Here is a 114,445-nt window from a genome sequence, read left to right as displayed (position 1 = left end):
CGTAGATGCCGCTGGCCGACGCGGAGACGAGCACGCGCGGCGGGGAGGGCAGGGCGGCGAGGGCGCGAGAGAGCAACTGCGTCCCCTTCGTCCGGCTCTCCCAGATGCGCCGCCGCGCCTCCGCGCTGCCGTCGAGCGAGGTCACCGGCTCGCCGGCGAGGTGGACGACCGCGTCCGGTGCCAGCCGCGCGAGCGCGTCGGCGTCGATCTCACCCGCCTCGACGTCCCAGTAGACCGCCTCGTCCTGGGGCCCTCGCGACGCTGCATCTTCCCGGCGGCGCACGAGGCGGACGACCGTGTGGCCGCCGCCCTGGAGGAACGCCGTCAGCGCGCGGCCGATCAGTCCAGAGGAGCCCGTTATGGCGACTGTCATCGGCTCCGCGCCGGCCTCGGCGTGGCGGCGGAGGTCCTCGTGTGTGATCCGGTGGCGGTAGGCGAACATCCGCTCGATCTGTGCCTCCCCGACCCCGGCCACGACGCCTGAGAGGGGCGCGAGGGGCAGTTCGTACGTGATGTCGTCCTCCAGAATGGAGCCCTCCGCGGTCGGCCGCATCGAGTGGCGGTGGTGCCACGCGCCGAACGGGCCGCTGAGCTGGGTGTCCTCGAACTGGCACGCGCCGTCGCCGCGGAGGCAGGCATCGTCGTACCCGCCGTGCTCGGCCACCCAGTCGAGGCCGACGAGCCGCGTGCCGAGGCGGATCACCGCGCGGTCGCCGTCACGGATGCCCTCGTGGCTCGTCAGCGAGACCGGCTGCCAGGGCGGGGTGAGTCGCTGGAAGGCGCCCGGCCGCTCGTGCCAGCGGAAGAGGTCGGCGGCGGGCACCGGGACGGCGAGGCGGGACGTGTAACGCATGCTCCGCCAACCCGGGCCGTCGGCGGAGGGTCCCCGGCGGCGCGCGGAAGAGGCCTGGGGCGCTCAGATGGCGGAAAAACCCTACGTCCGCGGGGCGAGGTACCGCTCGTGCAGAATCTGGACATGGTGCCGCTCGTGCCCGGCGACGATCCAGCCCGCCGCACGCGCCGAGAGTGGGCTGCCACTGGCCGTCCCCACGCGCCGCGCGTCCGCCTCGGAGAACGCCTCGAAGAGGTCGAGCGTGGCCGCGCGGAGCCGGTCGAGGGTGTCCGCGAGAGTGGAGAGGGGACAGACCGGCGCGAGCGGCACGTAGGCGTCCTGGTCGAAGCCGGGGAGCGGGGTCGCGTCGCCGCGGGCGATGCGGAGCGCGCGGGTGGCGAAGATCCGCTCCGTGTCGATCACGTGCTGGACCGACTGCGCCAGCGTCCACTTTCCGGGGGCGTAGGCGTGCGCCCCGAGCGCAGGGTCGAGGTCCTGGAGCGCGTTCGCGAGGACCGGCATGCGGAGGGCGGCGAGCAGGTCGTCGCCCTCCACGAGGTCGATGTAGCGGCGGTAGAAGTCGCCGAACTCGTCGGGCGCCGGGCGGCCGATCATCCGGCGAGGCGAACGCGGGAGAGCCAGTCGGGCGCCACGGTGTCCTCCACGACGGCCGTCAGGCCGCCCGAGCGGTAGGTCTCCAGCAGCGAGCGCACCTCGGCGCGCGTCTCGGCGAGCATGTTCTGGACCAACTCGGCCGAGTACCCACGCTCGCCCAGCTCGATGGTCATCTCCATGGTCACGATCCGGCTGATGGCCTTGCCGAGGTCGACCAGCTTGCGCTGCGGCATCGACCAGTCGATGTCGAAGGCGAGCGACTCGCCGAACGTGCTCGCGGCGCGGGCCGTCAGCGGCTCGGCGCGGAGGTAGGCGCCGAGGTCGACCTGCTTGAGGCGCCGCATGGCCTTCACCACCGACTCGGTGACCTGCTGGTAGAGGATGTCGTTGGAGCCCTCGAAGATCTGGTACGGGCGGCTGTCGACGAGCGCGCGGCCGGCGCGGTGGTCCTCCCGGTATCCCTGCGCGCCGGAGAGCTGGAGGAACGACTGTGCCGCCTCCTGCATCCAATCCGTCACGACCGTCTTGAACGCATTCGCCTTGAGGCCGTCGCCGAACAGGTCGCGGTCGATGCCCGCGGTGCCGGCCGTCTCCATGCACATGGCCGCGGTGCCGGTCACGAACGACTGGAGCCGCGCGAGCCGCGCCTTGACCTGGTCGTAGTCCAAGAGCGCCTTCCCGCCGACGAACCGCTCGCGAGCGTGCACGAGGGCGTCGTCGAGAATGCGCCGGAGGTACCCCATCCCCATGCCGGGGATCTGGAGACGGCTCCGGTGGAGCGTGTCGAGCATCATCTTGACGCCCGTGGAGGTCGGCTCCAGGCGCGACGAGGTGGGCACCTCCACGTCGACGCGGTTGAGGCCGTAGGGCAGCATCTTGAGCCCCAGGTTCGGGTAGAGCTCCTCCACGTCGACGTGCTCTCCGGGCTGGTTCTGGTCGGCGATGAAGAAGTCCACGTCGCGGCGCAGGCCGCCGTCCTTGGTCCGCGGGCGAGCGGTCAGGAGCCAGTAGTCGGCCCAGCCGGTGAGGCCGGCCCAGTGCTTCGTGCCCTCGATCTTGACCGTGTCGTGGTCGGTCGCACGCCAGCCGGTCTCCATCGAGAGGGCCTCCGAGCCGTAGTCCGGCTCGGTGATCATGAGCCCCGCCAGCTTGCGGTCGCGGACGTACGACGGCAGCACGCGCTGCTTGGCCTCCTCGGTGCCGTACTTCACGACCGGCTGCAGGAACAGGCCGCCGTTGATGCCCACGATCAGGCTCAGCGGCAGCGAGTGGTAGCTCGTCTCTTCGAGCATCGTCAGCCCGTGGCCGATCGGCCCGCCTCGGCCGCCGTACTCCTGGGGCACGAACACCGACAGGGGGTCCACGTCGCGGAAGCGCTGGATCACGAACGGGGGCACTCCGCGCTCGGTCCCGGTGGCGTCCACGTCATGGCGCGTGCCGAAGAGGTGCGTCAGCCGGTCACGGTAGGCGGAGACGAAGTCTGAGAACGACTCGCGAGCGCGCTGGACGACGGGAGGCGCAGACGGCATAGGGAGGGAAGACATCGGGAGGGCACACATAAGGCCGGAGTCTGGGTGGGCATAACTTACGACGCGCCCCGTGGGGTCCCCTCGGGGAGATCCTGCGTGTCACAGGCACTTCTTCGCACCGCCAGGACGCGACTATGACGGCTCTCGATCTGGCGTGGAGGCCCGGTGCCAACGTGGCGGCCTCGCTGCTTCGCGCCCCGGAGGCAGACCCCGCGCTGCTGTCCCACACGGAGCGCGAGCGAATGGCGACGTTCGGCCACCCGGACCGGCAGCGCCAGTTTCTCCTCGGGCGGACCGCCGCGCGGTCGCTGGTCGGCGCAACGCTCGCCACACGGCCCGAGGCCGTCGTGCTCCGCGTCGGGGCGGACGGCGCGCCGGTCGTGGACGGCGTGCGCCTCTCGATCGCCCACACGGGGCACGCGGAGTCCGTCGCAGCGGCGGCGGCAGTGGCAGCCGGGCCCGTCGGCGTGGACCTGGAGCGCGTCGCGCGGCGGCGTCCCGACCTCTGGCGCCGCATCCTCCGTCCCGACGAGTACGGCGTGCTGGAGGCTCTGGGTGGCCCCACCGACGACGCCCAGACGCTCCTCTGGACGCTCAAGGAGGCCGTGCTCAAGGGGCAGCGGACGGGCTTCCGCGCAGGGGGCCGTTCTGTCCGCCTCGCGCTCGACGCTGACGGCCGGCCAGCCGACCACGGCCGGGCTACCGCCGATGCGGATGGGTCGGGGGCGTGGACCGTCGCCTTTCGTCGCGACGGCGACCTGTGGCTGGCCGTCGCGTGGCAGGCACCCGAGGATCAGGAGAAGCAGACCCGGTAGTCTCCGGAGCGATATCCGCCCACGAACGCGTCCACACGCTGCTGCGACGAGCCGTGGGTGAACGACTCCGGGCGGACGGCCTGCCCGGCGCCGCGCTGGATCGCGTCGTCGCCGACGGCGGCGGCGGCCGAGATGCCGGACTGGATGTCGGTCTCGTTGAGCACGATCCGGCCGCGCTCATCCCGCGCGTGATTGGCCCAGATGCCCGCGAGACAGTCGGCCTGGAGCTCCGTCTGGACCGACATCTGGTTGGAGCGCGAGGCCGACAGCAGCCCTTCCAGGTTCTGGACGTGGTGGGCCACCTCGTGGGCGATCACGTAGGCGATGGCGAACTCGCCCTGCGCGCCCATCCGCTGGAGCTGGCGGAAGAACGACAGGTCGATGTAGACCGTCTGGTCGTTGGGGCAGTAGAAGGGGCCCATCGCGGCCTGACCGGTGCCGCAGCTGGTCGGCGTGAGATCGGTGTAGAGCACGAGGTTGGGCTCACGGTACGTCTCGCCGGACTGGCGGTAGAGGTCGCCCCAGACCTCCTCGGTCTCGACGAGGATGGCGTCGATCATCTGGCCCGCCTCGTCGGTCGGGTCGGACGCCTGCTCGTTGGCCGGAGGTGCCGAGGACCCGCCACCGCCCAGCAGGGGGCGGATGTCGACGCCGAAGAAGAACGACGCGATCAGCACGAGCAGCATCCCGCCGAGCCCGATGCCGACGCCGCGCCCGCCGCCGCCGCTGCTGCCGCGACGGTCGATGAGGTTACCAGAGGAACGGCCAGGGCGGATCAGCATGGGGACGGGTGCGAAGAGAGGGGCAGGGCCAACGCGGCGGGCGGTCAGCCGGATCCGAGCACGGCGCGCGCGCGCGCCACGAGCCCGTAGGCGGCGACCCCGAACGCCACCGACACGTTCAGCGACGCCTTGACGCCGTACTGCGGGAGCCCCACCACGAGGTCCGCCTCGGCGAGCACATCGGCGGGGACGCCGTGGACCTCGTTGCCCAGCACGAGCGCGAGCGGGAACGCCGACGCGGGCACCGAGGGGGGCTCGACGGCCTCGGGCATGCGCTCCAGCGCGGCGATCGTGTAGCCCTCGGCCCGGAGGTCGGCCACCGCCGTGTGCACGTCCTCGACGTGGCGCCACGGGACCGCGTCCTCGGCGCCGAGCGCCGTCTTGGCGACCCCGCGGTGGTCGGGCGTCGCGGTGAAGCCCGCCAGCACCACGCCCGCCAGCCCGGCGCAGTCGGCCGTGCGGAAGATGGAGCCGACGTTGTGGGCCGAGCGGATGTCGTGGGCGACGACGACGAGGGGATGGGGAGGCACGTGACCGGGGCGCGGGGAGAGGCGGCTGAGGGACGCGGGACCCGACTCCGGCTCGCGCGTACATGCAATCTCGCTCTCTCTCCCGCCATGCCCCGTCTCGCCTCTCTCTCTGTCGCCCTGCTGGGCGTCCTTCTCACCATCCCCGGCTGCACGACGCTCCAGCAGCTCGCCAGCCTCCAGAACGTCGAGTTCCAGCTGGACCGCGTCTCGAACGCCTTCGTCGCGGGCGTGGACCTGGACCGCCTCCGCGGCGGCGGCTCGCTGGGCGCGCTCGACCTCGCCCGCCTCGGCACCGCCGTCGCCCGCGACGACGTGCCCCTGAGCTTCGTCCTCCACGTCGGCGCCGAGAACCCAGACGGCAACAGCGTGCCCGCGCAGCTCGTCTCGCTCGACTGGACGCTCTTCCTCGACGGCACCGAGACGGTGTCGGGCATCTACAACGACGACCGCCAGATCCCGCCCGGCGGCTCCGTGGACCTGCCCATCTCGATGGAGCTCAACCTGACCGACTTCTTCGGCTCCAACATCCAGTCGCTGGCGACGCTCGCGGCCAACGTGGCCGGGGTCAGCAGCCAGCGCCAGACGATCCGCCTGGACGCCCGGCCCTCGATCAACACGCAGTTCGGCCCGATCCGTTACCCCGGGGTGATCTCGATCGAGTTCCCCGTCGGCGGCTGAACCGACCGGCCCGATGCAGGAACGCCCCGCTGACCGAGGTCGGCGGGGCGTTCGTCGTTTCTGCGGAAGGCGTGGCTTACGCTGCTTCCATCGACGCGACGGTCTCGATGATCGCCTTGCCGAAGGCGTCGAGATCCTCAGGCTTGCGGCTCGTGATGAGCGTGAACGGGCCGTTCTGGCAGACGACGACTTCCTTGTCGTGAACGGTCGCGCCGGCGTTCTTGAGGTCGGTCCGGATGGACATGTAGGAGGTCATGTCGCGACCCTCGGCGAGGCCCGCCTCGATGACCACCCAGGGCGCGTGGCAGACGGCCGCGATGGGCATGCCCGCCTCGGCGAAGGCCTTCACGAACGCGACCGCGTCGGCGTCGGCGCGGAGCAGGTCCGGGTTGATCTGGCCGCCGGGGAGGACGAGCGCATCGTAGTCGGACACGGTGGCTTCGGAGACCGTCTTGTCGACGGCGACCGACTGGCCCCAGTCGTCCTGGTCCCAGCCCTTGATTTCGCCGTCCTTCAGCGAGACGACGTGGACCGTGGCGCCCGCCGCTTCGAGATCGGCCTTGGGCTGCATCAGCTCGGACTGCTCGAAGCCGTCGGTGGCGAGGATGGCGAGGGTGCGGTTCTGGAGTTGCGTAGACATAGAAGGGGGAGTGTGGAGAGGGGAAGGGGTTCCACGGGCGGGGCTCATCGCGGGTCCCGGTTCGCCGGGTCTTCGGGGGCGGGATCGGGTAAGGAATCGCCCGATTTCGACTCCATCCGCCAGATCTGCTCGGTGAGGCGTGCGATGGGGAAGCCCCAGAAGCGGACGGTGGCGAGGTTGAGGGCGAGGCCGCCGCCAGGCTGGAGCGAGAGTTCCTGGTGCATCGAGAGGCCCCTCGGCATCGAGTAGCGGATCCAGAGGCGGTCGCCCTCGGCCCAGGCCTCGACCGGCCCGTCGGCATCGGTCAGCGTGCCGGTCCAGCGTGCGGGGCCGGCGGGGCGAAGGACCCACGTCCGCTCGGAGGGTGGGGCGTCCCCGAGGCGGACCGACTGCACGAGCGTCAGCCCGCCGCCGGGCGTCCGCGTGCCGACGCTCCGGACCCGGACGGTCTGCGGCGAGCGGGTCCGGATGGTGAGCGTGCCGAGGCCCTCGGTGGAGCCCTCGAAAAAGGCGACGGCGTCGAAGGCGGGGGCCTCCCCGGAATCTATGTGCGGAAGCGCGGGGAGGCACCCGCAGACGAGCAGGGCGAGGCCCCAGAGGAGACCGCGTCGGTGTCGGTTAGAGGGGGAGGAAACCGGCAGCGAGGGCGGCAAGGGCGAGAAGGGCGACGAATCGGAACGGACGGAAGTGAGTCATCGGAAGAGAGAGGAGGAGAGAGGAGATGGATATGTACAACACCCATCCGTGGAGGTCCCCCTGAGATGCCCCGCCTCGGGTAGCTTAGGGAAGTCCCCCAACAGTCCGATGGCTCTCGACCTCCTCCTCTCCGGCGGCACCCTCCTCGACGCTCGAACGGGCGACACGCGCCGCGCCGACGTGCTGATCCGCGACGGCAAGATCGCCGCGGTGGGCGATGACCTCGGCGGCGCGCCCGAGGCGGACGGGGTCGCGGTCTACGACGCGTCCGGCAAGACGATCTCGCAGGGCTGGATGGACATGCACGTCCACTTCCGCGAGCCGGGGCAGGAGCACAAGGAGACCATCGAGACGGGCGCGCGGGCGGCGGCCTTCGGCGGGTTCACGGCGGTCGCGTGCATGCCCAACACCGAGCCGCCCATCGCGACGCGCGACGTGGCGGAGTTCGTCCGCAAGCGGGCCGAGGGGCTCGCCGTCGACGTGTACCCCATCGGGACGGTCTCGAAGGGGCGCAAGGGCGAGGAGTTGGCCGAGATGGCGGACATGGCCGCGGGCGGCGCGGTGGCCTTCTCCGACGACGGCTCGCCGGTCCAGCACGGCGGCCTGATGCGCCGCGCCCTGGAGTACGCGCGGACGCTCGACAAGCCGATCCTGGGCCACGAGGAGGACCTGACGCTCAACCCGCACGGCCACATGAACGAGGGGGCGGTCGCGACGCGCCTCGGCCTGCCCGGCATCCCCGGACTGGCGGAGGAGGCCATGATCGCGCGGGACGCGCTGCTGGCGGGCTTCACGGGCGGGCGCGTCCACGTCTGCCACATCTCGACCGCCGAGGCGGTCGACATCGTGCGGCGGGCGAAGGCGCGCGGCGTGCCGATCACGACCGAGGCGTGCCCGCACCACTGGGCGCTGACGGACGCCGCGGTCGAGGCGTCCAGTTACGACACGCACACCAAGATGCACCCGCCGCTCCGCACGGCCGCCGACGTGCAGGCCATCAAGGACGGGCTGGCCGATGGCACCATCGACGTGATCGCGACCGACCACGCGCCGCACGCGGGCTTCGAGAAGGAGGTCGAGTTCATCGAGGCGCCGTTCGGCATTCTGGGCCTGGAGACGTGCTGGGGGCTGACCGTCCGCGACCTCGTGCGGCCGGGCGTGCTGACGCTGGCGCAGGCGGTCCACAAGCTGGCGGTGGCGCCGCGCGAGATCCTCGGCCTCGACGTGCCGTCGGTGGAGGTGGGCGCGGAGGCCAACCTGACCGTGTTCGACGACTCGACGGAGTGGACGTTCGAACAACGCCACATCCGGTCGAAGTCGCACAACACGCCGTTCGTGGGGGCGCCGATGGTGGGGCGGGCGTGGGCCATCGTGAACCGCGGACAGTTCGTGGAGGCGGAGGCGTGACGGCGGACGGGTTGCCACGGGACGAGGTCGCGCGGCGGCTGGACGCGGTCGAGGCCGAGCACGACGTGCGGATCGTGTACGCGGTCGAGTCGGGGAGCCGGGCGTGGGGCTTCGCCTCGGCCGACAGCGACTTCGACGTGCGGTTTCTGTACCTCCACCGCCCGGCGTGGTACCTCGCGATCGATAAGCGGAGGGACGTGATCGAGTACGCCATCGTGGACGAGATCGACCTCGCGGGGTGGGACCTGCCGAAGGCGCTCGGGCTGTTCTTCAAGTCCAACCCGCCGCTGTTCGAGTGGCTTCGGTCGCCGCTGGTCTACCGGGAGGTCGGGCCGGTCGCGGAGGGGTTGCGCGGGCTGGCGTCGGCGTTTTACGACCCGCGAGCGGGCTTCCACCATTCCCTCCACATGGCGGAGAGCAACGTCCGGGCGGAGCTTCGGAAGGAGCGGATCCGGCACAAGAAGTACTTCTACGTGCTCCGTCCCGTCCTCTCGTGCCTCTGGATCGACGCGGACGGGACGACGCCTCCGATGGAGCTTCAGCCGCTCGTGGAGCGGTTCCTTCCGGACGGCCCGGTCCGCGAGGAGGTGGACCGGCTGCTGGTGGCGAAGCGGGCGGGCACCGAGGCGGATGCGGGGCCGCGGCTGCCCGCGCTCCACGCGTACCTGGAGGACGAGTTGGCCGATCTCGCGGTGCGTGCGGGCGACCAGCCGAAGCCGCCGCGCTCGGTCGAGCCGTTGAATGCGTTCCTGGTCGCGTCCTTGAAGGCGGTCTGGCCGGACGATCCGTTCTGGAGTCGGACTGGCGGGTGATCGCGTTTGCGGGCTCCGGACGCGTGTCCGGGGCGTCGTGGGGCGCGTCGGAGGTCTCTGGGGCCGGGCCGGAATGCTCTGGTGGCGTGTCGGACGGCTCCGATGGCGTGTCGGGTGTCTCCGATGCCATGTCGGAGGTCTCCGATGCCGTGTCGGAGGTCTCCGATGCCATGTCGGAGGTCTCCGATGCCATGTCGGAGGTCTCCGATGCCATGTCGGAGGTCTCCGATGCCATGTCGGAGGTCTCCGATGCCGTGTCGGATTGCCTTCACAATTGCCGGGTGCGGGGCTAGGCGGGGCTGTCAGCGAGGCGATCCGTGGGTATCGTTGCGGGGTTCTTCGTCGTCTGGCTCTGCGCGTTATCCGGCGCGGTGCCGGATAACTCCTGGTTCTACCGCAGGCCCGTAGCAATTGAAGCAATCGCTTTTGACACATCCGCTGGTCACAGCCGTCAGCGATGGCTATTACGCTGCGTTTCAAAGCGCGACCAAGCGAACCGGGCGCGAGGTCGAGTGGACCCGAGAACTCAACTCGGACGAGAAGTACGCACAACGCCTTTTCTCGTCCGTGCCTGCGGTCATTGACAATTTGAATCAAATCAGGCAGGCGGGCCTTTTCCTGTCCGGCTTCCGCACGACCAAGCGCCTCAAAGAACACGAGATCACTCGGCTAGATCACATTGTATACCACGTCGAGAACTTCTTCCTCCGCACCACGGGGTGTCTCGACCGCTGTTTGGTTCTCGTGAACGACGCTCTTGATTTGGGTCTCCAGCCAGAGGACTGTACCCACCGTCTCATCCGCACTATCAGTCACGTCAAACGCTCTCCAGTCCAAGGGGTCCTTGGAGAAATCAACGCCATCGTCAAGCCATACCGGAACCAGCGGAATCTCATCGCCCATCGTGCTCGGCACACGGACGACGAGTTGGACGATGTGATACTGTTTGATCTAGTGGTAAGGATCGAGCCAACAGACGAAGCGAGATATCACCATTACAAGCTCCGATCGGATCGGTATGTAGCGGCCAAGCAAGAGGAGATCGACCAGGTCGCGGACAAGCTGACGACCGCTTGCAGCCACTTGTTCGACAAGCTGAAACCAGATGTAGACAGGCACCTCTCAGCCCTAAAGCCTGCGGTAGAACCCGCCGCTGCAGGCCGACCCAAAGCGTGAGCGTTCTCGGCTCATCCGAGCGTCGGCGTATCCTGTGCTTCTTTCCAACCGCCAGTCGTCAGCTTTGGGCGGCTGAGCGGCCCCCTGTTCTGCGGCCTACGCGATAGCCCCAAACGTTTTGGAAGAGCAACCACTTCCCGATCTCGTTGAGCCGGAGCCGAACGGTGTGGAACCGATGCCCTCAGAGCCCAACGTTCCGTCCGGTCTGACCTACCAGCTTCGGTTCGAGCAGTTCAAGCAGATCGCTACGCTCGCCGTGGCAGCCGCGGGCGGCGTCCTCATCTTGCTCCAAGCGGGCTACGTCGAATCGACCTTCAAGTCCGGGGCAGTCGTCGCTGCCTTCGCACTCTCGGCCTCACTGGCATTGTTCGGGCAGGACAAACTGGTCGAGGGTTTGGAGGCGGGGAAGGGACGGACACAGACGGCCCGACTCCTACTCTTCGTGTCGTTCGCGCTGCTCGGCGCGGGGATCGGGGTGCTGATCCAGCTGGTGATCTGAACCAGGACGGCCGCAGAACCCACCGCTGTAGGCCGACCGGGGGCGCCAGCGTTCTTGGTTCGTCCGAACGTCAGCGCCTACTTTCGCTCGTCCAACCGCCGCACCGCCAGCCCCGGAGGCTAAGCGGCAAACTTGTTACGCGTCGTGGACTGGAATGCCGGTAGACCCCAAGTTCAGCAGACAGATCATCGAGAGCCTTCCTGAGACCGAGAGAGGCTCGCGGCTGAGGGAACTAGAGCAAGCGCTGACATCGAGGCTCTCGGAACATCAGTATGACTGGAACACCTATTGGCAGCAGGCCCAGCGCATCGTCGAGGAACTTAGAGGTCTCGGGCACGACCTGTGGTCACACGATTACGACGGACAGCGACGGCACCTCTGGGGGTGGGACTACATGAAGCCTGATGGAGCTGGTCTTCTCCAGATTCAGTTCGATTTCGAGGGCACCGTTGATGCGTTCTGGAGGAGCGAGGACCCCCAACTCGGCGTGCTGCGGCATGACTCCTGACCCGCCGCTGCCCGCTGACCGTGGGGCGAGGGCGCTCTCTGCTCACTCAGCGGTTGGCCAAGCGCCTTCGTCATGAAGCTCCGATTCGGGAAGGCACACCGCGGCTGGTTGCCGACCGTCCTCGAAGTAGAGGGCCAAGAACTCCGGTTCGACGTGTCGTACATCCCGTACGATTTCGTCAGCGAGCTCGTCGCTGCTCTCTCGGGTGTTCTGGGCGACCCGGGCGAGTACGTCGCGCGGATCTGCGAGGAGCCCTCCGAGCATGACTGGCGGTTCCAGTCATCGGACTCCTCCGCCGTCTCGTTTCGGGTCATCAGCTACCCGTCGGGTCGCCGCACCAGGAGCGAAGCCGAGGTCCGAGCGGAGACGTGGGGCGCTCCGCTCGAGATCGTGCTCCCATTCTGGCGCGGGCTTCAGGAGCTGGCGAGTCGAGTGCGGGCAGAAGGGTACCGGTCCCACTGGCGCGAGCCGTTCCCGTTCAATGCGCTGGACCGCTTGACAGACAGGGTCCAGCGCGCGCGTGCCGAGATGCCGTAGACCCACCCCGACCTCCGGCGCCAGCCTTCTAGGCTCGGCCAGCCCCAGAGGGAGCGTTGCGGTGGTTCAGAGCAGGGAGGTCGTGCTCGCGATGGGGTCGGGCTCACCAACATGGAGCCCGGGGGCCGTCACCGCGCCACGTCCACCAGCGTCAGGTCGAACGTGAGCGCCTGCCCGGCGAGCGGGTGGTTGGCGTCGAGCGTGATGCCCTCGTCGGACACGTCCACCACCTGGGCCTCGATGGACCCGCCGCCCTGCATCCCGAGGCGGACGCCCTGGCCCACCGGCGGCGGCGCATCGCCGGGGAACGCGTCCGTGGGGACCGTCAGCACGAGGTCGTCCCGGCGGGCGCCGTAGGCCGCCTCGGGCTCCATGCGGACCGTCTTCTGCTCGTCGATCGACATGCCGGTCACGGCCTCGTCGAAGCCTGCGACGACCTGGCCCGCGCCGAGGGTGAAGGAGAGCGGCGCGCGGCCCTCGGAGGAGTCGAACGGGGTGCCGTCGTCGAGACGGCCGGCGTAGTGGACGGAGACGACGTCGCCGGGCTGGGCAGTCATGGCGTGCAGTAGGTGTGAGGCAGGGGGATGGATCGTGGCGGGCTCCGGTTCCGGCGTGTCGGACGGCTTCGACGAGATTGCGCGCGGGCACGAAGCCGCCGGGGTGGCGCGTAGCTTGGCCTCCTCGTCTCCCTGCGCCCGTGCGTCTCGCGCTCGTCCTGGTCCTCGGTCTCTTGTGTGCCCTCGGCGCGTCGGCGCAGGGAGGGCTGTCGGACGCCCGCCGCTGCGCCACGCCGGAGCCGACTCTCGCGCAGGCGTTCTCGACGGCGCGCATCGTGGAGCAGTACCGCATGGCGACCGCGCTCGGCCAGCGGCGTCGGGCCGGGTCGGTGACCGTGCCCGTCGCGGTGCACGTCCTCCGGTCGGGGCCGGGCGCCGGGCAGGGCGACGTCCCCGACGCCTGGATCGAGGCGCAGGTGGACACCCTGAACGCCGCCTTCGCCGCGACCGACCTCCGGTTCGTGCTGGCGCTGGTGGAGCGGGTCGACAACCCCGACTGGGCGGTCGGGCTGACGCTGGGGTCTGAGAACGAGCGCGACATGAAAGAGGCGCTCGCGCTCGACCCGGCGCGCGTGCTGAACCTGTACACGGCGTCGCTCGGGCTGGACTACCTCGGGTGGGCGACGCTCCCGGAGACGGCGGCCGAGACGGACGACTACCAGGGCGTCGTCCTGCTGAACCAGTCGCTGCCGGGCGGGGCGCGGGCGCCGTACAACCTGGGGCACACCGGCACCCACGAGGTCGGCCACTGGGCGGGGCTGTACCACACGTTCTCGGGCGGCTGCACGTCGCCAAACGACGGCGTCGCCGACACGCCCCAGCAGCGCGACGGCACCTCGGGGTGCCCGCGGCCCGCCCCCGACTCGTGCCCCTCCGACCCCGGCCTCGACCCGGTCCACAACTACATGGATTACTCGGACGACCGGTGCATGACGGGCTTCACCGACGGCCAGGACGTGCGGGCGGAGGCGATGCTGGCGGCCTTCCGCCCGACGCTGCTCGCGGGTGGCTTCGCGCTGGCGACCGCGCCGCGTCCGGTGCTCGACGAACTGTACGTCGGCATCGACACGACTGTGCCGGTGTGGGTGACGAACACGACCGACGGGCCCGTCACGGTGACGGGCGCCACGGCGACGGGGGCGGAGGTGAGCCTGCCCGGCCCCGTCACCATCGCGCCTGGCGCCGTCGCCCGGCTGGCGGCCAGGGTCCGTCCGGCGCGCTCGGGTCCCGTCACGATCCGCCTCGCGACCGACACCGGCGTCACGCCGGATCTCCTCGCGGTGTCCGGGACGGCCGTCGTCGCGCCCACCGCTCGCCTCGGGTCGCCGACGCTGGCGGCCCGCGTCGTCGAGGGCGGGACGACCGAGCGGACGGTCGTGCTCGCCAACGACGGCGAGGGGACGCTCCGGTTCGACCTCACCGATCAGCCGGCCTGGGTGGACGCCGTGACGCCGTCGGCCGGGACCATCCCAGGCGGTGGGTCGCAGGCGCTCACGGTCGCCTTCGACCCGTCGGGCGTGCCGCCGGGGGCGCTTTCGGCGCCGCTCGTGTTCGCCACCAACGACCCGGTCCGCCCGACCGTGTCGCTCCCGCTCGGCCTCGACGTGCTCGTGCGCCCGACCGCGCTCGGCGTCGGCGCCGTCTACCCGAACCCTGGCCGCGGGCGGATCGCGGTCCCGCTGGCCCTGCCGGACGACCTCGCCGTCTGGGCCGACGTGGCCGACCTCCGCGGGCGCGTCGTGGCGCAGATCGCCGAGGGCGAGACGCTGCCGGTCGGCTACCCGGAGCTGATCTGGGACGCGACGGGCGCGGCGGCGGGCCTCTACCTCGTCCGCGTCCGCACGGCCACCGAGGCGGCCGTGGGGCGGGTCGTCATTCTGCGCTGATCGACGGCGTGTCCTGGGCGCGCAGGGAGCGCACCAGGAAGGCGATGGTGGCGGCGGCGATGGCGAGCGTCACGAGCCCCTTGAGCGTCTCGCCGAGGACGGTCCACCCGACGCCGAACAAGGCGGCGTAGATGGAGGCGCTGCCGAGGAGCCACATGGCCGTGAGGCGCATCATGCCCGCGTCGGGCACCACGTCGGCGTTGCGCGCGGCGACCGGCCGCCAGCCGGGGCCTCCAGGGCGGACGCGGCGGTAGAACGCGTCCAGCACCGGGCCGGGCGTCGGTCGGGTCACGAACGTCGCGAGGAGCCAGCAGGCCGTCGTCACGGCGGCGATGCCGAAGAGGTTGGTCGGGAACGGTGAGGTCAGGAAGGGGACCACGAACGCCGGGATCGTGTCGCCGTCGGCGCCCGTCGTCCCGAGCGCGTTGGCGACGAGCTGGATCAGGACAAGCAGCAGCGGCACGACGGTCGCCACGAGCTCGCTCCAGGCGTTGATTCGCCACCAGTACCAGCGCAGGATCAGCACGAGCCCCATGCCGGCGGACGCGGCCAGCAGCAGGCCCCACGCGCCCGAGACCGAGTCGAGCTGTGTCGCCACCAGAAAGCCGCTGATGGCGAGCGCGAACGTCAGGATGCGCGAGACGAGGACGTAGTGGCGCTCGTCGCGGTCGGTCACTGCGAAGCGCCGGTAGAGGTCGTTGACGAGGTAGCTGGTGCCCCAGTTGAGTTGCGTCGAGATGGTCGACATGAAGGCCGCCAGGAAGGCGGCGAACAGCAGGCCGAGCAGTCCCGACGGGAGCGCGTCGCGCATCACCATCACGTAGCCCTCGCCGGGGTTCTCCAGGCCGGGGTAGAGGACGAGCGCGGCCAGGCCGACCAGGATCCAGGGCCACGGCCGCAGGCAGTAGTGCGCGATGGCGAACCACAGGACGGCGAGCACGGAGTCGGTCTCGGAGCGCGTCGAGAGCATCCGCTGGGCGACGTAGCCGCCGCCGCCGGGCTCGGCGCCAGGGTACCAGCTCGCCCACCACTGGACGCCCATGTAGGCCGCGAAGGCGACCCCCGAGAGCGCCAGCGTGGCTGCGCCCTCGACCGGGTTGCCGAGCACAGGCGTGAAGCGGAACGCCTCGGCCGGGAGCGCCGCCTTCAACCCGGCGATGCCGCCCACCTCGGGCAGGTCGAGGGCGAACCACGCCAGCGCGATCGAGCCCGTCATGGCGAGCACGAACTGGAACGAGTCGGTGACCGTGATCCCCCAGAGCCCGGAGATCAGCGAGTAGACGCCCACGAGCAGCATCAGCCCGCCGACCGCCAGCGTCGGCGCGTCGAGGCCGAGCATCTCGGTCTGCCCGAACACGGTCATGTCGGGGAAGAGGACCCGGAAGACGGTCGACATCGCCAGCACCACCCAGCCGATCACGATGGCGTTGGCGAACAGGCCGAAGTAGACCGCCTTGACGCCGCGCAGCCAGGCCGCGGGCGGCCCGGCGTACCGCATCTCGACGAACTCGACGTCCGTCAGCACGCCGCTCCGCTGCCAGAGGCGCGCGAAGAAGAACACCGTCAGCATGCCGCCGAGGGCGGCGTACCACCAGAGCCAGTTGCCGGCCACGCCCGACTGGGCGACCAACTCGGCGACGGCCAGCGGGGTGTCGGCGGCGAACGTCGTCGCGACCATGCTCGTCCCGGCCAGCCACCACGGCATCGACCGGCCGCCCGCGAAGAACTCGTCGGTGGACCGGCTCGCACGGCGGGCGAACACGGCCGCCAGCCCCAGCGTGAGGCCGAGGACGGCGAGGACGATGACCCAGTCGAGCGGACTCATGGCGGCGTGGCGAGGAGCCCGAAGCTATCGACGGGCGCTCCGTCCCGTCAGGATTCTGCCGTCGCGCGCCCAGGCTCGCCGGACACCTAGGCCGCCTTCCGCACGATCGTCTGGGTCGCCCGGGCCATCGCGAGCGCCGTCCCGTCGGGCGCGGTCACCGTCGCGTCGAACACCAACTGGCGGCCAGCGCGGGTGACGAGCGTGGCCTCGACCGTGATGTGCCCGAGGTCGGGGGTGACGGGCGCGAGGTACGTCATCGTGAGCTGCGCCGTCACGCTGGGCGGCGCGACGAGGTAGCTCAGCGGGCCGACGACGTTGTCGACCGCTGCGGCCACCATGCCGCCCTGCATGATCCCCATCGGGTTTTGGTAGCGCTCCAGCACCGGGAACCGCACCACCAGCGCCGCGCCGACGCCGTCGGGTCCGGCGGGCCGGTAGTCGCGGATCTCGGCCTCCATCTCCTCCAGCACGGGCGGGGGCAGCTTGAGGTCGCCCGCGCCGAGCGCCTTCATGCGCTCCATCATGCCGGACAGGTCGAGGGGGGAGGGGACGGACATCGGGGCGAAGCGGGGGGCAGTACGAGCAGGCGAGACGATGACGCCCCCGAAAGGTTCACCCGTGGGCACACGTGAGAACCCTGACCGCTCAGTCCGTCGGCATCGCCTCCGGCGGTAGCCACGACGCGATCGCGGCCACGATGCGATCGGCCCGGCGCGCGTTGACGCCGAGGTCGGAGCGGCCGGAGCGCGAGGCGCTGCGGACCCACAGGATCGAGCCCTGGGGCGCAGGCTCCACCTCGATCACTACGTCGTCCTCGAAGGGGCCGACCGAGAACGACGCCAGCGCGCCGCCCGGCGTTGGGACGTAGGCCGTCGGCTCGCCCAGGCCGGAGTCGCCGAGGCCGTTGAAGACGTTCTGGACCGCCTCGGTGACGGTCAGGGGCGTGGCGCCGACCGCGACGCGGAGCCGCGCGCAGTTGGGCGTGCTCGGGCAGGGCGGCACGGGCGCGTCCACCTCGGTGGCCTCGGGGCGCGAGCCCATGAACTCGCCTACCGCGCCGAGGGCCAGCAGGCCGACCCCCAGCCCGATCCACGTCCGCCGCGAGATCTTCGGGAGCGTCCAGCGCTTTCGCCTCCGGCGTCGGCCGGTCGTGCCCGACGAGGAGGGAGCGGAGGACCGGCGTCGGCGACGGCTCACGAGCCCGCCGACGTCTGCGTGACGGGCACGCCCGGCTCGGCCGCCTCGAACTCGGCGCCATCGTTGTACTTCGACGGGCACTTGACCAGGATGTGCTCGGCCTCGAACACGTCGCCCTGGGCGGCCGTCGTCATCCGGCCCTGCACGACCACGCGCTCGGCGTCCTCGAAGTTGGCAGGCTTGGGGTTGGCGTAGATGACGGGGCGCGTCGTGCCGGACGTGTCGGTCATCACGAACGTGAAGACGTTCCGCGACGGGTCGTAGGTCGACGGCGCCTCGCGGTCCCACGTCCCGACGACGTGCGCCTTGCGGCCGCTCTCCGCAGCGTCCTCGAACGTCTCCCAGCCGGAGACCTGGTCTCCGAAGCTGTTGACGACGAAGAACCCGAAGATGCCGACGAAGGCGAGGCCGAGGAGGGTCGGGAGGCGCATGGCAGGGAGGAGACGGGGTACGAGGGGACAGGGTACGGTGAGCGGGGTACCTCGTACCGTGTACCCCGTACCAATCTCACGCTCGGTCGTCCAGGTCGCGCTCGATGCGCGCCAGCCGCCGATCGGTGCGGAAGAGCAGCAGGAGCACGCCCAGCCAGACGATCAGCACGACCGCCAGCACGACGGGCAGCTTGTCGTCGGCGAGCATGACCCGCTCGATGCCCTGCGGCTGGGCCGTCGTCGCCTGCAGGGCGGACTCGTCGACGACGGCGATGGTGGTGTCGGCCTGGAGCAGCATCATGTGACGACGGGGGCGGCGGCGGGCGCGGGCGCGGCGAGGGCCTCGACGCGGAGCGCGGCCACCTTGGCGCGGACCCGCTGGGTGTAGAGCCACCAGCCGAGCAGCAGGAAGCCGACCGCCGCCGAGTAGAAGATCCACCGCATGTCGGACGCGATGTCCATCTCGCTGAACGCCGGGTTCCCCTCGGCGCCGGGGTGGAGGCTCGCCATGCGGCGCGGCAGCACGTAGGTCAGGAACGGCATCGAGGCGGTCGCGAAGAGCGCATACACCGCCGAGAGGCGGGCGCGCTGCCGGGGCCGGTCGAGCGAGCCGCGCAGGATGAAGTAGGCGCCCGAGATCAGAAGCTGGACGGCGACCATGTTCTGGCGCGGCTCCGGGCTCCACCAGAGGCCCGTGCCCTGGTACCACGTGAAGCGCGCCCAGACGACGCCCGTGACCAGCGCCGTCACGCCCGCCACCGTCGACACCATCCAGGCCGCCTCGGAGCGCACGTCGTGGACCGTGCGGCCGGTCGCGAGGTAGCGCCCCGCGTGCCACGCCCCGGCAATGGCGCCCGCGTACAGCACGAACCACATCGGGACGTGGAAATACAGGTTGCGCGCGGTGTGCTCCAGGATCGGCAGGTTGGACACCGGCCCCATCACGCCGAGCACCAGCACGACCGTCAGCCACACGGCCACGACGACGCCGAAGAGGCGATACACGAGGCCGTAGCGGGGGAGGGCGAGGTCGCGGTCCATGGTGGGGGCGTCAACGTGCATGATCCGGCCGCTGTGCCCGCGAGGACCGTGAAAACAGGGGGAGGCCCGCTGCTGCTCGGGGCATCCTCTGGCCCGGCGCGAGCCGCTCAGTCCCGCCACACGAAGTCGAACAGCAGGAACGACGCGGAGGTGAGGAGCCCGGCGTAGGACGCGATCAGCACCAGGTCGTCGCGGGCGGCCTCCCACACGCCCGACGGGCTCCCCGAGGCGAGCTCGGTCAGGGCCACGGCCGGGATCAGGATCGGGACCAGGATCGGGAACGCCAGCACGGGCAGGAGCGGGCCCGCGGCTCGCGCCCGCGCGACCAGCGCCGACAGCAGGGTGGTCGCAGACGCGATGCCGGTGGCGCCGAGCACCAGCGCGGCCAGCAGGACACCCGGCGCGCCCAGCGGCACGGGGACGAGGATGCGGAAGCCCAGCCCGGCCAGCAGCACGACGCCCGTCATCAAGGCCGCGTTGAAGGCCAGCTTGCCCGCGAACACCTGGCTCGGCCGCAGGTGGAGTTGCAGCAGCAGCGACGTGCCGCGCTCCTCCTCGGCCACGAACGCGCGCCCCAGCCCGACCGCCGCGGCGAACACGACCACGATCCACAGCAGCGCCGCCGCGATGGGCACCGTCGGCACGCCCTTGCCGAGGGCGACGCGGACCAGGATCAGCGACGCGGCCACGAACAGCCCCAGGCCGCTCAGGGCGACACGCGTACGGAGTTCGAGGCGGGCGTCGTTGGCGACGACGGCCCAGGCGCCGGTGAGCCAGGCCACAGAGGAAACAGGGGAACGGAGGCGGGGGCCTCAGGATAGCACGCCTGCCCCGCGCCCGACGCGCTTGCCCGTCTCCTCACCCGGTCCTCTCGTGCCTGCTCCCTTCCGCGACCGTCTCGTCGCCACCCTCCTCGGCTCCGCCCTCGGCGACGCGCTCGGGATGCCCGTCGAGGGCCTCAGCCACCAGAACGTGCGGACCTACTACAAGGGCATCAAGGACCTCCGCGGCGACGAGAAGCGCGAGGACCTCGGCGCGGGCCAGTGGACGGCCGACACGCAGCGCGCCCGCGCGCTCACCGAGGCGCTGACGACCGGCGCGCCCGACAGTCCCGAGGAAGTGCGCGTCGCGTTCCTGTCGGCGCTTCCCGGCGCCACCGAGCTGCGCCGTGGGCCGGTCCACTCGCCGAGCAGCGCGGGCGCAGCGTGTGCGGCTCCGCTCGGCGTGCAGGCCCGGTTGCGGGGCCTGAAGGACCTCGCGAGCGTCCGCTGGGCTGGGCTATTGCTCCAGTCGGTCGACCCGCATCCGGTTGCCCACGTCGCCGCAGCGGCACAGGTGGCGGCCATCCGGACGTGCCTCGGCAAAGACCCCGACAGCCTCTCCGGGCCGGAGATCCTCGCCGCGGCGCGCTCGGCGGCCCTCGACGGCGAGAAACTGCTCGGCGCCGACGACCGCGTCTCCGCCCGCCTCGGTCGCGTGGCGGAGCACCTCGACGACTACCCGCTCGACCTCCAGGACCTCTGTGCGGGCACCGGCTCGGCGGCCGACGAGGCGTTCCCGTTCGCGGTCGCCATGGTGGCCCGCTCGCCGCAGCTGGTCGAGTCGACGCTGCTCGCGGCCGTCAACGTCGGGGGCGACGCGGCGGCGGTGGGGGCGTGCGTCGGCGCGATGCTCGGCGCGCTCCACGGCCTGGAGGCGCTCCCGGTCGAGTGGCTGGGCGCGCTCGAAGACGCCGACGCGCTCCGCAGCGAGGCCGAGGCGCTGGTGGACGCGCTCGGCGGGTAGGGTCTCAGCGGGCCGGCTGGGCGGTCCGTCGCGTGAGGGCCGCGCGGGCGTCAGCGGCTGTCCCCGGCGGAAGTCCACCGCTCGCGTAGGTGACGCCCCAGTCCTGAAGCGCCTCGGCCATGTCGTCGGGGCTGACCCCCTCGGCGAGCACGCGGACGCCGCGTCGGGCGGCCTGCCGCACCGTCTGCTCCGTGGGCACGCGAGCGGCACGAGCGGATGCATCCAGCACCAGCACATCGAGGGAGACCGCCGGGGGCAGGTCGTCGCTCGCAAGGCCGAGGCCGAGCGCGGTGTGGGCCGCGGCGAGAGCCGGGGAGAGGGCGGCCTGCGGCCAATTCAGCACGAGGTGGTCCGGGGGGAGCCCCGCCATGTCGGCCACGGCACGGGCGAAGAACGGCACGTCGGGGTCCTGCGCGGTCGACGCGGCGCACGGGACCACCAGCAGGCCGAGCGCATCGAGGGCTTCGGCGCCCCAGCCCGTGGCGGCATCACAGGCGGCCTGGATGAGCCACCGGTCGAGGTCGTCGGCCAGGTCGGTCCGCTCGGCCACCGGGCGGACGACCTCCGGGCCGAGCACGCCGCGTGCCGGGTGGTGCCACGTGGCACGGGCCACGAACCCGGCCACGGCGTCGGTCGCGAGCGCGACGACGGGCTCGAAGGACGCCACGAGCTGGCCGCGTGCTGCGGCGTAGCGCAGGTCGAGGTCGAGGTCCGGGTCGGCAGGGAGGGGCACCAGAGGGAGATCGGCCGCTCCGGGGGCCGACTCAAGCCGTCACCGCCGCTCGGCGTCGCGGTGGGCCTCCGGGTGGCCGCCGGGAGGCACGCCGTCGTCGAAGCCGTCCGCGTTCTCCCAGCCCGCCTCGGGCAGGTCGCCGAGGTCGCCGAAGTCGCCAATCATGCCGATCTCGGTGCTCAGGCGGTAGCCCTGCTCGCGCTCGACGGTCTCCTGCACGTACGCGATCAGGTGCCGCACGTCGCGCGCCGTGGCGGGCTGCCCCTCCATGTGGCCGACGTTGATGAGGATGTTGGCGTGCTTCTGCGTCACCATCGCCCCGCCGATGCGCGTGCCCTTGAGGCCGCACCAGTCCGCCAGCCGCCCCGCGCCGACGCCGTCGATCTTCTTGAAGATGGACCCGGCCGAGGGCTCGGTGTCGAGGGGAGGGTGCCGCGCGCCGCGCCACGCCAGGTTGGCATCCACGATCTCCTGGAGCCGGGCCGGGTCGGCGGGCTCCAGGCGGAACGTCGCGCCCAGGACGAGGTCGTCGGTGACGTGGAGCGTCGAGTAGTCGTAGCCGAAGTCGAACCACGCGTGGTCCACCGTCCGTCGGGTGCCGTCGGCGCCCAGCAGCACGGCGCTCTCCACGACCTCCTCGATGAACATGGTCCGCTCGCGCTCCGGCGGCGGCGAGAGGAAGTGGAGGTTCTGCCAGAGCGCCCCGCCGACCGTGGAGGGGATGCCCGCGTAGTGCTCGACGCCGCTCAGCCCGGCCGCCAGCGTCGCCTCGATGAGGCCCGGCCAGACGATGGCACCGCTCTCCGCCCAGACCCGCCCGGTCTCGGCGTCCAGGTCGAGGTGGTCCGCCCGGTTGCGGATGACCACGCCCGGGAAGCCGCCGTCGCCCACCAGGATGTTGGCCCCCAGCCCGAGCAGGAAGAACGGCACGCCCACCTCCCGCGCGGCGCCCACGGCCCCGGCCAGTTCGTCGGCCGAGTGGGCCTCGAAGAAGACCTCCGCCGGGCCGCCGACCTTGAACGTGGTGAACGGCGCCAGCGGCACCTCGGCGCGGACCCGGGACGGGTCGAGGCCGGGGAGCCGGTCGGCGAGGGCGTCGCGAAAGGCGGCCTCGCGGCGGGCGCGCTCGGGTGCGTCGAGGGGGCCGTCGGGAGCGGGGGAGACGAGGGACACGGAGCCGGGGGACTGGGGCCATCAGGATACCGAGGCCGCCCCCCTCACCGCAGCACGGCCTGGCCGTATGCTCCAGTGGTTCATGCTGCCGACCATGCCTGCCGAGCCCACCTTTTACGACCGTGTGTATGCCGTGGTGGCCCAGATTCCGGTGGGTCGCGTGACCACGTACGGGCACATCGCGCGAGCGCTCGGAGCCGCCCGCGCGTCGCGGGGTGTGGGGTGGGCGCTGAAGGCCGCCGCCGGGGCCGATCCGATGGCTCTGCCGTGCCACCGTGTCGTCAACCGGGAGGGGCGGTTGAGCGGGCGGCGCCACTTCGCCACGCCGTCGCTGATGGAGGAGCGGCTGCGGGCGGAGGGCGTTCAATTCGTTGATTCCGACCGAGTTGAGCTGGTTTCGTGTCTCTGGGACCCTGCCGAGGCGGGCAGTCCGTTCAGCGGCGACCTCTGACCGTTCGCACCGGGCGAGCGACCGTCCGACCACGGGATTCGACCGCCTCGGGGAGACCCTTAGGCTCTTCAGGTAGGCAGGGCAATACCCTGTTGCTCGTCGCAACAGTAGCTCCTCCGGACGGGAGGAGTGGGCAGATAGGCAGTGGAGTCGCCGCGTCGACTCCGGGTTTGCTGCCATGCGTTTCGTCGGAAGACACACACCCCATCATCTCATGACTCATCTCCGTTCACGCGTCCAGCCGGGCGCCCTCGGCGGACTGCTGGCGCTCGCCGTGGCGCTGCTGTTCTCCGCCTCCGCCTCCGCTCAGGATGCGACCCTCACAGGCACGGTCCTCGCCTCCGATACCGGCGAGCCGCTCATTGGGGCGGCCCTCCTCGCCGTCGACGCCGGTCGCGGCGCGGCCACCGATCTCAACGGGGCGTACCGCCTGGAAGTCCCGGCGGGCACCTACACGTTCCGCGTCTCCTACACAGGGTACGAGCCGCAGGAAGCCACCCTCACCCTGCAGGCCGGTCAGACGCTGACCCAGTCCTTCACGCTCGACCCCGACCTCGCGGGTCTCGAAGAGGTCGTGGTGACGGGAGCGCTCTCGTCCCGGTCGCGCTCGCGGTCCGAGGTCTCCGTCAGCCGGATCGACGCCGCCGCGCTCGCGGACGTGCAGCAGTACGGCGACGTGAACCAGCTCCTCAACGGGAAGGTGGCCGGGGTGAGCGTCCAGCCGTCCTCCGGCAACGTGGGCGGCGGCATCCGCTTCAACGTGCGCGGCGGCGGCGGCCTCAACGGAGACGGCCAGCCGCTGATCTACGTCGACGGCATCCGCATCGACAACGCGGAGTACGCTGGTTTCGGCGCGGGCGGTCAGGGCATCGGCGCGCTGTCCAGCCTGTCGCCGGACGACATCGCGACCATCGACGTGCTGAAGGGGCCCGCCGCGGCGGCCCTCTACGGCACCGACGCGTCCAACGGCGTGGTGCTGATCACGACCAAGAAGGGCACCATCGGTGGCGGTGTGGGGGCTCCCATCCCGTTCCAGGTGACCTACTCGGGGACCACCGGCGTCAACGAGCAGCAGTTCGAGTACGACGCGCTGACCGGGGGCGAGACCTTCGAGGATGCGAACGCCATCTTCGAGAACGGCGGCATCCAGCAGCACACCTTCGCGGTCTCGGGCGGGTCGCCCTCGGTGCGGTACTTCTCGCAGTTCGACTACCGTGACGAGGACGGCATCGTCTTCGGCAACTTCCAGGACCGGCGCTCCATGCGCGGCAACTTCGAGGCGTTCCCGCTGCCCAACCTCTCGGTGGGGGTGAACACCTCCTACACGTTCAGCACCATCGGGCAGCCGCAGAACGACAACAACATCCTGGGGTACCTGGGCAACGTGCTGCTCCTGCCGGTCCCGTACCAGTTCACCGACTCGCTGGCGGTCCGGAGCATCAGCACGATCTACCGCACCAACCAGTACCTCGGCTCGGCCGAGGCGCGCTACACGCCGATCCAGAACCTCGCGCTCCGCGCCCAGGTCGGCATCGACGCGTCGGACACGCGCCAGGACCAGACCTTCCCGTCCCAGTTCGTGTACTCGGGCACCAACAGCGGCGAGCGGGATGTCTACACCCGCGAGAACGATCAGGTCTCGTTCATCCTCGACGCGCGGTACAGCTACCGCCCGATGACCGGCCTCAACGCCACGACCGCGGTGGGCGTCCAGGGCTTCGACCGTCGCCTGCGGACGTTCAGCTTCGGCATCCAGAACTTCGGGACCTCGCTGCTGGCCGACGCCGGTGCGGGCTCGGACTACCAGAGCGCCGGGGAGTTCTTCAACAACCTCCGCCAGGTGGGCATCATCGCCGAGCAGTCCTTCGACTACCAGGACACGTACTTCCTGACGGCGGGCCTGCGGAACGACTACGCGTCGACCATCGGAGACAACGCGCCGAGCGTGGTGTACCCGCTGGCGCGTGCGGCCGTCCGGCTCGACCGCTTCGAGGCCGTCCCGGCCCTGTTCTCGCTGCTGAAGGTCCGCGCGGCCTACGGCGAGAGCGGCCAGCTGCCCGGCTCGTTCGACGGCATCCCGCTGCTCTACGCCTCCGAGGTCGGGGGGGACGGGTCCGGCGCGACGATCCAGCAGATCGGCAACCTGGCCATCCAGCCTGAGAAGGTCCGCGAGTTCGAGACCGGCATCGACCTCGAGGTCGCCGACCGCGTCGCCGTCGAGTTCACGTACTACAACCAGACGGCGGAGGAGTCGATCTTCGGCCGCCAGCTCGCGCCCTCGACGGGTCTGGTGGCGTCCACGCTGCCGTTCAACGTCGGCGAGATTTCGATCCAGGGCTTCGAGTTCGCGCTCAACATGACGCCGCTGTCGTCGCGCAACGCGTCGCTCGACCTCGGCGTGATCCTGAGCCATCAGACCAACGAGGTCAAGTCGGTCGGCGTCGACCGCAACGGCGAGCCGCTGCCGCCGCTCTTCGACGGCTTCGACATCAACGTGCTCAAGCCGGGCCTGCCCCGGGCGGCGTTCTACGTGCAGCCCGTCAACGGCGCCCTCTTCGACGCCGACGGCGTCTACGACGGGGTCGACGTGGGCGTGCAGACGAACGCCGACGGCACCCCGGTCGACGAGGACTGCAACGTCGAGGACGGCCGCTGCTACCGCGGCAACCCGTACCCGGACTTCAACGGCTCGTTCACGGCGTCGCTGCGCCTGTTCCAGAACCTGACCGTCTACGCCCTCGCCGACTGGGCGACCGGGCTCCGGGTGTACAACAACACGGACAACTTCCGCGCTCAGTTCGGCAACCTCACCCAGCGGAACGAGCTCGCCGACCAACTCGGGTTCACGACCTCGGGCGACGACCAGGGCGACTTCCCGGACCTGGCGCCGGGCACCCAGGAGTACATCGATGCCGCGAACGCCTACGCGCGGACGGAGGGCACGCTGGACGACAACTTCATCAGCGACGGGGACTACCTGAAGCTGCGGGAGGTGACCGTCCGCTACAACCTCGGCCCGGTCCTGAGCACGCTGCCGTCGCTCGGCCTCGTGCGGACGGCCGCGCTCGCGCTCTCGGCCCGCAACGTGTTCCAGACGTCGCTTTACAGCGGCCTCGACCCGGAAGTCAACTTCAATGGGGCGCGCAGCCTCTCCCGTGGGCAGGACTTCCTGACGCTCCAGAACCCGCGTCAGTACTTCCTCACCCTCACGCTCGGCCTCTAAGACGTCGGCAGGGGAGGGACCTCCCCGCCGACCGCTCTGCCCCCCCCGATTCCACCTCTCCCATGAGAAACCCCATCTTCACCGGGCTCCTGGCCCTCGCGGCCGTCGGCTCGCTCGCCGCCTGCGACTCGTTCGTCGAGGGCATCGACCAGCCCATCGACCGCGTCAACAGCGACTCCCTCGACCTCCAGCGCGAGGTCGACTTCCAGATCACCGGCATCAAGGAAGGCTTCAACGACGCCTACGACCAGATCGCGACGTTGTCCGACCTGCTCTCCGACGTCGGCGAGTTCAACCGGGGCGTCCGCAACTCCACCTTCCCCACCTTCGGCGACATCGACCGTGGGGAGATCGGCTTCGACAACAACTCGGTCGACAACCTCTCGGACGCGGTCAACGAGTACCGCTACGCCGCGGACGACCTGCTGCGCCGCATCGACGAGACGATCACGTTCTCGGACGACGCGGACGGCGTCGCGACCGAGGCCCGGGCGCGCTTCGCGGCCAACTTCCACGGCGCCATCGCGCGCTACTTCCTCGCGACCTACTTCAGTGAGGACGGCGTCAACGGCGGCGCCCCGATCAGCACGGACCGTGACGATCCGGGGCCGGTCATCCCGGCGGCGACGCTGTACCAGCAGGCGCAGGACAAGCTCGCCATCGCGTTCGACCTCGGCAGCGCGACCCAGCAGCGTCAGATCAACACGCTGCGTGCGCGCATCGCGCTGTTCCAGGGCGACCGCGGAGCCGCTGGCGCCTTCGCCGCCGAGGGCATGATGGAGGGCGACGCTCCGTACGTCGGGCGTTACACGGCTGCGTCCTCCAACGACTGGTGGTCGCAGGGTGGCAACGGCCGCGTCCAGATCTCGATCGCTCGCCGCTTCGCGGACTACGACGCCATCGACACGCGGGACCTCGTCGTGCAGACGCTGAACTTCGACCGGACGTTCAGCCGCCCGTACTACCAGCAGGCCCTGTACCCGACTCCGGACGTGGACCTGCCCTTCATCACGTGGCAGGAGAACGCGCTCATCCAGGCGGAGGTCGCCCTCCTCGAGGACACCGATCCGGACGCTGCGGAGGCCTTCGTCAACCCCGTCCTCGCGGACCGCGGATTCGATGAGATCGGGGCTGCCGACCCGGACCTCACCCAGGAGACCCTGATCCAGATCCGGGACCGGGAGCTGTTCACCCAGGGGCAGCGCCTCGTGGACCAGCGGCGCTTCGGGCTGCCGTTCGAGTACGCGGTCTACGCCGGGGGAGGCGGTGGCGACGGCAGCTTCACGCTGCAGCCGCTGCCGGGCATCTACCGCTACTTCCCGCTGACGCAGACCGAGCGGAACGCGAACCCGAACCTCTAGGCGTCTCGCCGACAGGTCGTGATTCTGGGGCGGTCTGGTGCAGTGCACCGGGCCGCCCCATCCTGTTCGTACCCTGCCGGTCGCGGATGCCCTGCCGTCGCCATGCGTGGTTCCATCGCTCTCCTAGTCGTCCTGTCGGCGGTCGCCTCGGCCCAGACGGCCGAACTGACCCTTCTGGTGCGGGACGGGCTCACGTCGCGTCCCGTCTCGGGCGCGACCCTGACCGTGGCGGGCCTGTCGGGCACCGCGGACGACTTCGGCCGGGCCGAGTTGCTCGGCGTCGAGCCGGGCCCGTTGCGCGTGGTGGCGCGCGGGCCGGGGTACGCCGTCCTCGACACGACGCTCCAGATCCCTGCCGAGTCCCACGTCGTCGCGGTGCTGCCGCTCGCGCCCGAGGTGGAGCACCTCGGTGAGGTGACGGTCGAGGCCGAGACCGTCAACGACGCGCTCCTGCGCCGCCGTGGTTTCTTCGCGCGGCGGCAGCAGCGGACGGGCGTGTTCGTGACGCGGGAAGAGCTCGATCAGCGGGGCGCGTCGCAGGTGGCGGACGTGTTCGGCGGGGTGGCCGGGGTCCGGGTGCAGCACGACGCGGCGGGCACGTCCCTGGTCTCGTCGCGTCGGCGCGGGTGCCTGATGGCGATGTACGTCGATGGCACCGAGATGACCTACCTGGCACGCAACCTCGACGCGTTCCCCTACGACGACATCGCGGCGGTCGAGGTGTACCGCGGCCCCGCCGAGGTGCCCCTGGAGTACACCCAGACGAAGTCGCAGGAGACCTGCGGGGCGGTCCTCATCTGGACGCGCATCGTCGCGTCGGACCGCTAGCCCATCTCGACGGCCCCGGCGGCGACGCTCTCCAGCGCGTCCCAGAACGCCGGGAAGGAGACCGCGGCGGCTTCGGCACCGTGGATCGTCGTCGGCCCGTCGGCCACGAGCGCGGCGACGGCGGCGGCCATGGCGATGCGGTGGTCGTCGCGGGCGTCCACCGCGGCGCCCTTGAGGGGACGGCCGCCCTCGATCACCAGCCCGTCCGGGCGTTCCTCCACGTCGGCGCCCATGGCGCGGAGCACGTCCGCGATGGCCTCGATGCGGTCGGTCTCCTTGACGCGCAACTCCTCGGCGTCGCGGATCACCGTCCGGCCCTGCGCGCAGGCCGCGGCGACGGCCAGCACCGGGATCTCGTCGATCAGGTTGGGCACGATGTCGCCGCCGATCTCGACGCCGGCCAGCCCGTTCGCCGGGGCTTCGACGCGGAGGTCGCCCAGCGGCTCGCCGCCGCGCTCGCGCTCGTTGGACGTGCGGATGTCGGCACCCATGGCGCGGAGCACGTCGAGGACGCCGCTGCGGGTCGGGTTCAGGCCGACGCCAGTGAGCTGGATCGTGGCCATCTCGGCGATGCTGCCGGCCACCAGGAAGAAGGCCGCCGCCGACACGTCGCGGGGGACGACCCACTGCCGCGCGCGGATGCGGTGCCCGCGCTCGATGGTCAGGTGCCGCTCGCCCCCGACCTCCAGCGCATCCAGTTCGAGCATCCGCTCCGTGTGATCGCGCGTCCGGACGGGCTCGATGACGGTCGTGGTGCCGCTGGCGCTGAGGCCCGCCAGCAGGACGGCGCTCTTGACCTGCGCCGAGGCAACCGGCAGGCGGTACGTGATGCCGGACAGCGCGCCGCCCTCCACGACCAGCGGCGCGTGGCCGTCCGTCATGCCGATCCGCGCGCCCATCTGGCCGAGCGGGATCGCGACGCGGCTCATGGGCCGCGGCGTCAGCGAGTCGTCGCCGACGAGGGTGCTCGTGAACGGGCGTCCGGCGAGGAGGCCCGCGAGCAGCCGCATCGTCGTGCCCGAGTTGCCGCAGTCGAGCGGGCCCGCGGGTTCCACGAGGCCGTTGAGTCCGCGGCCCTGGACGAAGAGGCTCGGGATGCCGTCCGGGCCGAGCACATCGTCCCGCTCCTCGAACTCGACGCCGAGGGCGCGCAGGCAGGCGACCGTCGACTGCGGGTCGGCGGCGTCGGAGAATCCGACGATCTCGCTCTCGCCGTCGGCGAGGGCCGCGAAGAGGGCGGCGCGGTGGGCGACCGACTTGTCGGCCGGGAGCGACGGGGTGCCCGCGAGCGCGGCGGCGGGGTGGACGGTGACGATCATGGGCGGCAAATGCAGGAATCGGGGGGGCGGACCTTGCCCGCCAGGGGCGGAGGGGGCGTTCTGTCTCAATCTCCCATCCACCCGGGGGACGGTGCGACCGCCGCGCGGGCGCGGCTCGGTCGTCCGAGGGGAGGGAGGCGCTAGTTCGCCGAATACGTCACCGGCCAGTCTTCCGGGGACAGCGCCGCGTCGCACGCCGTGTGGGCGCGCACGCGCTCGACCTCGGCCCCGCCGGTGGCCAGCAGGCGGTACGTGGCGTCGGTGCCGCAGCCGCCGTGGCCCGCGCTCTTGGTGACCACCCCGAACCGGCCCGGCGCCGGCGACGCGACCAGCGCGCCGAAGAAGCTCGCCGTGGTGTCGGCCGAGAGCGTGCCGTCCTCCAACACGCCGAGCGCACGCACGAGGCGGGGTGTCTCATCCGGGCGGACATCCACCAGGGCGAACGTCGCCTGGTAGGCGAACCGCTGGCAGACGACCTCCACCAGCGGGTCCTCCTCCCCGAGGGCGAGCAGCCGGATGTCGCCCCGGCCCGTGGCCGTCGGGTCGTCCTCGCCGCACGCCGTGCGCCAGTCGACGGCGTCGAGGAGGGCGGACGACAGGGCGACCCGCTCCGCCTCGGTTTCGGCGGCGCGGACCTCCGCCAGCCACGTCGCGGCGTCGAACCCCTGGACCGCGATGGGGGCGGCCTCGGGCGTCTCAGCCTCGGGCCCGCCCGCCTCGGTCGGCGACGGCGGTGCGGCGCAGGCGCCGAGGAGAAGCAGGGTGCAGAGGAGCGTGCGCATCGTGGCTAGTCGGCCGTGGAGAGGAGGGGTTCGACCTCGGCGAGCAGCGCCAGCTTCTCGCGGTGCGGCAGGAACGCGTGGCGGAAGCCGTTCAGCACGATCTCGCGGAGCGCATGCGCCGGGATGCCGCAGCGGGTATGCGCCAGCCAGAGCTCGTCGGTGGTGGTCGTGTGGCTGAAGAGCGTGTTGTCGGTGTTGATGGTGACCGGCACGCCCGCGCGGACGTACTCGGCGACCGGGTGCGCCTCGTAGCTCGCCACCACGTGCGTCTGTACGTTGGACGTCGGGCAGACCTCCAGCGGGATCTGGCGGTCGACGACGTAGCGCAGCAACTCGGGGTCCTGGCCCAGCGTGACGCCGTGGCCGATGCGATGCGCGCCGCACTTGAACAGCGCCTGCCGGATGGACGCCGGGCCGAAGCTCTCGCCTGCGTGGACGGTGATGTTGAGCAACTCCTTGCGCGCGAGGTAGAACGCCGACCCGTGGAGGTCGGCCGGGTTGCCGCGTTCGCCGCCTGCGAGGTCGAACCCGATGACCCCGCGTCCGCGGTAGCTGGCCGCCAGCTCGGCCTGGGCCAGCGACGCGCTCTCGAACCGGTCGCGCAGCCCGCACACGATCACGCCGGATCGGATGCCGTGGTCGCGCTCAGCGTCCGCCAGACCGGCCAGGACGGCGTCGTTGACCTGCCACATCGTAAGGCCTTCCTCGGTGTGCAGGATCGGCCCGTACCGGACTTCGAGGTAGCGGACGTTGTCCTTCGCCATGTCCTCGGCCAGTTCGTACGCGATCCGGTGGAGCGCGTCGCGCGTTTGCATGACCGGGATCGAGTAGCCGAACCACTTCAGGTACTCCTCCAGCGTCGGCGAGCTGTCGATCTTGCGGAGCTCATCGGCGAGGCCGGTCTCGTCGGAGGCGGGCAGGAGGTCGGTCTTGCCCTGCGCCTCGGCCAGTTCGAGGAGCGTGCCGAGGCGGAGCGAGCCGTCGAGATGGCAGTGGAGCTCGGCCTTGGGCCAGGCGTGGACGGTGTCGCGGTCGAGGGGCGTCGGCATCGGGCGGGGGGGAGCGTCCGAGAAGCTACGGGCGAGGGAGGCGCGGGGACGCCGTCACGAGGAGGCCCGCTCTGTGGACTCGGCGAAGACGCATGGGCTCGGGCACCCGAACGGGGCGGGCACGTACTTTCGATCCACCTCCTCTCTCTCCCCGCCATGGGCAGCCTCGGTCCGTTCGAGATCATCGCCATCCTCCTCGTCGTGCTCCTCCTTTTCGGAGCCAAGCGCATCCCTGAGATCGCGCGTGGTCTCGGCAAGGGCATCCGCGAGTTCAAGGACGCCACCAACGACATCAAGCAGGAGCTGACGGTCGACACCCGTCCGCAGCAGCGCATCCAGCCGCCCCAGGGGCCTCCGGCCCAGACGCAGGCGTCCGCCCCGGTCGCCGAGCAGATGGCCCCTCCGTCGCCCGCTCCCGAGCCCCCGCAGGACTCGCAGGCATAGTGTTTAGAGGTGCGGGGTGCGTGGTACGGGGTACGCCAACCTCATCGCCCACGGCCCCGCACCGAGTACCTCGTACCCCCGTACCCCGCATTTCCGCATGAGCATCCTCATCGATTCGAACACCCGCCTCGTCGTCCAGGGCATCACTGGCAAGGAGGGCTCCTTCCACGCCGAGCAGATGATCGAGTACGGCACCAACGTCGTCGCCGGCGTGACGCCCGGGAAGGGCGGCTCGACCCACCTCGACCGGCCGGTCTACAACACCGTCCGCGACGCCGTCGAGAAGGAGGGCGCCAACACGTCCGTCATCTTCGTCCCGCCGCGCTTCGCCGCCGACGCGATCTTGGAAGCCGCCGACGCGGGCGTCCAGACGGTCATCTGCATCACAGAGGGCATCCCGGTGCAGGACATGATCCCGGTGAAGCCCTACGTCCAGAAGAAGGGTGTCACGCTGGTCGGGCCCAACTGCCCCGGCCTGCTGACCCCGGGCGACTCGGTCAAGGTCGGCATCATGCCGACGATGATCTTCACCCCCGGCACTGTCGGCGTCGTCTCGCGCTCGGGCACGCTCACCTACGAGGCCGTCGATCAGCTCACGCGCGCCGGACTCGGCCAGTCGACCGCCATCGGCATCGGCGGCGACCCCATCATCGGGACGACGCACCTCGATGCGATCCGCATGTTCGAGGCCGACCCGCTCACGGAGGCCATCGTCATGATCGGCGAGATCGGCGGCAGCGCCGAGGAGGAGGCCGCTCAGTTCGTGAAGGACCACGTCACGAAGCCCGTCTTCGGCTTCATCGCGGGCCGCACGGCGCCTCCCGGCCGCCGGATGGGCCACGCCGGCGCCATCGTGTCGGGCGGCGCGGGCACGGCCGAGGCCAAGCTGGAAGCCATGCGTGCGGCGGGCATCACGACCGTCGAGAGCCCCGCTTCGATCGGCGAGACCGTGGCCGACCACTTCAGCGCGGTCGCCTAGCGGCGCCCGGGCATGCGGGAAGGGGCAAGAGGCATGGGGCGAGAGTCCCATCCTCTTGCCCCTTGCCACATTCTCCCTGCCCATGAAAGTCAAGCACGCTGAATTCGCCCTCGCGGCCCCGTCGTGGGAGGCGCTCCCGCACCCGACGGCGCCCGAGGTGGCGTTCGTGGGGCGCTCCAACGTGGGCAAGAGTTCGCTGCTGAACGCGCTCCTGGGGCGGAGGCAACTCGCCAAGACGTCGGGCACGCCGGGCAAGACGCAGGCGCTCAACTTCTACGCGGTCAACCCCAACCCGCAGGGCCATCCGGACGTGTTTTTAGTCGACCTGCCCGGCTATGGCTACGCGAAGGTCTCGAAGGCGCAGCGGGCGCAGTGGCAGCAGTTCATCGGCCGCTACGTGACCGAGCGGGCCGAGGAGGGAGTCCTGAAGGCGGTCGTGCAACTGGTCGACAGCCGCCACGGGATGACGAAGATGGACGAGGAACTGCTCGCCATCATGCGCGAGAGCCCGGCGCCCCACCTGATCGCGCTCACGAAGTCGGATAAGCTAACGGCCACCAAGCGCCAGCAGGCCGTCGGCGGCATCCGGGACTATCTCGCTCCGTACGGCCTCGAACTGCCGACCATCCTCACGTCGTCGGAGAAGAAGCAGGGCATCGGGGAGCTGTGGAGCTGGATCGACACGGTGCTGGTGTAGCGCCCTGGCGCACGACCCGGGGGCGGCGGTGTGGCAGACGTGGCCACCTCGGTGCCGAGTCGGCCCCCTTCGCGGTCGCTACAGGCGGACCCAGTTCGTGCGCTGACCTCCGGCGGGGTTCTCCAGGCGGAGCGTGTCGCCGTCGAGTTCGATCTGGAAGCGACCGTCCGGCCCGAGGTCGTCGATCCACTGGAGCGTGAGCACGGAGTCGCCGACGACGGCGTAGCGCGCCTCGTAGACCTGGGGCGTGTCGCCTCCCCGCTCGACGATGCGCGCGGTGCCGTCGGCGAAGAACTGGTAGCGCATGTCCAGCGAGTCGGCCCCGGCCGCGCGCCACGTGCCGACGTAGGCGTCGTCGCCCTGGCAGGCGCCGAGCAGGAGGGCGCCGAGGACAAGAATGCGGGAACGGGACACGGGGTGGAGCACGGGGGGCGGTGACGGGTAAGGTAGCCGTCCTCCCCCCCGCGCCCGTGCTTCAAGAGCTCCTCGCCCTCCCGCCCGTGACCCTGTTCATGCTCGTCATGAACGTCGCCGTCGGAGCCTACTCGCTTCTCGTCGACCCGTCGCTGATCGACCGGTGGGCGTTCAAGCCGTTCCGGGTCGTCCGCGAGAAGGAGTGGAGCCGGTGGCTGACGGCGGGCTTCGTGCATGTCGGGTTCATGCACCTGCTGTTCAACATGATCACGCTGTTCTACTTCGGACCGTACGTGGAGACCGTCGTGGGCTCGGGACGCTTCCTGGCGATCTACATCGGCTCGGAGCTGCTGGCGAATGCGCTGACGTACGCGAAGTACAAGGACGCGCCGCAGTACTCGGCGGTAGGCGCCTCGGGTGCGATCTCGGGGGTGCTCTTCTCGTTCTGCCTCTTCGAGCCGTTCTCGCTGCTCTACATCTTCTTCGCGATCCCGATGCCCGCCATCCTGTTCGCGGTGCTGTACGTCGGGCTGTCGATCTACGCCTCGAAGCGGGAGGTCGGGCGGATCGCCCACGAAGCCCACCTCGGCGGCGCGCTGGGCGGCCTCGCGCTGACGCTGCTGCTGTACCCGGCGGCGCTGAGCATCTTCCTGAGCCAACTCGGGCTGGGCTAGGGCGTCCGCGCGGGACCTCGGACACGACTCCTCTCTCTGCATGCGTGCCCGCTCTGTCCTTCTTCTCGTGGCCCTGCTCGCCGGCTGCGACCTGTTCGGCGGGGACGCGCTCGAGCCGGGGCAGGCAGACGCCCGCTACGAGTACACGAACGCCGCGGACCCGGACCAGAACGAAGCCCTCGACGTGATCGGGAGCGTCCACTACAGCGTCCTCCACCGAGCGGACGGGACCGTCACCTCTTCGGGGGGCCTGCTGTCGCTTCCCCAGGGCACGTTCTTCTTCGGCGGCGAGGGCGGCGCGCTGGCAGAGACCGGTACGGTCGTACTCGGCACGGACCCGGGCGAGGTGTGGTTCCGACGGGACGGGCCGGGAAGTGGCCTCCTCCCCCCCTTCGACGGCCAGATGCAGATCGAGGCCTTCGGCCAGGAAGCCCGCGGCTCGTTCGACGTGCAGGCCCTCTACGCGGGCGGCGACCGGCGCCTCTCACTCGTGGGTCGGTTCCGAGCCGTGGTGCAGCGCGACACGCTCGCGGACTAGCCCGGCTCACATCTCGAGGCGGGCCATCAACTCCGTCCAGGCGTCGAACACGAATGCGCCCTCGGGGGCGCGCTCGGCGTCGCCGCGGATCCAGGCGACCGGCCACCCGGCGCCGGTGCCCCCCAGCACGTCGGAGTGGTACGAGTCGCCGACGTAGAGCAGGTCGGACGCGTCCACCTCCGATCCCAGCGCCGTCGCCGCTTCGCCGCGGACGTGCTCGAACAGGCGGGGATCGGGCTTCATCACGCCGACCTCCTCGGAGATGACGACGAACGCGGCCCGGTCGGCGATCTCGGGGAGCGCCGCCAGCTTGCCCCGCTGCTGCGCCGAGAACCCGTTCGTCAACACGCCCACCGGCAGGACGTCGGCGATGGCGTGGTAGGCTGCGCGGGCGCCCTCGGCCCAACGCCAGTGCGCGGCATAGCGGTCGAGGTAGTCGCGGTTGAACGTCTCTGGCGCGAGGGTCCGGCACTCCAGGGCGTCCAGCAGGCGCTCGCTTCGCAGCCGCTTCAGGTCGGCCGAGGTGATGCGCCCGGCTCCGAAGTCGCGCCACAGTGGCACGTTGCAGGCGTGGTAGGTCTCCTGGAGGTGTCCGAGGTCGTGGTGCCCGAGATGGGCCTCGTGCATCCGGTGGACGTCGGCCAGCGCTTCGCGCTCGGCCGCGCGGTGGTCGAGCAGCGTGTCGTCCAGGTCGAAGACGATGAAGCGGGGGAGGGGCATCGGGAGGGCGGGGCGGAAACGAACGACGCCCCCGCGGCCGGAGCTGCGGGGGCGTCTCGAACGGATCGAGCCGGGGGCTACGCCTCGGCCACGTCCACGTGGACCGTCTTGCGGCCGCCGCGCTTCGTCTGGAAGCGGACGCGGCCGGTCGCGGTCGCGAACAGCGTGTCGTCGTTGCCACGGCCGACGTTGACGCCGGGGTGGAACTTGGTGCCGCGCTGGCGGACGATGATCGTGCCGGCGTGGATGGTCGCCCCACCGGGGGACTTCACGCCGAGCATGTTGGGGTTGGAGTCGCGGCCGTTCTTGGACGAGCCGACGCCTTTCTTATGTGCCATGTCGTTGGGGGTCTGGAGCTGCGAGGGGAGGCGGCGGGCCTTAGTTGACCGACAGGCTGCCGATCTTGATCTGCGTGTACGGCTGGCGATGGCCGTTCTTGACACGGTAGCCCTTGCGGCGCTTCTTCTTGAAGACGATGATCTTGTCGCCCTTGACGTGGGCCAGGACCGACGCGGAGACCGAGGCGCCCTCGACCGTCGGCGCGCCAACGGAGACGCCGGCGTCACCGGAGGTCAGGAGGACGCGGTCGAACGTGACGTCGGCGCCGACGTCGTCCTTGAGGCGCGGGACGTAGAGGCGGTCGCCCTCGGCGACCTTGAACTGCTTGCCGGCGATCTCGACGATTGCGTACATGGGGTGCGAGCTTGTGGCCCTCCGGATGGCGGTCCCGGCCGGGTGCCGGGCAGGCCCGCGGAGGGGCGCGGGACAGAGCCGGATAAGCTAGGGGCCGGGAGGCCGGGCGATCTGGTGATTTGGCGAAGAATGGGGGCGCAGGAGCGGGAGACGAGAATGGAAATGGGCAGAGGGGATTGAGATGGCCGATCCCGCGCTCGGCGCTCATCTTGTGGGTCTCCGCATCCCGCTTCCCCGCATGCCGCTCGCGCTCTTCGGTGGCTCCTTCAACCCCCCGCACCTCGCGCACCTCGCGGTGGCTGAGGCGTGCGCCGAGGCGGCCGGGCTCGACCGCGTGCTGTGGATGCCCGCCGCCACATCCCCGTTCAAGCAGGGCGACCCGTCGCTGGCACCCGCTGAGACCCGCCTGCGGATGGTCCAGGCCGCCATCGCGGGCAACGACCGGTTCGCGGCCTCCGACCTGGAGGTCACCCGGAACGGCGTCAGCTACACCGTCGATACCGTCCGTCAGCTTCGAGCGGATGGGCACGAGGACCTCGCGTTGGTCGTGGGAGGAGACAGCCTCGCAGGCTTCCCACGGTGGCGAGAGGCCGAGGCCATCGCTCGCATGGCGAGGCTGCTCGTGTACCGCCGCCCCGGCGACGCCGTCGACCTCAGCGGGTTGCCGGACTGGCTGGCGACCGCGGTGACCATCGTGGACGGCCCCGCGCTGGATCTGTCGAGCACCGAGATCCGCGCCCGGATCGGGGCGCGGCGGACGGTCCGCTACCTCGTGCCGGACGCGGTCCGCGCCGTGATCGAGGCGGAGGGGCTGTACCGGTAGCGCACCGCTGGACTCGACCTATGCCGCCCCCCATCCCCTGCTGCGTCGACGTGCCTGCTGCGGAGGCGTTGCTGCGCTACGGACTCACGGAATTGCTGCGCGGGCTGGGGCTCACGCCCGACTGGGTGCGCCGGGGCGACGCCCGCCTCGTTGTGTCCGCCGACGGTGCAGCCGAGGCGGGGCCGCTCGGGCTCCAGGTGGCGTCACGCGCTCTGGCCGACCTCGCGGCCCCTCACCTTCCAGCCGTCGCCGACCTGGGCCGGGTGGACGTCCGGGGCGAGCGCTGGCCCGTCCCCGTCGGCTCCCCTGGCCGGACGGACAGGCTGGGCGACCTCGTCGCGGGGAGCGCGTGGTGGCTGGCGGGTCTCCAGGAGCACGCCACGGGCGCCCGCGACCGGCACGGGCGGGTCCCGTTCGATGCCTCGCTCCAGGCGGCCCTCGGTGACGCGCCTGGCGGCCCCCTCCGCCCGGCCGTGGACGCCTATCGCGCTCACCTCGGCGCCGCGCTGCGCGCCCACGGCATCGAGACGCCCGGGCGGACGTGGGGCGGGGCTCCCTGGAGCGTCGCCTTGACGCATGACCTGGACGCGGTCCGCACCCGCCGCATGCGTGCCCTCGCTGGAGACCTCCGCCGTGGGCGCCCTGTCGCCGCCTTGCGCCGTGCCCTCGGCCCTGACCGCCGCCGCGCCAGCATCGACGCGCTCCACGCCCTCGCCGCCCGCCACGGAACGCCTGCCACGTGGTTCGTCAAGCCTGGGGCCTGGACGTCCGAGGACGTGCCGGGCGGGCTCGACCCCTGGCTCGTGAGGCGGCTGCGCCGGTGGGAGGCCGAGGGCCACGAGGTCGGCTGGCACCCGGGGTACGGCACGTACGGACACCCCGCCCGCTGGGCCACCGAGGCGGACCGGTTCGAGACCGCGTTCGGTCGCCTGCCCACCCTGGCGCGGACGCACTTCCTCCGGTGGACGGAACCCGACACGCCTCGTACGCTGGCCGCCTCGGGGGTCCGCCTGGACAGCACGCTGGGGTTCGCCGAGCACCCGGGCTTCCGGCGCGGCACCGCGCAGCCGTTCCGTCTCTTCGACCCCGTCGCCGACCGCGTGACGGACCTCTGGGAGATGCCGCTGGCCCTCATGGATGCGACGCTGACCGACTACCTCGGCCTCGGACCGAAGGCGATGGGGGAGCGGATCGCCGCCGTGTTCGCCGCCGCGCGCGAGTCGGGAGGGGTGGCCGTCGTCCTGTGGCACAACCAACTCGGCGCCGACACGGCGGCCTGGGAGGCTGGGGTGGACGCCCTCGACCACGCACTCGGACAGGCCCGCGCCGACAGCGCCGGCATCGGTCCGCTGGAGGCCCTCCTGTCGGCCTGGAACCGGGATTGAGCGGGAAGAGCGCGTGGAGAGAGGCTGTGCCGGGCCCGTGGCACAGCGTTCTCTGGGGAGGGGTCGGGGCATGCTGTGACAGACGGAACGCCGCCTCGACCTGCCCATTCAACCGACTCGCCAGCCTCCTCTATGGGACTGTTTACTACGTCGCCCGCCGAGCGCTTCGGACCCGACCTCCTCGACCGCCTGCCGCTCGGCATCTCCGTCTACCGACTGGAGGATCCGGCCGATGTGGCGTCGTTCCGGCTCATCTACAGCAACCCCGCCAGTGCCGCGATCACCGGGCTGGAGACCTCCGCCGAGGTCGGGCGGCGGGTCGTGGAGGTGGTTCCTGGGATCGGGGCGACGGGCATCCTGGAGACCTACCGGGACGTGCTGCGTGCGGGCGAGCCCCGCGACCTCGGGACGGTCGTCTACGGCGACAACCGCATCGATACGGCCACGTACGCCCTGCAAGCCGTGCCGCTCGACGCGGAGGTGCTCGCGGTCGTGTTCCAGAATGTGGCCGACCGGGCCGAGGTTCAGGCTCTCCAGGCGGCCCAGTCTGAGCTCGGCCGCGAGGAGGCGCGGTACCGCTCGCTGGTCGAGGCGACCGCCGCCATCGTCTGGACGACGCCTCCTTCCGGCGAGCTTCGGCTCGACGCCCGCCAGTGGCACGCGGTCACCGGGCAGACCCCCGAGGAGGCCGCGGGCTGGGGCTGGGTCGAGGCCATCCACCCGGAGGACCGCGAGGCCACGCAGGCTGCCTGGACGCACGCCGTCGCGACGGAGACGCCCTACCAGGTCGAGCACCGCCTCCGCCAGGCCGACGGCGGCTACCGCCGCATGACCGCCCGCGCCACCCCGGTCCGGGACGCCGATGGGGCGGTCGCCGAGTGGGTGGGCATCCACACCGACATCGAGGAGCAGACGGCCGCTGCGATGGCGCTGGCCGCCAGCGAGGCGCGCTTCCGGACGCTGTTCGACGCCCTCGACGATGTGGTCCTCGTCTACCCGATCGGGACGGACGGGCCGGAGCCGTTCCTGGCCTTCAACCAGGCGGCCGTCGCCACCTACGGCTGGACGGCCGACGAGCTCCGGACGAAGACCGTCGCCGACATCATGGCTCCTGGTGCCGTGGACGTGGCATCCGCTCTGACGGAGCTCCGGCGGACCCGTCGGTCGACGTTCGACTCGACCCACATCACGCGCGACGGCACGCGGCTGGCGATGTCCACCAACGCCCGCCTCGTCGAGTACGACGGGCGGCTGTGCGTGGTGGCCCTGTGCCGGGATGATTCGGACCGCCGCCAGTTTCGGCGCCAGCTGGCCCGGTCCAACCGACAGCTGGAATCCGCCGTCGCCGACCGGACGGCCCAGTTGGAGGCGTTCGCGGAGGACCTCAAGATCCTCCACGGCATCACGACGGCCGAGCACCCGTCGCCCGAGGCGCGCTTCGAGGCCTACCTCCAGGCCGGGTGCCAGATGTTCGAGCTGCCCATCGGCATCCTGTCCGCGACGCCACTCGACCCTGCGACCGGCGAGCGGCTCTACCGCATCGAGGCCGTCGTCTCGCCCGATCCCGCGCTGGAGCCCGGCCTGACGGTCCCCATCGGCGAGGCGTTCTGCGACGCCGTCGTGGAGACGGGCGCGACGGTGACCTACGCAGATGCCATCGCGGAGGCGCCCGACCACCCGGCCTGCGTCTCACGCGGTCTCCGGGCGTTCATCGGGACGCCGGTGCTGGTGGACGCCGAGGTGGTCGGGACGCTCAACTTCGTGTCTCCAGAGGCTCGTCCGGGCGGCTTCTCGGCGTCCGAGCGGGACCTCATCGAGGTCATGGGGCAGGCTGTCGGCCGCCGCATCGAGGCCGACCGGGCGACCGACGCCGAGCGGGACGCGCGCGAGCGCTACCGCACCATCGTCGAGACGGTGGATTCGGGCGTCATCGTCGTCGACGCCGACCTCCACGTGATCATGTCGAATCCCTCGGCGCGCACGTTCCTCGGTCTCTCGGAACCCGGCGGGGGAGAGGGCGAGACGGACCACATGGCCGACCGGTGGCCGATGATCGACGCCGACGGGCAACCCGTCACCCCGGAGGCGCTCCCGGAGAGCGAGGTGATGCGGACCGGCACGCCGGTTCGCGGGGTCATCCAGGGGGTCACGCCGCCTGGCGAGCCGACCCGCTGGTACCGCGTCAACGCGACGCCCATCGACCAGGACCGCGACGGCACGCCCGAGGTGGTCGTGGTCTCGTTCCACGACGTGACCGACTTCCGCGAGATGACGCGCAGCGCGGCCGACGCCGAGCACCGCCTCCGGTCCGTCCTCGACGCCGTCTCGGACGGCATCTACGGCCTCGATCTGGAGGGGCGGACCACGTTCGTCAACGAGGCCGCGGTCGCGCTCACGGGCTGGCCTGCCGCCGAGCAGATGGGCGCCCGCCAGCACGCGCTGATCCACCACCGCCACGCCGACGGCACGGACTACCCGGTCGAGACCTGCCCCATCTACCAGACGCTGCGAGACGGCGAGCCCCGCGTGTGCGACGATGAGGTGTTCTGGCGTCACGACGGGACGCCGTTGCCGGTGCGCTACAGCGTCACGCCGATCCGCGAGCAGGGCGCGCTGACCGGCGCGATGGTCCAGTTCCGCGAGCGCCCGACCCCATGAGCCGTCCGGCCCTGATCGTGTTCGCCAAGGCGCCCGAGGCGGGGCGGGTCAAGACGCGCCTGTCGCCCGCGCTCACGCCCGCCGATGCGGCGGCGCTCTACGAGGCGTTCCTGCGCGACGCACTCGACCGCTACGCCCGCCTCGGCGCCGAGGCCGGGGGACCTGCGGTGCGGCTCTACCTCGCCGGCGACCCCGGCGACCTCGTGCCCGACGGCGTCAGCGTCCACCCCCAGCGGGGCGACGGGCTGGGCGAGCGGATGCTGCGCGCCTTCGTCGAGACCTTCGCGGCCGGGCACGACCGCGCCATCGTGGTCGGCACCGACCACCCGACGCTGCCGGAGGCCTTTTTCGGGCTCACCTTCGAGGCGCTGGACGACCCGCTGACGGCGGTCCTCGGGCCGAGCGACGACGGCGGCTACTACTTGCTCGGCCTCAACGACATCGTGCCGGACCTCTTCGACATGGCGTACAGCCATCCGGACGTGTTCGAGGACACCCTGGAGCGCGTCATGGAGGTGGACCTCACGCCGGTGGTCCTCCCGCCTCACTACGACGTGGACGACGTGGCGACGCTCCGGCGGCTCATTGAGGAGTGGCGCGGTGGTGCCGATACGGGTCCCCGTACGGCCCGCATGCTCGCAACCCTCACCGAGCGGTACGACCTTGGCCCGTAGCTTCCTCGCGACCCGCCGCCTCCTGAAAGCGCTTCCGATCCCATGACGTTCTCCCACAATGGCGCCGCTGGGGCGACCCTCGCGACGGGGGGCAGCTCGTTCATCACCCTGGAGCAGTTCATCATCGAGCGCGAGGCGGAGTCGCCCGGGTCGAAGGGCCAGTTCTCGCGTCTGCTGCGCGACATGGCCGTGGCCGCGAAGATGGTCGAGCGGGACGTCCGCAAGGCTGGGCTCGTGGACCTGTTCGGCGAGACCGGCGAGATCAACGTGCAGGACGAGGAGCAGAAGAAGCTCGACGTGCTCGCCCACGAGGCCTTCGTGAGGGCGCTCCGGCGTGGCGGCGAGGTCTGCCTGATCGGCTCCGAGGAGCACGCCGAGGCCATCCCGCTGCTCTTCGACGACTGCCAGGGCAAGTACGTCGTCCTGTTCGACCCGCTCGACGGCTCGTCCAACATCGACGTCAACATCTCCATCGGGACCATCTTCTCGATCTACCGCATCCCCGACGACCACGTCGGCAAGGTGACCATCGAGAGCGCGCTCCAGTGCGGGCGCCAGCAGGTCGCGGCGGGCTACATCGTCTACGGCTCGTCCACCATCCTCGTCTACACGACCGGCAACGGCGTCAACGGCTTCACGCTCGACCCGTCCATCGGCGAGTTCCTGCTCTCGCACCCCGACATCACCACGCCGGACCGCGGCAACATCTACTCCATCAACGAGGGCAACTACAACTCTTGGGAGCCAGGCCTCAAGGAGTACATCAAGTGGATGCAGCAGGAGGCGCCCGACGATGCGCCCGCGCGCCCCTACACGACGCGCTACATCGGCTCCTTCGTGGCCGACTTCCACCGCAACCTGATGAAGGGGGGCGTCTACATCTACCCGGCCAACACCCGCAACCCGAACGGCAAGCTGCGCCTGATGTACGAGGCCAACCCGATGGCCTTCATCGTGGAGCAGGCGGGCGGGCGCGCGGAGACCGGCAACGGGCCGATCCTGGACGTGGAGCCCGAGGCGTTGCACGACCGCTGCCCGGTCTACATCGGCAGCCCGGCGATGGTGGAGGACGCGCTGGCGTTCCTGTCCGGCGAGCGCACCAGCCGCGACTGATCCGCCTGGCCTCGGCGTCGAGGCGGGACCACTCAGAACCGGACGCCCAGCGCCAGACGGTGGCGGCTGGCGTCCCCGAAGCCGATCGTCCCTTCGAGATAGAGGGGGCCGACGGCGCCACCCGCCCCTGCGACCGCGCCGGCCTGCCAGTAGGAGAACACGAGGTCGCCCGATCGGATGCGCTCGTACTCATTGACGACGCCGGCTTTCAGGTAGGGCACCGCGGGGCCGGGCGCAGCCGTCCAGCGGACCAGCACTTCCGCGCCGAGCCGGGTCACGTCGGAGTCGCTCGCGTCGGACCGCGCCGGGCGGGTGGCGTCCAGCGAGACGAACGGGATCGACTCGGCGAACACGACATCGACGGAAGGACGGAGGGCGACCGAGAGGGGGGACTCCGGGCGGGCCCACTCCACCTCGGCACCGAGGCCGACCGACGGCGCTGCGTATCCGGCGTCGTACCCCGCGTTGGCGAGGCCGCGAACGTGGACCTGCGCCGCCAGCGGGACGGCGGTGACGAGAAGGACGAGGAGGACGAGCGCACGCATGGGAAAGGGGGACCGGGCAGAGCGCACAGGCTACGCGCCGACGGGGGGGCGATCGCGACCCACAACGGCGTCCACTCAGGGGGATAAAAACGCCCCGGCCGCAGGAGCGACCGGGGCAGGACGAACGGGGAGCAGGGGAGAGACTACGCCTCCATCACCTCGGGCTCGCGAGTGTGGCCGTCGCCCTCATGAAGCTGGCGGGCGCCGCGCGAGCCGATCTCGATGCGGCGCGGCTGGCGCGCCTCACTCTTGCCGATGCGGACCGAGAGCACGCCGTCGTCATAGGTCGCCTCGATCGCCTCGGGGTCCACGTCGGTGCCGAGCACGAACGAGCGGAAGAAGCGGCCATGGGCGCGCTCGACGCGGTGGGCGCGGGCGCCGGTCCGCTCGGCAGTATGCTGGCGCTCGCCGGAGATCTTGAGCGTGCCGTCGTCGAAGGTCACGTCGAGGGCGTCGCGGTCGATGCCCGGCAGGTCGAGCGTGAGGAAGTAGGCGTCGTCGGCCTCGGCCACGTCGGCCCGGGGGCTCCAGACCGTCTGGGCACTGGAGCGATCGCCCGCGGTGGCGTCGTCGAAGAGACGGTCCATCTCCCGGCGCAGGATGGCGAAGTCGCGGCCGGGTCGGAACGGGAACGTCGTCATGGGAGGAAGGGGATGGATGAAACAGGATGCCCGGAGGCAGGGAGCGGCCTTTCAAGTCCTGTGCCAGATCCGTTATTGGAACAAGTTGTCACCGGAGGTGCGGTTCCGCTGTCAGGCTGACAGCCAGAACCCGGCATGGTCGGCGCCGGTTGGGAAGAGCGGTCCTCCCCCTTTGACATCGTGACGCCCGACCTGCCGCTCGTCCCCGCTGCCGCCCCGCCGTTCGCTCGCCCACAGCCGCTGGACCTGACGTTCGAGGGGTTTCCGGCCGAGGGGTTCGAGGCGCTCGCGCGGCTCCGCGCCGAGCCGCACATCGGGCGCTACCAGAAGGAGAAGGCCGTGCTGGACCGCGCCGTCACCGCGCCGTTCAAGCGGTACCGCGACGACCTCGCCGTCAACTGGGTGCTGCCGAACGGGCTGCCGTTCGAGACCGAGAGGAACGTCTTCAGCCGCATCCTCAAGAACGACTTCGGCCGCGGCGGTTCGCACAGTCACCTGTGGATGAGCTTCTACCGCCGGCCCCGAAAGCGGCTGACCGACGTCCAACTGAGCCACGCCATCCACGCCGACGCCTTTCGGTGGGGCCTCTACATCGGCGACTATGCGAAGGGGCTGTTCGGTCCGGCCCGGCGTCGGCTGGTGGAGGAGCCCGAGGTGTCGCTCCCCATTCTGAATGCGCTCATCGACCGGGGCTACCGGCTGTCGTTCGCGCCCCACGTCACGAAGCCCGAGGGGCACCCGGAGTTCGACACGGCCCTGGACGCGCTGCCCGACGGGCTCGACCGCGCCAAGGGCATCTGGGTGATGCGCCGGATCGACCGCGCCGAGGTGGACCGCCTCGGGCCGATGCTGGTCGGGGCCGCCATCGACGCGCAGGAGGAGTTGTGGCCGCTGTACCGGTTTCTGGCGGTCGCCGCGAGCGGCGAGCGGGAGGGCGGCAGTGGTGATCCTGCGTTCGGGAGTGGCATGTAGAGACCGTCGTCCGCACCTTCGCCTCACGCCTCACGCCTCACGCCTCACGCCTCACGCCTCACGCCTCACGCCTCCATGCTCCAGTCCCACTCGTCCGGCTCCATTCTCACGCTGACCCTCGACCGTCCGGAAGTCCGCAACGCCCTTTCGGGCGAGTTGGTCGAACAGTTGACCGAGGCGCTGGAAGCCGCTGGACGCGACGACGCGGTCCGCGTGGTGGTGCTGACGGGCACCGGACGCGCCTTCTCGGCCGGGGCCGACCTCGCGGCGCTCCAGGGGCTCCAGACGGCCAGCGCCGAGGCCAACCTGGCCGACTCGGAACTGCTCGCCCGGCTGTTCGAGACGATCTACACGCTGCCGAAGCCGGTGGTGGCCAAGGTCCAGGGGCACGCCATCGCGGGCGGCTGCGGGCTGGCGGCCGTCTGCGACGTCTCGCTCGTGGCGGACGATGTCAAGCTTGGTTTCACCGAGACGCGCATCGGGTTCGTGCCGGCGCTGGTGGCCGTGTTCGTGGTCCGCAAGCTGGGCGAAGCCGCGGCGCGCGACCTGCTTCTGCGCGGCCACCTCATCGACGCGGCCGAGGCGGAGCGTATCGGCCTCGTCACGCGCGCCGTGCCCGCGGGCGACCTGGACGTGGCGGTGGATGCCCTCTGCCGCGACCTGGCGACCGAGACGAGCGCGAGCGCGGTCGCCCTCACCAAGCGTCTCCTGGCCGACGTGCCCTCGATGGGCCTCGCCGAGGGGCTCAGCTACGCCGCGCGGCTGAACGCCTTCGCGCGCTCCACCGACGACTGCAAGGCAGGCGTCGCGGCCTTCCTCGGGAAGACGGACCCGCCGTGGCGACGCGACGCCCCATGACCTACTGGTCGCCTTCGAACCGTCGGTAGCGTGCGTTGACGCCACAGTAGAGGCCGTACGCCGCCAGCCCAAGCCCGACGATGGCGAGCAGCACCGCGCCGTATGGCTGGTCCCGGAGCGTCGACAGCGCGCCGTCCAGCCCTCGCGCGGCCTCCGGGTCGTAGCGGTAGGCTGCGACGCCGAGCGCGAGCCCGATGATGCCGTACACGACGCCGCGCGCCACCAGCCCCGCGCGCCCGATCGTCCGGATGGCGTCGCGCCGCTTCGCGGCCTCGCCGGTGAGGGACAGGTTGTCCATGAACGACGCCTTGTGCGCGCGGATGAACTCGTACCCGCCATACCCGAGTACCGCCAGTGCGACGGCCGCCAGCACGAACCGGCCGCCCGGAAGCGCGAGGGCTTGCTGGGCGCCTTCTTCGGCCCCGCCCGATCCGCCGCTCGCGCTGCCGCCCTGCAGGATCCGGTAGGCGGCGTACGCGAGCGTGCCGTAGGAGACCGCGCTGATCAGGTAGCCGGCTCGCTTGACGAGTCCGTGGGCGTCAGTGCCTTGCCGCTCGGGGTCGAGGACGGCCATCGCCAGCCGCCACGCCGCGTAGGCCGCCAGTCCGATCCCCAGCAGGGTGAGCAGGATGGACCCGAAGCTGCTCTCCGCGACGGTCTGGAGGGCTCTTCGCTGGCCCTCCGTCGAACCGCCGTCCAGCGCGGTGTCCACGGCGAGCAGGCCGAGCAGCAGGTACAGCACGCCCTTGAAGGCGTAGCCGATGCGTCCGGCGGTTTCCAGGGGGTGACGGGCGACGGACGAGGCGGACATGACGGGTAGGGAGAGAGAGGGCTGTCGGAACGCGCCTCTCGCTCACGCGGGTCCGCTACAGCCGCACGGCCGCTGCCGCCGCCTCGGCGCGCTCGCGGGCGAGGTCGAGAGTCTCGGCGGCGACCGTGACGTGGCCCATCTTTCGGGTCGGGCGGACGGAGTCCTTGCCGTAGAGGTGGACGCTGGCTCCCGGCACGGCCAGCGCTGCCGAGAGATCGGGCGCGGTCGTGCCCTCGCGGTCGCCGAGCACGTTCACCATGCAGGCCGCAGGCACGCGCAGGCCCGTCTCCCCGAGCGGCCAGCCCAGCACGGCGCGGACGTGGTTCTCGAACTGCGACGTGTGGCTCGCGTCGATCGTCAGATGGGCGGTGTTGTGGGGCCGCGGCGCGACCTCGTTCACCAGCACGCCCCCCTCATCCAGCAGGAACAGTTCGACCGTGGCGACGCCGGTCACGTCCAGTGCGGTGACCGTCGCCAGGGCGACGCGCCGGGCCTCGGCCTCGGTCGCCTCGGACAGGCCGGCCGGGACCGTCGCCGCGTGGAGCCGGTGGTCGCGGTGCTCGCTCCGCACGACCGGGTACACCGCGGCCTCGCCGTCGGGCCGCCGGGCCACGGTCACGGCGACCTCGGCGACGAACGGGACGAACGCCTCCACCAGGAGCCCGTCCTCGGCAGCGAGGGTGTCCCAGGCTGCGTCCACCTCATCTGACGCCCGGCAGGTCGCGTTGCCGTAGCCGTCGTACGAGCCCTCGAACTGCTTCAGCACGGCCTGGCCGAATCGGGCGACCGCGTCGCGGGCGTCGGCGCGGGTGGCGGCGAGCACGTGGTCGGGCTGCGGGAGCCCGGCCTCGGCGAGGACGCGCTTCTGCCGCCCCTTGTGGCGGATGGCCGTCAGCGTGGCGACGCCGGGCCGAAGCCGCACGTCCGGAACGGCCGCCAGCAGGCGGTCGGCGGGTGCCCACTCGCTCTCCACCGTCACGGCGTCGCATCCGGCAGCCCAGTCGCGGAGCACGGCGGGGTCGGTCCAGTCGGCCACGGTGACGCCCGCGAGCGGCCGCCCGGTGCCCGATTCGTGGTCGGCGAGGATGCGGACGGTGACGCCGAGGCGGGCGGCGGCGAGGGCTGTCATGCGGCCGAGCTGGCCGCCGCCGAGGATGCCGAGAACGGGGAGGGGCACGGGCACGCGCGGGGGGAGAGGGCAAGCTACCGGGAGCCTCCCGGTCGGTGCCGGATGTTTCCCCACACTCGGGTCCGAGCCCCGTCGCTACACTCCGCCATGCGCCTGCTCGTCCTCTCGCTCACCGCCCTGGCGCTCGGCCTCGGCGGACGGCCCGCTGTGGCACAGACGGCGGCGTGCGTGTCGGACTGGCTGGTCGAGGCGGGGGAGCCGCCGGCCCTCACGCGCCACCGCGAGGCCTTGCGTGCGGTGCCCGGCCGCGTCGGTCTCGCGGAGCAACTCTGCCCGCCCTCGCGCCTCGAGTCGGGCGCGGAGCGCCTCGCGTCGTCTCGCGCCGAAGGCTCCATCGAGGAGCAGCAGACGTGGGACCGAACCACCTCCGCATGGACGAGCACTGACCGCATCCTGCGCGCGCTCGGCGACGACGGGCGGCTGGCCGAGCGCGTCCGACAGCTCCCCGTGGGGACGGGCTGGGTCAACGACCAACAGACCCGGTACGCCCTCGACGGTGCCGACCAGGTCCAGACCGACGCCCGGTGGGACGCGTCCGCCTGGATCCCGACGACGCGTGCGACCTACTTCTACCGGCCCGACCAGCGCTCGCTCGGCGAGCGGCAGGAGCGGTGGGATGCCGACGCTACCCTCTGGCGCATCCTCGCCCAGCGAAGCCTGGGCTACGATGCGGCCGACCGCGTCGTGCTCGTCCTCACCGAGGCCCTGCGTGAGGAAACCCTGGAGACCCTCCCGGTCGACCGCACCCTGACCAGCTACGCCGCCGACGACCGCGGCTCGGTGGTCCTCTACCAGCGCTGGGCCGAGGTCGGTCGCTTCGTCGATGTCTCGCGCACCACCCTCACCGCCGACGCCGACGGCGTGCGCCTCGCCAGCGTGACCGAGGAGCGGCAGGCCGGAGCGTGGGTCCCCTCGGGCCAGACGCTGTACCTGTTCGGTGCCGAGGCCGACACCGTGCGCACGCAGGGGTGGAACCGAGCGACGGCCGCCTGGGAGAACACCTTCCAGACGATCCGGTCCGACACGGAGAGCGGGCAGCGCGGCGTCGAGGTCACGCAGTCATGGCAGGACGACGCGTGGATCAACGTGTCGCGCTCCGAGACCGAGACCGCAGGTGGTCGGCTGGTCGCGTTCATGACGAGCGTCTGGGAGGGCGCCTGGGTCCCACGCCGACGCCTGCGCCGGGCGTATGAGGGAGGACGCCTGGTGGACGAGGTCACCGAGCAGTGGGAGGTGGGGGCGCAGATGTGGGCCCTCATGATGCGGTCGGTGTTCTCCTTCCACCCGACGGGTGCCCCGCTCCGGACCCTGTCGGAGGCCTTCGCCGAGGACGGCGTCACCCTCCGCTCGGGAACCGACACGGTCTGGGAGTACGACGCGCTCGACCGCGCGACCTCCCGCGTTGCCGCTGCCTGGGACCCGACGCTTCGCACCTGGGTGGATGCGAGCCGCTCGCTGTACTCCTACGGTACCGTTCCCATCGCCACCGAGCCTGAGGAAGTGGGCGGGAGGCTCGCGCTCTCGGTCTCACCGAACCCTTCCGCGATGGCGGCGAGGCTCGAACTCGCGATCCCCTCCTCGGCGCGGGTCCGGGTGGACCTGTTCAGCGTGTCGGGGAGGCTCGTGCAGTCGGTGTGGAATGGCCCCTTGCCCTCCGGCCGTAGCGAGCACGCTCTGGACCTGGGGGCGCTCGCGCCCGGCCTCTATCTCGTTCGCGTGAGGACCGAGGCAGGCGAGGCGACCCGCATGGTGACGGTCGTGCGCTGACCGACGCCGCGCGAATCGACATGCGCATCGAGGGCTACCTCTACGATGACCTGACGCTCCGCTTCGACTTCACCGATCAGGGCGCCCGGCGTGTCGCGGCCAGCTTCCTGGAGGCGGGCTACGACGGGGGCTGCGAGGGGCACGGCTGGCGCGACGCTACGTTCCAGACCGACGCCGCCAACTCGTCGGGCTCGGCGACGTTCATCGCCGAGCAGAACTGCGGCGTGTAGCGCACGCCCGGTAGCTCCGGCTCGCGGGCCTCTCGGCACCGTGGGGCGGTCCTGTTCTTCTCTGAGCGCCTCCGCCTCGGCACCGAGGCGGGTCGGCGAGGCCCCCGCCTTCTTCCCGAGTCGATAGCGCACGCGTCGGCTCGGTGGTATGCTGACCCTATCTCGGGAGCCAGAGCGGAATTCGCCGTTCGCAGGCCCCATCGTCGCCATCGTGTGGGGGCCTGCGCCGACCCCCCTCGCCGATCTGCCGCATGCGTCGTCTCTGCCTGACCGCTGTCGCGGTCGTCCTCGCCAGCCTCTCCGCGCTCGCCCAGCCGACCTACGACCGCTGGGCGCTGGCCGACTCCATCGACGCCGTCCTCGGCGAGCGCGCCTTCGGCCCGGCGCACTGGGGTGCGCACGTCGTCGACCTGGAGACCGGTGAGGTCTACTACTCCCGCGACGCCTACGCCTCGTTCATCCCGGCGAGCAACATGAAGCTGCTTACGACCGCAGCGGCGCTCGACGTCCTGGGACCGGACCACCGGTTTGTGACTCGGCTCTCAGGGGCGGGGACGGTCGCCTTCGGCACCCTCGACGGTCCGCTCGTCGTCCGCGGCGTGGGGGACCCGGCGTTCGCGGGATCGCGCTACCGGACCGAACTGCGAGGCGTGTTCCAGGCCTGGGCCGACAGCCTCCGCGAGCGGCGCATCCGGACCATCTTCGGCCCCATCCTCGTGACCGACGCGGCTGTGCCGGATCCCGACTCGAGGTTCGTCCGGGCGCTCCTCACAGCTCTCGAGGACGCGGACATCCAGGTCGTCGACCGCACGGTCCGGGTGGTGCCTCCCGAGGCGCTTCCCGACGAGGAGATGCTCGTCCCGCTGGCGTCGTACAGCTCGCCACCGCTGGCTTCGATCGTACGCACGACAAACGAGGACTCCGACAACCTCTACGCCGAGCGGCTCCTCTGGGTGGCTACGGCCGCCGCCTACCCCGGCGCTGGGCCGCCGCCCTCCAATCTGCGGTCGGCGGCCATCGGCTCGTTCCTGCGCCGGATCGACATCGACCCCCAGATGGCCGTCGTCGCGGACGGGTCGGGCTTGTCGCGGCAGAACCGGCTCACGCCCTCCGGCACCGTCGACCTTCTCACGGTCATGTGGACGCATCCGTCGCGTGCTACGCAGGAGGCGTTCGTCGGGTCGCTTCCGGTAGGTGGCATCACGGGCACGCTGGAGCGGCGCTACCGGATCGGTGACGCCCGCGGCAACGTCCGCGCGAAGACGGGCTTCATCAACGGGGTGCGGACGCTTTCGGGCTACGTCACAACGGCATCCGGCCGTGAGCTCGCGTTCTCGCTGATGTGCAACGGCTACACCGTCCGCACGAGCCGCATCAACTGGGCGCAGGACACCGTGGTCGAACTCCTGGCCGACTTCCGGGGCCGCCCGGTAGGCGGCTGACGGCACGGCCGCGGCGTCCTCGGCGCTACACCTCTGCCTCCTCCGGCTCGTCCTCCTCCACCTCGTCGCCGTCGTCGCCTGAGTCGTCGCCGGACGCGAGCTGGTCGAGGTCGATCTCGCGGACGGCCAGCATGGGGCTGGTCGCCGTCCGGGCGCGCTCCAACTCCTCCGCCATGAAGGGCGCCGTGGGCGTGTCCGCCTCGGCGAGGCCCTCAGGCGGACCGGCGTAGAGGATGTGACCGCCGCCCGCGCCGCCGTCCGGCCCGAGGTCCACCACCCAGTCGGCCTGCTTCGCCACATCCATGTTGTGCTCAATGACGAGCACGGTGTTGCCCTTGTCGACGAGCGCCTGGAGGACCAGCAGCAGGTGGCGGACGTCCTCGAAGTGGAGGCCCGTCGTAGGCTCGTCGAGGATGTAGAGCGTCTGGCCCGTGCCCGGCCGCGAGAGCTCCTTGGACAGCTTGATGCGCTGCGCCTCGCCGCCCGAGAGCGTCGTCGCCTGCTGCCCGAGGCGGATGTAGCCGAGCCCGACCGCGTCGAGCGTCCGCAGCTTCTTGGCGATGCGGGGGACGGCCTCGAAGAAGCCGAGCGCCTCCGAGACCGGCATTTCCAGGACCTCGGCGATCGACTTGCCCTTGTACTTGACGGCCAGCGTCTCGGCGTTGTAGCGCTTGCCCTTGCACGTCTCGCACTCGACGTAGACGTCCGGCAGGAAGTTCATTTCGAGCTTCATGATGCCCGCGCCCTTGCACGTCTCGCAGCGCCCGCCCTTGACGTTGAACGAGAACCGTCCCGGCTTGTAGCCGCGGATCTCGGACTCCGGCAGGCGCGCGAACAGGTCCCGGATGAGCCCGAACAGGCCCGTGTACGTCGCCGGGTTGGAGCGCGGCGTCCGCCCGATGGGCGACTGGTCGATGGCGATGACCTTGTCGATGTGCTCCAGCCCCTCGACGTCGTTGTAGGGGAGGGGCACCGACTGCGCGTTGTGGAAGTGCGCCGCCAGCATCGGCGCCAGCGTCTGGTTGACGAGGCTCGACTTGCCCGAGCCCGACACGCCGGTGACGACCGTGAGCGTGCCGAGCGGAACGTCGAAGTCGACCGAGCGGAGGTTGTGGCCCCGGGCGCCCGTCAGGCGGAGCCAGTGGCCGGAGCCGGGCCGCCGATCCTCCCGCGCGGGCGTCGGGACGGCGCGGAGGCCTGCGAGGTAGGCGGTCGTCAGGCTCTCCGGCGGGGCGCCGTCGCCGGACACATCGGCGATCTCCTCCGGCGTGCCCGCCGCCAGCAGCAGTCCGCCGAACTCGCCCGCACCGGGCCCGAGGTCGACCACGAAGTCGGCCGCCTCGATCATCTCGCGGTCGTGCTCGACGACGAGCACCGAGTTGCCGAGGTCGCGGAGCGCGGTGAGCGAGGCGATCAGCTTGACGTTGTCGCGCGGGTGCAGGCCGATGCTCGGCTCGTCGAGCACGTACAGCACGCCCGTCAGCTGGGTGCCGATCTGGGTCGCGAGCCGGATCCGCTGCGACTCGCCGCCCGAGAGCGTCCGCGCGGGGCGGTCCAGCGTCAGGTAGTCCAGGCCGACGTTCAGCAGGAAGTCCAGCCGCTCGCGGATCTCCTTGACGATGGGCGTGCCGATGGTGCCCTGCCGGCCCTGCAGGTCGAGGTCCTCGAACCACTGGCGGAGCGTGCGGAGATCCATCTGCACGAGGTCGGCGATGGATTGATCGCCCTCGTACGTGCCCGTGTTGCCGACGCGGTAGCTCAGCGACTCGGGCTTGAGGCGCCCGCCGTCGCACACCTTGCACGCGCGGAGGCGCATGAACGCCTCGCCCCACGTCCGCTGCGCCTTCGAGGACGCGTTGTCGAGCGTGTGCTGGACGTGCCCATAGACGCCGCTGTAGCGGTGCTGGTAGGTCACCTTGCGGCCCTTGTACGAGTAGACGATGTCGAACTGCTCGTCGCCCGCGCCGTCCAGGATGACCGCCTTGTGGGCGTCGGTCAGGTCTTCGAATGGGGTGTCGTAGTCGAACCCGTAGACCTCGGCGACGGCGCCGAGCTGGCTGAAGACCCACACGTCGCGCGGCGTCCCCAGCGGGGCGAGCGCCCCCTGGCGAATCGTCTTCTTGGGGTTCGGGACGACGAGGTCCGGGTCGATCTCACGGCGCACGCCGAGCCCGTTGCACGCCGGGCAGGCGCCATACGGGCTGTTGAAGCTGAACGTGTTGGGCGAGGGGTCGTCGTAGCTCAGCCCGTCGGCCAGCGCGGTCAGGTGGCGCGAGAAGAGGCGGTCGCCCGTCGGCAGCTCGGCCTCGTCGCCGCTCCGGTCGATCTGCGCGATGAGCGTGCCGCCGCCCATGCCGAGTGCGATCTCGGCGGCCTGCGCCACGCGCGGCCGGACGCCCTCCTTCACGATCAGTCGGTCGACGACGACCTCGATGTCGTGGACCTTGTACCGGTCGAGCTGCATCCCCTTCGTGATCTCCACGATCTCGCCGTCCGTGCGGACGCGCTCGAAGCCGGACTTGGCCGTCTGCTCGAACAGGTCGCGGTAGTGGCCCTTCCGACCACGGACGACCGGCGCGAGGATCTGCACGCGCGTGCCCTCCGGAAAGGCCGCGATGGCGTCGATGATCTCGTCGTCGGACTGCCGCTTCATCGGCGCGCCCGAGACGTACGAGTAGGCGTCGGCGGCGCGCGCGTAGAGCAGGCGCATGAAGTCGTAGATCTCCGTCACCGTGCCCACCGTCGAGCGCGGGTTGCGGGAGACCGTCTTCTGCTCAATGGCGATCACCGGCGAGAGGCCGTCGATGAAGTCGACGTCGGGCCGCTCCATGACGCCGAGGAACTGGCGGGCATAGCTCGACAGCGACTCCATGTAGCGGCGCTGCCCCTCCGCGTAGATCGTGTCGAACGCGAGGCTCGATTTGCCGGACCCGCTCAGGCCCGTCACCACGACGAGCTCGTTGCGGGGGATGTCGAGGTCGATGCCCTGGAGGTTGTGCTCGCGGGCACCGCGGATGAGGATGCGGTCGTCCATTCGGGGGGGCGGGGGGGCCGACAGCGGTGAACCGGCCGGTGGGGGCGCCGTTCCGTCCGGCGCGTGCGCCGAGGTACGTACGGCGGGTGCCCCCGTCGTGTCACCCCGTCCGACTCGGTCACTCCCCATCCAGGCCGAGGCGGGCCGACTCAGCGCACGACCGTGAGCCGCCGCGTGATCGCCTCCGCCTCCGTCTGGGCGCGGACGAGGTAGAGGCCTGCCGGGAGCCCGGTCGCGTCCAACGCGAAGAGGTGGTCGCCGGCCGCGAGCGGACCGTCGTGGAGCCGGGCCACCCGCCGCCCCAGCGCGTCGAACACCTCGACGTGGACGTGGGCCGAGGCCGCGAGGGTGAGGCGGACAGTAGCGGCCCCGCCGGTCGGGTTGGGGTGCGTCGCGAGGGCGAACGCCCAGTGGTCGTCGGCCTCCGCGCTCGTCGACCGGCCTGCGACGACGACGGCCTCCCCGGCGGCGTGGGCGAACTGGAGCGGCGCGTCGAGGCGGAGCGACCCGAACCCGACGACGGTCCGCGTCTCCTCGGTCGCGCTGCCGGGGCCGATGGTGACACGGTCGCCGACGGCGAAGGGGGCGGTGCTGCTGACCGCGAGCGCCTCGGCGCCGGGCGCGGTGTCGTCGGTGAGTGAGGTCTGAGGCGGCGGTGCGTCGCCGAGGAGCGCGCGCCAGCGCACCCGCTGGCCCTGCGGGTTCGTGCCTGTTCCGACGATCGTCATCCCGTCGTCCGAGACGCCGTCGACGCGTTCGAGCTGCCAGCCAGTGAGGTCGAGGCCATAGTCGGCTTCGAGCATCTGGCGGACGGTCCGGCCGCCGGTCTCCCACACCATGGCGACGCTGCGGCCCGTCCGCCCGGCCACGCCGAACACGGCGGCCCCGTCGCCCATGACGTGCGTGGCGGTCGAGAAGGTGGCGCCGGGGCCGAGCCCGAGGGCCTGCATCCCGCCGCCGCTCGTCCAGCGGAACGCCTCGTAGCCGAAGGCGAAGCTGGTGCCCGACGAGAGGCTCTCGCCCACCACCGTCGAGCCGTCGGCGGAGACGTCGTAGGCGTAGCTGCGGAACTGGCCCCCCGGCAGGTCGCCGAGGCCCACCATCGCGCCCGACGCCCACCGGAAGGCCTCGATCCCATCGTCGGACCAGCCCGTGCCGACGACGACCTCGCCGTCGGCCGAGACCGCGCTGGCTTCGCTCTGGGCGTTGCCGCCCGGCAGGTCGCCGAGGGGGATCATTCCGTCGTCCTCGGTCCACCGGAAGGCGACGCTCTGGTCGAAGTGCTCACCGACGACGACCATGCCGTCGTCCGAGACGCCGGTCGCCACGGCGTTCACGCCGCCCAGCGACTCGAACCCTGCGCCGGCCGACTGGCGGAACGCCTGGAACTGCGCGTCGGTGCGGCTGCCGCCGACGACCACGCTCCCGTCGCGCGAGGTGGCGTTGCCGTCGCTCCGCCCATCCCCGGACGGGAAGGCGCCGATCCACTCGAAACCGCCCGCGTCGCTCCAGCGGAGCGCCTGGGGCACGGAGCCGCTCGAAGGGCGGGCCCGCCCGACGATCGCCCGGCCGTCGCCAGAGACGGCCCGGATGTCCCAGTCGAGCACCGCCGGCCCGTCGGGCAGGTCCTCGATCACCTGCACGCCGACGCCGCTGGTCCACCGGTAGCCGGAGATCGGGCTGCCGTCGTCCTCGCCGACGACCACGCTGCCGTTGGCGGAGACGCCGGTCGCGACGGCGGGGAAGACGGGGTCCGAGAAGCTGCCGATCTCCTCCATCTCGTTGGCCAGGGTCCAGCGGAAGGCGACGAGCGATCCCGAGCTGGCCCGCGTCTCGCCGACGACGGTCGTTCCATCGGCCGAGACCGCGAGGGCGCGGCTGAGGGGCGTGGCCGTGTTGAGGCTGCCGAGCCCGCGCATCACGCGCTCCCCCTCGCCCTCGTCCTCCTCGGTCCAGCGGAAGGCCTCCGCCCCGAGCGCCGACGTGCCCTCGCCGACGATGACAGCGCCGGTCTGCGAAGCCCCGGTCGCGACGCTCGCGAAGAGGCCCTCCGCGAGGTCGCCCAGGCCCTCCAGTCCGGCCGCCTCGGTCCACCGAAAGGCCTCGGGGCCGTCGCCGCTCGTCCCGCCGCCGACCACGACGCGCCCGTCGCCGGAGACGGCGTACGCGGTGCTCTGGAAGGCCCCGCCGCCGAGGTCGCCCAGCCCGGTCATGCCCGCCGACGTCCAGCGGAACGCCTCTTCCCCGGACGCCGAGACGCCGCCCCCGACGACGACGGCGCCGTCGGCCGACACGCCGCGGGCGACGCTGGCGAACGCGCCGCCCGGCAGGTCGCCCAGCCCGACCATGCCGCCGCCCGCGCTCCACCGGAACGCCTCGGTGCCGCTCGCCGACGTGCTGCCGCCCACGACGACGCTCCCGTCTTCGGAGACCGCGAGGGCGAAGCTCCGGAACCCACCGCCCGGCAGGTCGCCCAGCCACTCGATACCGTCGCGCGCGGTCCAGCGAAACGCCTCGACCCCGCGCGACGACTGCGCGCTGCCGACGACGGTCAGGCCGTCGTCCGAGACGGCACGGACGGTCAGTTCGCTCAGAGCCGCGTATTCGTCGAGCGAGTGGAACGTCTGGGCGTGAACCGGGACTGCAACGGCCAGCGCGGCGGCGACGAGAAGGCAGGAGGCAGGAGAGCACATGGGGCGAGAGGGGCGTTCTCTTGCAACAGCGAAATCCGCCCCTCATCGGGGTCATCCCGGCGAGAGGTCAGCGCACGACCGTCAGCGGCCGCGATGCCACGGCTCCGCCCGCCTCGGCGCGGACGAGGTAGACCCCGGCGGGCAGCGCCGACAGGTCGGCCGCGATCCGGTGGGCGCCCGCGCCCAGGGGGCCTTCGTAGAGAGTGGCGACGCGACGGCCGAGCAGGTCCGACAGCGTCACCGAGGTAGGGCCTGCGGCAGCCAGCGTCAGCGCCACGGTGGTCACACCCGACGTGGGGTTGGGGAACGTCGCCAGGGCGAGGCCGCGGACCTCGGCGTCGGGTTCGCGGTCGGTGGGCTCGCTGCTCGCCAGCACGATCTCCCCGAGCCCCTCGACTCCGGTCACCACGAGCTGGTCGGCGGCGCTCTCGTAGGTCGTGGCGAGCGCGGTAAACGACCCGCTGCCAGGGACAGGCCGCGAGTAAGCCTTCAAGGTCGGCGGGGCGCCCGAGACAGTGCTCAGGTCGATCCGGAACGTCGCCGCCGAGAGGGTGCCCGCGCTGAGCCGGACGACCCACCGCGTCGGCACGACGTATGGCTCTGGGATGCTGCCTGCACTCGTGGGCGCCGCGTCGAACCGCTCGGCAGAGATCCGAGCCGAGCCCTGGGCGCCCCCGCCCGCGACCTCGAGCGTCGCCCCGACGCGGGTTCCGAACCGGTACGTGCCAGCCCCCGTGAAGGCGCGCGAGGTGACGGCCGGCTCCCGGAGCACCAAGAGCTCGACCCCGGTCGACCCGTCCGAGGCGGCGGCGATCAAGGCGCCGTGGCTGGTGCGGAGGCTCGTCGCGGCCAGGCCGGTTTCCGAGTCTGGGTTCAGGTCCAGGGTGAGGACCGTCCCGCCGATGGTGCCGTCGGTCTGCCACAACTCGGCGCCAGTCTCCTTCGCGGAGGCGAGGAAGTAGAGCCGGTCGCCGAGCACCTGATAGGCCTCGAAGCCGGGGATCCCGCTGGCGCTGCCCGGGCGGACATCGGCCAGCTGATAGGTCCCCGCCGCCGTGCCGTCGCTGTACCAGGGCTCGTATCCGGCATCTGGCGTGGCGGCGGCGAACACGATACCGGCCCCGAGCCTTCCGGTCGGGAATCCCAGAACCTCGTCGCTGCTCGTCGGGCCGGGGCTGATGTCCCGGACCAGCCTCGTGCCGCCGGGCGTGCCGTCGCTGGTCCAGAGCTCCTGGCCCGTGTCCGCCGTGAACGCCGTGAAGAGGACGCGGTCGTCCAGCGCGACCATCCCCGTGATCTCACTGTCCGCAGGCCCGGCGTTGATGTCTGCGACCAACTGGGTGCCCGCCTCCGTCCCGTCCGTCACCCAGAGCTCCTCGCCCTCATCCGGCGTCGAGGCCACGAACAGGATTCGGTCCCCGACCGCCCGGAACAAGCCCGGGTCTGAGTCTGCAGACCCCGGGTTGATGTCTTTGACGAGGGTGGTGCCGCCGCTCGTCCCGTCGCTGATCCACAACTCGCGACCGCTGGAACCCCGGTCGGCCGAGAACACGACGCGATCTCCGAGGGCGCGGAGTTGGCGAGGTGACGAGTCGCCGGATCCCGGCACGATGTTGCGCACCAGACGGGTGCCCGCCTCGGTCCCGTCGGTCGCCCAGAGCTCGACGCCGGTCGTGGGGGTGTTGCCCGGGAAGAACAGCAGGCCGCCCGCGATGGCGTTCTCGATGAGACTCTGCGGGGCCGGCCCGCCGCTCGCGACGACCTTGTGCGTCCCTTGCTCGGTGCCGTCCGACACCCACAGATGCCGCCCGGTGTCGTCGATGGCGTAGAAGTAGGCGCGCCCGTCCCACGAGACGAAGTTCGTGAGAGAGGACGTTACGGATCCGGGCCGGATGTCGCGGAGGAGGCGCGAGCCGTCAGGAGTTCCGTCGGTCACCCACAGTTCGCGGCCCAGGTCCGGGTGGATCCCCGAAAAGACGGTCACCTCGCCCGCCTCGGCGAAGTCGGCAGGGAAGGAACCCTCGGGACCCGGAACGAGGTCGATGAGGGTCTGTGCCTCCGTCGCGGGCAGACATCCTGTGCAGATGAGCGCGGCTGTCAGGAAGAAGCGGTACATGGAACCGGTCGGCAGGGTGTGCCTCTTGAAACGAAGACTGCTTCCACATGGGCTCACCCGGAGTGGGTCGCGGTTCCCGTCGGAGGCATCCCGTGCCTCTTTCCGCAATGCCTCGTGCCCTGTCCCCCTGCGTCCTTGGCAGGTTGCCGAAGGGTACTGCCGCACCACCGTTCCTCTCTCAGGGGGGGGCGCCTACCTCTCCTGTGCGTGGCCCAGGTGCTAGAACGCGCTACCGGACACGGGCCTCCGCTTCTGCCAGCGCGCGGCGCGCACCGGCGATCGAGGGATGATCGGGGGGGTACAGCATCTCGACCTGCTCGACTGCGTCGCGGAGAAGCAGGACGGCCTCGGCAGGTGAAACGAAGCGCGCCAACAGCTTGATGGTGTCGATGGTGTTGCGGTGGGGCCGGGGCAGAACCCGCCGCTGGATGGCGAGCGCTTCGCGAATGAGGAGGGCCGCCTCCTCTGTCTGCCCCCGATCCTCGAGGACGATGCCGACACTCCGGAGCGCAGACGCCGTGTCGGGGTGGTCGTCGCCCTGGACCTGGCGGCGGAGGGCGAGCACGTCGCGCGCTACCGCCTCCGCGCGCTCGAGGTCGCCCTGGCCGCGGTACACCATGCCGAGGTTGTTGAGGATCGCCAGTTGGAGCGGGTGGCCCGCGCGCAAGCGGTCCGAGGCTTCCCGGCCCGACGTGAGCAACGGTTCGGCCCTGTCGTACTCCTCACGAGAGATGTGGGCGATCGCGAGCTGGATCCGAGGGGCGAGGCGGAGGGAGTCGGGCAGCGTGGGCGTGGCGTCGGCCAGCGCGATGGCCTCGCGGGCGAGCGCTTCAGACGGTGCGATGGCCCGCCGCCGCCATTCGAGCGCCGCGAGGACGTTGAGCGTGAGCACGAGGTCTCTGGGGCTGCTGTGCTGCCGCGCCAATGCGAGGGCGTCGGTGAGGACCGTGTGGGCGTGCTCGAAGTCGCCCAACTGCATCTGGACGGTGCCCAGGGTGCGGAGCACCTCGGCCTTGACCTCGGGGGCACCGTCGAGACGGGCGGTGCGCTCGACGCCGCGGGCGAGCAGTTCGCCGGCCGTCGTCTCGACGCCGCGCGACTCGCCGGGATTCGAGGCGCGGAACAGGCCGAGCACGAAGTCGCTCACGGCCTGCGTGGTGGCGGCCTCCGCCTCGGCGCGGTCGCGTTCGTCCGCCAGCCGCCGCGCCTGGACGGTGGTGAGGGCGCTGAAGCCGATCAGCACGGTCACGAACGCCGTCGCCACGGCGACCCCGAGCGGGTGTCGGCGGACAAACGTGCCCATGCGGTACGCGGTCGTGGGCCGTCGCGCCGTTACGGGCAGGCCCGCGACCGCGTGGTCGATGTCGTCGCCGAGCGCGTCGGCAGAGACGTAGCGCCGCTCGGGCTCGGGGGCGAGGGCCTTCAGCACGACGGCGTCCAGGTCGCTCGGGCGGCGTCCCGCGAGCGCGGACGGTGGCGGGGGGAGGGCGGCCATCGCCCGGAGCCGCTCTGTCGGAGACGCCCCGGCGTCGGCATGCGGGCGCTGTTCGGCCAGAACCTCGTAGAGCAGAAGGCCGAGTGCGTAGACATCGGCCGCCGTCGTGATCTCGTCGCCGGCGAGCTGCTCCGGGGCGGCGTAGTCGGGCGTGAGCAGCGCCGCGGTCCGGGAGGCGTCGGCGTCGGCGTCGAGCAGCTTGGCGATGCCGAAGTCGAGCAGGACAGCCCGTGGCGCCCCGTCGTCGTCCTCGGTGACGAGCACGTTCGACGGCTTGAGGTCGCGGTGGACGATCAGCCGCCGGTGCGCGTAGGCGACCGCGTCGCAGACCTGTCGCATGAGCCGGAGGCGAGCGTCGGTGTCGAGACCGAGGCGGGCGACGTAGGCCGTGATCGGCTCGCCGTCCACCAGCTCCATCGCGAAGTACGGCTGCCCCTCGTCGCTGACGCCGCCGTCGAGGAGACGCGCGACGTTCGGGTGGCTGAGCCCGGCCAGGATCTGGCGCTCGCGGCGGAACCGGTCGAGGAGCGAAGGAGGCGCGAGCCCGCGGCCGATCACCTTGAGGGCCACCTCCTGCGCGTAGGCTCCGTCGGCCCGGTGGGCGCGGTAGACCGCGCCCATGCCGCCCTCGCCCAGCAGGCCGCCGATCTCCCACGGGCCGACGCGGCGCCCGACGGCCTCGACACCGCCCGCTGCCAGCAGGTGCGCCGCCGCCTGGGCGGCGTCGGTGGCGAGGAATCCCGACGCGTCGGAGGCGTCCTCGGCGGCGAGGCTCTCGCAGACCTCCGTGTAGAGTGCGTCGTTCAGCGTCCCGTCATCGCGCTGGCAGGCCTCCCGGGCGTGGGCGTCTCGATCCGCCTCGGGAGGCAAGTCGTCCAGGAGGTCCAGGATGCGCCGGGCGGCAGTCCAGAGCGTCGGGTCAGGGGCGGGCATGGGGAGCGGGGCGGACTCTCGGTCATGCGGATTCGCGCCGCTGCGGGGGACGCGAGGCGGATCAGCCGTGGGCCGGGTCATCGAGCGCGCGGTAGAGCCAGGCGCGGGCGGCCTGCCAGTCGCGCTTGACCGTCCGTCCCGTGACCCCGAGCACCTCCGCGGCCTCGTCGACGGTGAGGCCGCCGAAGTAGCGGAGTTCGACGACCTGCGCCGCGCGGGCGTCCACCTCGGCGAGCCGGGTGAGCGCGTCGTGGAGCGCGAGCACGTCGGCCGCTTCGGCCTGGACGGCGTCGGCCAGCTGGAGGCCGTCGACGGTGACGCGGCCGTCGGCCGGCGGGCGTTTCTGGGCGGACCGTGCGCGGGCGCGGTCGACGAGCACCTGGCGCATCGCTCGGGCGGCCGCGCCGAAGAAGTGGGCCTTGCTCTCAGACGGGACCCGGCTTCCGCCGACCAGCTTGACGTAGGCCTCGTGGACCAGCTCCGTCGTGTGGAGCGTCGCCGGGCCGTGCTCGCGCTGGAGGTGCCGCCGGGCGAGATGCCGCAACTCGTCGTAGACGAGCGGCAGCAGGCGGTCGACGAGGTCGGGGGTGTCGGCGCCGTCGATCAGGAGGCGGGTGACGGGACCGGAGGCGGGCGCGACGGACATCGGTCGGCGAAGGCGGATCTGGAACATAGGGTTAGGCCGCATGCGGCGTCGCTCTGTCCCCGAATCGGAAAGGCTCGCGCATGGGAGGACGACCCCACCTCCCTCTTTCCATGCGACCCATGCGACTCTCCCTCTTCCTCCTCGCCGCGTTCGCGCTGGTGCTCCCGGCCCAGGCGGCCATCATCCACGTCGACTCTGGCACGGACAACGGCGTCGGGTGCACGCTACGCGAGGCCCTGCGCGCGGCACGCGACGACGCCCCTTTCGGCGGCTGCACGACGGGCTCGTCGGGGGTCGACACAATCCTGCTGGACGTGCCGGCCATCACCCTCTTCTCGACGCTCAACATCGAGAGCACCGTCGTCATCAACGGCAACACCAGCGGGCTGACCACCATCGAGCAGACGCAGACGAACGCCAACGTCTTCTTCGTCAACTCCATCGTTGAGGCGTTCGAGTTCGTCGACCTCCGCGTGACCGGCGGCGAGGGACCCTCGGGCGCCGGCGTGCTCATGGGCGGCTCCACGCTGGGCATTTTCCGGAACTCGACCTTCGAGGGCAACACCGCCTCGGAGAGAGGCGGAGCCATCGCGGCGTTCTTCGACGCGAGTCTTCTCATCAGCAACACGACGTTCATCGACAACCGGGCGCTCGGGTCCCCCGCGCAGTCCTCCTGGACGGGTGGGGGCGCCATCTATTTCGACGGGGACACCGCCGACATCAACAACAGCACCTTCACCAGCAATCGAGCCCTGACGGGCAACGGTGGCGGGGCGATCTACGCGAATACATCCACAGCCGTCGGGGTCACGGGTTCGCTGTTCACGACCAACCGCACCAGGAACGAGGGGGGGGCGATCCTGTCGGACGGGCTCCTCATCCTCTCGAACACCACGTTCGACGGCAACACGGCGCTGGACGGCATCAGCCTGGGCGGGGCAGTCGCCGCGCGTGCCGGGGCCGACATCGATGACAGCACCTTCCTCAACAACTCGGCGGATACCGGAGGGGGCGTGTACTGCGCGGACTCCCTGGAACTGACCGGCGTGTTGTTCGACGGCAACCGGGCCGTCGGTGAGGCGCTCGGAGACGGCGGCGCCGGTGTTTACTGTGCCGGGACCGACATCACCGTCGAGGGCGGCGAGTTCGTCGGCAACCGGGCGTTCGGGGTCCGCGGCGTCGGCGGCGGCGTGTTCCTGAACGGGGGGTCCCTGGTGGTCAGCGGGGGGACGGCCTTCCGTCTGAACCGGGCGCAGCGAGGCGGCGGCGCCATCGACGTCCAGGGCGACGCGCTGGTCACGATCTCGCAGGCGAGCCTGACCGAGAACGTGGTGTCGGGCGGCCCGGGCGACGGGGGCGCCATCCGTGCCGTGGGGGCAGATGCGGAGGTCTACCTCACGGGACTCCAGTTCTCGGACAACGAGGCGAAGGGCTCCGGCGGCGCCGTGTGGGCCGGCGAGGGGGCCCGCCTCGACGTGTTCGGCGGGGAGTTCGCGAACAACTTCGCCCGCGGCCAGGCCGAGGGGGAGGGCGGCGGTGCGATCGCCGTCACGGGCGTCGGCGGGCCGGTGCTGATCCGCAACGCGACGTTCACGCGCAACGAGGCGAAGGGCCTCCGCGGCGTCGGCGGCGCGATCGTGGTGGACGAGGCGACGGTCCAATTCCGGTCGCTCGCCATGCTCTTCAATCGCGGCAACAGCGGCGGCGGCGGCCTCGCGATCCTCGACGGCGGAACGGTCGACTGGGTCTCAGACGCACCGGGTGTGACGCTGAGCACCGTCCTCGGCAACACGACCGGCCGCGCGCCGGGCCACGGCGGCGGCATCTACATCCCCGGCGACGGCTCGCTGTCGATCTCGGAGGCGCGGATCGCGGACAATGAGGCCTGGAACCAGGGCGGCGCGCTCTGGGCGTCGGGCACGAGCGACGTGACGCTCTTCGATGTCTGGGTCGAGGGCAACGCCGCCCGGCGCGAGGGCGGCGGGATCTACCTCGCGAGCGGTGGGGCCAACGACTTTACGGTGACGCAGGCGCTCTTCGAAGGCAACAGCACGCCTCAGCGCGGCGGCGGGTTCTTCGCGGCGACGGACGCGCGCGCGGCGATCCGCAACACGACGTTCACCGCCAACACGGCCCGTCTCGGAGCGGCGGCCTTCTCGACCGACGCCGTGCTCCAGTTCGACAGCGCGACCATCGCGGGCAACACGGCCGAGGTGGGCGGGGGCGGCCTGGGCAACACCGACGGCCCCACGCGGCCGGTCCGCCTGAAGAACACGATCGTGGCCGACAACGCTCCGAACGACCTCCAGGGACGGTTCGGGTCGGACGGAGACAACATGATCGGGACGTCGCCGTCCCCGGTCCAGTTCGACGCCCAGCCGAGCGACTTCCTCGCGACCGATCCGTTGCTCCTGGCGCTCGCCGACAACGGCGGCTTCACCAAGACGATGGCACTCGCCTCCGGCAGCCCGGCCGTCAACGCAGGAAGCACGACGCTCCAGTTCGACCAGCGGGGCTACGTCCGCACGTTCCCCATCACGGACACGGACGACATCGGCGCCTTCGAGCAGGGCTCGATCCCCCCGTCGGCGCAGATCGCGTCCGGCGCGGAGACGGCGCCCGTCGCGCGGGCCGCGGCGGATGCCAGCGACGCCGAGCCCGTCCGCCTCGGTGCGGTGACGCCCAACCCCGTCGCCGGGCGCAGCCGGGTCACGTTCTCGGTCGCCGAGGCGCAGCCCGTGACCGTGTCGCTGGTCGACATGATGGGCCGCCGCGTGCGCTCGCTCTACGACGGCACGCCGACGGCCGGTGAGCCGGTGCAGGTGACCATCGAGGCGGCCGGTCTCGCATCGGGCGTCTACGTGATCGTGCTGAACGGGGAGACCGTCCGCGCGACGCGCCGGGTCAGCATCGTCCGGTAGTCGATTGTGCATGTACTCAGCGGGGCCGCTTCCTGAAGGAGGCGGCCCCGCTGTCGTGCCGTCCCAGAGGGCTACCGCACGACCGTCACCGTCCGTGCCACCACGGCCCCGCCCGCCTCGACGCGAACGAGGTAGACTCCGGCGGGCAGCCCCGACAGGTCGGCTGCGATCCGGTGAGCCCCGGCGCCCAGCGGCCCCTCGTGAAGGACCCCCACGCGGCGGCCCAGCAGGTCCGACAGCGTCACCGAGGCGGAGGAGGGCGCGTCGAGCGTGAGCGTCACCGTGGTGCCGCCGTGCGCTGGGTTGGGCGCCGTCGTCAGCGACAGGCCGCCGGACCGGGCATCTGGCTCGTCAGCCGTGCCGCCGCGGACGAGGGCGGTGGCGGCGTAGGCGTCGACCTTGCCGTAGCCCCACTGTGTATTCGGGACGACGCCCGTGAAGGCGTCTGTGCGGGCCGTCTGTTCGAGCGCAGCGCGGACCTGAGCCGCGTCGAGGGTGGGGTCGGCGTCGAGCAGCAGCGCCACGATGCCGGTCACGACCGGCGCCGCGCCGCTCACGAAGCCGAGCACCCCGTAGGGTGCGTCACCGTCCCGGATCACACTGTAGCGGGCGGTCGCGAAGATGGAGCGGGGCGCGTACGGCGTGATGTTGCCCTGGCCAGGGGCGCTCACCGCGATGCCGAGGCGGCCGTCGTAGGTCGGGCCGACGCCGCTGCCGGGCCAGAGCTCGCCCATGCCGACATCGTTGCCGGGGTAGGTCTGCGTGGCGCCATCCACGTCGGTCCACGTCGGCTGGAGGACGTACGAGTTGACGGGCAGGTTGTCGCGTGCTGCGGCGGCGTCCCAGACGGTGTAGCCCGCCTCGGCGTACGTCTCGAAGACGTTGTCCGGACGGCTGTAGAGGGTCGAGGGATTGAGCGAGGCGTCGAAGCGGCCGTCGGCGACGGACGTGCCGGTGAGGCGGACGGTGAAGGTGCCGGCCGCGCCGCTGAAGTCGATCAGGATCTCGCGCGTGGCGCTGGCAGCGCCGAAGAAGTCGACGCCGTCGCCGTTGTGGTAGTAGACGAAGCCGGAGCCGGAGCCGCTCGCGCGGGCCCCGTTCGCGGGCGGGGCGTAGGGGCCGGTGACCGCTCCGTTCGGGGAGACCACCTCGACGGTGAACCGGTCCGAGGCCGGGTACCAGAGGTTCAGGCGGAGCGCGCCCGCGTGACCCTTCCGGATGCGAATCTCGGCCGTCTCGCCCTGCGTGACGGTCCCGCCCGCGTGGTTGTCGACGCCGCCGTCGTCGCTCGATCCGGTCAGGAAGACGCGCCCGGGGATGCCCGCCCCGAACCGCTCGTCGATGACCCGCGCGATCGTGCTGGTGCCGTCCATCGGGCCGCCGACCGACCCGAAGTTGGCGAGGATCACAACGGGCTTGCCCTCGGCCGTCGCCATCGCGTCCACGAAGTCGAGCGCGGCGGGGAGCAGCGCGGGATTGTAGAACGGCGCCTCGGCAGGCTCGCCGTCGTGGGCCGCCGCGCCCTCGGTCGTGAACTTGACGATCACGAGGTCGGCGTCGGGGGCGACCCCGGTGTAGAGGCCGTCGCTGGCGCGCCCGTTGCCCGCCGCGATCCCTGCGGATGCGGTCCCGTGGCCGACCGCGTCCCGGCCGCCAGCGCGGCGTCGATCTCGGCGCGGGTGTAGACCGTCCCGACGCCCCACGGGTTGTCGGGGGCGTTCGCCCCGCTGTTGTCGGTCAGGTCCAGTAGCGCGACGACGCGGGTGGTCCCGTCCGCGTTGCGGAAGTCCGGGTGCTCGACGTCGAGCCCGCGGTCCAGGACGGCGACCAGCGCGCCGGAGCCGGTCAGCCCGAACTCGGAGCGGACGCGGTCGACGCGGGTCTCGGCGTGGACGCCGTCGGTCTGCTGGGCGAGCGCCGGGAGTGCAGCGAGCGCGACGAGCAGGAAAGGGACGAGTCGGCGAGGCATGGGCGCAGCGCAGAGAGTGGAGACCCTTCTCAAAGCGTCGTTCCGGGCCGAACCGGCTCACCCTCTGGCCCCTGGCCTAGTCGATGCTCACGCGGATCGAGTAGGCGCCCACCTCGCCAGCGTCGAAGGAGTTGGCTCCGATAGCGTAGATCCCGGCCTGGAGGGTGCGCTCGATGGCCGCGTTCAGGTTGCCCTCGCTCACGTCATCGTTCTGGTCGAGGAGCGCGCCCGACGGGCTGAAGAGGAAGAGGTACGGGTCGACCTGGCTGGACGAGTGCTCGATGTACACCGAGGCCGTCTCGTCGATCTCGAACGCGTAGTAGTCGATGAACGAGTCGTCGTCGAGTTGGCAGTCGCCGGCGGCGAGGGAGCCGCTGACGTTCGCGTCCGTCGAGATGGCGCGGACGTCACAGTCGAAGGCCGCTTCGAGGGCGGACACGTCGATCGAGTCGGGGCCTCCCGAGTCGCAGGCGGTCAGCAGGAGTGGGAAGGCGAGGGCTGCGAGGGCGGCCCGGCCGAGGCGGTAGCGCATGGTCGAGGGCGGAGGAGAGGGCGGACACCTGGAAGAACGGGATCTCTCCGGTTTCGAAGTCACCCGCTCCAAGTGGCCGGCCTGCGCGGACGCGTCGCCCAGCTCGACTCAGCGGGCCCCCTCCGGCCCCAGGTCGAGGGCGGACGAGACGACCGGCGCCTCGGCGGCCGTCTGCCACGCGACCTCGGGCCACCACCGCTCGATGGGCTGGGGCGCGGCGGGCTCGACGGGTTCTCCCGGTCGTGGCACGACGAGGGGGACGCCTGCCACCTGGGCCGCCACGACGATGCGCTCGGCGGGCTCCGTCCATCCGTGGAAGGCGAGGTTGAACGTCCCCCAGTGGACCGGCACCAGCAGGCCGCCTCGCGCGTGCTGGACGGCGCGGACCGCCTGCTCCGGCCCCATGTGGACGTCTGCCCAGCCCTGGTTGTAGGCGCCGATCTCGGCCAGCGTCGCGTCGAACGGTCCGAGGCGATCGCCCACCTCGGCGAAGTGGGGCCCGAAGCCACCGTCGCCGGTGGCGTAGACGCGGTAGGTCTCTCCCAGGATGGCCCACCCGCACCAGAGCGTGCGGTTGCGGTCGTCGAGGAAGCGGCCGGAGAAGTGGCGCGCGGGCGTGCAGACGAGGCGCAGGCCGTTCACCTCGGCCTCGTCCCACCAGTCGCGCTCCGTGATGCGGTCCGCCGGGACACCCCAGCGCTCCAGGTGCGCGCCGACGCCCAGCGGGCACACCCAGCGCGGCACCGTCGGGGCGAGCTGGCGGACCGTCGCGGCGTCGAGGTGGTCGTAGTGGTCGTGCGTCAGCACCACGGCGTCGAGGTCGGGCACCTCGGCGAGCGGCAGCGGCGGCTCGAAGAACCGCGCGACGCCGAAGAGCGGCCCCGGCGAGGCGTTTCGGCTGAACACGGGGTCGATCAGAACACGTCGGCCTTCCAGTTCGACCAGCGTCGTGCCGTGGCCGAGCCACGTCAGGCGGAGGTTCGTCGGCGCGTCGAAGTCGGCGCGGGTGCGGGCGACGGTGGGCACCGGCTCGCTCGGCTGGCGCGTCTCGCGCCCTCCGAATAACCACTCCAGGATGGTCCCTGGTGACCCCATCGACTGCATCGGGAGCGGGTTGCGGAAGGCGGCACCGTCCCACTGCGGGGAGCGGCGCATGCGGTCGAGGCGGTCGCCTTCGGGACGCGCGCCGAAGACGGGGAGGCGGGTGGCCGCGACGGCGGCTCCGATGGTCACGCCAGCGAGGGAGGCGGTGGCGAGCAACGTGCGAGACAGGGGCATCGGCAACGTAAAGGCGGTTTCGGGGAGCGAGAGCGCACATCGACGGCACGGTCGGGGCACGTCGGAGAGAGCCTCCGCGCGCGACCGTCCACCCGACTGGAATCGCTCGACATGGGGAGGAGGCAGAGTACCGATGCTCATGCTGTATGTTTCAGTGATTGAACCATTCGATTGTGAAAGCACTGCGTGGGGGCGCGTACCTTGCCACCCCGCTGCCTGGCCTCATGTCTGCCCCGTCTGCCGATCACGTCCGTGCCTTCTCGACGACGCTCCGCGTGCTGGGCCTTCTGTTCGAGCGGGTCGCTGCCGAGTCGTCGGGCGCACACGAGGCCCTGAGCAAGCAGGAACTGCGCGCCGTCGACGTGCTGGGGGTCCGCGGCCCACTCCGGATGGGTGCGCTGGCGGATGACCTTCGGGTGGGGCAGAGCGCCGTGACACCGCTCGTGGACCGCCTGGAGTCGGCAGGCACGGTGGTGCGCCGGAGGAGCGAGGCCGACCGGCGCGTGTGGCACGTCGCGCTGACCGACGCGGGCGAGGCGGTCTTCCAGGCCGAGCGCCGGGCCTACGAGCGGGTGGCGGCGGCCATGTTGGAGCCCCTTCCCGAGGCCGACCGGGTGACGTTGCTGTCGCTCCTGGCGCGCGTCGAGCAGGCGGTGAGCGCGGGCGAGTAGGCGAAGGGGGTGTGGAGCGAGAGGTTCGGGGGCGTCTTCCCTGGAGGACATTTTTCGGCCGTTGTGGCCGGATTCGGACGAAATGTGGCTTCGGCATAGCGGTTGAGTCACGGAGATGTGACCTCGCCCGTCCTTGTCGCGGCTCTCGAACTGCGCCCCACCCAGCGCGACCGCGCCTCCACCACACCTCCACTGAGATGAACCGATCGCTTCTACCGATGGCCGCCCTCGCTGGCCTTCTCGCGCTGACCGGCTGCGCCGAGCTCGGCTACGCCAATGGACGCTACGGGGACTATGGCGACTACCGCCGAGCCCCCGTCCCGACCCGCAACGACAACTACGGCCGCACGTCGCGCTACCGGAGCAGCGTCGAGCGGGACGCCCGCCAGTACGTCGACCAGCTCGACCGCCACCTCCGCATTTCGAACCGGGAAGAGCGGGAGATCCGCGACCTGCTCATCCGGCGGACCTACCAGCTTCTCGACCGGACGGCCTACAGCCGTCACGGAAGCGTGTACCCATTCCCCCGCCACTATGGCGAGGCGCGGGGCTGGTGGGCGCAGATCGACCGTGACATCGAGCGCATCCTCGACCGTCGCTACTGGGAGCCGTACCGCTACTACAACCGCTACGGGAGCGTTCGGTACACCGACTACTACCGCTACCGTCGCTACGACCAGCGCCGTGGCTGGTACGACACGCGCCGCAACGACCGGCGCTACGACAACGACCGGCGCGACGACCGCCGATATGACGACGGCCGTCGTGACCGCCGGGCGGATGAGCGTCGGGCCGAGCAGCGCCGCGAGGAGCAGCGCCGGGCCGACCGGCAGCAGGACCGTCGCCGGGAAACCCGTCAGGATCGCCGGGAGACCCGGCAGGACCGTCGTGAGGACCGTCGGGAGACGCGGCAAGATCGCCGGGAGACGCGGCAGGATCGCCGTCAGGAGACCCGGCGGGACCGTCGTCAGGATCGCAACACGCCTGCCCGGACAGATCGTCGGGACAACGACCGTGGGTCCTCGCGCTCGGCGGACCGCCGCTCCGACCGGGACAACGACCGCTCCAACGATCGCCGTCGGCGCGGCAACGATGGGTAGAACGCCCTGAGCGTTCCCCTGACGCGCCCGCTCTGGCTCCGGCCGGGGCGGGCGCGTGTCGGTTCAGGGCATGCGCTCGCCCGCTGAGATCGCGACCTCCAGCGTGTTCTCGGCCGGGGGGAGCGGGCACGAGTACGTCGGGTTGTAGACGCAGTACGGGTTGTAGGCCTGGTTGAAGTCGAGCGCGTAGCGCCCTGTCGGCTCTACTCCCAGGTCCAGGTACCGGCCCCCTCCGTAGGTCTCGGTCCCTGTGGTGGCGTCGCGGAACGGGACGAAGAGGCGCGGCGTGGCACTGCCGACCAATTGAAAGGCCTCCAGCCGTCGCTCCACGCCGCCCACCTCGAACACCAGATGGCCGGACTGGGCGTAGCGTTGCAACTCGCCGGTGGTCGTGGGGAACGTGACGGTGTCCTGCGAGAGCGAGGGAACGAGGACGGCTGGGACGGCGAACGTCGAGTCGTAGTCGTAGTACGCGACCTCGGGGTCGGCGCCGGGCAGAAAGGGCGAGTCCGGCGAGCGAAACAGCGAGTCGCGGCTCGCGGCCCACTGCTCCCAGCTCGCCCGCAGTGCGGCATGGTCCAGCGTCGGCCCAGGCGGCTCCGACGAGCAGCCGACGAGCACGGCGGCGAGGACGAGGAGGCGGGTCACGGAGGTGGGTAGAGGGGAGGCACCAAGCTACGCCCCTACCTTTGGGGCCCTCCCGACGTCGCCATGTCCCGCGTCCTGCCGCTCGCGCTGTTGCTCCTCGCCGCCGTCGGTGCGAGAGCCCAGGCGCCGTCCCTCGAGATCACCTTCGCGACGCCCGGCGTCACGTTCGCCCACCCACTCGGCGTCGAGACCACGCCCGGCCAGCCAGGGAGGCTGTACGTGCTGGAGCAGGGCAACCCGCCCCGGGTGATGACGCTCCTCCCGGGCGACGCCGCGGCGACGGTGTTCCTCGACCTCGGCGATCGCGCCATCGCGCAGGGCGAAGGCGGCCTGCTCGGCCTCGCGTTCCACCCGGACTACGCCACCAACGGCCGCCTGTTCGTGTCCTACACCGCACCGGTCGCGTCCCCGCAGGCGGGCGTCCGTGTGCTCGAATCGCGCATCTCCGAGTTCGCGCGGGACGCCACCGATCCGCTCCGCGCCGACCTCTCGTCCGAGCGCATCTTGCTGGCCGTGGACCAGCCCGCCGACAACCACAACGGCGGCACCATCGACTTCGGCCCCGACGGCCACCTCTACGTCGGCCTCGGCGACGGCGGGGGCGGCGGCGACCCGTTCGGCAACGGCCAGGACGTGACGTCGCTCCTCGGCGCGATCCTCCGCATCGCCGTCGACGACGTGCCGGAGGGCCAGGCCTACCGGATCCCCGACGACAACCCGTACGCGATGACCGACGGCCCCGAGCGCGACGAGATCTTCGCCTACGGCTTCCGCAATCCGTTCAAGTTCGACGTCAACGGCGCGGGGGTCTGGGTGGGCGATGTGGGGCAGGACACCTGGGAGGAGGTCGACCTCGTCGTGGCGGGGGGCAACTACGGCTGGAACGTGGTCGAAGGGCCGGCCTGCTATCCGCCGGGGACCAGCACCTGTGGGCAGGAACTCTACGAGGCGCCGGTGTTCTCGTACCCGCATGACTTCGCGACGGGGGGCTACTCGATCACCGGCGGCTACGTGATCGAGGACGTGGATCTCGCCCTCTCGGGGTCCTACCTCTTCGGCGACTTCGTGACGGGGCGCCTCTGGGCCCTCGACCCCGGCGCGACGGAGTCGACGCTGCTCGCGAGCACGTTCCCGCGTGCGAGCGGTGGAGAGGGGACGATCAACCTCTCGTCCATCGACCCGGACGGCGCCGACATCCTGGTGACGGACTACGCAGGCACGATCTACCGCATCGTGCGCACCGCCACGGATGCCGAGCCGGCTCCCGAGGCGGGAGGCCTCCGGCTGGCGGGCCCCAACCCGTTCCGCGACCGGACAGCGCTGGCCCTCGGCGTGACCGGGCCGGTCCGGGTGGTGCTGGTGGACGTGCGCGGCCGGGAGGTCGCGGTGCTCTGGGACGGCCCGGCACCGCCGCGGTCGGTCCCGGTGGACGCGTCGACGCTGGCGCCCGGCGTGTATGCGGCCGTCGCCACGACCGCCCACGGCGAGCGCGCCTCGGTCCGCCTCGTCCGCGTCCGGTAGTGTAGCGCGTGCGAGGGGTTGAACCGGCGGTCTGGATCGCCGATACCCGAGAGGTCACCTCAGCCATCGCCATGTCCGCCACGTCCCGTCTCCGCGCGCTCTTCCTCCTGTCCGCCCTGGGCGGGCTCGTCGCCGTGGTCGGTCTGAGCCCTGCGCCTGCCGAGGGGCGGTCGACCGGCGCCAACCCCGGCTTCGCGGGGCACTTGCTTCGGTCCGACGGGTCGCCCCAGACGTGCGCGGTGTGCCACAACTCGTTCGACCTCAACGCGGGCACGGGCAGTGTGTCGGTGGAGGTCGCGCAGACCGCGGCGCCCGGCGAGACCGTCCCCATCACGATCACCGTCGACAACCAGACGCCGCCGTTCTCGGCGGGGTCGGCGCGGCAGGGCTTCGAGGTGACCGTCCGCGACCCGGACAGCGGCGCGTTCCATGGGCGCTTTCTGCTGGCCGATCCGGCGAACACCGCGTTCGCGGGGTCGGGGGCGAGTCGCGATACCACGTACGTGACGCACACCCTCGGCGGCACCTCGCAGACGACCTGGGTGGTGAACTGGGTACCCAGGAACCCCGAGGCCGGGGAGTCGGGCGTCGTCCGGGTCTACGTCGCCGCGAACGCCGCCGACGGCAACGGCACCACGTCGGGTGACTACGTCTACACGGCGACCGCGGACGTGGTGCTGCCGACCGCCGACACGCCGGCCTCTCCGAGGAGCGGGTTCTCGGTCGGGACGCCGTGGCCCAACCCGCTCCGCGCTGGCCGGACCGCCCGCCTTGGGGTCGCGATGGACCAGCCCGGCGAGGTGACGGTGACGGTGCTCGACGGCGTGGGCCGAGCCGTCCGCGCGACGGAGCGGCGGGCACTGGCCTCGGGGACCTCGGCGGTCGAGGTGAGCACAGACGGGCTGGCGGCGGGCCTCTACTTCGTCCGGGTCGAGGGGCCCGGAGGGCGTCAGGCCCGGCCCCTCTCGGTCGCCCGCTGAGGGTCGTGTGGGGACACGAGGCGGCGCCGGACGGACGCGTGTCCGGGTGCGCTGGCATTCCCACTGCTCGACGTATTGCGTCCTGAGATGCAACAGCCGATCCCTATAAAGAGTCGTCTCAACCTTGTCCCCCTGGCTTCTCCTGACCCCACTGGGCTTCCTCCGGACGAGGAGGCCCTCCAACCCCAGACGCCGGTCGAAGCCGGGCTCCGTCTGATCACGTACCACCTCGGGGTGCCCGCGGCGCTCCTGTTCACGGCCGACGCGGCCGGGGCGCTCCACCTCGCGTCCGCGGTGGGCTCCTGGGGCGACGACCCGAGCACCATCCAGGGCCTCGTCGACCGGCTCGGTGGGGGAGGGGTGGATGTGCTCGATGTGGCCGGCACCATCGAGGGCGTCCGGTTCGTCGCCGGCGCTCGCCTCGGCGACGGCGACGGCGCGCTGTTGGTAGTCGGGTCGGAGGCGCACGACCCCAGCGAAGCCTGGACCGAAGCGTTCGCGACGGCCAGCCAGCTGGCCCTCGGCCTGGTTCGCTCGCTGCCCGGCGCGCTGGATCTGGGCCGCCTGCTGCACGAGGTGGCCGTCCACCCTGGCACGTTCGAGGACCGCCTCGGCCTCGCGCTCCAGCAGGCCACGGAGATGCTGGGCCTCGACGGCGCCGCCTTCGTCCACATCGACCGCGGGCTGTGGATGCCGCAGACCGTGTACGACCCCTCGGAGCGGCTCGTGCCGGTGCGCCCGATTGCGCTGGGCGAGACGTTCTGCGCGATCACCGTCCAGACCGACGGGCCGTTCGGCGTGGAGGACGCAGCCGCGTCGCCGGCCGGACCGGCCTCGCCTGGCGCCTACATCGGCGCGCCGGTGTTCGTGCAGGGGCGCTGCGTGGGCACGTTCTGTGTGGTCGGCCACGGGCCGCGTGCGCGGCCCTTCTCGGACGCCGACCGCGCCCTCGTCGAGTCGCTCGCCCGCTGGATGGGGGCGTCGGTGCAGGGCTCCACGACCGCCCGCGAACTCGCCGACCGCGAGGCCGACCTGGCGGGCTTCTTCGACGGCGCGCCCATGGGCATGGGCATCGTCCGCCTCCTCGACGGCGACCTGGAGTTCGTCCGCGTGAACGCCACGGCCGCCACGGCGCTCGGCGCCACGCCCGAGGCCATCGCCGGGCAGCGCGCCACCGACCTGGGGCTCGGCGGGCGGATCGGTCGCCAGTGGCTCGCCGCCTGCCGCCGTGCCCTCGAAGACGGCACCGCCCAGCGCTTCGACGTCGACGCCGGCACGCCGGACCGCCCGCGCCGCATGGCGACCACGGTCTCGCGCATCGACGCGGACGACGAGGTGCCGCGCTTCGCGTTCATCGTCGAGGACCGGTCGCTCCGGGGCCTGGAGGGCGGCCCCTCGCCGGTCGAGGCGCTGCTCGCACACGCGCCGCTCGCCCTGTTCGCTGCCGACCCGGCCGGCCGCCTCGTCATGAGCGGAGGACGCGGCCTGGACCTCCTCGGCCTGTCGCTCGACACGTCCCGGGGGCGACTCCTCGGCGACCTGTTCGCCAGCGCCCCGAAGGCCGCCACGGGCATCGCCGACGCGCTCGCGGGCCACGACGCCGCGTGGCTGGTCGAGGTTGGCGACCGGGCCTTCGAGATCCGCGTCCAGGGCCGGGCCGACCGTGCCGGGCAACCGGCCGGACTCATCGGCGTCGCGCTCGACGTCACGGGGCACCATGCTTCGACGTCTCGGATCGCCGAGGCCGAGGCCCGCAAGGCGCTCCTCAAGCACCTCGACCACGAGATCCGCTCGCCGCTCACCTCCATCCTCGGCTACGCCGACCTGCTGGAGGAGCACCCGTCGCCGGAGGATCTCGCCGAGGTCCGAGGCGTGATCGGCCGGGCAGGGGAGCGGCTCATGGCCGCCCTCGACGAGATGGCACTCCTGGGGGGCGAGGCCGCGGCCTCGCCTCCGGAGCCGACCGATCCGTGCGCCGTGCTGATGCGGGCGGCGGAAGGCAGCCGCACGGCCGCCGAGGCGCGACGGCTGTCACTCAACCTGTGGTGTTCGCTCCCCGACGAGCCCTTGTTGATGGATGCCGCCCTGTTCGAGCGCCTGCTGCGGACGCTCATCAGCGGCGCCGTCGCGACGGCCCAGGGCGCCTGCGTCGACGTTCGGATGAAGGCCTCGGGGCCTGTCGGCATGGAGATCGTGGTGACGGGCGGAACGCCAGGGACCCTCTTCGGACTCCGGGAAGCCTACGTGCCGCGCCTCGCCGAGGCGCTCGGGGGCAGCGCTCGCTATCTCGACGGCGACCCGCCGGGCTGGTCGCTCCGCCTGCCTCGCCAGCAGGTCCCCGTCGTGGACCTGCCCGAGGTCGACCACCCCGCTCGCGCGGTGGGCTGGGCCGACGGCGGCACCGGTGAAGCCCCGGCGATGGTCTTCCCCGTCGAGGCGTCCTAGGTTTCCAGGGCACCGCCGCCCCGACCGTGTCCGACTCCGCGCCGTTCGTCCCCGAGTATGCCAAGCCCGACGCTCCCGGCGTCCACATGGGCTTCGACAATTCGGTTGCCCTGTACCACGTGGTCGTCCCGGAGGAGACGTTCGAGCAGGCCGCGCAGGCCGTGTTCGGGCTGCTCCGCGACGCCCAGGCGCGCTTCCCTGGCTGGCCGCGCGTCTTTTACCTCGACATCGCAGGCCACCAGGGCGACGCCGGCGGCTTCGACCCGGACTTCTACGAGTTCCAGCAGGACTTCCTGTTTTCCACCATCGCGCCGTTCGTGACGGCCCTGGAGACGCCGCTGACGGGCTCGCTTCTCAACCCGGAGCCCCAGCGCAACGACGTCCCGGACCGCCTCAACATCGGCGAGGACACGCGGCCGCACGCCGGGCAGGTCATCGGCGACCACTGACGCCCGTCGGCCCGCCTCGGTGCCGAGGCGGGCGGGAGCAAGAACTAGCTCAGGTCATAACTCCGCTGAATGAGCGGCTCCATCCGGCGGAGATCCTCCATGGAAGAGATCGTCAACTCTAGGTCTCCGGTCCCGTAATGACCGATCCCACGCATGTCACGGAGGCCGGAGTCACCCGCGACATCGACATCGTCGGGAGAGACCTTGAGGTAAGCCATCACGTTTCGAGTTTTCGTGTGGACCTCGACACACGCGAAGTTTTTGAGCCGCTTGAAGGCGACGTAGTACTTCAACGTCTTCTCCTGCACGTCGTCACCGAGTGAGAGGCAGAACGCCCGAAGGGCTTCGTAGCGATCTGTGAGTTCCTGGTCCGCATCCGCGATGTACTGGGTGACGCTCTTGTAGCTCGCCGGGCCAGAGGAGGGCGAACTGGAAGCAGCCGTTGGAGCCGTCGAGGTCTGATTGACGAGTTCCAGCAGGAGGAGGTCGCCGCCGTAGCGACGGTACCGGATCAGCTCGATGTTGCGGTTGATCTGCTGGACGGCGTGCTCGTCGTAGCGGGTGAAGTCTTGTGCGATGCAGAGGAGTCGCGGACTCGACCACTCGATTGCGGTCGATGCGTCATGGCCCAGCGTGTCCATGACGAGGAGTCGAAACTCTGCCTTGTGGTCGAACAGCCAGTCCAGGTAGAACAGGCCCTGGTTGATGACATTCTCGTTCGAAGACCGCTTGTACTCGATGATGACAGGGCATCCGTTCTCGTCGATTCCCAGTGTGTCGATCCTACCGCCGTGCTTCGCTCCCGTCGAGTGTTCCGACGTGAGGAATCGAACCCCGAGGAAGGCATCGAGGTGACGTTCGATGAGGGCCTGTAAGCTTTTCTCGAGGTGGAAGCCCTCAGGGGTGAGTTCGGATACGGCGCCGGCTTCGGTGCGGAAGAGCTTGATGTCGCTCATGGAGTAGCTCGTGGCCAGAGGGCGGGGTGGACTGTCAGGAGGTGTGCAGAAAGGTAGTCGGCTCGTGCCAGTCGGCCCGCCTCGGTGCCGAGGTGGGCGGGGTGACGGTCGTTCGCGCCGGCTCCAGTATCGTGAGGCACACGCCCCCCGTTTCCCGATGCGCCTCGTCGCTCTCCTGCTCCTCGTCGTCCCCGCCCTCGCCCGCGCCCAGGTCGGCGTGGACCTCACGGTGGGCCCCATCGTCACCTGGACCGAGGACGTCTCGGGCTTCCAGTTCGACCCCACGGACCCGACGCAGACGCCCCTCGACGGAACCGAGACGTTCTCGATCCCCGCGTCCATCGGGTTCGAGGCCGGGCTGGGGGTCGTGGTGATGCCGGGGCCGGTGGGCTTCCGGGTGGGCGCGCACTTCCTCAACACGTCGGCCGTGCTGGACGAGGACGGCAACCGCTTCAACCGCGAGTCGCTCTCGGCCAGCTTCGTGACGCTCCAACTGGACGCGCGCACCGGGCGCCGCTTCGGCCCGCTGACCGCCTATGCCTTCGGCGGTCCCGAATTCCGCTTCCTGGTGGACCTCTCAGACGAGAACGTGACGTTCGCCAGCGCGAGGGAGGAGGCCCAACTGCTGAGCACCGTCGCCACGTTCGGCGCCGGGCTGACGTTCGAGGTCGGCGGCACGCGGATCGGGCCGAAGGTGGGCTACAGCCTCGACCTGACGGGCGTCGAGGGCGGCGACCTCGTGCTGGACGACGGCACGGCGGTCCGCTTCGACGAGGCGTACAGCGTCGACACGCTGCTCTTCGGGCTCGTGTTCGGCGGCCGGTAGCGCTCGCCTCGGTGCCGAGGCGGGAGGTGCGGGCGGGGCGGTCCGGATATCTTCGGGCCTCGCCTTCCCTCTGCCATGCGCCCGCTCGTCCTCTTCGTCGCCCTCGCCAGCCTCGCCGCCGCGCAGCAGCGGCCCGCGCTCACCATCGAGCAGATCACGCAGGCCCCGGAGACGTGGATCGGCGCGTGGCCGTCGGAGCCGTTCTGGACGGACGCGGGCGACGCGGTCTACTTCGAGTGGAACCCGCGCGGCGCCTTCCCGGCCGACTCGCTCTTCCGTGTGGACCCGGAGGGCGGCACGCCGGTGCAGGTGCCCGCAGCCGAGCGCCGGACCCTCGCGCCGCGCTTCCAGGGGCTCACGTCGGACGGGAGCTACAGCCCGGACCGGACGCGCCGGGCGTTCGTCCGCGGCGGGGACCTGTACGTGCTCACCGTGCGCGACGGTCGCACGGAGCGGATCACCCGGACGCCGGAGCGCGAGTCCCAGCCCCGCTTCCTGGCCGACGGTAGCCTGGTGGTGCGCCGTGGCGACGCGCTCGTCCGCCTGGACGAGGGGCGGTGGTGGACGATCACCGACCTCCGCGAGGGCCGCGCACCGTCCGACCTGGAGCCGTCGCCGCAGGCGGCGTACCTCCGCGACCAGCAGACGCGCCTCTTCGACGTGCTCCGCGAGCGTGTCCGCCGCGACTCGCTCGCCGAGGCGGCCCGCGAGTCCGAGGCCCTCGACCCCGACGCCCCGCCGGTCGTCTACGTCGGCGACCGGTCCGTGGGCGCCCTCGACGCCGACGCCAGCGGCCGGTTCGTCGCGATGACGCTGTCCGACGCCGGCGACTCCGAGCGGACCCGGATGGTGGACTACGTGACCACCTCGGGCGTGGCCGAGGAGATCCGCGCCCGGCCGAAGGTGGGCGGCCCGCGCACCGGCGCCGACCTGATCGTGATCGACGCCGACCGCGACACGACGCTCCAGATCGACCTGACGGTGCTCCCGGGCGCCTTCGATGCGCCCGACTTCTCCGACGCTGAGGCCGACTCGTCGCGCCAGTTCCTGCCCTTCCTGTCGTGGCACCCGACCCAGCCCGGCGTCGCCGTGGTGGACGTGCGGACGGTCGACAACAAGGACCGCTGGCTCGCCCGCCTCGACGCGGCGACGGGCACGCTCACCGTCCTCGACCGCCAGCGCGACGAGGCATGGGTCGCCGGACCGGGCATCAGCTGGTGGGGCGGCGGCAGCGCAGGTGGGTTTCTCCCGGATGGCCGCTACTGGTTCCAGTCCGAGCGGACCGGCTGGAGCCACCTCTACGCCGTCGACCTGACCACGGGCACCGTCGAGGCGCTCACCGAGGGTGCGTTCGAGGTCGAGGAGGCCACCCTCACGGCTGACGGGCGGACGTGGGTTCTGGAAACGTCGGAGGGCGACCTCGGCCAGCGGCACGTCTGGACGATGCCCACCACGACCGGCGGCTTCGCCCGGCGTCGGCAGATTACCGAGGGCGTCGGCAAGTGGGACGCGGCGGTGTCGCCCGACGGGCGGCGGCTGGCGCTGCTCCACTCGACGGCGACGCGCCCGCCCGAGGTGTTCGTCCAGCGAATCGGCGGTGAGGCGGTGCAGGTGACCGAGTCGGTGACGGACGCGTTCGCGGCGTACCCGTGGCGCGAGGCCGAGATCGTCGAGATCCCGGCGTCCGACGGCGCCCGCGTGCCCGCGCGCATCTACCGGCCGGAGACGCCGAACGGCGCGGCCGTGCTGTTCGTCCACGGCGCGGGCTACCTCCAGAACGCGCACCGCTGGTGGAGCGGCTACCCCCGCGAGATGCAGTTCCACAACCTGCTGGCGGATGCGGGGTACGTGGTCCTCGACCTCGACTACCGGGCGTCGGCGGGCTACGGCCGCGACTGGCGGACGGCGGTCTACCGCCACATGGGAGGCCGCGATCTCCAGGACTATGTCGACGCGAGCCGCTACGTGGGCGACGCGTTCGGCATCGACCCGGAGCGCGTCGCGATCTACGGCGGCTCGTACGGCGGCTTCCTGACGCTGATGGCGCTCTTCACCGAGGCGGAGCACTTCGGCGGCGGCGCGGCGCTCCGCAGCGTGACCGACTGGGCGCACTACAACGACACGTACACCCGCAACATCCTCAACTCGCCCCTCGACGACCCCGAGGCGTACCTCCGCTCGTCGCCCATCGAGTTCGCGGCCGGGCTGGAGGACCCACTCCTGATGACGCACGGGCTGGTGGACGACAACGTCCAGCCGCAGGACATCTTCCGGCTGAGCCAGCGCCTGATCGAGCTGGGCAAGCGCGATTGGGAGCTGGCCATCGCGCCGGTCGAGCCCCACGGGTACCGCGAGCCGACCTCGTGGGCGGACAAGCTGCACCGCATCCTCGACCTCATCGAGCACAGCGTCGGCCCCCGCCGCGCGGACGATTCAGAGGGCTGACCCCGCCTACCTCGGTGGCACCGTGGAGGCGCCGAGGTGGACAGAGTCGGTGGGAGCGTGTGCCTATCCTTTGGCACTCACTCCGTCCCGATGCTGCGCCCGCATTTCGTCTGCCTGTTCGTGCTCGCCCTCGCGCTGGGGGCAGGCATGAGCGCGCACGCACAGGGCGCCCTCGACGACACGACCGCCTGGGAGCCGCTCGGCGACGCGCGGCAGCAACTCCAGGCGTTCACCTTCTCCGGTGACCGCGACGCGCCCACCATCTGGGGTGGGGACTCTGGCGTCTACCGCCTCGACCAGATCGACGGGGCATGGGAGCAGGTCTACCTCTTCCCGCAGGGCGGGCCGATGTTGTTCCTGGGCGACCCCTTCGACGAGAGCGGCCCCGACACCCTCTTCGTCGGAGGAAGCCTCTACCGCTCCGTCGATGGCGGCCAGACTTTCGACGGCGTCCTCGAGCCCCCCAACCCCGATGGCAGCAGGCGAAGCCGCATCGGCTCACGAGGCGCCCTCGACCAGTTCCCGCCCGACTCGCCTTACCCCGGCCGCCTCGTCTCGGGCCACTCGCCCGCGACGGTCTACTCCGACGACGGCGGCGACACCTGGACGCGCACGGTGACTTCGCCCCGTCTCCAGACCTTCCGGCTCCACACCTTCCGCTCCGGGCGCGTCGTCGCGGCGGGCTTCTACGGCGCGGTGCTCTCGCGCGACGGCGGCCAGACCTACGCGCCCATCCCGGCGCTCTACGACACGACGCGGATCGGCTTCGACCTGACGGAGATGCTGATGCTCGATGGCTTCGTGACGGGCCGACCGGGCGACTCCACCGAGGGGCGCCTGCTGATCATCGGCACGCAGGCCGGTCGGCCGAGCACCTACGCCTGGACCTCGGACGACGAGGGCGAGACGTGGCGCGAGGTCCACGCCTTCGAGTACGGCGGGACGTGGACGGCGCTCACGGCGGTGCCGACGGAGGTCGGCGGAGGTCCGGGCTGGGCAGCGGCGGCGGACCCGTACCCGGGCCGGGTGTGGGCGACAACCGACGGCGGCGAGACATGGACGCAGATCGGGCGGGTGCCGGGCGTGATGGTGCACTCGGACGGCCACACTACCTACGCCGAGACGGTGGAGACTGGCCCGGACGGCAGGCTGTACGCGGGGACGGTGCGGAGCGGCAACAAGGCGTCGTGGTCGTATCGGTCGCGGGGCCGTGTGGCGGAGGCGATGCAGCCGGTGGCACGCGATCCAGAGCCGGAGGCGCCCGCCTCGGTCGGCGTGTCGGTGTGGCCGAACCCGACCGGCGGAGCCGTGACGGTGCGGCTGTCGCTGGCATCGCCGCAGGCGGTCCGGGTGAGCGTGGTCGACGCGCTGGGCCGCGAGGTGGCGGTGCTCCACGAGGGCGCGGCGACGGACGGCCAGCGGGTTGCGCTAGACGCGGAGGGCTGGCCGGTGGGCGCCTACTCGGTCCGCGTCGTGACCGAGGCAGGAACGGCCAGCGCGGGGCTGACCGTAGCATGGTGAGCCGCGCGGACGACTCCGTTTCGCCGCCTCGGCACCGAGGCAGGGCGGATGACAGGTCGGGCGACCGCAATCGGTAGGGGGAGGATCTCGACCCTCCTTCCGATGCGCCTTCGCTCTGCCCTCCTCGCCCTCGCTCTCGTCGGCACCGCGTCTGCCCAGACGCTCACGCCGCTGGCCGACGTGGACGTCAACGCCCAGCCGTTCTTCGCGCCCTACGTCGACGTGGGCGGCGCCGTCGTCTTCGCCGGGCTCGCGCCGGGCGAGAGCGACTTCCGCCTGTGGCGGACGGACGGGACGCCCGGCGGGACGGTCTCGCTGGATGTCCTGGGCATCGCGCCGAGCGCCCGCGGGCTGGTGCCCTTCGGCGGGCGCGGCTACTTCGTCGCCACCGTCGACGCGGGGAGCGGGCCGGTGACGAACGGTCTCTTTCGGACCACGGCCGACGGGCTCGGCGTGGAGCGGTTTTCGGGCGTCACAGCCATCGATAACGGTGGGCTTGGCCAGCTGACCCCGACGAGCGTCGGCCTCTACTTCACCGCCTGCACGACGGCGGAGGGATGTGAGGTGTGGCGGACCGAGGGCGAGGCGGTCAATCTGGTGCAGGATCTGTGTCCGGGAAGCTGTGACGCCTCGCCGTCGGGTTTTACCGACCTCGGCGGCACTGTGCTGTTCGCGGCGACCGACGGATCGACGGGCGTCGAACTCTACCGCGCTCTCGGGCCTGGGCTGGCGCGCGTGCGCGACATCGTGGAGGGGGCCGGGTCGAGCGCACCGGGCTCACTCCTCGCCTGGAACGGGCAGGTCGTGTTCGCCGCGACGGGGCCCGACGCCGCCGGGGTGGAGGCGGGACGCGAGCTGTGGACGAGCGCGGGCGGCGACGCGAGCCTGGCCGTCGACGCCGCGCCCGGCGCCCTCGGCAGCGCCCCCCAGCCACTCGGCCTCGCAGGCGGGCGCGTGATCGTCCTCGCCCAGCCCGACCCGGCCGTCGGCCCCGAGCCGTACGTGTTCGACGGCGCCACGCTGACGCTCCTCGGCGACATTCGGCCGGGGAGCACCGGCAGCCGCGTCCAGTGCACGACGGGCTCGGCGGAGGCCCGCTGGAACCCGTCCTGCGCCCAGACCGACGACGCGTTCTACCTGCTCGCCCAGCCCGCCACGCTGGACACGCGTCTGTTCGCGACCGACGGTGCGTCGCTGGTCGAGATCCCGGCCTCGACCGGCGGGCGCCTCGCCGGTCCGCTCCTCGCCGACGGGACGGCCGTGATCGTCCAGACGTGCGCGGCGTCGTACACCGACTGCGCGCTGGAGCGCGTCGCGGCGTTCGGCGCCGCCGCCGCGCCGCTGGTGGCGCTGCCCGCGAACAGCCAGGCGGCGTCGCTCGGGTGGCTGGGGGAGACGCTGCTGCTGGAGGTCGGCACGCGGGACCCGGTGACGCTGGCGGTCACGACGCAGTTGATGCGCCTCGACATGGGCGACACGTCGGCCGAGGCGGACCGGTCGGCCTCGGTGCGGCTCTCGGCGCCCGCGCCGAACCCGACGGCGGGGGCGGCCCGCGTCACGGTCGCGCTCGACCGCGCGCAGCGCGTCCGCATGACGCTCGTGGACGCCCTGGGGCGGACGGTGGCGACGATCACGGACGCGGCCCTGGCCGCCGGGACCCACCGGCTGGACGTCGCCACGGACGGGCTTCCGTCCGGCGTCTACGCCGTCGTGCTGGAGGCCTGGGGCGTGCGGGCGCAGACGCGGATGACGGTGGTGCGGTGAGCCAGAGAGGGGAGGGGCGGCGTAGGTTCCGACGCTCCTCTCCTGCACCTCCGTGACCCGTCGCCTCCCGCTCCTGCTCGCCGTCCTCCTCGTCGCGTCCGCCTGCCGGGCGCAGCGGTCGCCGACGAGCGACCCGCTCCGCGCCGAGAACGGGATGGTGGTCTCGGCCGAGGTCAACGCCTCCGCCGCGGGCGTCGAGGTGATGCGGGGCGGCGGCAACGCCGTCGACGCGGCCGTGGCGACGGGCTTCGCGCTGGCCGTCACGTTCCCCGTCGCGGGCAACATCGGCGGGGGCGGGTTCATGGTGATCCGCTTCCCCGACGGCACCGCCACCACCATCGACTACCGCGAGACCGGCCCGGCCGCAGCCACGCGCGACATGTACATCGACGACTCGACGGGCGCCATCCGCCCGGACCTGAGCCGCCGCGGGCATCTTGCCTCCGGCGTGCCCGGCGCCGTCGCCGGGATGTTGAAGGCGCACGCCCAGTATGGCCGCGCGCCCCTCGCCGACGTGCTCGCGCCCGCCATCCGTCTCGCCGAGGGCTACCCGCTCAGCCGCGCCGAGGCGGAGCTGATGAACGCCTATGCCGAGCGCTTCGCCCCGTACGCGGGCACCGTCCGCCACTTCACCCAGCCTGGCGGGTACTCGGAAGGCGAGACGTTCCGCCAGCCGGAACTGGCGGCGGTGCTGCGCCGGATCCGCGACGAGGGGCGGGATGGGTTCTACACGGGCGAGACGGCCGACCTGCTGGTGGCCGAGATGGAACGAGGGGGCGGCATCATCACGCACGCCGACCTCGCGGGCTACGAGGCCGTCGAGCGGGCGCCGCTGGTGGGCGAGTACCGCGGCCACCGTGTCTTCTCGATGCCGCCGCCGTCGTCGGGCGGCGTGGCGCTGATCCAGATGCTGGACGCCGTCGAGCCGTTCGACCTCGCCGCGCTCGGCTTCAACTCGTCCGCCTCGGTGCACCTGATGGGGGAGGCCATGCGCCGCGCCTTCGCCGACCGGGCCGAATTCCTGGGCGATCCGGACTTCACCGACCTGCCGACGGCCGAACTGATCGACCCGGCGTACACGGCGGCCCGGATGGCGGACTTCGACCCGGTGCGGGCGAGCGCGAGCACGGACCTCGGCGCCGGACAGCCGCGCGCCGAGTCGCCCCAGACGACCCACTACTCGGTCGTCGACGCCGAGGGCACGGCGGTGTCGGTCACGACGACGCTCAACGGCGGCTTCGGGTCGCGGGTGGTGGTCGAGGGCGCGGGCTTCTTCCTCAACAACGAGATGGACGACTTCACGTCGGCGCCGGGCCAGCCCAACATGTTCGGGCTGGTGCAGGGCGAGGCCAACGCGGTCGGCCCCGGCAAGCGGATGCTGTCGTCGATGACGCCGACCATCGTGGAGGACCCCGAGGGGCGACTGATGCTGGTGGTCGGGAGCCCGGGCGGGCCGCGCATCATCACGGCGGTCTACGAGACCATCCTCAACATCATCGACCACGGGATGGACGTGCAGGAGGCCGTCGCGGCGCCGCGCGTGCATCACCAGTGGTTGCCGGACGTGCTCTACGCCGAGCACCAGGGGCTGGCGGAGGACGTGATCGTGGCGCTCCAGGAGCGCGGCTGGGACGTGGACGTGTCCGGCGGCCACTGGAGCCGGGTCGACGCCATCGAGGTGGTCTACGACGACGCGCGGGCCTCGACGGACCCGTCCGGCCTCGACGCCATCGAGGCGGGCACGGCCGGGCGCGTGCTGCTGGGCGGCGCCGACCCACGTGGCGAGGACGCGGCGGTGGGGTACTGACCCGCGCGGCCTCGGCGCCGAGGAGGGCACCGCCCGCCCGGCGGCTGGGGCTTGAGCCGTCCGGATTGTCGCCACATGACCGAATCGTTACCGCAGTGTGAGGGTCGTGCGTGGGGAGTGTTAAGCGTCGGTTGCTCCACGGGATCTGAACCGGCGGAAGGGGCGGTGGGAGATACGTTCCGCTCGTGTCCTAGCGGCGCCTCGCCGCGATCACCGACCCTCACCCATGCGTCACTCCACCCTCTCCTGGCTCGGCCTGGCCCTCGCGGTCGTCGCCTTCGCCGCCAGTACGCCCGCGTTCGCGCAGGGCGTCACCACCGCCGCCATCAACGGTACCGTCGTCGACGACGCAGGCCTCGGCCTGCCCGGCGCGTCCGTGCTCGCCGTCCACGGGCCCTCGGGCACGCAGTACGGCGTCTCGACCCGTGCCGACGGCCAGTACAACCTCCGCAACCTGCGCGTCGGCGGTCCCTACACGGTGACCGTCTCGTTCGTGGGCTTCACGTCCGTCCAGCGGACCGGCATCATGCTTGAGCTCTCGGAGACCGAGACCGTCGACATCCAGCTCCGGTCGGCCGACGCCACGCTCGGCGAGGCCATCGTGACGGCGGAGGGCAACGCGATCATCAACCCGTCCAACATCGGCACGGGCACGAACGTCTCCGAGGAGGAGATCGACCGGCTCCCGACGATCTCGCGCAGCCTGACCGACTTCACGCGCCTGACGCCCCAGTTCTCGCAGGTCGGGACGGGCAGCGAGGCCGGCACCTCGGTCGGCGGCACCGCGAGCCGCTACAACAACATCCAGGTGGACGGCGCGGCGCTGAACGACGCGTTCGGGCTCGAGAGCTCCGGCTCGCCGGGCGGCTCCTCGGGCACGCAGCCGATCTCGCTCGACGCCGTCAGCGAGTTCCGCGTGGCCATCGCGCCGTACGACGTCACCCAGGGTGGCTTCACGGGCGGCAACATCAACGTCGTCACGCGCTCCGGCACGAACACGTTCACGGGCTCGGTCTACGGCCTCGGCCGCAACCAGGACCTCGTCGGCACGGGCGTCGACGGCGACTCGTTCGGCGACTTCACCGACCTGACCTACGGCGCCCGCCTTGGCGGCCCGATCGTGCAGGACAAGCTGTTCTTCTTCGGCAGCGTCGAGCTGGGGGACACCAACGAGCCGATCACGGCCTCGTTCAACGATGTCGCCGCGGCGCAGGAGATCCAGTCGATCCTCTCGACCCAGTACGGCCGGGAGACGGGCACCATCGGCGCCTTCGACGCGGGCACGACCTCGCGCAAGGTGTTCGGCCGCCTGGACTACAACCTGAACCCGTCCAACACGCTCACGGCGCGGTTCAACTACGTCCAGGGCCGCAAGGACGACGGCATCTCGCGCAGCTCCACGTTCTACACGCTGGAGGACCGCCTCTACACCCGCGAGAACACGAACACCTCGTCGGTGGTCGAGCTCCGGAGCATCCTCGGCCAGAACATGGCCAACCTGTTCCGCGCCTCGCTGCAGACCAACCGCCAGCCCTCCGTGCTGGAGTTCCCGGCGTTCCCGTCCATCGAGATTCGGGGGCTCGGCACCGACGGCCGCTCGACGGTCGTCGCAGGGCCGGACCAGTTCCGCGGCGCGAACAACATCGACGCCGACGTGCTGGAGCTGACCAACAACTTCAACTACTTCGTGGGCGACCACGTCGTGACGGTCGGCACGCAGAACACGTTCTCGCAGTTCTCGAACCTGTTCATCCGCAACTTCTACGGGTACTATCGCTTCAACAACCTCGAGGACTTCCGCAACGGGCGGGCCTCGCGGTACGAGCGCAACTACTCGGCGGTCCCGGGTGAGGACCGGCCCCTGGCCGACTTCGCCTACGCCAACTTCAGCCTGTACGCGCAGGACGAGTGGTCCGGCGTCGAGAACCTGAAGCTGACGCTCGGCCTCCGCGTCGACATGGCGAACTACTTCGACTCGCCCGGTCAGGCCTACGCGGCCAGCAACGGCGCGTCGTTCGAGAGCCTCTTCGGCTTCGACAACACCGAGGTGCCGAACGGCAACCCGGTCTTCCAGCCGCGCTTCGGGTTCAACTACTCCCTCCCGGAGTCGCAGACCCAGGTTCGCGGTGGCACGGGCCTGTTCAACGGCTCCAACCCGGCCGTCTGGATCTCGAACTCGTTCTCCAACGACGGTACCCTGCTGGGCGGCGTCGGCGTGTTCAGCGCCAACGACATCGCGGCGGCCGGTGGCTTCCGGACCGACCCGGCCAACCAGTACACCGCCGCCGACTTCGGCCTCGCCGAGGGCTCGGCCGAGATCAACCTCACCGACCCCGACTTCAAGTCGCCGACGGTGTGGCGCTCGAACCTCGCCATCGACCAGCAGCTGCCCTCGGGCTTCGTGGCGACCGGTGAGCTCCTCTACACCGACGTCGTTGACGGCGTCCAGTGGCAGAGCCTCAACCGCGCCCCGTTCGTCCGGGACAACAGCACGGTGGACGGCCGCAACGGCGTCTCGCGCGCCGCGGTCTCGGGCGACTACCAGGACGTGATCGTGCTCACGAACACGGACCAGGGCTACGCCCTCAACGCGACCGCGCAGCTCCAGAAGCCGCTCGGCACGGGCGTCCTGCCGTCCTTCGGCACGAGCCTCAGCTACACGTTCGGCAAGGTCAAGGACATCAACTCGGTGACGAGCAGCCAGGCGCGCTCGAACGTCCGCGACCTGACGGTCGGCCTGGACGTCAACGACCCGCCGCTGACGACCTCGAACTTCGAGGTGGCGCACCGCGTGCTCGCCACGGCGTCCTACCGCCTGGAGTACGCGAACCGCTTCGCGACGACGCTCTCCCTGATCTACGACGGCCAGGCCGGCCGGCCGTACTCGTTCGTCTACTTCAGCGGTGACGACGTCAACGGCGACGGCTTCGACCGCGCCGACCTGATCTACGTCCCGAACGACCGCAGCGAGGTCCAGATGAGCGACGAGGACTGGGCCGCGTTCGACGCCTTCATCGAGGCCAACGAGGACCTCGCCAGCCAGCGGGGCCAGATCTTCGAGCGCAACTCGACGCGCGCGCCGTGGCTCAACTTCTTCGACGCCCGCCTCGCGCAGAGCATCGAGACGATCACGGGCCAGGACATCGAGATCACGCTCGACATCCAGAACGTGTTCGACCTGCTCGGCACCGACATCGGGCAGGTGGAGACGGTCGGCGACCGCTACACGCTCGTCGACTACAACGGCTACACGGCCGACGGCCGCCAGATCCTGTCGTTCTCGACCCCGGACTCGATCGCCCAGGTCAGCGACTTCGCGTCGCGCTGGCGGATGCAGTTCGGCGTGCGCTACAACTTCTAGCGTCCCCGACGCCCGTTTCGGCCGCCCCTTCGGGAGGCGTGCCGAGGTGGACCGGCTCGCGCGGCCCCGCTCTCTTCGGAGGGCGGGGCCGCGCCCGTTTGAGGAGGGGCGGTGGAAGTGCCCCGCGGGTCGTGTGATCACAGGGTCACTTCACGGGGCCTCCCTTGTGTCGGCTCGGCGGCTGGATACATTCCACGCACAGGGCCGGACCGACCGCCCCATGTTCCCTCCGATGCTCTCCACATGACGATCCGACGGGCCGCACGCGCGGCGACGCTTCTGGCCGCCATCGCCGCCCTCGCGGCGGTCCCCGCCGATGCTCAGCCGTTCGAGCGCATCGCGACCGACGTGGGAGCGACGGGCCTCTCGGTGACCAACGTCGGCACGCTGGGGCGGCCCGGCGTGGCGGGCGACCCGGGCGGGCTGCCCTCGTTCGAGTACCCGCTGGACTCGGGCGTCGAGCACCTCTTTGAGGCGGGGCTGTGGGTCGGCGGGCGCCGTGCGGACGGTGTCGTGACGGTCCGCACCGGTGCCGTGACCACCTCGGGCGGCTACTCGCCGGGCGCGTCGGGCTTCGAGTTCGCGCAGTCCGACCTCTTTACGCGCCGCTCCTCACTCGCCACGAGCCCGTTCTTCTCGCCGAACGCCGTCAGCCAGCAGGACTTCCTGACGGCCTACGTGGACACGGCGGCCGTGCTGCCCGGCACCAACACGCCGCTGCCGGACGTGCAGAACCGACTCGGGCTCGACATCCGGCAACGCTCCTACGCCTGGAGCTTCCCGTTCACGGAGTACTTCGTGATCGTGGAGTACGAGATCACGAACATCTCCACCCAGCCCATCCAGGACGTGTGGGTCGGCATCTGGGACGACCTCGTGGTCCGCAACGTGGTCACGACCACCGAGGGCGGCGGGGCCTTCTTCAACAAGGGCGCGCGCGGGGCCCTCGGCTACCCGGAGTACGAGGCGGGCACGGGCGCGCTGCTGGACGCGGCGCCCGACAGCCAGTACGTCAGCTACGCGTTCAACGCGGGCGGCACGGAGGAGAGCCTCAACACGTACGGCTCGGTGGCCTTCCTGGGCGCCGAGTGGGAGGACGCGGGCGCGGGCAGCCGCCCGGCGGCGACGCGGTTCTTCCACCCGTTCGTGGCTGACCAGTACGAGGCGCTGGGTCTGGAGCGACCGGTCTTCAACCCGCGCTACTGGCTCTTCGGCGACCCCGACCCCAACCTCGGGCGTCCGCAGGACGACCTGGAGCGCTACCAGCGTATGCAGACGCCCTTCCCGAACCCGGCGGCCTTCGGCACGCAGGACGAGTACGAGGCCGCGCGCGCCAGCTTCCTCGGCGCGGGCAACGGGGAGGGCCGCATCCAGACCGACGGCCAGCTCGCGCAGGGCAACTGGATCGGGCTCACGTCTGTCGGCCCGTTCGCGGAGCTGGCGCCGGGCCGCAGCGTAACGGTCACGTTCGCGCTCGTGGCGGCGCTCAAGCCGGAGGCCTTCCAGACGGTCCCCGCGGGTCGCCAGGCGGACACCGAGGCGAGCCGGGCCGCGCTCCGCAACAACGTGTTCTGGGCGCAGGAGACCTACGCGGGCGAGGACGCCAACTACAACGGCGCGCTCGACGCGGGCGAGGACCTCAACGGCAACGGCATCCTCGACCGCTACCTCATCCCGTCGCCCCCGGCCTCGCCCGCGCTCCGCGTGGAGCTGGAGGAGGGGACGGCCGTCCTCTACTGGGACTCCGCCGCCGAGACCTCGCTCGACCCGGTCACGGGCCGCCAGGACTTCGAGGGCTACCGCCTCTACCGCTCCGACCCCGGCGACGACGCCGACGGCAACATCCTCGGCGACGCCGGGCTGATCGCCCAGTACGACCGCGAGGGCAACGACGTGGGCTTCAACAACGGCTTCGAGGCGATCCGCCTCGACACGCCCGCGACGTTCCCCGGCGACGCGGCGACCTACGAGTACCGCTTCGAGGCGGACGGGCTGCTGGACGGCTGGCAGTATGCCTTCGCAGTCACGGCCTTCGACAGCGGCGACACGCAGAGCGGGCTGGGTCCGCTGGAGTCGTCGGTGGCGTCCAACGCCGTCCGCGTGTTCCCCGGCGCGGCGCCCGCGGCGCCCGGCGCCGAGCGCACCGTCGGCGTTTTCCCGAACCCGTACCGCGTGCGCGCGGCGTGGGACGGGCCGCTCTCGACGCAGCGGAAGCTCTACTTCACCGGCCTCCCGGCGCGCTGCCAGATCCGCGTATACACGCTCGCGGGCGAGATCGTGACCGAGCTCGACCACGACGCGGCGACCTATGTGGGCGACACGCGTTGGTTCCAGGACTTCTCGGCGGACGGCCGCGAGGTGGCGGGCGGCATCCACGCCTGGGACATCCTGTCGGACAACTCGCTGCGGCTCTCGTCCGGCCTCTACCTCTTCTCTGTTCAGGACCTCGACACGGGCGAGGTCGACACGGGCAAGTTCGTCATCCTCCGATGACGGGCCGCCCGGGATTCGTCCCGTGACCCGCGCTCCGGCGCCTTCTCTCTTCATCCCCCACACGCTCATGCGTACTGCTTCTCTCTTCCTCGTCGCCGTGCTGGCGCTCGCCGCCCCGGTCGCGGCGCAGTGCGTCGGTACCGAAGGCGTCGACTTCTCGCGCGTCACGATCGACCAGATCAATGACATCCCGCAGACGAACGTCGACTTCCTCGTCGCCAACGCGTCCACGCTCACGGCCGACCAGATCCTGACCAACCTGACGGCCAACCCGCTGATCGGCGAGACGGTCGAGTTCACGGCGGCGGTCCTCAGCGATCCCTACAGTTCGGGCCTCGCCTCGATCGTGGCCGCGACCGGCACGCCGGGCCGCATCCACGTCTTCGTGCGCGACGTCGCGGCGCTGACGGCGCCCGACGGTACCAGCAGCCACACCATCCAGGTCGTCGACGGCCGGAGCGACAACAGCGCTACGCTGGGCCTCTTCGTAGGCGACGAGATCACGGTCTGCGGTACGGTCTCGCCGTTCTCCAGCACGGCCTTCGGTAGCGTCTCGATGCAGATCTCCCCGATCTCCATCACGGCCACGGGCAACGACTACCCGTCCGACAGCCCGCTGTTCGACCCGGTCGTCGTGACCACCGACGACGTCCACAACATCGTCAACGGCGCGACGCAGATCGACTGGGCGCGCTACGGCGAGTTCAACGGCGAGTACGTCCGGTTCAACCTGATCAACGTCATCCAGGGCGTGCCGGCGCCGACGGGCCGCGTGGACGTGCTGTTCGGCTCGCCGGGCACCGAGACGCAGATCAACCTCTACGATACGTCGCTGCGCTACCGCAACGACCGTGCGGGCAGCTACCCGAACCCGCCCTACAACACGCGGTCGGCCGACAACCCGTTCACGCCCCCGGCTACGGGCATCATCAACCTCCAGGGCTTCCTGCTCTACGCCGGGGATGACGGCACGTTCGCGTACTCGTCGCCCGCTCGCGCCAACTGGACGATCAGCCCGATGCAGGACTCGGACTTCGAGGTCGCCGTCGCGCCGCCGATCGTCACGGTCGAGGAGGCCAGTCTGGCCTCGACCAACGGCGCGCCGATCCGCGCGACCGTCGTTCCGGGCACGGACGGCAACACCGTCGCCTCGGTCGTCGCCGACTACACCACGACGAGCGGTGCCTCGGGCCAGATCACGCTGACGAACACCTCGGGTGACATCTACGAGGGGACCATCACGGGCCTCCTCCTCGGCGACTTCGTGACCTACACGATCATCGCCACCGACAACCAGGGCGCGGCGACCCCGCCGGCCAACCCGACCACCCGCCTCGTCGTGGGCAACGCCGTCTCGTCCATCTTCGAGGTCCAGGCGACCCCGGACGGTGGCGTCGGCGGCAGTGGCGTGACCACGTCGGCGGCGGTGCCGTTCGACCTCGACGCCGTCGTTCAGGCGTCCTTCGAGTCCGGCAGCGAGACGATCGTCGCCATCCAGGACGACGCGGGTCTGGCGCCGTTCTCGGGCGTCTGGATCAGCTTCGCGTCCGACCCCGGTCTCGCCGTGGGTGACCGGATCACGATCACGGAAGGCCGGGTCGTGGAGGACTTCGGCGTCACCCAGCTCGTCGACGTGACCTACACGGTGACGGGCTCCGGCGCGCCGTACGACTACAAGGCGGTCTCGACGGACCTCTTCAACGGCGCCGACGGCGCGGCCACGGCCGAGCAGCACGAGGGCATGGCCCTCACGTTCGACGACGTGACGGTGGTGGCGACCAACGCCGACGCGCCGGCCGGTCCGTTCGGTGAGTTCCTGATGTCGAGCGACGGCACGGCGGCCAACGGCCTCCGCGTCGACGACCTCTCGGCCGCGATCTCGTACGACGGGGGCGACCCCGCCTCGGTTTACACCGAGGGCAACGTGCTCGACTACGTCCGCGGCTCGATGTACTTCTCGTTCGGCAACTACAAGCTCGTGCCGGTCACGACCGAGGACCTCGGCGAGATCATCTCGATCGCCGTCGAGGGCGACCGCGAGTCGACGAGCGTCCGCATCGTGGGCACGTTCCCGAACCCGGCCGCCAACGCGGCGCGCGTCCGCTTCGAGCTCGCCACGGCCGGCGACGTGTCGCTGAAGGTCTTCGACACGACGGGCCGCGAGGTCGCGACCGTCGCCGAGGGCGCCTTCTCGGCGGCCCAGCACACCGTCGAGGCCGACCTGGGGGGCCTCGCGACGGGCGTCTACGTCGTCCGCCTGGTGGCGAACGGCGAGGTCGCCACGAGCCGCATCGCCGTCGTCCGCTAACCCGGACCGCATTCGCTTCTGGCCGGTCGGTCCGTAACAGGGCCGGCCGGTCCTTCCGCCTCTCTCTCCCTCCTGGAGCACGTGATCCGTCCGTCTGCAGTCCTCCTCCTGCTCGCCCTCGGGCTCGCCGCGTGCGACGCGGGGTTCGACGGCAGCGCGTCCGACAACCGGCTGCCCGAGACCGAGTTGTCTGTCCGCTCCACCGACCTCCGTGAGGACCTGGGCGCGCGTCGCCTGATCTCGACGGTGGACGTGGCGTGGTCCGGCACGGACCCCGACGGCGTGGTCGCGGCCTACGACGTGCGCTCGTTCCAGGTGGATATGCCCCTGGCGGCAGAGGTCGGCTGGGCACGCACGACGCGCCGGGACTCGACCATCCGTCTGGAGATTCCCGTCGGGGCGTCCGTGGCCGACGTGGTGGTCGAGGTGCGCTCGGTGGACGACGCGGGCGGCGTCGATGCCACCCCGGCGCGGACGGTCTTCCCGATTCGCAACTCGAACCCGACGCTCCGGCTCATCGACGCCGAGGCGCCGCCGGACTCGACGTGGCCGGTGGTCTCGTTCTCGCTCGCCGCGGCCGACATCGACGGCGAGGAGAACCTCGCGGGCATCGAGATCGCCCTCAACGACACGACGGCGGGCTACGTCCGCCTGCCGGCCGACGTGACGTTCCTGACGCTCGTCGCCGAGGACCCGCGCGCCACCACGACGGAGGCGACGGTCTACACGGGCCGTGGCTTCCGCAACTCCGGCATCTCGCTGCCGGGCTTCGCGCTCGATGCCGACAACGTGGTCTACTTCCGCGCCGTCGACGCCGCGGGGGCTCCGAGCCGCACGCTCCGCTACCCCGCGCTCGACGACGAGGGCAGTGCCGTCCGACCGTTCTACGTCCGCCGCGTGACGAGCGACGTGCTGCTGGTCAACGACGTGCGTGGCGTACCCGAAACGCTCGACCTCGGCGCTGCCCGCGACGCGCTCGCGTTGTACGGGACGGCCAACTATGACGAGTGGGACCTCTCGGCGACGCCGCAGCCCATCGTAAACGCTCGCTTCTCGGACGCCCTGCCGTCCTCGCCCGACCCGACGCTCCGGCAGACGCTCGCACTGTGGGACCGGATCTACTGGGTCTCGAATGCGGTGACCAACACCGCGGTCGGCAACAACCTTCCGCGCGCGGCGACGGTGATGGACCTGTTCTTCGAGAACGGCGGGCGCATCCTCGTGCAGGTCCGCGTGACGCTGCCGACGGGCACCGACACCGGCGGCACCAACAACGCGGCCATCGACATCTTGCCGCTGAGCACCCTGATCTCCTACCCGGCGGGCGTCACCGCACTTCGCGCCGACAGCGGGACGCCGGTGCGTCCTGCCGAGGAGGTGCCCGGCACCGGCCGCACGCTGCCCCCGCTGGAGGCCGTCGCCGCCGTCCGCACGACGCTGCCGTACGCGGTCGGCCCGGAGGACATCCCGCTCTACCGGATGTCGTTCTACGAGAACAACCAGCGCGACAACGTCTGGCAGGGGCCCGAGGTGGTGGCGTCCATCCGGTCGGACCGCCGCACAGCGCTGTTCGCGCTGCCGCTCTTTACCTCGACCTCGCCGATCTACGGGGGGACCTCCTCGGAAGGGGGGCCGCTCGACGCGCTCGCCCTGATGCTCGACGGCCTCGACTTCCCGACGACCGCCGGTCGAACCGCACGCCGCTAATGCTGATTCCCGATCTCGCCATGCAGGGTGTCCCCACCGCGCCGGTCTCCGCCTCCGTCCGTCCCGCCTCGGCGCCGAGGTGGGGAGGGCTGGCCGTGGCGCTGCTCGTGCTGCTCACCGCCGTGCCCGCTGCCGCGCAGGGCACCATCGCCGGCACCATCACCGACCCGGCCTCCGGCTTCACCGTGATCAACGCGAGCGTGTTCGTGCTCGGCACGACGCGCGGCGCGGCCACCGACCTCGACGGCAACTACCGCATCGAAGGCCTCCGCGCGGGCGATTACACCGTCCGCGTGTCCTACGTGGGCTACCAGACGAAGGAGTTCACCGGCATCACCGTCCGCAACGGCGAGACCACCCGCCTCGACGTGGAACTGGAGGAGGCCGCGCTGGGGCTGGAGAACGAGGTGCTGGTCGTCGGCGAGGCGCCGCTGATCGACGTGGAGCGCGCCGAGAGCGCCTACACGATCACCGAGGACCAGATCGCCTCGCGCCCGGTGCGCGACGTGCAGGACGTGATCTCGAACCAGGCCGGCGTGACGCAGGACCCGACCGGCCTCTACATCCGCGGCGGGCGCGCGACGGAGACCGGCTACGTGGTCGACGGCGTGAGCGCCAAGGACCCGCTCGCGGGGACCGGCTTCGGCCTCGACCTGGGCTCCAACGCCCTCGGCGAGGTCGAGGTGGTCACGACCGGCGCCGACGCCTCCGTGGGCGACGCTACCTCGGGTGTGGTCTCGATCCGCACGCGGGAGGGCACCGACACGTTCGACCTCCGGGGCTCGTACCAGCGCGACAACTTCGGCTTCAACGACGACTGGTCGAGCTCCTTCAACGAGGACAACGTGGAGCTGTCGCTGGCCGGGCCGATCGTGCCGGGCCACCTGCGCTTCTTCGCTTCCGGGCAGGGCACCTTCGCCGACGGCTTCGAGCGCTTCGTGACCACGCAGGACTCGACCTTCTCGTCGGTCCCGACCCAGGTCTCCAGCTCGATCCTGTCGGACGCCTGGGCGCCGCGCCGGGGCAACCGCTGGAACGGCCTCGGCAAGCTCGTCTTCCTGCCGAAGTCCGGCATGAAGCTGGTCGGCAGCTACCAGCGCTCGCTGGCGGTCAACCAGAACACGCGGATGCTGCAGGTGACCGGCAACGACGCCGTCGTGGCGCCGGGCTTCCAGTACGCGTTCGCGCTCCAGCCCGATCAGGCGAACACGTACACGCAGGACGCCAACCTGGGCTACCTGCTCTGGACGCACGCGCTCGGCGGCAACTCGATCTACGAGGTCCAGGTCTCGCGCCTCTTCACGCGCCTCCGCGCCGACGCCAACGGCCGCGACTGGCGGCCCGCCAACGTGGACTCGGAGCTGGACCCGTTCTCGATCCCCGGCTTCCCAGGCACCATCTTCGGCGACCCGACCAGCGTGCCGTCCGACACGGCGCTGTTCGTGCTGCCCGGCCCGGGCTACTTCAACAACGGCGGCGTCGCGACCGACTGGCACGACCACTTCGCCGAGCAGGTCACCGCCCGGGCCGAGTACACGCGCTTCACGGCGTCGGAAGCCTACGAGCTGACGCTCGGGTCCGAGTTCACGCTCAACGACTACCAGTGGATCGACATCACGCGGCCGTGGGTCGGCGCCCCGATTCAGCTTCCCGACGGCACGTTCACCCAGTCCAACCGGCTGGGGCAGTCGTCGGACATCTGGCGGGTCAAGCCGCGCCGGGCGTCCTTCTACACGACCAACCGGTTCCGCTACAACGGCCTGATCGCCTCCATTGGCGCTCGTTTCGAGGGCTGGGCGGCCGGCTCCTACGTGGACGACCTCGTGGCCGACTCGGCGTTCACGATCCCGGCGACGCTCCGGGAGGGCTACCTGGAGGACACGACGCCGCTGCTCGGGCTCCGCTGGAAGGCGCGTCTGCTGCCGAAGCTCAACGTGAGCTTCCCGATTCGCGACAACCAGGTGCTGTTCTTCAGCTACGGCCACTCGATGCGGCTGGCGCACCCGACCTACGTCTACGCCAACCTGGACCCCTTCTACCAGGACCGGTCGTTCTTCTCCGACCTCGGCAACCCGAACCTGGACCCGGAGATCGACATCGCCTACGAGTTGGGCGTCCGCAACCAGATCACCGCCGACGACGCGCTCAACGTGACTGCGTTCTGGCGCGACAAGTTCGACTTCATCACGGTCGCCTCGGTCACCATCGCCGACCCGACGGGCCGCGAGACGAACCGCGCCTTGCGCGTCAACGGCGACTTCGCGCGCGTCCGCGGCATTGAGGTCGCCTACACCAAGCGCATCGACGGGTGGTTCCTGGGCCAGTTCTCGGGCAGCTACTCCCGCGCGACGGGCCTCTCGTCGACCAACAACGACGCGCTGCAGGACCTCATCCAGAACGGCAACTCGGACAACACCTTCGAGACGCCGCTCGCGTGGGACCGTCCGCTCGACCTCAAGGCGTCGGTTACATTGTCGCACGACGAAGACCGTCCGTGGATGGGCATCCCCGGCCTCAACCGGGTCCGCATGTTCATCGGAACGACGTTCCGGAGCGGCCAGCGCTACACCCCGGTCGAGTTCGTCGGCAACGAGGTGAACCCGTTCACGGGCGTGCGCGACTGGCGGCCGGTGTATGAGACCGTGGATGACCCCGCGCTGCGCTTCTCCGAGACGGGCGCGCCGTGGTGGTGGTTCGACCTCCGCGCCGAGCGCAAGTTTGGCATCGGGGGCAGCGACATGGTCTTCTCGCTGGAGATCGAGAACCTCTTCAACCAGAAGAACAGCGTCATCGTGAACCCGGTGACCGGCAAGGCCTACCCGGTGATCGAGCCGGGCACCGACGTCACGACGCTGCGCGGCAACCCGGACTACGACGTGCCGGGCTTCCTCCGCGACCCCCGCTTCGAGGACCCGAACACGAGCGGCCTGCCGCCCTTCAACCCGGCCCGTTTCCTGTCGCCCCGCCACGTGGTGGTCGGGCTGAGCTACAAGTTCTAAGCGGGTACGCGGTACGGGGTGCGCGGTACGGATCGCGCGTCTGACTGTACCCCGTACCTGGTACCCCGTACCCTTCATGACTCTCACCCTCCGCCTCGGTCTCCTCGTCGGGCTCGTCGCCGCCTCCGGGCTCGGCAGCGCGTCGGCCCAGATCCTGCCGGCCTACGGCGAGGACCGGGCGGGGACGGCCGGCTTCCAGTTCCTGGAGATCGCCGTCGACCCGCGCGGCGCTGCCCTCGGCGGCACGGCCGTGGCCACGGCGGACGACGCGTCGTCGCTCTTCTGGAACCCTGCGCTCTCCGCCCGAGGCGGCCAGACGCAGGCCATGGCGGCCACGCTGTCCTACTTCTCGGACGTGTCGCTCAACTACGCCGCCGTGACCCGGCGCGTCGGGGCGTTCACGGTCGGCGGCCACGTCCAGACGCTCGACTCGGGCGAGATGGCGGTCACGACGGAGTTCTCGGGGCCCTCGGGCACGGGCCAGACGTTCCGCTACCTCGGCGTCGTCGGGGGGCTGACGGTCAGCCAGGCGCTCACCGACCTCTTCTCGTACGGCGTCACGGCCAAGGTGGCGCGCGAGGCGTCGGCGGATCTCGCGCTCACGGTCCCGCTGCTCGACCTCGGCGTCCACTACAACGTCGGCTCGACGGGCGCGTCCATCGGCGTCGCGATCCGAAACTTCGGCCTCAACGGGACCACCAGCGGCTCCATCGAGCGCCAGACGGTCGAGGGCGAGATCGTGGTCGAGGACGAGTTCGAGGACCTCGTCCCGCCGACGACCTTCATGCTGGGCGTCGGCTACGACGTGATCCGCTCGGGCGACCACGCGCTGACGCTGGCCGGCCAGCTCACCAACCCGAACGACAACGCAGAGCAGCTCAACGTAGGCGCCGAGTACGTCTGGAACGACATCCTCTCGCTCCGCGGCGGCTACCGCTTCGGCGTCGACGAGGCGACCCTCCCGACGGTCGGCTTCGGCGTCGAGGTGCCCGGCCTCGGCGACCGCACGCTCCGGGCCGACTACGCCTTCGAAACCTACGAGCGCCTCGGCCCGACCCACCGCATCGGCATCGCCCTCGACTTCTAGGCCAGTGGGAGGGAGCCTCCAGGCCCCTCCTCAAGCGTTCCATCCCGTCTCTGATGACCTCCTCCATGTCTCGGTCTCTCTTCCGCCACTCGGCCCTGGGCCTCTGCCTGCTGGCCACTGGCCTCGCGGGCTGTGACGCCGTGCTCGGCTCCAAGTCGGACCCGACGACCGACGAGATCTTTATCGAGGGCCAGACCGACCCGACGCTCGTCGACGACGTCGGCTACGTGCCGCTGAACCCGTTCTACACGCAGGGCTTCGGGGGCGCTTTCGTCAATCCGGTGGACGTGTACGTGGGCTACGACGAGTTCGTCTACGTGGCCGACGACCGGGGCTTGCACGTGCTCGACCTCGCCGGGCGGCCTCAGTTTCTGCTCGACCAGGTGGAAGGCCAGCCGCTGCGCGACATCACGGCCATCGTGCAGGACCGCCGCCTGAACGTCTACGTGGCCGCCCGCCGCGACACGACCGTCGCCGACGCCGTCTGCCCGTCGTCGGGTGGGGGGGAGGACTGCGACCTTGCCGTCGTCTACCGCATCAGCGGCCTGACGACCGGCACGCCCGCCGTGGAGGACATCCTGTGGCACCCGTTCGACGACGGCAGCCGCCGGTTCACGCGCTTCGAGACGCCCAACGTCTACTCGACGGGGGCCAGCGACGAGGACGCCGAGTTCACGGGCGTCTCCGTGCTCGCCGACAACCGGCTCTACGTCACGCGCCGCGGGCCGGTCAACACGACCGCGACCGGTCGCCCGAGCCAGGCCTTCAGCCCGTTCAACGCTTTCCTCCAGTACACCGCCGACGGCGCCTACATCCAGTACGTCCGCGCGCTCACACCGGACCGTGCGACGCTGCTGAGCGCCTATTACCCGTCCGACGTGCTGACCTTCGTCGGCCCGCCGCAGCGCGGCTCGGTGGCGCTCAACGAGGACTTCCTGCTGGCGCTCGCGCCGCCGCCGACCGAGGCCACCCCGACCTACGGCGTCGTGTCGGTGCAGGTAGTCGAGACGACCGACGGCATCGAGTACCGCGTCGACTCCGCCCGCCTCGGCGCCGCGGGCAACCCGGACCTGGGCGACGGCGCGCTGTTCGAGCCCGGCCAGTTCGTCCGCCCGACCAGCATGGCCTACGCGCCCGACCAGACGGGCTACCTGTTCGTGCTCGATGCGGGCAAGGACAGCCTCTTCGTGTTCAACCAGAACGGCATCGAGGGGGTCGCGCCGCCGCCGGGCGCGGGCTCCACGCGACCCGTCCGCGCCTCGTTCGGCGGCACGGGTGCGGGGCCGCTCCAGTTCTCGAACCCGAACGGCGTCGCGTACTACGAAGAGGTCGTCTACGTGGCCGACACCGGCAACAACCGCATCAGCCGCTTCCGCCTCAACACGGACTTCGAGTAGGCCTCGGGCCGCCGGGCGGGCGACGCGGCGGGCGTCGGCATGCACTCGCCGGTGCGGCGGCGCAGGGCGTTACCCTTTCCTCGCTCTCTCGTCCCAGTGTCCATGCGCCGTCTGCTCGCCCCCCTCGCACTCGTTCTGTTCGCGCTCGTCGCCGGGCGGCAACTCTCAGGGTGCGCGACGGCGTCCGTGCCGGAGAGCGGGGGAGTCGGTGCCGACCGAGCCCTCGTGCTCGTCTCCATCGACGGCTTCCGCTGGGACTACCTCGACCGGGACGTCGACGCGCCCACGCTGCGCTGGGTAGCCGAAGGCGTCCGCGCCGAGCGGCTCGTGCCGGTCTTTCCGTCGAAGACGTTCCCGAACCACTACTCGCTCGTGACCGGCCTGCACCCGGAGGCGCACGGGATCGTGGGCAACACGATGCGGGACCCGAACCGACTCGTGGACGGCGAGCCTTCGCGCTTCTCGCTCTCCAACCGCGACGCCGTAACGGACGGCCGGTGGTGGGCCGGCGAGCCGATCTGGGTGACGGCCGAGAGGCAAGGCGTCGTGGCCGCGCCCGTGTTCTGGCCGGGCTCCGAGGCCGAGATCGGGGGTGTCCGCCCGACGCACTGGCTGGCCTACGACGGCGACCTCGGCTACGATGCCCGAGCCGATCAGGCCCTCGCGTGGCTGGACGACGGCGCGGGCTTCCTAACGCTCTACTTCGAGGCCGTCGACAACGCCGGGCACCGCCACGGCCCCGACGCGCCCGAGGTGGACGCGGCCATCGAGGAGGTGGACGCCGCGCTGGCGCGCTTCGTGGACGGCCTCCGCACGCGTGGGCGCCTCGACGATGTCGACCTCGTCGTCGTCTCCGACCACGGCATGACCCCGGTGTCCCGCGACCGCACCGTCCGCCTCGACGAGGCGGTGGACCTGGAGACGGTCGACGTGGACTGGGGCGAGGTGGTCGGCCTCTGGCCCGCCGACACGGTCGACGTGGACGCCCTCATCGCGCGCGTCTCGGCGCTCCCCCACCTGACGGCGATGCGCAAGGCCGACGTGCCCGAGCGGCTCCACTACTCGAACCATGATCGCATCCCGCCGGTCGTGGTGCTGGTCGAGCCGGGCTGGACGGCGACCTCTCAGGCCTACCTCGACCGCAACCCGGAGCGCCCGTCGGGCGGGTCCCACGGCTTCGACAACGCGTTCCCGGACATGCACGGCCTCTTCCTGGCTCGCGGCCCCCACTTCCGGTCGGGCGTCGAGGTGGGGCCGCTCCAGACTGTCGACGTCTATGGCATCCTGACGCGGGCGATGGGCCTCGACCCGGCGCCCAACGCGGGCGACCCCACCGCGGCGGACCGGGTGCTGCGCTGATCCAGGGCGCGATCAGTTCGAGGCCGTCCCCTCGGTCCGCATGTCCGCCGCCACCCGCTCCGCTTCGCGCATCACGCGGAGCACGTTGCCGCCCAGGATCTTGCGGACATCCGCCTCGGAGACGCCACGCTGGAGGAGGCCGTAGGTGAGCCAGGGCAGGCGCGTCACGTCGCCCATGCCCGAGGGAAGCGACGTGACCCCGTCGAAGTCGCTCCCGATGCCGACGTGGTCGGCGCCGGCGACCGCCACGGCGTGCTCGATGTGGTCGAGGAGCGTCTCGACCGTGACCGCCCCGCTGCCGAGGTAGAGCGGGTAGAAGTTGATCATCACGACGCCGTCGTTCGCTGCGATGGCGCGGAGCAGGTCGTCGGAAACGTTGCGGGCGTGGTCGTGGAGGGCACGGCACGACGAGTGGCTGACGATGACGGGCGCCCGCGTCGCGGCGAGCGCGTCGCGGATCGTGTCGTCGGACACGTGCGACAGGTCGACGAGGACGCCGAGGCGGTTCATCTCGGTGACCATCTCGCGGCCGAGGGCGTTGAGGCCGCCCCAGCGCGGCGCGTCGGTGGACGCGTCGGCCCAGGCGTTGGTGTTGGTGTGCGTCAGCGTCACGTAACGGACGCCGTTGGCGGCGAGCAGGCGCAGCACGTCGGGCGACCCCTGGAGCGCGTGGCCGCCTTCGAGGCCGAGCAGCACGGCGGCCTGTCCGCGCTCGCGGGCGCGCAGCACGCCGTCGGCGGTGCGGACCAGCATCGCGCCCTCCAGTCCGGCCACCTGCTGGTTGACGCGCTCGATCATCGCCAGCGCGCGGTCGGTCGCAGCCTGCCCCTCGCCGTAGCTCCGGGCGACGTAGATCGAGAAGAAGGCGCCGTCGAGGCCGCCCGCGGCCATCCGAGGCAGGTCGACGTGGTCGCCGCGGTGGCGCTGGCCGAGCGCGTAGCCGCGGTCCAACATCAGCGTCGGCGTGTCGATGTGGCCGTCCAGCACGACGGCGTCGTAGTGGATTCGGAGGGCGTCGGCCCAGAGTGTGTCCTGCGCCACGAGACGGTCCACCTCGGCCGCGTCCAGGACGATGTCACCCCCATCCGACGTGTCGACGGTGTCGGCGACGGCAGGTGCGGTGGCGACGGTGTCGGAAGCGACGGAGTCGGTCGGCGGCGTCCCCGAGGTGGGCGGGGTCGGCTCGGCGCAGGCGACCGTGAGGGTGGCGCACAGGACGCCGATCAAGAGGGCAGTAGGGGTCGGCACGGGGGAGCGGGAGGACGTGCCAGTCTACGGACCGCGCCGTCTGTAACTCGTCCCTGCCGTTCGGGGCCGTCGTCGGACCGGTGGGCAGGCCGTGGAGAGACCCGTCGTCGCAGGAAGTCTATCGTGGCAAACACACACACGTTAGGTCGCCTATGCGCGTCGCCACGCTGCTGGTCCTTTTTCTCGCGGCGCCCGCCGCTCTCGCCCAGGAGACGGGAGACTGCTCCCCCGGGACGGCTCACGTCGTCCTCGACGGCTCCGACGTGCGCGCGTCCGTCTACAACACGGGCCGCCTGTTCTATGACGCGAGCACCCAGCCGGACGACCCGCCCCACTTCGAAGTGCCGAAGGGCGGCGGCGTGGACGCGATGTTCTCGTCGAGCCTCTGGGTCGGCGGGCTGGCCGGGGGCGACCCGTCGTCCCTTCGCATGGCGGCGACGACGTACGGGGGCGCGGACTACTGGCCGGGGCCGCTCGCCTCCTCGGGAGGCATCCCCTCGACCGAGGACTGTGCCGCGGCAGACCGGATCTGGCACGTCACGCTGGAGGACGTCGCCCGCTACAACGACACGGGATCCGCGACCGCGGACCTGGCCGACTGGCCGGTCCACCTCGGCGCGCCCGTGGTCGATGGCGACGGCATCGAGACCAACTATGACCTCGCCGCGGGCGATCGGCCAGCGATCCTCGGCGATGAAACCGCCTGGTGGGTGCTCAACGACAGGGGCAACGTCCACGAGTGGAGTGGGCTCGCGCCCGCCGGGCTGGAGGTCCGCGTGACGGCGTTCACGGTCAGCGAGCCGTACGCGCGGGAGCGACTCGCGCTGGGACGGTTTGCCGGCGACGTGCAGCGCATGGTATTCGTCCGCCACGCCCTGACTTACCGAAGCGAGGTGCCCCTCGCGGACACCTACGTGGGCTTCCACGTCGACCCAGACATCGGTGTGTTCAGCGACGATCACGTCGGCACGGTCCCGGAGCAGGACCTCGTGATCGCGTACAATGGAACGGACATCGACACCCTCTACGGCGCCTCGCCGCCCGCCTCCGCGCTCCGCATTCTGAGCGGTCCCGCCGCGCGCGCGCTGTCCGGGTCGCTCGTGCCGGTGAGCGGGAGTTCGCTCATCGGGTACTTTTGCGCTGAGATGGGTGGGCGTGGCCACTCCGCCTACCGCGAGTTGCAAAGCCTGCACTGCGACGGCGTGCCGCAGACCTACGGCGGCGACGGCTACAACCCGGGTGCGACCACATTCTCCACCTACGTCTACCCGGGCCTGCCGCCTTCCTACTGGAGTCAGCGCAACACGAATGGTGCGGGGAGGACGGATCGGCCCGCGGACGTGCGCATCCTCGCCAGCCATGGTCCCTTCGATATGATGCCCGGGGAGACGTACACCGTCGACACAGCCTACCTGTGGGCGAGGGCCGAGCAGGGGGCCCTCGCGTCCGTCAACCGGCTGGTGCTGGAGGCCGCCCCCGCGGCCCAGACGGTCCCGTTCGCGCCCGACCCCGACCTCGCCACCCTCCGCCTCGGGGATCTGCCGGGCGTGGTCACCACACCCGCCGACCCGGTCCCCGGGCCGGGCCGCAACGCCCTCGCCAGCACCGCCTGGCCGTCGCCCGCCATCGGCGTGGCGCGCCTCTCACTCGACCTCGCCACCGAGGCGGACGTCCGGCTGGAGGTGTTCGACGCCCTCGGCCGCCGCGTGGCCGTGCCGCTGGATGGCGTCCTCGGCGCAGGCCTCTACCGCCCCGAGGTGGACGTGGCCGGGTGGCCGGCCGGGCTCTATGTCTACCGCCTCACGCTGGGCGGACGGCCCGCAGGCACGGGCCGCCTCGTGGTGGCACGCTGACTACTCGATGGTCCAGGTCTCGCCCTGCGCCAGCAGCGCCTTCAGGTCGCCCGGTCCCTTCGCCTCGCGGACCGCGTCGACCTGCTCATTGAGGAGCGCGTCGTACGTCGGCCGGTCCTCGCGGTAGAGAACGCCGAACGGGCGGGGGAGGTCGCCGGACCAGAACATCTGATCCACCACGAGCAGCGCGAGCGCCTTGTCGGTCGAGTCGTACACCACGCAGTCCGACTCGGTACGGACACCGCCGAGGTCGACCGAGCGCAGGCGCAGGCCATCCAAAACGAGCCCCTTCGTCCCGTTGGCGTAGGTCATCGGCTTGCCGTCCTCCACGAACAGCGTCCGCAGCGGCTTCGAGTCGCGCTCGGTGAAGTCGAAGAAGGCGCCGTCGTTGAAGATGTTGCAGTTCTGGTAGATCTCGACGAACGACGTGCCGCAGTGCTCGTGGGCGGCTTTGAGGACCGTCTGCATGTGCTTCGGGTCGCGGTCGAGCGTCCGAGCGATGAAGGTGCCGTCGGAGCCGAGCGCCAGCGCGGCCGGGTTGAACGGGTGGTCCAGCGACCCGAAGGGCGAGGACTTGGTCACCTTGCCGACCTCGCTCGTGGGCGAGTACTGGCCCTTCGTGAGGCCGTAGATCTGGTTGTTGAACAGCAACACCTGCAGGTCCACGTTGCGGCGCAGCATGTGGGCCGTGTGGCCCGCGCCGATGGAGAGCGCGTCGCCGTCGCCGGTGACCACCCACACGTCGAGCTCCGGGCGGGTGCTCTTCAGGCCGGTCGCCACGGCAGGCGCGCGGCCGTGGATGCTGTGGAAGCCGTACGTGTTCATGTAGTACGGAAAACGGCTGGAGCAGCCGATGCCGGAGATGAACACGACGTTCTCGCGCGTCTCGGCGAGCTCGGGCAGGGCCCGTTGGACGGCGGCCAGCACGGCGTAGTCGCCGCAACCGGGGCACCAGCGCACGTCGGAGCCGGAAACGAAGTCCTTGCGCGTGAGGACGGGCAGGCCCAGGGCCGCGCCGTCCCCCTCGGGGTCCACCGTCCGCGCCTTCGCGGGCACGGGCGGGCGCTTGGCGCCAGGCGGGCGGGCGGGCTTCTTGATCGGGGGGAGGGTCGGCTTCCGGGGCGCTGCGCCGTCGTCCGGGCCCGTCTCGGGGATCGGAGGGAGCGCCGGGGCGCCGCCCGAGGCCGGCACGGCGGGGGCGTCCACCGGATGCCTCTTCCCCGCGGGCTGCGGCACGTCGGGATCCGCGCCTTCACCGTGGGACGTGGGGGGCTCGCCGCCCGGACGTGCAGCGGAGGTGTCCGGGAGGTCGGCGTCGTCGGGAGGGAGGGAGGCCATAGTGTGTGGCGTGGTTCGGGGTGCGGGGTCCGACCGCGACGCCTCACCGGGCACGCGACGCGGAACGCGCAACGGCGACTCAGTCGCTGTCAGTGGGAGAGGCAGCCAGCTCCACGATGCTCGCCTCCACCTCGAGGGCGGAGAAGGGGAGGCCCTGGACCTTCGACAGACCCTGGGCATCGACCAGGAACCGGTCGCGGAGGACGTGGACGAGCTGGCCGCCGTTGAGCTCGGGCACGAGCACGTGGCGGAACCGGCCCAGCGCGTCGCCGAGGCCGGGGGGGAGGGGGTTGAGCCAGCGCAGGTGGGCGTGTCCCACGCGGAGGCCGCGGGCCTGCGCGCCCTGGACGGCTTTCTTAATGGACCCGTACGTGGAGCCCCAGCCGACGACCAGCACGTCGCCTTCGGCGTCACCCTCGACCTCCACGTCCGGGAAGGCGTCGGCGATGCGGGCGACCTTCTCGGCGCGCGTCTCGGTCATCCGCTGGTGGTTCTCGGGGTCGTAGGAGACGCCCCCGGTCCGGGCGTCCTTCTCGAGCCCGCCGATGCGGTGCTCCAGGCCCGCTGTGCCGGGCGTCGCCCAGCCGCGCGCCAGCGTGTCCTCGTCCCGGACGTATGGGAGGAAGGCGCCCTCGTCGGTGACCGCCGCTGTGCCCACCTCGGCGAAGGCGACCGGGATGTCGGGCAGCGCGTCGACATCCGGCAGGAGCCAGGGCTCGGAGCCGTTGCCGAGGTAGCCGTCCGACAGAACCACGACCGGCGTCATGTACTGGAGCGCGATGCGGGCGGCGTGGAAGGCGGCCAGGAAGCACTCGCCGGGGGTCTTCGGCGCGATCACCGGCGTCGGCGCGTCGCCGTTGCGGCCGTAGAGGGCCATCAGGAGGTCGCTCTGCTCCGTCTTGGTCGGCATCCCGGTGCTCGGCCCGGCCCGCTGCACGTCGATCACGACGAGCGGGAGCTCCACCATCGTCGCGAGGCCGAGGAACTCGCCCTTGAGCGCCATGCCGGGTCCGGAGGTGGCCGTCACGCCGAGCGCCCCGCCGAAGCTGGCACCGATGGCGCTGCCGATAGCTGCGATCTCGTCCTCGGCCTGGAAGGTCTTGACGCCGTACGCCTTGTACTTCGCGAGCGCGTGCAGCAGGTCCGAGGCGGGCGTGATGGGGTAGGTCCCGTAGAACACGTCCAGGCCGGACTTGACGCCAGCGGCCACGAGCCCGAGCGCCAGGGCCTCGTTGCCCTTGATGGCCCGGTACGTGCCCGCGGGCAGGTCGGCCGGGGCGACCTCGTACCGAGCGACGAAGCTCTCCGAGATGTCGCCGTAGTGATACCCCGTGTCGAGCGCACGGAGGTTGGCGTCCCGGATCTCGGGCACCTTCGCGAACTTGGTCCGAATCCACGCCCGCGCGGGCTCGATCGGGCGCGTGTACATCCACAGCGAGAGGCCGAGCGCGAACATGTTCTTCGCCCGGTCCATCTCCTGCTTGCTGAGGCCGGTCTCGGAGAGCGCCTCGTGGGTCAGCCTCGTCAGCTCCACGTCGTGGCGCTCGTAGCCGTCGAGCGTGCCATCCTCCAGCGGGTTCACGTCGTAGCCCGCCAGGGACAGGTCCCGCGCGGTGAAGCTGTTGGTGTTGACCAGCACCGCACCGCCCGGTCGCACGCGCGCCAGGTTGACCTTCAGCGCGGCCGGGTTCATGGCCACCAGCAGGTCCACCTCGTCGCCGGGCGTGAGGACGGCGGCGCTGCCGAAGTGGAGCTGGAAGCCCGACACCCCGTAGAGCGTGCCCGCGGGGGCGCGGATCTCGGCCGGGAAGTCGGGGAGCGTCGCGAGGTCGTTGCGGGCGTGCGCGGTCGCCAGCGTGAACTGGCTGCCGGTGAGCTGCATCCCGTCGCCGGAGTCTCCGGCGAAGAGGACCACGACATCGTCGAGGGCGAGGGTGGGGACCCCGCCGGGGAGGGACGGGCGGTCCGGGGTGAGGGCATCGGTCATGGCGGTCCGTACGCACGCGAGCGGACCGTGATTCTCGCCTCGCCGGTGTGGGAAGCCCTCCGCCGCTCCCTGGGGACGGTTCGCGCCCTTTTAACCCGCTGCCGGGTCAGGGGCGGCAGGCTGTGCTGCCGGAGGGCGAGCTGCAGATGGGTGCGCTGTCCGAGGGTATTCATGGAACAGCGGAGGGGCGACGGCCGGTTAACGCCCCCAACGATCCGCTGCCGTCCTCCGGCGACGTGCCCCCCCATGTCAGACCTCGTCCACGACCTGTTCGCCCGCCCCAAGCCCGTCGTCGCGGTGATCCATGCGGGGCCCTCACCGGGTGTTCCGGGGGGGAGCGGAGTGCGCGCTGCGGTAGACCGGGCGGTCGCGGAGACACGCCTCCTCGTGGAACTCGGGGTAGACGGTCTGCTGGTCGAGAATGCCCACGACGCGCCCGCGCTCGGCGACGACCAGACCGGGCCGGAGGTGGTCGCCTACATGACCCACGTGGCCCTCGCCGTCCGGCGCAACGCTCGGCGCCTGCCCGTGGGCGTCCGCGTGCTCCACGCCGATCGCGCGGCGCTGGCCGTGGCGCTGGGCGCCTGCTGCCACTTCGTCCGCGTGGACGGCTGGGCCGAGGACCCTGCCTCGGCGGGCCGCTTCCACCGGTACCGCGAGTCCCTGGGTGCCACCGCGATCCCCGTCCTCGCCGACTTGCGCCCCTCGTCTGTCGAGGACGTGGCCAGCCTCGTCGCCGCCACCGAGGTGACCCATCCCGACGCGCTGATCGTGCTCGGCCCCGCGGTCGGGTACCCGTCGCCCCCCGGCGTGGTGGACGCGGCCTGCGAGGTGGCCTCGCTGCCCCTGTTCTGCGGTGGCGGCCTCGACGGCCACAACCTGCTCGACTACCTCGGCGCCGCGGATGGCTTCTTCGTCGGCAGCGGCCTCAAGGAGGACCGCCGCTGGCAGGCGCCCGTTTCCGAAGCCGAGGTGCGGCGGCTGATCGGCGCCGTCGAATATGCGCGCGGACAGGAGGTCCGCCAGTAGCCCCGCCCCCATGGTTTCCTACGACGCTACCACCGAGACCGTCACGGTCTCCGTCCGCCCGGCCTACCTCGACGGCAAGTCGGACGTGCTTGAGCAGCAGTTCGTGTTCGCCTACTTCGTCCGCATCGAGAACCACGGGGCGGACGAGGTGCAGTTGCTGCGCCGGACGTGGACCATCACAGACGCCGACGGCCACGTGCAGCACGTGGAGGGCGCGGGCGTCGTCGGCCGCCAGCCGGTCATCGCGGCGGGCGAGGCGCACGAGTACCACTCGATGTGCGTCCTCCGCACCTTCGAGGGGACGATGGAGGGGACCTACCTGATGCAGCGAGAGGGCGGCAGCCGCTTCTCCGCACGGATCCCGCTGTTCCACCTCGTCGCCCTGGCGAACTGAGGCCGCCCGCCCCGGCACCGAGGCGGACGCCCCGGCACCGAGGCGGACGCCCCGGTACGGGTCAGCCGGCCTGGATGCGGATGACCGTCCCGTCCTGCGCCGTCACCAGCATCTCCGAACCGTCGTCGCTGAGGCGGTACGCGGCGATCGCGTCGGGGAAGACCTCCGGCGGCGTGCCCATGTGGAAGAACGCGTCGGCGACGACGCCCCAGTCCTCGGGCGTGAGCGCGACGGTCGCCTCGCCGTCGGCCGCGACGTACGGATAGTAGGCGAGCACCTTGTTGAGGTGGTTGATGGCTTGCTTGACGTGGAGGCCGGGATCCATGGGGTGAGGGGTGGTGGACTGAGGGGTGATGGGCCGATCTCGCAGATTTGTTTCCGCCGAGCCGGCCGGCCTCGGTCGCGCTGCCGAGGTGGACGGAATGTGGGGACCGAAGGGGCGGGGCGGGTGGCGCCCGGCGCGGAGCGACCGGATCTTCCCGTACCCCGTACCCCGTACCCCGTACCCCGTACCCCGTACCCCGTACCCCGTACCCCGTACCCCGTATGCCCACCGTCGACGCCCCGCCCGCCACCACGACCGCCGCCGAAGAGGCCTACCTCGGTGTCGTCGAGCGCGTGCTGACGTCGGGCGTCCGCAAGACGAACCGGACGGGGATGGACACGATCGCTTCGTTCGCCGAGCACTACCGCGTCGACCTCGCGGAGGGCTACCCGCTGCTGACCACCAAGAAGGTCTACTTCGCGTCCATGCTCCGCGAGGTGCTCTGGTACCTCTCCGGCGCCGACCACATCCGCGAGCTCCGCCAGCACACCAAGATCTGGGACGCCTGGGCCGACGAGGCCGGAGACCTGCAGACCGCCTACGGCCGCTTCTGGCGCCGCTTCCCGGTCCCCGCGTCCGGCGCCGCGCTGGGCGGCGAGGTCTGGGCCGACACCGACCACCCGAACGTCCGCCGCGAGGCCGACGGGTCGCTCTCGTTCGACCAGATCGGCTACGTCCTCGACACGCTCCGGCGCGATCCGATGAGCCGCCGCCTCGTCGTCAGCGCGTGGCACCCGGCCAACGCGGCCGTCAGCCGTCTGCCGCCGTGCCACTACACGTTTGCGTTCCAGGTGACGCCGTCCGCCGACGGGCCGGATCTTTTGAACTGCCACCTGACGCAGCGCTCGGCCGACCTCGCCCTCGGCGTCCCGTTCAACCTCGCCTGCTACGCGCTCCTCACCCAGGTCCTCGCCGAGGCCGCCGGCCTTCGCCCCGGCCACTTTGCCCACACCCTCGTCGACGCCCACATCTACGTTGACCACGTGGACGGGCTCCGGGAGCAGCTCTCGCGAACGCCCACGCCCGCTCCGCGCCTCGTCCTCGCCCGCCACGCCGACGGTCGCGCCAAGGAGCCTGACGAGCTGGCCTTCGACGACGTGACGCTGGAGGGCTACGCCCCCCAGCCCGCCATCCGCTTCCCGGTCGCGGTCTAACCTGTCGCGGGCTGCGTGTTGCGCAGCCCGCTCGCATCCTCTGTCGTGATCACGCCCCCCACACGCCACACTCCAGAAGTCGTCCTGATCGCCGCGGTCGCCGAGGCGCCCGGCACGGAGGGCGACCGGCTCATCGGCGACGGCATGGACCTGCCGTGGCACCTCCCGGCGGACCTGAAGCGCTTCAAGGCGCTCACGCTCGGGTATCCGCTCGTGATGGGGCGGAGGACGTTCGAGAGCCTGCTCCACCAGTTCGGCGGACCGCTCCCGAACCGCGAGAACGTCGTCCTGACCCGGCACCCGACGCACGTCGACCATCCCGGCATTCACGTCTACAGCGGGCTGCCAGAGGCCATGGACGCGTTCGCCGACCGCGAGCGCGTGTTCATCGGCGGCGGCGCGGGCGTATACGCGTCCGTGCTCGACCCCGAGAGCCCGGTCCAGGCCGACCGGCTGGAGCTGACGCTGGTGGAGGGCACGTTCTCCGGCGACACGTTCTTTCCGCCGTACCGTCACCTGCTCGCCGAGAACGGCGGCCCCTTCCGCCTCGCGGAGTCGGTCGCCCACCCCGCCGAGGCGGGCCGACCCGCGTTCCGCTTCGAGACGTTCGTACGCGACCGGTAGGCCGATGGACGATGCCTTCCCCTTCGTCCACGTGAACCACGATGGGACGGTGCGCGAGGTCACCGACAGCGAGCAGGCCTTCCTGACGACGACGTTCGCGCCGGACGACGGCACCCGCCCGTACGTGAAGGCGGCGATGGAGGACCGGGACGGGCAGGGGCAGGTGTCTGGGTTCATGGCACGCGCGAACCTCCCTCCGGGAACGCCTGTCCGGTCGGTCAAGCGCCGTCAGGACACGTGGAATGCGCGTCGGCTGCCGTTCGAGACCCACACGGCGCGGACCGACACGGGCTTCCCGATGATCTACGTCAACCACGACGGGACGGCGCGTGAGGTCTCGCCCGAGGAGCGTGTCTACCTGACGGCGACGTACGCACCCGGTGACGGCAACCGCCCCTACGTCAAGGAGACCTATGGCACCCTGACGCCTGACGGCTTCCAGTGGGGCTTCATGCACCGCGCCCGGCTTCCCGACGACGTCACCGTTTGGCCCGTCAACCCCCGGTTCGACGAGATTGTGCGCACGCGTTCCGTGCCCTACCGAGAGATGTCGATCCGTGAGGCCGAAGCGGTCGGCGACCTCGTGACGCCCCTGGAGGATGGGTCGATCATGTTCTCCCCGAACCCGGACATCCCGCACGCGGAACGGATGGTGCGCTACCGCCGCGTCCGCCTGGAGGTCCAGTTGGAGCGCGAGGCCTGGGCGCGTGGCGAGGACGACGCCGGAGACTGACCCGGCACTTGCGTCCCCTTCCGCCTCGGCGAGTCGGTCGCCCACCCTGCCGAGGCGGGCCGACCCGCGTTCCGCTTCGAGACGTTCGTCCGGGAGGGGTGAACGCAAAACGGCCCTCTCGCCGAAGCAAGAGGGCCGTGGTCGGGATGGCGGGATTCGAACCCACGACCTCCTCGTCCCGAACGAGGCGCGCTACCGGGCTGCGCTACATCCCGAGGTCCGGCGAGCCGGAATCCGGGGCCGGGCGAACCGGCGAGCGACATGATACGCACGCCGCGAGCCGCACCGACCCTGCGGCCCGGTGAAGCGCGCACGAACCCGCTCGGCTACCGGTC

At 71.3% G+C, this 114,445-nt stretch carries 100 protein-coding genes and 1 tRNA gene (2 of these 101 cut by a window edge); 56 read left to right on the top strand and 45 right to left on the bottom strand.

Annotation, left to right across the window (positions count from 1 at the left end; genetic code table 11):
* The 3 genes from B1759_RS18445 to B1759_RS18435 form a co-directional block, all read right to left on the bottom strand.
* Positions 1–853: the 5' portion of a TIGR01777 family oxidoreductase gene (locus tag B1759_RS18445; protein WP_095516547.1), read on the bottom strand. Its footprint begins 566 nt before the window's first position; only the first 853 of its 1,419 coding nucleotides appear in the window; the start codon lies at positions 851–853; the stop codon falls past the left edge of the window.
* Between the two features lie 81 nt (positions 854–934).
* The gene (locus tag B1759_RS18440) at positions 935–1,447 is read right to left on the bottom strand and encodes a DinB family protein (RefSeq protein ID WP_095516546.1); all 513 of its coding nucleotides are present in this window, start codon (positions 1,445–1,447) and stop codon (positions 935–937) included.
* Entirely contained in the window at positions 1,444–2,991 is a 1,548-nt protein-coding gene (locus tag B1759_RS18435; protein ID WP_198949022.1) for an acyl-CoA dehydrogenase family protein, read from the bottom strand. The genes B1759_RS18440 and B1759_RS18435 overlap by 4 nt, the downstream gene beginning before the upstream one ends.
* Positions 2,992–3,110: 119 nt before the next feature.
* On the opposite strand from B1759_RS18435, the gene B1759_RS18430 reads away from it, so the two are divergent.
* Entirely contained in the window at positions 3,111–3,791 is a 681-nt protein-coding gene (locus B1759_RS18430; RefSeq protein WP_095516544.1) for a 4'-phosphopantetheinyl transferase superfamily protein, read from the top strand.
* On the opposite strand, the gene B1759_RS18425 is transcribed toward B1759_RS18430, so the two are convergent.
* On the bottom strand, positions 3,770–4,573 hold the full coding sequence (locus B1759_RS18425) for a neutral zinc metallopeptidase (RefSeq protein ID WP_095516543.1): 804 nt from the start codon (positions 4,571–4,573) through the stop codon (positions 3,770–3,772). The two genes, B1759_RS18430 and B1759_RS18425, sit on opposite strands and share 22 nt — an antisense overlap.
* A 44-nt stretch (positions 4,574–4,617) precedes the next feature.
* Complete coding sequence (locus tag B1759_RS18420) at positions 4,618–5,103, bottom strand: TrmH family RNA methyltransferase (protein ID WP_095516542.1); 486 nt, start codon at positions 5,101–5,103, stop codon at positions 4,618–4,620.
* Positions 5,104–5,190: 87 nt separating this feature from the next.
* On the opposite strand from B1759_RS18420, the gene B1759_RS18415 reads away from it, so the two are divergent.
* Entirely contained in the window at positions 5,191–5,781 is a 591-nt protein-coding gene (locus B1759_RS18415; protein ID WP_095516541.1) for a hypothetical protein, read from the top strand.
* A gap of 76 nt (positions 5,782–5,857) precedes the next feature.
* Here the strand turns inward: B1759_RS18415 and B1759_RS18410 are convergent, their stop codons facing one another.
* A complete protein-coding gene (locus B1759_RS18410) occupies positions 5,858–6,421 on the bottom strand; it encodes a type 1 glutamine amidotransferase domain-containing protein (protein WP_095516540.1) in 564 nt (187 codons plus the stop codon).
* Between the two features lie 44 nt (positions 6,422–6,465).
* The gene (locus B1759_RS18405) at positions 6,466–7,074 is read right to left on the bottom strand and encodes a DUF3833 family protein (RefSeq protein WP_095516539.1); all 609 of its coding nucleotides are present in this window, start codon (positions 7,072–7,074) and stop codon (positions 6,466–6,468) included.
* Between the two features lie 151 nt (positions 7,075–7,225).
* On the opposite strand from B1759_RS18405, the gene B1759_RS18400 reads away from it, so the two are divergent.
* From B1759_RS18400 to B1759_RS18370, 7 genes are all read left to right on the top strand, one after another.
* Entirely contained in the window at positions 7,226–8,524 is a 1,299-nt protein-coding gene (locus tag B1759_RS18400; RefSeq protein WP_095516538.1) for a dihydroorotase, read from the top strand.
* An 11-nt stretch (positions 8,525–8,535) separates the two neighbouring features.
* A complete protein-coding gene (locus B1759_RS18395) occupies positions 8,536–9,336 on the top strand; it encodes a nucleotidyltransferase domain-containing protein (protein WP_233134442.1) in 801 nt (266 codons plus the stop codon).
* An 86-nt stretch (positions 9,337–9,422) separates the two neighbouring features.
* Positions 9,423–9,629: a methyl-accepting chemotaxis protein gene (locus B1759_RS18390; protein ID WP_143537489.1), complete on the top strand. Its 207-nt coding sequence runs from the start codon at positions 9,423–9,425 to the stop codon at positions 9,627–9,629.
* Positions 9,630–9,747: 118 nt separating this feature from the next.
* Entirely contained in the window at positions 9,748–10,512 is a 765-nt protein-coding gene (locus tag B1759_RS19495; RefSeq protein ID WP_143537488.1) for a Cthe_2314 family HEPN domain-containing protein, read from the top strand.
* Between the two features lie 175 nt (positions 10,513–10,687).
* Positions 10,688–11,011, top strand: a complete 324-nt coding sequence (locus tag B1759_RS18380; RefSeq protein WP_095516534.1) for a hypothetical protein — start codon at positions 10,688–10,690, stop codon at positions 11,009–11,011.
* A 154-nt stretch (positions 11,012–11,165) separates the two neighbouring features.
* Positions 11,166–11,519: a hypothetical protein gene (locus B1759_RS18375; protein WP_095516533.1), complete on the top strand. Its 354-nt coding sequence runs from the start codon at positions 11,166–11,168 to the stop codon at positions 11,517–11,519.
* 108 nt (positions 11,520–11,627) lie between these two features.
* Positions 11,628–12,056, top strand: a complete 429-nt coding sequence (locus B1759_RS18370; RefSeq protein WP_143537487.1) for a hypothetical protein — start codon at positions 11,628–11,630, stop codon at positions 12,054–12,056.
* A gap of 128 nt (positions 12,057–12,184) precedes the next feature.
* On the opposite strand, the gene B1759_RS18365 is transcribed toward B1759_RS18370, so the two are convergent.
* A complete protein-coding gene (locus B1759_RS18365; protein ID WP_095516531.1) occupies positions 12,185–12,613 on the bottom strand; it encodes a peptidylprolyl isomerase in 429 nt (142 codons plus the stop codon).
* A gap of 140 nt (positions 12,614–12,753) precedes the next feature.
* On the opposite strand from B1759_RS18365, the gene B1759_RS18360 reads away from it, so the two are divergent.
* Entirely contained in the window at positions 12,754–14,499 is a 1,746-nt protein-coding gene (locus tag B1759_RS18360) for a M43 family zinc metalloprotease (protein ID WP_095516530.1), read from the top strand.
* Here B1759_RS18360 and B1759_RS18355 read toward each other — a convergent pair.
* From B1759_RS18355 to B1759_RS18325, 7 genes are all read right to left on the bottom strand, one after another.
* Complete coding sequence (locus B1759_RS18355) at positions 14,486–16,324, bottom strand: sodium:solute symporter family protein (RefSeq protein WP_095516529.1); 1,839 nt, start codon at positions 16,322–16,324, stop codon at positions 14,486–14,488. The two genes, B1759_RS18360 and B1759_RS18355, sit on opposite strands and share 14 nt — an antisense overlap.
* A gap of 86 nt (positions 16,325–16,410) precedes the next feature.
* Positions 16,411–16,881, bottom strand: coding sequence for a PaaI family thioesterase (locus B1759_RS18350; protein WP_095516528.1), 471 nt, complete (start codon positions 16,879–16,881; stop codon positions 16,411–16,413).
* An 88-nt stretch (positions 16,882–16,969) separates the two neighbouring features.
* Positions 16,970–17,521 (bottom strand): DUF1499 domain-containing protein, encoded by a 552-nt coding sequence (locus B1759_RS18345; protein WP_143537486.1) that lies wholly within the window; start codon positions 17,519–17,521, stop codon positions 16,970–16,972.
* Entirely contained in the window at positions 17,518–17,952 is a 435-nt protein-coding gene (locus tag B1759_RS18340; protein ID WP_095516527.1) for a cytochrome c maturation protein CcmE, read from the bottom strand. The genes B1759_RS18345 and B1759_RS18340 overlap by 4 nt, the downstream gene beginning before the upstream one ends.
* A 76-nt stretch (positions 17,953–18,028) precedes the next feature.
* Entirely contained in the window at positions 18,029–18,253 is a 225-nt protein-coding gene (locus B1759_RS18335; RefSeq protein WP_198949021.1) for a CcmD family protein, read from the bottom strand.
* On the bottom strand, positions 18,250–19,014 hold the full coding sequence (gene ccsA / locus B1759_RS18330) for a cytochrome c biogenesis protein CcsA (RefSeq protein ID WP_143537485.1): 765 nt from the start codon (positions 19,012–19,014) through the stop codon (positions 18,250–18,252). The genes B1759_RS18335 and ccsA overlap by 4 nt, the downstream gene beginning before the upstream one ends.
* Positions 19,015–19,100: 86 nt before the next feature.
* A complete protein-coding gene (locus tag B1759_RS18325; protein WP_095516524.1) occupies positions 19,101–19,775 on the bottom strand; it encodes a heme exporter protein CcmB in 675 nt (224 codons plus the stop codon).
* 91 nt (positions 19,776–19,866) lie between these two features.
* On the opposite strand from B1759_RS18325, the gene B1759_RS18320 reads away from it, so the two are divergent.
* Positions 19,867–20,778, top strand: a complete 912-nt coding sequence (locus B1759_RS18320) for an ADP-ribosylglycohydrolase family protein (protein ID WP_198949020.1) — start codon at positions 19,867–19,869, stop codon at positions 20,776–20,778.
* A gap of 4 nt (positions 20,779–20,782) precedes the next feature.
* Here B1759_RS18320 and B1759_RS18315 read toward each other — a convergent pair whose 3' ends face one another.
* Together B1759_RS18315 and murB are read right to left on the bottom strand one after the other, a co-directional pair.
* A complete protein-coding gene (locus tag B1759_RS18315) occupies positions 20,783–21,511 on the bottom strand; it encodes an EAL domain-containing protein (RefSeq protein ID WP_158225343.1) in 729 nt (242 codons plus the stop codon).
* 39 nt (positions 21,512–21,550) lie between these two features.
* Positions 21,551–22,684 carry a UDP-N-acetylmuramate dehydrogenase gene (gene murB / locus B1759_RS18310; RefSeq protein ID WP_095516522.1) on the bottom strand — a complete coding sequence of 378 codons (1,134 nt, stop codon included), beginning with the start codon at positions 22,682–22,684 and terminating at the stop codon, positions 21,551–21,553.
* A gap of 67 nt (positions 22,685–22,751) precedes the next feature.
* On the opposite strand from murB, the gene B1759_RS18305 reads away from it, so the two are divergent.
* The 4 genes from B1759_RS18305 (at position 22,752) to B1759_RS18290 (ending at position 28,547) form a co-directional block, all read left to right on the top strand.
* Positions 22,752–23,135 (top strand): MGMT family protein, encoded by a 384-nt coding sequence (locus B1759_RS18305; protein WP_198949019.1) that lies wholly within the window; start codon positions 22,752–22,754, stop codon positions 23,133–23,135.
* A 214-nt stretch (positions 23,136–23,349) separates the two neighbouring features.
* Positions 23,350–26,358 (top strand): carboxypeptidase-like regulatory domain-containing protein, encoded by a 3,009-nt coding sequence (locus B1759_RS18300; protein WP_158225342.1) that lies wholly within the window; start codon positions 23,350–23,352, stop codon positions 26,356–26,358.
* A gap of 62 nt (positions 26,359–26,420) precedes the next feature.
* Positions 26,421–27,719 carry a hypothetical protein gene (locus tag B1759_RS18295; protein ID WP_095516520.1) on the top strand — a complete coding sequence of 433 codons (1,299 nt, stop codon included), beginning with the start codon at positions 26,421–26,423 and terminating at the stop codon, positions 27,717–27,719.
* Between the two features lie 102 nt (positions 27,720–27,821).
* Complete coding sequence (locus tag B1759_RS18290; RefSeq protein ID WP_095516519.1) at positions 27,822–28,547, top strand: TonB-dependent receptor plug domain-containing protein; 726 nt, start codon at positions 27,822–27,824, stop codon at positions 28,545–28,547.
* Here B1759_RS18290 and aroA read toward each other — a convergent pair.
* From aroA to add, 3 genes are all read right to left on the bottom strand, one after another.
* Entirely contained in the window at positions 28,544–29,866 is a 1,323-nt protein-coding gene (gene aroA, locus B1759_RS18285; protein WP_095516518.1) for a 3-phosphoshikimate 1-carboxyvinyltransferase, read from the bottom strand. The two genes, B1759_RS18290 and aroA, sit on opposite strands and share 4 nt — an antisense overlap.
* 140 nt (positions 29,867–30,006) lie before the next feature.
* Positions 30,007–30,648, bottom strand: coding sequence for a hypothetical protein (locus tag B1759_RS18280; RefSeq protein ID WP_095516517.1), 642 nt, complete (start codon positions 30,646–30,648; stop codon positions 30,007–30,009).
* A 5-nt stretch (positions 30,649–30,653) separates the two neighbouring features.
* Entirely contained in the window at positions 30,654–31,697 is a 1,044-nt protein-coding gene (gene add, locus B1759_RS18275) for an adenosine deaminase (RefSeq protein WP_095516516.1), read from the bottom strand.
* A 156-nt stretch (positions 31,698–31,853) separates the two neighbouring features.
* Between add and B1759_RS18270 the strand changes: the two genes are divergently transcribed.
* The 3 genes from B1759_RS18270 (at position 31,854) to yihA (ending at position 33,817) form a co-directional block, all read left to right on the top strand.
* Complete coding sequence (locus B1759_RS18270) at positions 31,854–32,141, top strand: twin-arginine translocase TatA/TatE family subunit (RefSeq protein ID WP_095516515.1); 288 nt, start codon at positions 31,854–31,856, stop codon at positions 32,139–32,141.
* Positions 32,142–32,238: 97 nt separating this feature from the next.
* Entirely contained in the window at positions 32,239–33,120 is an 882-nt protein-coding gene (sucD, locus tag B1759_RS18265) for a succinate--CoA ligase subunit alpha (protein ID WP_095516514.1), read from the top strand.
* 82 nt (positions 33,121–33,202) lie between these two features.
* A complete protein-coding gene (yihA, locus tag B1759_RS18260) occupies positions 33,203–33,817 on the top strand; it encodes a ribosome biogenesis GTP-binding protein YihA/YsxC (protein ID WP_095516513.1) in 615 nt (204 codons plus the stop codon).
* A gap of 78 nt (positions 33,818–33,895) precedes the next feature.
* Here the strand turns inward: yihA and B1759_RS18255 are convergent, their stop codons facing one another.
* Entirely contained in the window at positions 33,896–34,231 is a 336-nt protein-coding gene (locus B1759_RS18255; protein ID WP_143537484.1) for a hypothetical protein, read from the bottom strand.
* Between the two features lie 56 nt (positions 34,232–34,287).
* Here B1759_RS18255 and B1759_RS18250 point away from each other — a divergent pair, with 56 nt between their 5' ends.
* Together B1759_RS18250 and B1759_RS18245 are read left to right on the top strand one after the other, a co-directional pair.
* Positions 34,288–34,905: a rhomboid family intramembrane serine protease gene (locus tag B1759_RS18250; protein ID WP_198949018.1), complete on the top strand. Its 618-nt coding sequence runs from the start codon at positions 34,288–34,290 to the stop codon at positions 34,903–34,905.
* Between the two features lie 40 nt (positions 34,906–34,945).
* The gene (locus B1759_RS18245) at positions 34,946–35,443 is read left to right on the top strand and encodes a hypothetical protein (protein WP_095516511.1); all 498 of its coding nucleotides are present in this window, start codon (positions 34,946–34,948) and stop codon (positions 35,441–35,443) included.
* A 6-nt stretch (positions 35,444–35,449) separates the two neighbouring features.
* On the opposite strand, the gene B1759_RS18240 is transcribed toward B1759_RS18245, so the two are convergent.
* From B1759_RS18240 to rplU, 3 genes are all read right to left on the bottom strand, one after another.
* A complete protein-coding gene (locus B1759_RS18240) occupies positions 35,450–36,163 on the bottom strand; it encodes an HAD family hydrolase (protein WP_095516510.1) in 714 nt (237 codons plus the stop codon).
* Positions 36,164–36,240: 77 nt separating this feature from the next.
* Positions 36,241–36,501 (bottom strand): 50S ribosomal protein L27, encoded by a 261-nt coding sequence (gene rpmA, locus B1759_RS18235; protein ID WP_095516509.1) that lies wholly within the window; start codon positions 36,499–36,501, stop codon positions 36,241–36,243.
* Between the two features lie 40 nt (positions 36,502–36,541).
* The gene (gene rplU, locus B1759_RS18230) at positions 36,542–36,856 is read right to left on the bottom strand and encodes a 50S ribosomal protein L21 (protein WP_095516508.1); all 315 of its coding nucleotides are present in this window, start codon (positions 36,854–36,856) and stop codon (positions 36,542–36,544) included.
* A gap of 238 nt (positions 36,857–37,094) precedes the next feature.
* Here rplU and nadD point away from each other — a divergent pair, with 238 nt between their 5' ends.
* The 5 genes from nadD to fbp all read left to right on the top strand — a co-directional run bounded on the left by nadD (position 37,095) and on the right by fbp (position 43,509).
* Positions 37,095–37,679: a nicotinate-nucleotide adenylyltransferase gene (gene nadD / locus B1759_RS18225; RefSeq protein ID WP_198949017.1), complete on the top strand. Its 585-nt coding sequence runs from the start codon at positions 37,095–37,097 to the stop codon at positions 37,677–37,679.
* A gap of 20 nt (positions 37,680–37,699) precedes the next feature.
* A complete protein-coding gene (locus B1759_RS18220) occupies positions 37,700–39,064 on the top strand; it encodes a hypothetical protein (RefSeq protein WP_143537483.1) in 1,365 nt (454 codons plus the stop codon).
* A 132-nt stretch (positions 39,065–39,196) separates the two neighbouring features.
* The gene (locus tag B1759_RS18215; protein WP_095516505.1) at positions 39,197–41,722 is read left to right on the top strand and encodes a PAS domain S-box protein; all 2,526 of its coding nucleotides are present in this window, start codon (positions 39,197–39,199) and stop codon (positions 41,720–41,722) included.
* Complete coding sequence (locus tag B1759_RS18210) at positions 41,719–42,396, top strand: TIGR04282 family arsenosugar biosynthesis glycosyltransferase (protein ID WP_095516504.1); 678 nt, start codon at positions 41,719–41,721, stop codon at positions 42,394–42,396. The genes B1759_RS18215 and B1759_RS18210 overlap by 4 nt, the downstream gene beginning before the upstream one ends.
* A gap of 42 nt (positions 42,397–42,438) precedes the next feature.
* Entirely contained in the window at positions 42,439–43,509 is a 1,071-nt protein-coding gene (fbp, locus tag B1759_RS18205) for a class 1 fructose-bisphosphatase (RefSeq protein ID WP_095516503.1), read from the top strand.
* Positions 43,510–43,541: 32 nt separating this feature from the next.
* Here fbp and B1759_RS18200 read toward each other — a convergent pair whose 3' ends face one another.
* Both B1759_RS18200 and B1759_RS18195 read right to left on the bottom strand, forming a co-directional pair.
* Positions 43,542–44,054, bottom strand: coding sequence for a hypothetical protein (locus B1759_RS18200; RefSeq protein WP_095516502.1), 513 nt, complete (start codon positions 44,052–44,054; stop codon positions 43,542–43,544).
* 143 nt (positions 44,055–44,197) lie between these two features.
* Positions 44,198–44,695, bottom strand: a complete 498-nt coding sequence (locus B1759_RS18195) for an Hsp20/alpha crystallin family protein (protein WP_095516501.1) — start codon at positions 44,693–44,695, stop codon at positions 44,198–44,200.
* A 135-nt stretch (positions 44,696–44,830) separates the two neighbouring features.
* Between B1759_RS18195 and B1759_RS18190 the strand changes: the two genes are divergently transcribed.
* The gene (locus B1759_RS18190; protein WP_095516500.1) at positions 44,831–45,667 is read left to right on the top strand and encodes a hypothetical protein; all 837 of its coding nucleotides are present in this window, start codon (positions 44,831–44,833) and stop codon (positions 45,665–45,667) included.
* 75 nt (positions 45,668–45,742) lie between these two features.
* On the top strand, positions 45,743–46,525 hold the full coding sequence (locus B1759_RS18185; RefSeq protein ID WP_095516499.1) for an enoyl-CoA hydratase/isomerase family protein: 783 nt from the start codon (positions 45,743–45,745) through the stop codon (positions 46,523–46,525).
* 1 nt (position 46,526) lies between these two features.
* Here B1759_RS18185 and B1759_RS18180 read toward each other — a convergent pair whose 3' ends face one another.
* Together B1759_RS18180 and B1759_RS18175 are read right to left on the bottom strand one after the other, a co-directional pair.
* A complete protein-coding gene (locus tag B1759_RS18180; protein ID WP_095516498.1) occupies positions 46,527–47,336 on the bottom strand; it encodes a DUF1206 domain-containing protein in 810 nt (269 codons plus the stop codon).
* A gap of 55 nt (positions 47,337–47,391) precedes the next feature.
* Positions 47,392–48,513: a 5-(carboxyamino)imidazole ribonucleotide synthase gene (locus B1759_RS18175; protein ID WP_198949016.1), complete on the bottom strand. Its 1,122-nt coding sequence runs from the start codon at positions 48,511–48,513 to the stop codon at positions 47,392–47,394.
* Between the two features lie 99 nt (positions 48,514–48,612).
* Here B1759_RS18175 and B1759_RS18170 point away from each other — a divergent pair, with 99 nt between their 5' ends.
* The 3 genes from B1759_RS18170 (at position 48,613) to dacB (ending at position 51,964) form a co-directional block, all read left to right on the top strand.
* Complete coding sequence (locus B1759_RS18170) at positions 48,613–50,292, top strand: T9SS type A sorting domain-containing protein (RefSeq protein ID WP_095516497.1); 1,680 nt, start codon at positions 48,613–48,615, stop codon at positions 50,290–50,292.
* Between the two features lie 20 nt (positions 50,293–50,312).
* The gene (locus tag B1759_RS18165; RefSeq protein WP_095516496.1) at positions 50,313–50,522 is read left to right on the top strand and encodes a hypothetical protein; all 210 of its coding nucleotides are present in this window, start codon (positions 50,313–50,315) and stop codon (positions 50,520–50,522) included.
* Between the two features lie 251 nt (positions 50,523–50,773).
* On the top strand, positions 50,774–51,964 hold the full coding sequence (gene dacB, locus B1759_RS18160; RefSeq protein ID WP_095516495.1) for a D-alanyl-D-alanine carboxypeptidase/D-alanyl-D-alanine-endopeptidase: 1,191 nt from the start codon (positions 50,774–50,776) through the stop codon (positions 51,962–51,964).
* A gap of 25 nt (positions 51,965–51,989) precedes the next feature.
* Here dacB and uvrA read toward each other — a convergent pair whose 3' ends face one another.
* The 5 genes from uvrA to B1759_RS18135 all read right to left on the bottom strand — a co-directional run bounded on the left by uvrA (position 51,990) and on the right by B1759_RS18135 (position 62,881).
* Positions 51,990–54,998 (bottom strand): excinuclease ABC subunit UvrA, encoded by a 3,009-nt coding sequence (uvrA, locus tag B1759_RS18155; protein ID WP_095516494.1) that lies wholly within the window; start codon positions 54,996–54,998, stop codon positions 51,990–51,992.
* A gap of 149 nt (positions 54,999–55,147) precedes the next feature.
* Positions 55,148–57,691 (bottom strand): T9SS type A sorting domain-containing protein, encoded by a 2,544-nt coding sequence (locus B1759_RS18150; protein WP_095516493.1) that lies wholly within the window; start codon positions 57,689–57,691, stop codon positions 55,148–55,150.
* A gap of 67 nt (positions 57,692–57,758) precedes the next feature.
* Positions 57,759–59,807, bottom strand: coding sequence for an ELWxxDGT repeat protein (locus B1759_RS18145; protein ID WP_095516492.1), 2,049 nt, complete (start codon positions 59,805–59,807; stop codon positions 57,759–57,761).
* 229 nt (positions 59,808–60,036) lie between these two features.
* The gene (locus B1759_RS18140) at positions 60,037–62,235 is read right to left on the bottom strand and encodes a serine/threonine-protein kinase (protein ID WP_158225340.1); all 2,199 of its coding nucleotides are present in this window, start codon (positions 62,233–62,235) and stop codon (positions 60,037–60,039) included.
* A gap of 61 nt (positions 62,236–62,296) precedes the next feature.
* Entirely contained in the window at positions 62,297–62,881 is a 585-nt protein-coding gene (locus B1759_RS18135; protein ID WP_158225339.1) for an ECF-type sigma factor, read from the bottom strand.
* A gap of 119 nt (positions 62,882–63,000) precedes the next feature.
* Here B1759_RS18135 and B1759_RS18130 point away from each other — a divergent pair, with 119 nt between their 5' ends.
* Positions 63,001–65,802: a right-handed parallel beta-helix repeat-containing protein gene (locus tag B1759_RS18130; protein ID WP_095516489.1), complete on the top strand. Its 2,802-nt coding sequence runs from the start codon at positions 63,001–63,003 to the stop codon at positions 65,800–65,802.
* Between the two features lie 71 nt (positions 65,803–65,873).
* Here the strand turns inward: B1759_RS18130 and B1759_RS18125 are convergent, their stop codons facing one another.
* The 4 genes from B1759_RS18125 to B1759_RS18110 form a co-directional block, all read right to left on the bottom strand.
* The gene (locus B1759_RS18125) at positions 65,874–67,415 is read right to left on the bottom strand and encodes a S8 family serine peptidase (RefSeq protein WP_369811391.1); all 1,542 of its coding nucleotides are present in this window, start codon (positions 67,413–67,415) and stop codon (positions 65,874–65,876) included.
* A complete protein-coding gene (locus tag B1759_RS18120) occupies positions 67,346–67,771 on the bottom strand; it encodes a hypothetical protein (RefSeq protein ID WP_095516487.1) in 426 nt (141 codons plus the stop codon). The genes B1759_RS18125 and B1759_RS18120 overlap by 70 nt, the downstream gene beginning before the upstream one ends.
* Before the next feature lie 76 nt (positions 67,772–67,847).
* Positions 67,848–68,303: a DVUA0089 family protein gene (locus B1759_RS18115; protein WP_095516486.1), complete on the bottom strand. Its 456-nt coding sequence runs from the start codon at positions 68,301–68,303 to the stop codon at positions 67,848–67,850.
* A 108-nt stretch (positions 68,304–68,411) separates the two neighbouring features.
* Positions 68,412–69,581 (bottom strand): MBL fold metallo-hydrolase, encoded by a 1,170-nt coding sequence (locus tag B1759_RS18110; protein ID WP_095516485.1) that lies wholly within the window; start codon positions 69,579–69,581, stop codon positions 68,412–68,414.
* A 224-nt stretch (positions 69,582–69,805) separates the two neighbouring features.
* On the opposite strand from B1759_RS18110, the gene B1759_RS18105 reads away from it, so the two are divergent.
* Together B1759_RS18105 and B1759_RS18100 are read left to right on the top strand one after the other, a co-directional pair.
* Positions 69,806–70,252: a MarR family winged helix-turn-helix transcriptional regulator gene (locus tag B1759_RS18105; RefSeq protein ID WP_095516484.1), complete on the top strand. Its 447-nt coding sequence runs from the start codon at positions 69,806–69,808 to the stop codon at positions 70,250–70,252.
* 218 nt (positions 70,253–70,470) lie between these two features.
* Positions 70,471–71,352 carry a hypothetical protein gene (locus B1759_RS18100; RefSeq protein ID WP_095516483.1) on the top strand — a complete coding sequence of 294 codons (882 nt, stop codon included), beginning with the start codon at positions 70,471–70,473 and terminating at the stop codon, positions 71,350–71,352.
* A gap of 63 nt (positions 71,353–71,415) precedes the next feature.
* Here the strand turns inward: B1759_RS18100 and B1759_RS18095 are convergent, their stop codons facing one another.
* The gene (locus tag B1759_RS18095; protein ID WP_198949015.1) at positions 71,416–72,000 is read right to left on the bottom strand and encodes a DUF1684 domain-containing protein; all 585 of its coding nucleotides are present in this window, start codon (positions 71,998–72,000) and stop codon (positions 71,416–71,418) included.
* A gap of 63 nt (positions 72,001–72,063) precedes the next feature.
* Here B1759_RS18095 and B1759_RS18090 point away from each other — a divergent pair, with 63 nt between their 5' ends.
* The 4 genes from B1759_RS18090 (at position 72,064) to B1759_RS18075 (ending at position 77,395) form a co-directional block, all read left to right on the top strand.
* Entirely contained in the window at positions 72,064–73,521 is a 1,458-nt protein-coding gene (locus tag B1759_RS18090; RefSeq protein WP_095516482.1) for a sorbosone dehydrogenase family protein, read from the top strand.
* A gap of 71 nt (positions 73,522–73,592) precedes the next feature.
* Positions 73,593–74,501, top strand: coding sequence for a choice-of-anchor V domain-containing protein (locus B1759_RS18085; RefSeq protein ID WP_095516481.1), 909 nt, complete (start codon positions 73,593–73,595; stop codon positions 74,499–74,501).
* Positions 74,502–74,588: 87 nt separating this feature from the next.
* Positions 74,589–76,946, top strand: a complete 2,358-nt coding sequence (locus tag B1759_RS18080; protein WP_095516480.1) for a PAS domain-containing protein — start codon at positions 74,589–74,591, stop codon at positions 76,944–76,946.
* A 26-nt stretch (positions 76,947–76,972) separates the two neighbouring features.
* Positions 76,973–77,395: a hypothetical protein gene (locus B1759_RS18075; RefSeq protein ID WP_198949014.1), complete on the top strand. Its 423-nt coding sequence runs from the start codon at positions 76,973–76,975 to the stop codon at positions 77,393–77,395.
* A gap of 44 nt (positions 77,396–77,439) precedes the next feature.
* On the opposite strand, the gene B1759_RS18070 is transcribed toward B1759_RS18075, so the two are convergent.
* Entirely contained in the window at positions 77,440–78,351 is a 912-nt protein-coding gene (locus B1759_RS18070; protein ID WP_095516479.1) for a DUF5655 domain-containing protein, read from the bottom strand.
* 157 nt (positions 78,352–78,508) lie between these two features.
* Here B1759_RS18070 and B1759_RS18065 point away from each other — a divergent pair, with 157 nt between their 5' ends.
* The 13 genes from B1759_RS18065 (at position 78,509) to B1759_RS18010 (ending at position 103,425) form a co-directional block, all read left to right on the top strand.
* Positions 78,509–79,177 carry a hypothetical protein gene (locus B1759_RS18065; RefSeq protein WP_095516478.1) on the top strand — a complete coding sequence of 223 codons (669 nt, stop codon included), beginning with the start codon at positions 78,509–78,511 and terminating at the stop codon, positions 79,175–79,177.
* Positions 79,178–79,252: 75 nt separating this feature from the next.
* Positions 79,253–81,622, top strand: a complete 2,370-nt coding sequence (locus B1759_RS18060) for a prolyl oligopeptidase family serine peptidase (RefSeq protein ID WP_095516477.1) — start codon at positions 79,253–79,255, stop codon at positions 81,620–81,622.
* A gap of 90 nt (positions 81,623–81,712) precedes the next feature.
* A complete protein-coding gene (locus B1759_RS18055; protein WP_095516476.1) occupies positions 81,713–83,143 on the top strand; it encodes a T9SS type A sorting domain-containing protein in 1,431 nt (476 codons plus the stop codon).
* A gap of 102 nt (positions 83,144–83,245) precedes the next feature.
* On the top strand, positions 83,246–84,907 hold the full coding sequence (locus tag B1759_RS18050) for a hypothetical protein (protein WP_095516475.1): 1,662 nt from the start codon (positions 83,246–83,248) through the stop codon (positions 84,905–84,907).
* A 52-nt stretch (positions 84,908–84,959) separates the two neighbouring features.
* On the top strand, positions 84,960–86,714 hold the full coding sequence (gene ggt, locus B1759_RS18045) for a gamma-glutamyltransferase (RefSeq protein ID WP_198949013.1): 1,755 nt from the start codon (positions 84,960–84,962) through the stop codon (positions 86,712–86,714).
* 226 nt (positions 86,715–86,940) lie between these two features.
* Positions 86,941–90,075 carry a TonB-dependent receptor gene (locus B1759_RS18040; protein WP_095516474.1) on the top strand — a complete coding sequence of 1,045 codons (3,135 nt, stop codon included), beginning with the start codon at positions 86,941–86,943 and terminating at the stop codon, positions 90,073–90,075.
* Positions 90,076–90,318: 243 nt separating this feature from the next.
* Positions 90,319–92,568, top strand: a complete 2,250-nt coding sequence (locus tag B1759_RS19490) for a hypothetical protein (protein ID WP_143537480.1) — start codon at positions 90,319–90,321, stop codon at positions 92,566–92,568.
* Positions 92,569–92,635: 67 nt separating this feature from the next.
* Positions 92,636–94,876: a T9SS type A sorting domain-containing protein gene (locus tag B1759_RS18035; protein WP_143537479.1), complete on the top strand. Its 2,241-nt coding sequence runs from the start codon at positions 92,636–92,638 to the stop codon at positions 94,874–94,876.
* Between the two features lie 81 nt (positions 94,877–94,957).
* Entirely contained in the window at positions 94,958–96,583 is a 1,626-nt protein-coding gene (locus B1759_RS18030; RefSeq protein WP_095516472.1) for a hypothetical protein, read from the top strand.
* Positions 96,583–99,582 carry a TonB-dependent receptor gene (locus B1759_RS18025; RefSeq protein ID WP_198949012.1) on the top strand — a complete coding sequence of 1,000 codons (3,000 nt, stop codon included), beginning with the start codon at positions 96,583–96,585 and terminating at the stop codon, positions 99,580–99,582. Before B1759_RS18030 ends, B1759_RS18025 begins: the two co-directional genes overlap by 1 nt.
* A 76-nt stretch (positions 99,583–99,658) precedes the next feature.
* The gene (locus B1759_RS18020) at positions 99,659–100,669 is read left to right on the top strand and encodes a PorV/PorQ family protein (protein WP_095516471.1); all 1,011 of its coding nucleotides are present in this window, start codon (positions 99,659–99,661) and stop codon (positions 100,667–100,669) included.
* A gap of 65 nt (positions 100,670–100,734) precedes the next feature.
* Positions 100,735–102,066, top strand: a complete 1,332-nt coding sequence (locus tag B1759_RS18015) for a hypothetical protein (RefSeq protein WP_143537478.1) — start codon at positions 100,735–100,737, stop codon at positions 102,064–102,066.
* Between the two features lie 102 nt (positions 102,067–102,168).
* On the top strand, positions 102,169–103,425 hold the full coding sequence (locus B1759_RS18010) for an ectonucleotide pyrophosphatase/phosphodiesterase (RefSeq protein WP_095516469.1): 1,257 nt from the start codon (positions 102,169–102,171) through the stop codon (positions 103,423–103,425).
* A 12-nt stretch (positions 103,426–103,437) separates the two neighbouring features.
* Here the strand turns inward: B1759_RS18010 and B1759_RS18005 are convergent, their stop codons facing one another.
* The gene (locus B1759_RS18005; RefSeq protein WP_198949011.1) at positions 103,438–104,673 is read right to left on the bottom strand and encodes a dipeptidase; all 1,236 of its coding nucleotides are present in this window, start codon (positions 104,671–104,673) and stop codon (positions 103,438–103,440) included.
* A gap of 152 nt (positions 104,674–104,825) precedes the next feature.
* Between B1759_RS18005 and B1759_RS18000 the strand changes: the two genes are divergently transcribed.
* Positions 104,826–106,526 (top strand): hypothetical protein, encoded by a 1,701-nt coding sequence (locus B1759_RS18000; protein ID WP_095516468.1) that lies wholly within the window; start codon positions 104,826–104,828, stop codon positions 106,524–106,526.
* Here the strand turns inward: B1759_RS18000 and B1759_RS17995 are convergent, their stop codons facing one another.
* Positions 106,527–107,561 (bottom strand): 2-oxoacid:ferredoxin oxidoreductase subunit beta, encoded by a 1,035-nt coding sequence (locus B1759_RS17995; protein WP_369811390.1) that lies wholly within the window; start codon positions 107,559–107,561, stop codon positions 106,527–106,529.
* A gap of 382 nt (positions 107,562–107,943) precedes the next feature.
* Complete coding sequence (locus B1759_RS17990) at positions 107,944–109,851, bottom strand: 2-oxoacid:acceptor oxidoreductase subunit alpha (RefSeq protein ID WP_095516466.1); 1,908 nt, start codon at positions 109,849–109,851, stop codon at positions 107,944–107,946.
* 246 nt (positions 109,852–110,097) lie between these two features.
* Here B1759_RS17990 and B1759_RS17985 point away from each other — a divergent pair, with 246 nt between their 5' ends.
* Positions 110,098–110,880 (top strand): BtpA/SgcQ family protein, encoded by a 783-nt coding sequence (locus B1759_RS17985; protein ID WP_158225338.1) that lies wholly within the window; start codon positions 110,098–110,100, stop codon positions 110,878–110,880.
* 10 nt (positions 110,881–110,890) lie between these two features.
* Positions 110,891–111,274, top strand: a complete 384-nt coding sequence (apaG, locus tag B1759_RS17980) for a Co2+/Mg2+ efflux protein ApaG (protein WP_095516464.1) — start codon at positions 110,891–110,893, stop codon at positions 111,272–111,274.
* Between the two features lie 61 nt (positions 111,275–111,335).
* Here the strand turns inward: apaG and B1759_RS17975 are convergent, their stop codons facing one another.
* Positions 111,336–111,599, bottom strand: a complete 264-nt coding sequence (locus B1759_RS17975; protein WP_095516463.1) for a hypothetical protein — start codon at positions 111,597–111,599, stop codon at positions 111,336–111,338.
* Between the two features lie 221 nt (positions 111,600–111,820).
* Here B1759_RS17975 and thyA point away from each other — a divergent pair, with 221 nt between their 5' ends.
* From thyA to B1759_RS17960, 3 genes are read left to right on the top strand one after another with little or no spacing between them, the layout of a single operon-like run.
* On the top strand, positions 111,821–112,753 hold the full coding sequence (thyA, locus tag B1759_RS17970) for a thymidylate synthase (protein WP_095516462.1): 933 nt from the start codon (positions 111,821–111,823) through the stop codon (positions 112,751–112,753).
* A 45-nt stretch (positions 112,754–112,798) separates the two neighbouring features.
* Complete coding sequence (locus tag B1759_RS17965; protein ID WP_198949010.1) at positions 112,799–113,377, top strand: dihydrofolate reductase; 579 nt, start codon at positions 112,799–112,801, stop codon at positions 113,375–113,377.
* 4 nt (positions 113,378–113,381) lie between these two features.
* Complete coding sequence (locus B1759_RS17960; RefSeq protein WP_095516461.1) at positions 113,382–114,110, top strand: hypothetical protein; 729 nt, start codon at positions 113,382–113,384, stop codon at positions 114,108–114,110.
* A gap of 138 nt (positions 114,111–114,248) precedes the next feature.
* On the opposite strand, the gene B1759_RS17955 is transcribed toward B1759_RS17960, so the two are convergent.
* Both B1759_RS17955 and B1759_RS17950 read right to left on the bottom strand, forming a co-directional pair.
* A tRNA-Pro gene (locus B1759_RS17955) sits at positions 114,249–114,325 on the bottom strand.
* Between the two features lie 111 nt (positions 114,326–114,436).
* Positions 114,437–114,445, bottom strand: the 3' end of a protein-coding gene (locus tag B1759_RS17950; protein ID WP_095516460.1) for a long-chain fatty acid--CoA ligase. 1,866 nt of this gene lie beyond the right edge of the window; 9 of the gene's 1,875 nt are visible here — the last part of the coding sequence; the start codon falls outside the window, past its right edge; it ends in the stop codon at positions 114,437–114,439.

Source organism: Rubrivirga sp. SAORIC476 (assembly GCF_002283555.1).
Taxonomy (GTDB): Bacteria; Bacteroidota; Rhodothermia; order Rhodothermales; family Rubricoccaceae; genus Rubrivirga.
Note: the sequence above shows the minus strand (reverse complement) of the source record. Positions and strands in the feature narration are given on the sequence as shown.

What these genes read in the sequence shown, in the direction of transcription:
- B1759_RS18340 (WP_095516527.1), bottom strand. Translation starts at nt 17,952, where the DNA reads ATGCGCCTCCCGACCCTCCTCGGCCTCGCCTTCGTCGGCATCTTCGGG.
- B1759_RS18270 (WP_095516515.1), top strand. Translation starts at nt 31,854, where the DNA reads ATGGGCAGCCTCGGTCCGTTCGAGATCATCGCCATCCTCCTCGTCGTG.
- B1759_RS18215 (WP_095516505.1), top strand. Translation starts at nt 39,197, where the DNA reads ATGGGACTGTTTACTACGTCGCCCGCCGAGCGCTTCGGACCCGACCTC.
- uvrA (WP_095516494.1), bottom strand. Translation starts at nt 54,998, where the DNA reads ATGGACGACCGCATCCTCATCCGCGGTGCCCGCGAGCACAACCTCCAG.
- B1759_RS18025 (WP_198949012.1), top strand. Translation starts at nt 96,583, where the DNA reads ATGCTGATTCCCGATCTCGCCATGCAGGGTGTCCCCACCGCGCCGGTC.
- B1759_RS17975 (WP_095516463.1), bottom strand. Translation starts at nt 111,599, where the DNA reads ATGGATCCCGGCCTCCACGTCAAGCAAGCCATCAACCACCTCAACAAG.
- B1759_RS18165 (WP_095516496.1), top strand. Translation starts at nt 50,313, where the DNA reads ATGCGCATCGAGGGCTACCTCTACGATGACCTGACGCTCCGCTTCGAC.
- B1759_RS18240 (WP_095516510.1), bottom strand. Translation starts at nt 36,163, where the DNA reads ATGCCCCTCCCCCGCTTCATCGTCTTCGACCTGGACGACACGCTGCTC.
- apaG (WP_095516464.1), top strand. Translation starts at nt 110,891, where the DNA reads ATGGTTTCCTACGACGCTACCACCGAGACCGTCACGGTCTCCGTCCGC.
- B1759_RS18080 (WP_095516480.1), top strand. Translation starts at nt 74,589, where the DNA reads ATGCAACAGCCGATCCCTATAAAGAGTCGTCTCAACCTTGTCCCCCTG.
- B1759_RS18100 (WP_095516483.1), top strand. Translation starts at nt 70,471, where the DNA reads ATGGCCGCCCTCGCTGGCCTTCTCGCGCTGACCGGCTGCGCCGAGCTC.
- B1759_RS19490 (WP_143537480.1), top strand. Translation starts at nt 90,319, where the DNA reads ATGACGATCCGACGGGCCGCACGCGCGGCGACGCTTCTGGCCGCCATC.
- B1759_RS18060 (WP_095516477.1), top strand. Translation starts at nt 79,253, where the DNA reads ATGCGCCCGCTCGTCCTCTTCGTCGCCCTCGCCAGCCTCGCCGCCGCG.
- B1759_RS18365 (WP_095516531.1), bottom strand. Translation starts at nt 12,613, where the DNA reads ATGACTGCCCAGCCCGGCGACGTCGTCTCCGTCCACTACGCCGGCCGT.
- B1759_RS18290 (WP_095516519.1), top strand. Translation starts at nt 27,822, where the DNA reads ATGCGTGGTTCCATCGCTCTCCTAGTCGTCCTGTCGGCGGTCGCCTCG.
- B1759_RS18335 (WP_198949021.1), bottom strand. Translation starts at nt 18,253, where the DNA reads ATGATGCTGCTCCAGGCCGACACCACCATCGCCGTCGTCGACGAGTCC.
- B1759_RS18185 (WP_095516499.1), top strand. Translation starts at nt 45,743, where the DNA reads ATGCTCCAGTCCCACTCGTCCGGCTCCATTCTCACGCTGACCCTCGAC.
- B1759_RS18065 (WP_095516478.1), top strand. Translation starts at nt 78,509, where the DNA reads ATGCGCCTCGTCGCTCTCCTGCTCCTCGTCGTCCCCGCCCTCGCCCGC.
- B1759_RS18425 (WP_095516543.1), bottom strand. Translation starts at nt 4,573, where the DNA reads ATGCTGATCCGCCCTGGCCGTTCCTCTGGTAACCTCATCGACCGTCGC.
- B1759_RS18035 (WP_143537479.1), top strand. Translation starts at nt 92,636, where the DNA reads ATGCGTACTGCTTCTCTCTTCCTCGTCGCCGTGCTGGCGCTCGCCGCC.
- B1759_RS18050 (WP_095516475.1), top strand. Translation starts at nt 83,246, where the DNA reads ATGCGCCTTCGCTCTGCCCTCCTCGCCCTCGCTCTCGTCGGCACCGCG.
- B1759_RS17960 (WP_095516461.1), top strand. Translation starts at nt 113,382, where the DNA reads ATGGACGATGCCTTCCCCTTCGTCCACGTGAACCACGATGGGACGGTG.
- B1759_RS18090 (WP_095516482.1), top strand. Translation starts at nt 72,064, where the DNA reads ATGTCCCGCGTCCTGCCGCTCGCGCTGTTGCTCCTCGCCGCCGTCGGT.
- B1759_RS18200 (WP_095516502.1), bottom strand. Translation starts at nt 44,054, where the DNA reads ATGCGTGCGCTCGTCCTCCTCGTCCTTCTCGTCACCGCCGTCCCGCTG.
- rplU (WP_095516508.1), bottom strand. Translation starts at nt 36,856, where the DNA reads ATGTACGCAATCGTCGAGATCGCCGGCAAGCAGTTCAAGGTCGCCGAG.
- add (WP_095516516.1), bottom strand. Translation starts at nt 31,697, where the DNA reads ATGCCGACGCCCCTCGACCGCGACACCGTCCACGCCTGGCCCAAGGCC.
- dacB (WP_095516495.1), top strand. Translation starts at nt 50,774, where the DNA reads ATGCGTCGTCTCTGCCTGACCGCTGTCGCGGTCGTCCTCGCCAGCCTC.
- B1759_RS18440 (WP_095516546.1), bottom strand. Translation starts at nt 1,447, where the DNA reads ATGATCGGCCGCCCGGCGCCCGACGAGTTCGGCGACTTCTACCGCCGC.
- sucD (WP_095516514.1), top strand. Translation starts at nt 32,239, where the DNA reads ATGAGCATCCTCATCGATTCGAACACCCGCCTCGTCGTCCAGGGCATC.
- B1759_RS18245 (WP_095516511.1), top strand. Translation starts at nt 34,946, where the DNA reads ATGCGTGCCCGCTCTGTCCTTCTTCTCGTGGCCCTGCTCGCCGGCTGC.
- ccsA (WP_143537485.1), bottom strand. Translation starts at nt 19,014, where the DNA reads ATGCACGTTGACGCCCCCACCATGGACCGCGACCTCGCCCTCCCCCGC.
- B1759_RS17985 (WP_158225338.1), top strand. Translation starts at nt 110,098, where the DNA reads ATGTCAGACCTCGTCCACGACCTGTTCGCCCGCCCCAAGCCCGTCGTC.
- B1759_RS18135 (WP_158225339.1), bottom strand. Translation starts at nt 62,881, where the DNA reads ATGTCCGTCGCGCCCGCCTCCGGTCCCGTCACCCGCCTCCTGATCGAC.
- thyA (WP_095516462.1), top strand. Translation starts at nt 111,821, where the DNA reads ATGCCCACCGTCGACGCCCCGCCCGCCACCACGACCGCCGCCGAAGAG.
- rpmA (WP_095516509.1), bottom strand. Translation starts at nt 36,501, where the DNA reads ATGGCACATAAGAAAGGCGTCGGCTCGTCCAAGAACGGCCGCGACTCC.
- B1759_RS18195 (WP_095516501.1), bottom strand. Translation starts at nt 44,695, where the DNA reads ATGACGACGTTCCCGTTCCGACCCGGCCGCGACTTCGCCATCCTGCGC.
- fbp (WP_095516503.1), top strand. Translation starts at nt 42,439, where the DNA reads ATGACGTTCTCCCACAATGGCGCCGCTGGGGCGACCCTCGCGACGGGG.
- B1759_RS18150 (WP_095516493.1), bottom strand. Translation starts at nt 57,691, where the DNA reads ATGTGCTCTCCTGCCTCCTGCCTTCTCGTCGCCGCCGCGCTGGCCGTT.
- B1759_RS18145 (WP_095516492.1), bottom strand. Translation starts at nt 59,807, where the DNA reads ATGTACCGCTTCTTCCTGACAGCCGCGCTCATCTGCACAGGATGTCTG.
- B1759_RS18105 (WP_095516484.1), top strand. Translation starts at nt 69,806, where the DNA reads ATGTCTGCCCCGTCTGCCGATCACGTCCGTGCCTTCTCGACGACGCTC.
- aroA (WP_095516518.1), bottom strand. Translation starts at nt 29,866, where the DNA reads ATGATCGTCACCGTCCACCCCGCCGCCGCGCTCGCGGGCACCCCGTCG.
- B1759_RS18210 (WP_095516504.1), top strand. Translation starts at nt 41,719, where the DNA reads ATGAGCCGTCCGGCCCTGATCGTGTTCGCCAAGGCGCCCGAGGCGGGG.
- yihA (WP_095516513.1), top strand. Translation starts at nt 33,203, where the DNA reads ATGAAAGTCAAGCACGCTGAATTCGCCCTCGCGGCCCCGTCGTGGGAG.
- B1759_RS18355 (WP_095516529.1), bottom strand. Translation starts at nt 16,324, where the DNA reads ATGAGTCCGCTCGACTGGGTCATCGTCCTCGCCGTCCTCGGCCTCACG.
- B1759_RS18410 (WP_095516540.1), bottom strand. Translation starts at nt 6,421, where the DNA reads ATGTCTACGCAACTCCAGAACCGCACCCTCGCCATCCTCGCCACCGAC.
- B1759_RS18020 (WP_095516471.1), top strand. Translation starts at nt 99,659, where the DNA reads ATGACTCTCACCCTCCGCCTCGGTCTCCTCGTCGGGCTCGTCGCCGCC.
- B1759_RS18375 (WP_095516533.1), top strand. Translation starts at nt 11,166, where the DNA reads ATGCCGGTAGACCCCAAGTTCAGCAGACAGATCATCGAGAGCCTTCCT.
- B1759_RS18400 (WP_095516538.1), top strand. Translation starts at nt 7,226, where the DNA reads ATGGCTCTCGACCTCCTCCTCTCCGGCGGCACCCTCCTCGACGCTCGA.
- B1759_RS18350 (WP_095516528.1), bottom strand. Translation starts at nt 16,881, where the DNA reads ATGTCCGTCCCCTCCCCCCTCGACCTGTCCGGCATGATGGAGCGCATG.
- B1759_RS18070 (WP_095516479.1), bottom strand. Translation starts at nt 78,351, where the DNA reads ATGAGCGACATCAAGCTCTTCCGCACCGAAGCCGGCGCCGTATCCGAA.
- B1759_RS18120 (WP_095516487.1), bottom strand. Translation starts at nt 67,771, where the DNA reads ATGCCTCGCCGACTCGTCCCTTTCCTGCTCGTCGCGCTCGCTGCACTC.
- B1759_RS17990 (WP_095516466.1), bottom strand. Translation starts at nt 109,851, where the DNA reads ATGACCGATGCCCTCACCCCGGACCGCCCGTCCCTCCCCGGCGGGGTC.
- B1759_RS18380 (WP_095516534.1), top strand. Translation starts at nt 10,688, where the DNA reads ATGCCCTCAGAGCCCAACGTTCCGTCCGGTCTGACCTACCAGCTTCGG.
- B1759_RS18085 (WP_095516481.1), top strand. Translation starts at nt 73,593, where the DNA reads ATGTCCGCCACGTCCCGTCTCCGCGCGCTCTTCCTCCTGTCCGCCCTG.
- B1759_RS18140 (WP_158225340.1), bottom strand. Translation starts at nt 62,235, where the DNA reads ATGCCCGCCCCTGACCCGACGCTCTGGACTGCCGCCCGGCGCATCCTG.
- B1759_RS18415 (WP_095516541.1), top strand. Translation starts at nt 5,191, where the DNA reads ATGCCCCGTCTCGCCTCTCTCTCTGTCGCCCTGCTGGGCGTCCTTCTC.
- B1759_RS18000 (WP_095516468.1), top strand. Translation starts at nt 104,826, where the DNA reads ATGCGCGTCGCCACGCTGCTGGTCCTTTTTCTCGCGGCGCCCGCCGCT.
- B1759_RS18280 (WP_095516517.1), bottom strand. Translation starts at nt 30,648, where the DNA reads ATGCGCACGCTCCTCTGCACCCTGCTTCTCCTCGGCGCCTGCGCCGCA.
- B1759_RS18435 (WP_198949022.1), bottom strand. Translation starts at nt 2,991, where the DNA reads ATGTCTTCCCTCCCTATGCCGTCTGCGCCTCCCGTCGTCCAGCGCGCT.
- B1759_RS18170 (WP_095516497.1), top strand. Translation starts at nt 48,613, where the DNA reads ATGCGCCTGCTCGTCCTCTCGCTCACCGCCCTGGCGCTCGGCCTCGGC.
- B1759_RS18300 (WP_158225342.1), top strand. Translation starts at nt 23,350, where the DNA reads ATGACTCATCTCCGTTCACGCGTCCAGCCGGGCGCCCTCGGCGGACTG.
- nadD (WP_198949017.1), top strand. Translation starts at nt 37,095, where the DNA reads ATGCCGCTCGCGCTCTTCGGTGGCTCCTTCAACCCCCCGCACCTCGCG.
- B1759_RS18040 (WP_095516474.1), top strand. Translation starts at nt 86,941, where the DNA reads ATGCGTCACTCCACCCTCTCCTGGCTCGGCCTGGCCCTCGCGGTCGTC.
- B1759_RS18180 (WP_095516498.1), bottom strand. Translation starts at nt 47,336, where the DNA reads ATGTCCGCCTCGTCCGTCGCCCGTCACCCCCTGGAAACCGCCGGACGC.
- B1759_RS18015 (WP_143537478.1), top strand. Translation starts at nt 100,735, where the DNA reads ATGTCTCGGTCTCTCTTCCGCCACTCGGCCCTGGGCCTCTGCCTGCTG.
- B1759_RS18055 (WP_095516476.1), top strand. Translation starts at nt 81,713, where the DNA reads ATGCTGCGCCCGCATTTCGTCTGCCTGTTCGTGCTCGCCCTCGCGCTG.
- B1759_RS18010 (WP_095516469.1), top strand. Translation starts at nt 102,169, where the DNA reads ATGCGCCGTCTGCTCGCCCCCCTCGCACTCGTTCTGTTCGCGCTCGTC.
- B1759_RS18295 (WP_095516520.1), top strand. Translation starts at nt 26,421, where the DNA reads ATGAGAAACCCCATCTTCACCGGGCTCCTGGCCCTCGCGGCCGTCGGC.
- B1759_RS18220 (WP_143537483.1), top strand. Translation starts at nt 37,700, where the DNA reads ATGCCGCCCCCCATCCCCTGCTGCGTCGACGTGCCTGCTGCGGAGGCG.
- B1759_RS18430 (WP_095516544.1), top strand. Translation starts at nt 3,111, where the DNA reads ATGACGGCTCTCGATCTGGCGTGGAGGCCCGGTGCCAACGTGGCGGCC.
- B1759_RS18110 (WP_095516485.1), bottom strand. Translation starts at nt 69,581, where the DNA reads ATGCCCCTGTCTCGCACGTTGCTCGCCACCGCCTCCCTCGCTGGCGTG.
- B1759_RS18130 (WP_095516489.1), top strand. Translation starts at nt 63,001, where the DNA reads ATGCGACTCTCCCTCTTCCTCCTCGCCGCGTTCGCGCTGGTGCTCCCG.
- B1759_RS18190 (WP_095516500.1), top strand. Translation starts at nt 44,831, where the DNA reads ATGGTCGGCGCCGGTTGGGAAGAGCGGTCCTCCCCCTTTGACATCGTG.
- B1759_RS18115 (WP_095516486.1), bottom strand. Translation starts at nt 68,303, where the DNA reads ATGCGCTACCGCCTCGGCCGGGCCGCCCTCGCAGCCCTCGCCTTCCCA.
- B1759_RS18305 (WP_198949019.1), top strand. Translation starts at nt 22,752, where the DNA reads ATGCTCCAGTGGTTCATGCTGCCGACCATGCCTGCCGAGCCCACCTTT.